The sequence below is a fragment of the Kitasatospora sp. NPDC087271 genome (assembly GCF_044744605.1).
In the GTDB taxonomy this organism is placed as follows: Bacteria; Actinomycetota; Actinomycetes; order Streptomycetales; family Streptomycetaceae; genus Kitasatospora.
The window spans coordinates 168,138-262,448 of record NZ_JBIUYQ010000011.1 but is presented as its reverse complement, the minus strand read 5'-3'; the positions used below and the strand labels follow the sequence as shown (position 1 = coordinate 262,448).

The following is a 94,311-nucleotide window of genomic DNA, read 5'->3' as shown; positions in this document are numbered from 1 at the left end:
TCCAACCCCAGAAGATTCTGAGGCCGGGGATGTCAACATATCTGGCGTTGACTTTTGGCACGCTGTTGAGTTCTCAAGGAACGGACACTTCCTTCAGGCCGCCTTCCAGCGGGCCCTCCGGGCGCTTCGTTCTTTCGTGTTCCCAGCTTACCAGATGTTTTCCGCCCCGTTTCCGGCGCTTCGTTCATCCAACTCGCTGGCGTCTTCTGCGGCTTGACGCCCCGTCCGACGTTTCAAACTCTAGCCGATCCCTGCTCCGAAAAGCGAATCGACCGCAATCCAATAAAACGAACAAGCCGAATAGGAACCAAGCCGCGACAAGACGCGACCCAGCCCGAACCAGGAAATGGTGTTTCAAGAGGATTGGCCGCCCCGGGACCGTCCGCGCCGATGCGTGTCCGGTGCTCCCTGCCGAGCGACTAGAGAACACTACCCCTGGTCGGCGTCGCGGGCAAGCCGCTGCCGGGGACGGTCCGGGTGCAGAGTGCGCGGCCGGCTTTCACGTACTCGCCGTTGGGGTGGTCGTTGCCGGCCACCCAGTGGCGGGCGGTGGCCTCGTCGCGGCCGCCGTCGCGGTGGCGGCGGAGCAGGCGCTCCTCGCGGAGGGCGTCGTCGGTGTCCACGTACCAGAGTTCACGCAGCAGGCGGCGGGCCTCCGGCCACGGGGTGTCGGTGGAGGCGAGGTAGTTGCCCTCGGTGATGACGAGGCGGGTGTGCGGGCGGACGACGTGGCGAGCGGCGACCGGTTCGTCGAGGGTGCGGTCGAAGTCGGGGGCGTAGATGTCCTGGAAGCGGTCGGCGGCGATGCGGCGCAGCAGGGCCACGTAGCCGTGGGCGTCGAAGGTGGCGGGGGCGCCCTTGCGGTGGGTCAGGGCGAGGCGGTCCAGTTGGGCGGCGGACAGGTGGAAGCCGTCGAGTGGGACGTACGCGGCGCTGCCGGGGCCCTCGGCGCGTTCGATCTCGGCGACCAGGTGCCGGGCCAGGGTGGACTTGCCGGCGGCGGGCGGGCCGGCAAGTCCGAGGATCGTGCGGGCGTTGCTGCCCGGGCCCCGGAGGAAGCCGAGGGCGAGGGCGGTGAGGCGGTCCTCGTTCATGGCCGCACCCTACTCACCGTCGGCACGGGCCTCACCGCTCGGCGAGGGCGGGCACCTCCAGGGTGAGGGTGCCGGCGTCGGCGTCGAGGACGGCGGGGACGCCGAGCGGGACGGTCAGGGTGGAGGGGCAGTGGCCGAAGCCGAGTTCCCAGATGACGGGTATGCCGAGCGGGCCGAGGCGGTCGAGCATGACGTCCCGGACGCGGTCGAGCCGTCCGCAGCCGTCCCAGGAGCCGAGTGCGATGCCGGCGACCCCGTCGAACGCACCGGAGCGCAGGAACTGGGTGAGGAGCCGGTCGAGCTGGTACGGCTGCTCGTGGACGTCCTCCAGGATCAGGATGCCGCCGGCGTAGGAGGGCCGGGCGGCGGGCGTGCCGCGCTCGGCCGCGAGGACGTGGAGGCAGCCGCCCGCGGTGACGCCCCGGGCGCGGCCGGGGACGAGGGCGGTGGCGGTCGGTGAGGTGAGCACGGTGGTGGCCGTGGGCTCGAAGAGGGTGCGGCGCAGGTGGTCGGCGGTCGGTCCGTCGGTGATGAAGGAGCCGGCCGCGCTCATCGGCCCGTAGAGGGTGGCGATGCCGAGCCGCTGGGCGAAGGCCTCCTGGAGGGAGGAGACGTCGCTGAAGCCGATGAACGGCTTGGGCGGGACGGCGCGCATGGCGTCCCAGTCGAGCAGGTCGACCATGCGGTGGACGCCGTAGCCGCCACGGGCGCAGATGACGGCGTCGACGGTGGGGTCGAGCCAGGCGGACTGGAGGTCGGCGGCGCGGTCGGCGTCGGTGCCGGCGAGGTAGCCGAGGGTGGGGTGGGCGTCGAGGACGTGCGGGGCGACGGTGACCCGCAGGCCCCAGGAGCGGAGGACCGCGCAGCCGTCGGTGAGCCGCTGGGAGTCGATCGGGCCGCTGGGGGCGACGACGGCGACGTGGTCGCCGGGGCGCAGGTGCGGCGGGCGGGTCAGACCCTGGCCGGGCGTGGTCGGGTGCTGGTCCATGGTCCGGGACGCCTTTCGGGGGAGGCCGGGTACGGGCGGCCTCGGCGTGGTCGAGGCCGCCCGGTGACGATATGCCCCCGTGTCGACGGGCCGATGTCCGCGAGCCGACGTCTTCGGGCCGAAGGTGCCCCGAAGGTGCGCCGGAGGTGCGGGGCGGTTCTTCAGATCGCCCCCATCACCTTCCTGACCTCGTCGAGGGTGGCGTCGGCGACGGCGTTGGCGCGTTCGGCCCCGTCGCGCAGGACCTGGCGCAGGTGGCCTCGGTCGGCGGCGAGTTCGGCGCGGCGGGCACGCAGGGGGCGGAGGTACTCGTTGACGGAGTCGGTGACGGTGCGTTTGAGCGCGGCGGCCCCGCCGTCGCCGATTTCCTCGGCGATCTCCTCGGGTGCGCGGTTCTGGCAGAGCGCGGCGAGCAGGATGAGGCCGGAGACCTCGGGCCGGTTGGCCGGGTCGTAGTCGATCCGGCGGTCGGCATCGGTCCTGGCGCCGCGGATGATCCGGGCGGTCTCGTCCTCGGTCGCGCCGAGGGGGACGGAGTTGCCCCGGCTCTTGCTCATCTTGCCGCCGTCGGTGCCGAGCAGCAGCGGGGCGTCGGAGAGCAGTGCGCGGGGGGTGGGGAAGACGGCGCCGCCGTCGGCGTGCGGGTAGCGCTCGTTGAAGCGGCGGGCGATGGTGCGGGCGACTTCGAGGTGGGGCAGCTGGTCCTGGCCGACCGGGACGAGGTTCGCCTTGCAGAAGAGGATGTCGGCGGCCTGGTGGGCGGGGTAGGTGAACATCAGCCCGTTGACGGCGGACTGGCGGGAGTGCGCGATCTCGTCCTTGACGGTGGGGTTGCGGTTCAGTTCGGCGACGCTGACCAGGCTGAGGAAGGGCAGCAGCAGTTGGTTGAGGGCGGGGACGGCGCTGTGCGCGAAGATCGTGGCGCGGTCGGGGTCGAGGCCGGCCGCGAGGTAGTCGAGAACGAGGTTCTCGGTGTGCTCGGCGAGCCGGTCGGCGATGTCCCGGTCGGTGATGACCTGGTAGTCGGCGATCACGACGAACATCTCGACGCCCTGGTTCTGGAGCTGGACGCGGTTGTGCAGGGTGCCGAAGTAGTGGCCGAGGTGCAGCGGTCCGGTGGGGCGGTCCCCGGTGAGGACGCGGTGGCCGGCCGGGTCGGCGGTGAAGGTGGCGGTGGTGGCCACGGACGGGGTCGTCGGGGTGGTCGCGGTCGTCTCGGTGGTCATCGGGTTTCTCCTCGGTACGGCGGTGGTGGCGGCCGTCCGGGGCGGGGGCCCGTTCCGTGGGAAACGCGAAAGGGCCGTCCATTCCGGACGGCCCTGGTCAAGCGGGTGGGGTGGCCGTCCCTCAGGACGGCCACCAGCACTGGCCCGCGTAGAGCTTCATGCGGTCGAGGATAGCGTCGGTGCCCGGCGGCGTGGTCGGCTTTCGGCGCTCCGGTCCTCCCGGTCCTCCCGGTCCTCTCAGTCCTCGACGACCAGCGCGGGGGTGTCCTTGCGCAGCGTCTCGCCGCGGAAGAACTCCGGCCGGGCCAGCCCGTAGCAGGTCATCAGGACGGCGCCGAGCAGCAGGATGCCGACGCCGATGACGAACACCGAGCCGATGCCGAAGACGGCGCCGCTGCCGTAGTCCGGGTTCCAGGCGTCGGTGAGGGTCTGCAGGAAGACCCCGCTCAGCAGCACGCCGCCGAGCAGCGGGGCGATGCCCTTGAGGAACAGGTCGCGGGGGCCGGTGCGCAGCGAGCGGCGGAAGTACCAGACGCAGGCGAACGCGGTCAGCGCGTAGTAGAAGCAGATCATCAGGCCGAGCGCCAGGATGGTGTCCTGGACGACGTTCTCGCTGATCAGGCTCATGCCGACGTAGAAGACGGCGGTGGCGATGCCGGCCGCGACGGTGGCGTACCCGGGGGTGCGGAAGCGCGGGTGGACGGCGCCGAAGCGCGGCGGCACGGCACGGTAGGCGCTCATCGCGAGCAGGGTGCGGGCCACCGGGATGAAGGTGGTCTGGAGGCTGGCGGCGGCGCTGGCGACGACGGCCAGGAAGAGCAGGACGCTCCACGGCGAGCCGAGGACCGGGCGGGCGAGCGCGGCGAAGACGTTGTCGGAGGTCTCCGGGTTGCTGAGGCCGGAGCCGGTGGAGCCGACGCCCGCGAACATCTGGGCGGAGATCGCGACCAGCAGGTACGAGCCGACCAGGGTGACCATGGAGACCATCGCGGCGCGGCCAGGGGTCTTGGCACTGCCGAGGGTCTCCTCGTTCATGGTGAGACAGGTGTCCCAGCCCCAGTACATGAAGATCGACAGCGACAGGCCGGCGGTGAAGGCGCTGAAGGAGCTGACCTGGAGCGGGTTGAGCCAGGAGAACGAGAAGCCGATCGAGTCGGGCAGGTCGCCGGCGGCGGCCTTGCCGATGGCGATGGCCGAGAAGAGCACCAGCACGGCGAGTTGGAGGCCGACCAGGCTGTACTGGAACCACTTGGTGGCGGTCATCCCCCGGTAGCTCATCGCGGTGGCGCCGGCGATCAGCAGGACGACGGTGAGCAGGTGGACGGCCTGGTTCTGGTCGAGTTCGGCGACCCAGCTCCTGCCGGTCATCTCGCCGAGCATCAGGTAGAGGAAGTCGGTCGCGACCCCGGCCAGGTTGGACAGCACGATGATGGTCGCGACGGTCAGGCCCCAGCCGGCCATCCAGCCGACCCGGGGGCCGAAGGCCTTGACCGTCCAGGTGAAGGACGTGCCGCAGTCCGGGAAGTCCTTGTTCAGCTCCTTGTAGGCGAACGCGACGAGCAGCATCGGCAGGAAGCCGGCCAGGAACACGGCGGGCATCTGGACGCCGACCGCGGTGACGGTCGGCCCGAGTGTCGCGGTCAGGCAGTAGACCGGGGCGACCGTGGAAACGCCCAGGACCACACTGCCCAGCAGGCCCACCGAGTTGCCCCGTAGACCCTTGTCCCCCGCTCCCCCAGCTGTCCCCTGGTCGGGGACTCCACCACTGATGCCACTGACCGGGGCACCCTGCGGAGCGCCGGGCGCCATTGCCCGGCCGCTGCTTCCGTGCTCTGAGAGCTGCTGATCAAACACCAGCGCACCCTAGGCGCGAGCATGGAAGGTTGAGTAGACCAACCCTTGGTGATCTAAACCACTTGCTTCGATTCGTTCTCGACGAAGGCCATCAAGGTGCAGCATTAACGGCGCGCTAAGCGGTGTACCTTAGTTTCAAAGGATCAGGGTCAAGAGAATTTCTCCCTTATGTCAAGGTTTGAGATGGTTCACCCCCAGCCCGGACGGGTCACCACGCCCCCCTCGGACGCTTCGGATAGGTTTGCCTCACCTAACCTCGATTCGAAGGAGCGTCGCGTGGCCCCCCACTCCGACGACCTGGTCCTCGTCCCCCGTACCCCCTCCCGCCGCAGGTTCCTCTCCGCCGGGATCGCCGGCGGGGCGGTCCTCGGCCTCGGCGGACTGCTCACCGCCTGCGGCAGCTCCGGCGGCTCGGGCGGCAACGGCGGCTCCGGCGGCGCGACCCCCGGCACCGGCGGCGCATCGCCCGACCAGAAGTCGGTCAAGCAGGGCGGCGACGACTACGCCACCGTGATCGAGAAGATGAAGGGCTTCGGCACCGACGCCGCCCCCGGCGTCTACCCGCGCACCGTCAAGCACGCCATGGGCGAGACCGTCATCCCCGCCAAGCCCACCCGGGTCGTGGTCCTGGACACCGGCGAACTCGACAACGTCGTCGCACTCGGCATCCAGCCGGTCGGCATCGTCTACACCGACGGCTCCAAGTCCCTGCCGTCCTACCTCAAGGACAAGGCCGGCAACCCGGCCAACGTCGGCACCATCAACAGCCTCAACCTGGAGGCCATCGCCGCGCTCAAGCCCGACCTGATCCTCGGCAGCCAGCTGCGCGCCCAGGACCAGTACGCGCAGCTTTCCAAGATCGCGCCGACCGTCTTCTCGCTGCGCCCCGGCTACCCCTGGAAGCAGAACTTCCAGCTCAACGCCAGCCCGTTCGGCCTGGAGGCCGAGGCCAAGACCCAGCTCGACGCGTACCAGGCGGCCGCCACCGCGATCGGCGCCAAGCTCGGCGACAAGCGGCCCACCATCACGCCGCTGCGCTTCATGCCCGGCCGGACCCGGCTGTACGCCGAGCTGTCCTTCATCGGCACCATCCTCACCGACGTCCCGCTGCCGCAGCCCAAGATCGAACAGGTCAAGGAACTCGCGGTGGAGGTCAGCCCGGAGCAGATCGACAAGGCCGACGCCGACTGGATCTTCTACGGCGTGTACGGCAGCCCCAGCTCCACCAACCAGGACGCGGTGCTTGGCGGCGCGCTCTGGAAGACCCTCGGCGCGGTCAAGTCCGGTCAGGCCCGGCCGGTTTCGGACGAGACCTGGTTCCTCGGGCTCGGTGTCATGGCCGCCAACGCGGTGCTCGCCGACCTCAAGGGCTTCGTCGCGCCCGGCACTTGAGTCGACACGGGGCGTAGGGGCGGGCAGTGGTCTCGCGCACACCCCCGGAGTTGACTCTTGGAGCTGGTCGCGCGGTGCGGGAGGATCATCCGGACCGTCCGCCGAAGGGCCCGTGCCGATGACCTCGCTCCACCCCGCCGCAACCGACCCGTCCCTGCCCGGCCCGCCCGGGGGCAGCGCCGGATCCGCGCCCCCGCACGCCGCGCGCTGCTCCATCGCGACGGCCGCCGAGACCGGCCCGGCCGGCGCTCCGGGCGCCGCCCCGTCCGGCACGGTCGGCGGGCCGCGCCAGGCGGGCGGCTCACGCCACGACTCGGTTCCGCAGCCGCGCGGACGGGAGGACGGCGCGGAGAACGGCGGACTCGCGGCGGGGGGCGAGGCGGCTGCGGACGATCCGACCACCTCGCGGCTGCGGGCGGCGCTCGCCGACCGGCTGCGGGCCGCCCGCGCCCAAGGCCGCTCGGTCGCCGACCTGGCGGCCGCGTGCCGGCGACCGGCCACGGAGGTCCGGGCGCTGCTCGGCGAGAGCGCCGAGGACGGCGAGGACGAGGACGGGGACGGCGGGGTCCGTGAGGGCGGGGTCCGTGAGGGCGGCGCGGGCGTTCAGCATCGTGAAGACGTTCCGGGTGGTGAGGCCGAGGCCGTGGGCGGGCGGGCCGGGACCGGGGCAGGCCGGTTCGGTCGACCGACCGTCGCGCCCGAGGGCGACCGGGCCGTACCCGTGCTGCGCGCGGCGCGCGAGGAACTCCGGACCGCCGGATCCCGGCGCCCCGCGCCCTCGCGCCGACTGCGCCGGATGCACCCGCAGGCCGACGCGACCGGGCAGGGGGCGGCCGCACGGGAGACGGCCGCGACCTCCGCCGCTCTCCCGGCCGAGGTCCGGGCGGCAGCCGCACCCGGTTCGGGTGAACCCATCGGAGGCACCGGGGCGGTGACGGCGCCATCGGGCGCCGACCCCGAGGCGGCGCGGGCCGAGACACCGCTCGGCATCCTGATCGGCGGCAGCCCGAACCAGCCCGAGGCCGTCGGCCGCCCGGAGGAGCGGGCGCCGATCCGGGTGACGGCGGAACCGGTCCGGATCGGCCGCGGCACCAGCCTGATCGTGCTGCCCTCCTGGCGCCCCGCCATCGCCGTCTCGGTGCCGACCGAGCAACTGCTGTCCGCCACCGGGCTCGCCTTCGAGCAGCTGACCGACGCGCAGCTGACCGTGCTGATGAACCCCTGCGCGCTGCACGACCGGGAGCTGGACCTGCACGGCTGGGAATCCGGCCCGGGCGGGCGGGCACGACGCGGCGGGCGCCCGTAGGGGCGTCCGCTCGTAGCAGCGTGTGGTCGCAGCAGCGCGCGGGCAGGGCCCGTCGGCAACGGTCGTAGCAGCGCGCGTTCAGGGGCCGCCGGCAACGGTCGTAGCAGCGCGCGTTCAGGGGCCGCCGGCAACGGCCAGGGGACGGCAGCCGGGAGATCGCGGTCGACCGGGCGTCGGGGAGCGGTCGGCAGGCGGCCGTCAGCGGGTGGCCGGGGCGTTCGGGATGAAGCCGAGGTCGACGGGTACCGGGGGGCGCCCGTCGACGGCCCAGCCCTCGCGGACCGCGGCCAGCAACTCCGGCAGCCGGGGCGGCCAGAGCGCGTCGGCGTTCTCGTCGGCCAGGTCGGCCGGGGTCCACCAGCGCCAGTCGAGGATCCGGTCCTCGGCGTGCACCGCGCTGACGTCACCGACCGGGCCGCGGTGCGGTCCGCCCGTGAGGTAGATGTGCTCGTGCTGACGGACCGGGGTGCCGTGCCAGGTGAAGTCGTGTTCCCAGGTGCAGAGCAGCGGGCCCGGTTCGAGGTCGCTCCAGCCCGTCTCCTCCCAGAGTTCGCGCCGGGCGCCGGTCCACGGGGTCTCGCCGGGCTCCAGCCCGCCGCCCGGCATGGTCCAGTGGACGCCGACCTCGTCGTTGTCCGAACGGAGCAGGAAGACCGAGCCGTCCTCGTCCAGGACCACCGTGCGAGCCGCCCGCCGGGGGACACGCCTACGGAGTCTCAGCAGATTTCGCATCGGATCACTCTCCCAGCACCCGGCCGGGCCGTCGAGCGGGTTTGACGCGCCGAAAGCCGCCGACGCCGCCCCGCCCGGGCCTTACCCTGACGGCCATGCCCGTACCCGCGATCCTCTTCCCCGCCGACCCGCTCAACCCGCGCCGGCCCGACCCGCACTTCGCCTGGGAGGCCAGGCTGCTGCGGGAGTTGGGCGGCGAGCACCACCTGGTCGACCACGACGCGCTGCTCACCGGGCACGCCGAGCAGGCGGTCCGACGGGTGCCGCAGGACCGGGGTCCGCTCTGGTACCGGGGCTGGATGCTTCCGTCCGCCCGCTACGCCGGCTTCGCCGCCGCGCTCGCCGCGCGCGGCTGCGCCCTGCTGACCAGCCCGGCCGGCTATGCGACGGCACACGAACTGCCGGGCTGGTACGGCGTGTTCGAGGGGACGACCCCGCCCAGCGCGTGGATCCCCGCCGCCGCTGCCGCGGTGCCCGGGCCGGAAGAGCTGGCGGCCGCCGCGGCCCGGCTCGGCGGGGTCGGACCGGCGATCGTCAAGGACTACGTGAAGTCGCGCAAGCACGAGTGGCACGAGGCCTGCTACGTCCCCGAGTTGGCCGATCTGGCGAGCGTCGGACGCGTGGTGGCGCGGTTCGTCGAGCTCCAGGGCGAGTTCCTGACCGGCGGGGTGGTGCTGCGGCGGTACGAGGAGTTCGAGCCGCTGGCCGACGGGCCGGGCGGCAGCTCGGGTGACGACTCGGGCGAAGGATCGGGCGAAGGATCGGGCGGAGGGCCGGATGGAGGGTCGGATGACCGTTCGGGCCGTGGGAGCGGGCGGGCCGTGGAGGCGCGGGTGTGGTGGCTGGACGGCGAGCCCGTCCTGGTCGGGCCGCACCCCGACGCGCCTCACCACGATGTCGAACCCGACCTCACCGGCGTCCGCCCCCTGGTCCGGATGCTCGGCTGCCGCTTCGTCACCACCGACCTCGCCAACCGGGCCGACGGCTCCGGCTGGCGCGTGGTCGAGGTCGGCGACGGACAGGTCAGCGACCTGCCGCGCGGGATCGACGCCACCGGCCTGCTGGCCTCGCTGATCGCCGCCTGACGATCAGCCTGACGGGCCGCCGGCGACGGTCCGCCAGACTGATCGCGGGCAGTCGGCTACCCGGCGGCGACGGCCTCGACCGCCGGGTGGCCGTCCGCGATGAACGCCTGCCAGAGCCGGGCGTACGTGCCGCCCCGGGCGAGCAGCTCGGTGTGCGTGCCGTCCTCGACCACCCGGCCGTGGTCCAGCACGACGACCCGGTCCGCGCGCTCGGCGGTGGTCAGTCGGTGGGCGATGACCAGCGTGGTGCGGCCACCGCTGAGCCGGTCCGCGGCCTGGTTGACCGCCGCCTCGGTGGCCAGGTCGAGCGCCGCGGTCGCCTCGTCGAGCAGCAGGACGTCCGGATCGACCAGCTCGGCCCGGGCCAGCGCGATCAACTGCCGCTGGCCGGCCGAGAGGTTGCGGCCGCGACCCGCGACCTCGTGGTCGTAGCCGCCGGACAGCCGGACGATCATGTCGTGCGCACCGACCGCCCGGGCCGCCGCCTCCACCTCGGCCGGCGAGGCGTCGGGCCGGCCGTACGCGATCGCCTCGCGCACCGTGCCCGCGAACAGGTACGCCTCCTGCGGCACCACGCCCAGCCGGTGGCGGTACTGCGCCAGGTCGAAGCGGGTGAGGTCGACCCCGTCCACCCGCACGGTGCCCTCCGTCGCGTCGTAGAACCGGGCGACCAGCTTCACCAGCGTCGACTTGCCGGCGCCGGTCTCGCCCACCAGCGCCACCGTCTGCCCGGCCGGGATGTGCAGGTCCACACCGGTCAGCACGTTCGGGGCGCCGTCCGCACCGCCGTTGTAGGCGAAGCCGACGCTCTCGAAGGAGATCTCGCCGCGCAGCCCCTCGGGCACCGGCACGGGGTCGGCCGCCTCGGCCGTGGCGGTCGGGGTGCGCAGCAGCTCCCGGATCCGGCCGAGACCCACCGAAGCCTGCTGGTAGCCGTCGAACACCTGGGACAGCTGGTTGACCGGTGCGAAGAACAGATCGATGTACAGCAGGTACGCGACCAGAGCGCCGACCGTCAGCGTCCCGGCGTCGACCCGGGCCGCACCCACGATCAGCACCAGCGCGGCGGCCACGCTGGAGAGGAACTGGACGAACGGGAAGTACAGCGAGATGTACAGCTGCGCGCGCACCCGGGCCTCGCGGTAGGCGACGCCCCGGGCGACGAAGCGGTCCGTGTTGGTGTCCAGGCGGCGGAAGGCCTGGACGATCCGCATGCCCGCCACGTTCTCCTGGAGGTCGGCGTTGACGGTGCTGATGAGGTCCCGGGACAACTCGTACTGGTCCCTGGACTTCCGGCGGAACACCAGCGTCGCGATCACCAGCAGGGGCAGCACCGCGAAGACCACCAGGGCCAGGCCGGCGTCGATGATCAGCAGCGCGGCGAAGATCCCGCCGAAGGTCAGCAGGCTGACCACGGCGGTGACCACGCCGGTCTGCAGGAAGGACGTCAGCGAGTCCAGGTCGGTGGTCATCCGGGTCATGATCCGGCCGGACAGCTCGCGCTCGTAGTAGTCCAGGCCGAGCCGGTTGAGGTGGGCGAAGATCTTGAGGCGGAGCAGGTAGAGCACCCGCTCACCGGTCCGGCCGCTGACCCGGTTCTCGGCGCTCTGCACCAACCAGTCCAGCAGCACCACCACCAGCGCGGCGAGCGCGGCCACGGCGACCCCGGACATCAGGGCCTTGCTGACTCCCTGGTCGATGCCGTGCCGGATCAGCACCGGCAGCACCAGGCCAGAGGCCGCGTCGAGCGCGACGAGCAGCAGGGCCAAGGCGAGCGGGACGCGGAAGGGGCGCAGCAGGCGGCGGAGGGTGAAGTCCGGGTCACCGGCCTCGGCCTCGGCGCGCGGGACCGCCGGGGAGTCGGCGGCCGGCGGGAGGGCCGCGACCTTGGCCAGCAGGTCGGGGTCGGCGGTGCGGGCCGCCTTGACCAGGGCGGGGGTGGGGAGGTCGGGGGTGGCCGGGGCGGGGGCCTGCGTGGCGACGGGTTCCGGGGTGGGGGACGAGGCCGGCGTGGGGGTCGGTTCGTGGACAGGCTCGGGGGTGGACCGCGCCTCGGTCTGCTCAGCGGCCTTCTGCTCAGGGGTCTGCTGCTCGGGGGCCTGCTGCCCAGCGGGCTGCTCGGGGGTCTGCGGAGAGGTCTGCTCGACGGTCTGCGCGGAGGTCTGCTCGACGGTCTGCGGGGTCTCGGACGACCGGGGTGTGCGGCCGGCCTCGGGGTCGGTGATCAGAGCCCGGTACTGGGGACATCGGGCGTCGAGTTCCTCGTGCGTGCCGATGTCCAGCAGCCGGCCGTGATCCAGGACGGCTATCCGGTCGGCGAGCTGCAGGGTCGAACGGCGGTGGGCGATCAGCAGCGTGGTGCGGCCGGTCATCACCGAGCGCAGCGCGTCGTGGATCTCCGCCTCGACCTGCGGGTCCACTGCCGAGGTGGCATCGTCCAGCAGCAGGATCCGGGGGTCGGTGAGGATCGCCCGGGCCAGCGCGATCCGCTGGCGCTGGCCTCCGGAGAGGGTCAGGCCCTGCTCGCCGACCTTGGTCTCGTAGCCGTCGGGCAGCGCGCGGACGAACTCGTCGGCCTGGGCGGCCCGCGCGGCCGCCACCACCTGCTCGTCCGTGGCGTCCGGACGGCCGTAGGCGATGTTGGTGCGGACCGACTCGGAGAACAGGAAGCTCTCCTCGGGGACGATGCCGACCGCCGACCGGACCGAGTCCAGGGTGAGGTCGCGCAGGTCGTGGCCGTAGAGGCGGACGGCGCCGGCCGCCGGGTCGTAGAAGCGCGGCACCAGCTGCGCCACCGTCGACTTGCCGGAGCCGGAAGCCCCGACCAGGGCGAGGGTCTCGCCGGGGGCCAGCTTCAGGCTGAGGCCGTGCAGGACGGGGGCGGGGTGCTCGGGGTCGTAGCGGAACTCGACCTGGTCGAACTCCAGGGCGACATCGGAGGTTCGGGGGCCTGTGGTGGCGCGGGTGTCTGCGGTGGCGCGAGGGCCTGCGGTGGCGCGAGGGCCTGCGGCGCTGCCTTCGCGGACGCCGGTGGCGGCGCCTTCGCGGGTGCCGTCCCCGGTGAGGTCCAGGGTGAGCGCGTCCGGGCGCTCCTGGACCAGCGGGCGCTCGTCGATCAGCTGGAGGACACGCTCCACACCGGCCCGGGCCTGCTGGCCGACCGTGATGACCATGGTGAGCATCCGCACCGGCCCGGTCATCTGCGCGACGTAGGTGGAGAAGGCGACGAAGGTCCCGAGCGACACCTGGCCGTCGACGGCCAGCCAGCCGCCGAAGGCCAGCACCGCGACCTGCGCGAGCGCCGGGATGGCCTGCATCGCCGGGTTGTAGCGGGCGTTGAGCCGGATCGACCGGAGCCGGGCGGCGAACAGGTGGCGGGAGGCCCGCTCCAGCTTGTCCAGCTCCTGCGCCTCCTGACCGAAGCCCTTGACCACCCGGACGCCGCCGATCGCGCCGTCCACCACGCCCGCGACGGCGGCCGCCTCCTGCTGGGCGGCCCAGGTGGCGGGGAAGAGGCGCTTGCGGCTGAGGACGGTGATCCACCACAGCGCGGGGGCCATCACCAGGGCTATCAGGGTGAGCGGCGGGGAGAGCCAGACCATCACGGCCAGCGACATGACGAACATCACCAGGTAGCCGGTCATCATCGGCAGCATCGAGAGCAGGCCGTTGATCAGCTGGAGGTCGGAGGTCGCGCGCCCGACCACCTGGCCGGTGTCCAGCCGGTCCTGGCGGTGGCCGTCGAGCCGGCCGAGCGAGCGGAACAGGTCGCTGCGCATGTCGTGCTGGACGTCCAGGGCGAGCTGACCGCCGTAGTAGCGGCGGACCTGGGTGCAACCGAAGACGACGACGGCGGCGAGCAACAGCACCACCGCCCAGGGGACCAGCGAGCGGGTGTGCGCGGTGATGACGTCGTCGATGATCACCTTGGTGACCAGCGGCACCAGCGAGGTGACGGCCATGCCGACGAGCGAGGCGCCGAAGGCGAGCAGCACGCTGCGGCGGGACCGCCAGCAGTAGCCGACCAGGCGGCGCAGCCAGCCGACGGCCTGCGGGTGGTCGCCGTCCGGCTGCGGGTGGTCGCCGTCCAGCTGCGGGCTCGCGCCGGGGTCCGGTGAGCCGCTCGGGGATTGCTCCACCGTGGATCCGTGAGTCTCAGGCATATTTAGGGATGCTAACCATTTCGTCGGGTGGCCGCCATGGCGTTTCCGGCCCGGATGGGGCCGGAGCGGGCCGGGGCGGCCCGGATCGTCCGGTCCGGCGGACTGGCCAACAGCCTGCGGCCTGCGGTGATTCCCGGCCGAACGCGTCCCGGCCGAGCGCGCGCACGGCCCGCCGACCCCGCCCGCCTCCAGGGTCGCCTGACTCCAGGGTCGCGGACGACCCGCCGAAGGCCCAGCGGCCAGGGGCGGGCGGGCGCCATCCTTTGGTCCTAGACCTCCGGTAGTCCTGGACCTCCGGCCTCGGAGCCGGACCGCCGGCCCTTGGGCCCGGACCACCGGGCAGGCCCTCCGGGGGCGCGCAGGGCTCAGGCCTGCGCGGACACCGACTCGGCCGCCGCCGCGAAGGCGCCGTGGGCGAGGGCGTGCAGCAGGACGGCCATGCCGTCGCGCTGGAGGCCGGAGCGCTCGTCCTGGGCGGGGCCCGGGCCGAGGCTGTGCGGGGTCGAGTTGATCAGGCCGAAGACGGCGTGGACGGCGGCCCTGGCCACCGGTTCGGCGGCGGCGCCCGTCAGCTGCGGATAGGCCTGCCGGACCACGTCCACCCACAGCTCGACGTAGCCGCGCTGGAGCCGGCGGACGGTGCGGCGGTCCTCCTCCTTGAGGTTCAGCAGCTCGCGGTCGTGGAGGGTGATCAGGTCGCGGTCGTCGAGGGCGAAGTCGACGTGGCCGCCGATCAGCGCGTCCAGCGCGGCGGCCGGACCGTCACCGCCGCCCGCCCGGCGCCGCCCCTCCTCCAGCAGGCGCTCGCTGATGCCGATCAGCAGATCGGCGAGCATCGCGTCCTTTCCGGCGAAGTGGCGGTAGAGCCCGGGCCCGCTGATGCCGACGGCCTTGCCGATCTCGTCCACACCCACCCCGAGGAAACCCCGGGCCGCGAAGAGTCGCGCGGCCTCCCGACGGATCTGGTCGCGGCGTGGGAGCGCGGAGGCTGCGGGGACGTTCGGCATGCTGCCCATCGTAGACAGTGGGGTTATCGGCCGTTAACCTGGGCGCGTGAGTTAACGTTAATTAACGTGGGGTCCACGGGCGCACCGCATTCGGCCGCCCACCTGGTGCCGAGGGCAAGGGAGCTCTTGGGAATGGTCATCTCAACCGCCGGTGTACCCACCGGCGTCCATGGCAGCGCAGCGGCCGGCACCACGGCGGCGCCGGGCGCCGTACCGCCGGGAGCCGCTGCTCCCGCTCCCCGGCTCGGCACCGCGGTCGACCCGGGCTCCACCGCCTACCGGGCCAACACCGAGGCACACCGGGCCCTCGTCGCCGAGCTGCGCGAGAAGCTCGACGCGGCGGCCCTCGGCGGCGGTGCCAGGGCCCGCGCCCGGCACACGGCGCGCGGCAAGCTGCTCCCCCGCGACCGGGTGGACACCCTGCTCGACCCGGCCTCGCCCTTCCTGGAACTGGCCCCGCTGGCCGCCGACGGGATGTACGACGAGGCGGCGCCCGCGGCCGGGGTGATCGCGGGCATCGGCCGGGTCGCCGGACGCGAGGTGGTGGTGGTCGCCAACGACGCCACCGTCAAGGGCGGCACCTACTACCCGATGACCGTGAAGAAGCACCTGCGCGCCCAGGAGGTCGCGCTGGAGAACCGGCTGCCCTGCGTCTACCTGGTGGACTCCGGCGGCGCCTTCCTCCCCATGCAGGACGAGGTCTTCCCGGACCGCGACCACTTCGGCCGGATCTTCTACAACCAGGCCAGGCTCTCCGCCGCGGGCATCCCGCAGATCGCCGCCGTACTCGGCTCCTGCACCGCCGGCGGGGCGTACGTCCCGGCGATGAGCGACCAGGCCGTGATCGTCCGCAACCAGGGCACGATCTTCCTGGGCGGGCCGCCGCTGGTGAAGGCCGCCACCGGAGAGGTGGTCACCGCCGAGGAACTGGGCGGTGGTGACCTGCACTCCCGCGCCTCGGGGGTGACGGACCACCTGGCCGAGGACGACGCCCACGCCCTCTCCATCGTCCGCACGATCGTGGCCGGGCTCGGCCCGCGCTCGGCCAGGCCGTGGCCGCTCACCCCGGTCGAGCCGCCGGCCGTGGACCCGGTCGGCCTGTACGGGGCCGTCCCGGTCGACCCGCGCACGCCCTACGACGTGCGCGAGGTGATCGCCCGGCTGGTCGACGGCAGCCGGTTCGCCGAGTTCAAGGCCGAGTACGGCGCGACCCTGGTCACCGGCTTCGCCCGGATCCACGGCCACCCCGTCGGCATCGTCGCCAACAACGGCGTGCTGTTCTCCGAGTCGGCCCTCAAGGGCGCCCACTTCATCGAGTTGTGCGACCAGCGCGGCATCCCCCTCCTCTTCCTGCAGAACATCACCGGATTCATGGTCGGCCGGCAGTACGAGGCGGGCGGCATCGCCAAGCACGGCGCCAAGATGGTCAACGCCGTCGCCAGCACCCGCGTCCCGAAGCTGACCGTGGTGATCGGCGGCTCGTACGGAGCCGGCAACTACTCGATGTGCGGCCGGGCCTATTCACCTCGCTTCCTGTGGATGTGGCCGGGCTCGAAGATCTCCGTGATGGGCGGCGAGCAGGCGGCGTCCGTCCTCGCCACCGTCCGCCGCGACCAACTGGAGGCCCGCGGCGAGCAGTGGCCGGCCGAGGCGGAGGAGGAGTTCAAGCGCCCCGTCCGCGAGCAGTACGAGCGCCAGGGCAACGCCTACTACGCCACCGCCCGCCTCTGGGATGACGGCGTGATCGACCCGATGGACACCCGCACCGTCGTCGGCCTCGCCCTCACCGCCTGCGCCAACGCCCCGCTTCCGCCGCCCGGCCCGTACGGGGTCTTCCGGATGTGACCCCGCCCCGGCGGGTGTGACCCGCCCCTCCCACGCGACCTCTCCTCTCCTGTCGGTGTGACCCCGCTCCTGCGGGCGTGACTCCCGCGGCGCCGGCTCACCGCCCGGGCCGGCGCCCTCCCCTCCCGCCGCCACTCCGCCGCCACCTCCTTCGTACGGCTCCCCTCGACCCGGAGGAACGCCTCCCATGTTCGACACAGTTCTGGTCGCCAACCGCGGCGAGATCGCCCTCCGGGTGATCCGCACCCTGCGGCGGCTCGGCGTGCGCTCGGTCGCCGTGTTCAGCGACGCCGACGCCGACGCGCCGCACGTCCGCGAGGCGGACGTCGCCGTCCGGCTCGGCCCCGCTGACCGCAGCGACAGCTCGGCGGCCGAGACCTACCTGCGCACCGACCAGATCCTCGCCGCCGCCCGCCGCACCGGGGCCCAGGCCGTGCACCCCGGTTACGGCTTCCTCGCCGAGAACGCCGGCTTCGCCCGCGCCTGCGCCGACGCCGGCCTCGTCTTCATCGGGCCTCCTCCCGGTGCGGTCGAGCTGATGGGTGACAAGATCAACGCCAAGGAAGCCGTCCGAACCGCCGGCGTTCCGGTGGTCCCCGGCAGCCAGGCCACCGCGCCCACCGACGGGGAACTCCTCGCCGCCGCCGAGGAGATCGGCTACCCCGTCCTGCTCAAGCCGTCCGCCGGAGGCGGCGGCAAGGGTATGCGCCTCGTGCGGGACCGCGCCGACCTGCCCACCGAGATCGCCGCCGCCCGCCGCGTCGCCCGGACCGCCTTCGGCGACGACACCCTGCTGCTGGAACGCTGGGTCGACCGGCCGCGCCACATCGAGGTGCAGGTGCTCGCCGACGCCCACGGCACCACCGTCCACCTCGGCGAGCGCGAATGCAGCCTCCAGCGCCGCCATCAGAAACTGATCGAAGAAGCCCCCTCCGTTCTGCTCAATGCCGAGACCCGCGCCGCGATGGGCGCCGCGGCCGTCCGCGCCGCGGAGTCCTGCGGCTACACCGGGGCCGGCACCGTGGAATTCATCGTTCCCGGCATCGACCCGGACTCCCCCGCCACCTCCTCCACCGAGGGGGTACGGGACTTCTTCTTCATGGAGATGAACACCCGCCTCCAGGTCGAACACCCCGTCACCGAACTCGCCGTCGCCGTCGGCGACGATTCAGCCCGACTCGACCTGGTCGAGTGGCAGCTGCGGATCGCCTCGGGCGAACGGCTCTCCTTCGATCAGTCCGACATCTCCTTCCTGGGCCACGCCATCGAGGCCCGGATCTGCGCCGAGGACCCGGAACGGGACTTCCTGCCCACCGGCGGCCGCATCCTCGTCCTGGACGAGCCCCAGGGCGAGGGCGTGCGCGTCGACTCCGGAGTCGCCCCCGGATCCGTCGTCACCAGCGCCTACGACCCGATGCTCGCCAAGGTCATCGCGTACGGGCCCGACCGCCCGACCGCGCTGCGCCGGCTCCGCGCCGCGCTGGCCGACACCCGCATCCTGGGCGTCACCACCAACACCGGCTTCCTGCGACGGCTGCTCGCACACCCCGAGGTCGTCGCCGGCCGACTGGACACCGGCCTGGTGGAACAGACGGCCCAACAGCAGCCCGCCCTGCTCGCCTCGCCGTACTCCCCGGCGAACGCGCCGAGCGACGCGAACGAGACCGGCGAGGCCGCCAAGGCCAACGAGGCCGATGACGCGCACGAGGCCGATGCCACAACTGCCGACCCGCTGGCGGCCGAGACGCCACCACCTGCCCACCTCCTCTACTACGCGGCCGCGCTGGCGCGGCACCTGGACCTCACCCCGGCCGCCGACCCCGGCGGCTGGACCGACCCCTTCTCCCTTCCCTCCGGCTGGCGCCTGAGGGGCACCCCCGCCTGGACCACCCACCGACTCCGTACCCCCGGCCAGGATCCGGTCTCGGTGCGCATCCGTTCGATCACTGCGGGCAACGTAGCCGATGCCACTGACAATCCCGCCGAGCTCACCCGCGAGGTCGAGCTCCGGCTCGGCGCCGGGCCCGTCCACCGTGCCCGCGCGACCCGGACCGCCGACCGGCTGCACCTGACCGTCGACGGCCTGCAGACCACGTTCGCGCTGGCCACCGACGCCGCTCCCGGCCTCGCCGCCGGCCCGGTGACCTGGCTCGGCGTCGAGGGCGACGCCTGGTCGCTGCACGCCCACGACCCGGTGGGCGAGCGCGCCGCCGGAACCGCCGCCCACCACGGCGCCCTGACCGCCCCGATGCCCGGCACCGTCACCGTCGTCAAGACCACGACGGGCGAGACGGTCCGCAAGGGCCAGCCCCTGCTCGTGCTGGAGGCCATGAAGATGGAACACGTGATCGCCGCCCCGCACGACGGTGTCGTGGCCGAGCTGCGGGCCACCGCCGGCGCCACCGTCGCGATGGAGGAACTGCTGGTCGTGGTCGCCCCGGCCGGGGACGGCGCCGACGAGCAGGGCGCCCCCGCGGCCGCCGGGGTGCGGTCATGACCGCACCCGCCCGCGAGCCCGACGCGCTGGACCTGGGCCTGCCCGACCCCGTCCGCGCCCCCGGCCTGCCCGAGGAGGTCCGGATCCACGAGGTCGGACCGCGCGACGGGCTGCAGAACGAGGGCTCCCTGGTGCCCGTGGAGGTCAAGGCGGAGTTCATCGCCCGGCTCGCGGCCGCCGGGCTGCGCACCGTCGAGGCCACCAGCTTCGTCCACCCGAAATGGGTCCCTCAGCTGGCCGACGCCGAGGAGCTGATGCCCCGGCTCGCCGGCCTGCCGGAGCGCCACCCCGGCCTTCGGCTGCCGGTACTGGTGCCCAACGAACGCGGCCTCGACCGGGCGCTCGCCCACCACGCCACCGACGTCGCGGTGTTCGCCAGCGCCACCGAGACCTTCGCCCGCCGCAACCTCAACCGCTCGGCGGACGAGGCGATGGCCATGTTCCGCCCGGTCGTGGCGCGGGCGACCGAGGCAGGGCTGGCGGTCCGCGGCTACCTCTCGATGTGCTTCGGAGACCCCTGGGAGGGTCCGGTCCCGGTCTCCCAGGTGGTCGCGTACGGCGTGCGGCTGCTGGAGATGGGCTGCGCGGAGCTGAGCCTCGGCGACACCATCGGCGTGGCCACCCCCGGGCAGGTCGGCGCCCTGCTGGCCGGATTCGCGCGGGCCGGGGTGCCGGCCGACCGGCTCGCCGTGCACTTCCACGACACCTACGGCCAGGCGCTCAGCAACACCCTGACGGCCCTGCGCGAGGGGGTCACCACGGTGGACGCGTCGGCGGGCGGGCTCGGCGGCTGCCCGTACGCGAAGAGCGCCACCGGCAACCTGGCCACCGAGGACCTGGTGTGGATGCTGCACGGGCTCGGCATCCGGACCGGGGTCGACCTGCGCGCGCTGGTCGCCACCAGCGGGTGGATGGCCGAGCGGCTCGGCCGTCCGAGCCCGTCCCGCACCGTCCAGGCGCTGCTCGGCGCCGCCCGGGGCTGACCCCGCCGCACCACCGCTCCCCGGTGCCGGCCGCGCGGAATCCCGGCCGCGGCCGGCACCGGGCACCACGTTCATCGCCCAACCACACCGTGCGACCGTCACACCGTCAGACGGACGCCGGTCGTCCCGCTCACGCCCGCGGCCACCCCGGCCGGGCTCCAGGAGGATCACCGTGTTCGACCACCGGCTCAGCAGCGAGTACGAGGAACTGCGGCGCACCGTCGCCGAGTTCGCCCAGGACGTGGTGGCGCCGAAGATCGGCGGGTTCTACGAGCGGGAGGAGTTCCCCTACGAGATCGTCCGCGAGATGGGGCGCATGGGCCTGTTCGGCCTGCCCTTCCCGGAGGAGTACGGCGGCATGGGCGGCGACTACTTCGCACTGGGCATCGCCCTGGAGGAACTCGCCCGGGTCGACTCCTCGGTGGCGATCACCCTGGAGGCGGCCGTCTCGCTCGGCGCGATGCCGATCCACCGGTTCGGGACGGAGGAGCAGAAGCGCGAGTGGCTGCCCCGGCTGACTTCCGGCGAACTCCTCGGCGCCTTCGGCCTGACCGAGCCCGAGGGCGGCTCGGACGCCGGCGCGACCCGCACGACCGCGCGGTACGACGAGACCACCGACGAGTGGGTCATCAACGGCACCAAGTGCTTCATCACCAACTCCGGCACGGACATCACCGGTCTGGTCACCGTCACCGCACTCACGGAACCGATCGCTCGTTCGAGTGAAGAAGGCGAATTCCGCTCGCCAACGCGCGAAATCTCTTCCATCATCGTGCCCACCGGGACCCCGGGGTTCCAGGTATCGAAGAAGTACTCGAAGGTCGGGTGGAACGCATCCGACACCCGCGAACTGTCCTTTACCGACTGCCGCGTTCCCGCGGCCAACCTGCTGGGCGAGCGTGGCCGAGGCTACGCCCAGTTCCTGCGGATCCTCGACGAGGGCCGCATCGCGATCGCGGCCCTGGCCACCGGCCTGGCCCAGGGATGCGTCGACGAGTCCGTCAAGTACGCCGGCACGCGCCGGGCCTTCGGTCGACCGATCGGCGCCAACCAGGCCATCCAGTTCAAGCTCGCCGACATGGAGCTGCGCGCCCACACCTCCCGCCTGGCCTGGCGGGACGCCGCCTCCCGGCTGCTGCACGGCGAACCGTTCAAGAAGGAGGCCGCGATCGCGAAGCTGTACTCGTCCGAGGCCGCCGTCGACAACGCCCGCGAGGCGACCCAGATCCACGGCGGGTACGGCTTCATGAACGAGTTCCCGGTCGCCCGCTTCTGGCGCGACTGCAAGATCCTGGAAATCGGGGAGGGCACATCGGAGGTTCAGCGCATGCTCATCGCCCGGGAGATCGGCGCCGGGTTCTGATCCGGCCCCACCGGAGCAACTACCCGCTCCTCAGGCGGCATTGAGGAGCCCACGACACAGAGGAGCAGGCCGAAGTCCGCGGGGCGGCCGACACCATCGGCGGCCGGCACTATCGGCCGACAACGGGGAGACGTCTCCGGGGGCGCGGACACGCAGCGCCCGACGGAGCGTCAGGGAATCACGATCACCGGGCGGTTGGCCCGCCGCGCCAGCCGCCCGGAGACCGAGCCGAAGATCTTGCCGAGCAGGCCGTGCGTCGTGCCGACGACGATCGCGTCGGCGGCGTACTCGCGGCCGACCTCCTCGATCTCGTGGCAGATGTCGCCGCCCCGCTCGATCAGGATCCACGGCACCCCGGTGAGGAAGTCCGCGCAGGCGAGCTCCAGGCCCAGGACCTCGGTCCGGTGGTCGGGGAGGTCGACGAAGACGGGAGGTTCACAGCCCGCCCAGACAGTGGCGGGCAGGCGGTTGGCGACGTGCACGATCACCAGGCCGCACTGCGAACGGCGCGCCATGCCCACCGCGTACGCGAGGGCGCGCTCGCTCGACAGGGAGCCGTCGAAGCCGACGACCACGCCGTGCTGGAAGACCGGGTCGAGGGAGCGTGCGGACGCGTCCCGGGCCGTCGACTCGGCGTGCGCGCCGGGCAGGCCGGACGCCTCCGGACGCTCGGCGCCCGGGCCCAGGCGGCCCGTCACCGGAGACCCTCCGGGGTCGGCCGGGTGCCCGCCACGCCGCTGGCGAGGCCCTGGACGGTCATGCCGGGCGAGGCCGCCCCGTCGGACCAGGAGGCCGCACAGAGCGCGCACGAGGCCCCGGGGAGCGCCCGGCTCCAGGCCTGCTTCCTCGGCGCCCGGGGTGAGATCGGCGGTACCAGCGACGCCCGAGGAGCCAGTTGGTTCGCCGGCTCGCTGGGCGGCGGCGTCGCCAACCCGCTCGCCGGCGTGCTCGTCGACACGATCATCAGCCAGCTCGCCCCCACGCTCACCCCCGTGCTCGTCGGCCGGTACGCAGCCCGGCTCGTCGGCCTGGGCGTCGGCCCGGCCATCGGCCTGTCTGCTGGCGGGCAGGCGACCCGATGCATCGGCGTGGCCGTCGGCTGGAGCGAGGTCCGCGCGGCCGCCGTCGTCCCCGGTGTCTGCGCCCGCGTTGCGGGGCGCGTCCGGCTCCACCGGTCGGAAGGACTCAAAACCAGCCATGGCTCACGGCTCTTCATGGGAGAGGGGCCGACAGGAGAGGACAACGCCGCCCGGGCAGCAGGCCCGCCCACGGGATGACGTCGGTCTGCGCCGCGCAGCACCGTATGTGACCTGTTCCTTTCAGAGTACGACGGGTGTGAGGCCCAGCCCAGCGGTGAGGCCTCGGAGCGGCATTGTTCCCGCGAAAGGAGGATGCGCCCGCCGTCGGCAGTGCGCCCTGCCCGCAGGCCACGCGCCCCCTCCAGAAAGGAGGTTCCCTGGAGCTTGACTGAGCGGACCGGGCGACGCAACAGGCCTGCCGGACACCGTGACCGGACTGTCATGGATCGGCGACGATCCGTTGCCACACGTCGCGAACCGTCACGTCCCGCCAGCCTCAGCCGGCCCGCCCGGACCCACCCGTACACCAGGTTCTGGAACCCGTTTCAGCCACTACGTACGGCTTCGCGACGCGGTCTGGCATTTGCCAGGTGCATAGGCGCGGCCGCTGGCACCATGCTCGGCATGCCCCTGCTCCTGTTCGACCTCGACAACACGCTGCTCCCCAGGGACGCCGCTTTCCGGGCCTGGGCTCAGGATTTCCTGTCCGAGCGCGACCTGCCGCCCGGAGACCTCGACTGGTTCGTCACCCTCGACGGCGGCGGCTACGTGCCGCGCAGCACCGTACTGTCTGCCGTCCGGCGCCGCTACGGGTTGGACGTCTCCGCCGAGTTCCTGCTCGCCCACTACCGACGCGGTATCAACTCCCACATCCACTGCCCGCCCGGACACGTCGACGCGCTGCGGGCGGCACGGGCGGCCGGGTGGACGCTCGGCATCGTCAGCAACGGCGGCACCCGGCCGCAGTTGGAGAAGATCCGGCTGACCGGGCTGGGGCCGCTGGTCGACGGCTGGGTCATCTCCGAGGAGGCCGACTGCGTCAAGCCGGATCCGCTGATCTTCGAGATCGCCGCCCAGCGGTGCGGCGTCGCGCCCACCGGGACGTGGGCCGCGCACACCTGGATGGTCGGGGACCACGCGCCCGCGGACATCGCCGGCGCCGAACTGGCCGGCCTGCGCAGCGTCTGGCTGCACCACGGCCGGCCCTGGGCCGAGAGCGGCTACCGGCCGACGCTGAAGGCGGCCGGCCTGCCGGAGGCCGTCGGCCAGGTGCTCGCCGCACGCGGCGCGCCGTCGGCCAGGCCAGGCCTGCGCGCGGGCGGGCCGGTCCAGCGGCGGTCCGCCGGGGTGCCGGTGCGCGCGGGGGCGCTCGCCGGCGCGCTGACCGGCGCACAGCTGACGGAATCCGCCCCTGACGGCCCGTTCACGCCTGCCGCCGTGAACGCCGGAGCGGCGAGTGCCCCCGATGGTTCGACGGCGGGGTCGGATGTCCGAAACCGTACCGGCGAGTTTGCCGTGGTCGCCGACAGCCGTCCTGGCCTGATCCCCGGCGCGGGCCCGGCGACGGACCTTGGGTCGAGCGTGCTGCGCCCCGTCGCGGTGGCGCGCCCAACGGCCGTCCGCACGGCGGCGGATGGGGTCGGGCCCGCGCGGACCACGTTCGCCGTCGCACCGGCGGCGGCCGCCCCGTAGCGCCCTGCTTGAAGGCGCCACCTCGCGCACCCCGCCCCACACGCCCTTCACGCACCCCACCGCACCGCACCGCACCGCACCGCACCGCAACCAGCGACCCGCCCCGCACCTGGCGACCCGCCCCGCACCTGGCGACGACCCGCCGCGGGGCGGCCCGGCCGTCAGCCGTGCGCGGAGGTCCGGGTCCACCAGCAGGTGCGGGCCTGCTCGGTGAACCCGAGCTTGCGGTAGAGCGGTTCGCCGAGCGAGGTGGCGACCAGGGTGGCCGGGCGATCGGGGTGCGCGTGGGCCAGGGCGGTCTGGAGCACGGCACGGGCCACGCCCTGGCCGCGCCGGGTGGGCAGGGTGGCGACCCAGTACACCCCGGTGGCCCGGCCGTCGTCGTAGGTGAGGCAGGTGCCGGCGGTGGCGCCGTCGACGCGGCCCAGCCAGGCCCGGAGCCCGGGTTCGCGCAGGAGCTGTTCCGGCAGCGCGTCGCCACGGGTCCACGGCTGCCGGGCGGGCAGCGGGAAGCCGTCCACGATCGCACGCTCGACCTGCGCGAAAGCATCGCCGTCCAGCGCCTCATCGACCGTCAGGGCTCCTCCGCCGTACGCCTCCGAGCGGAAGGGGAGGACGGCCGGGACGCCGTCGACCGGGCCGGGTTCACGGGTCATCACCGGCATGACCGGCATCCGGGTGGCGCCGAACCTGGTCAGGTCGAGTGCGCCGTACGGGTCCTCCAGGGTGAAGCAGATGGTTTCCCACTCCTTCAGGAGGTCCGCCAATTCGCCTTCCACCAGCGCTGGTTCGATATACGGACCGGTGACCACGAAGCGGTGCGAGTCCTCCGGGGTGCGGGCGCAGCGGACCGCCGTCAAGCCCGGGCGGGTGCGGAACCGCCAGCCGTGCACGTGGGCTTGGGCGAGCCAGAAGGCGGCGGCGTTGTCGTTGGCCTGTTCGAGCCGGCTGTTGGTGTTCACGGCAGGACGGTAACCCGGACGTCACGCCCCGGTTTCGCCGCCCCGGCCCTGGCCGGATGAAGCCTGGGAGGCGCACGAGCTCATTTCGTGCGCCCTCTCGTGCACCGCCGATTTTCGGTCAATTTCGCGCCAATCCCTCCCGCTTGGGCAAATCCGCAGCCCAGACCCGCCGACCGGGCGCGCGCGGGCCGGACGCCCCAGGAGCGGCCCCGCGACAACCAGCCACCGTTACACCGGCCCTCTTCCCAGAAGGGTCGACGGGTGCCACGCTTCGTGATCGAATGCATCACGCCAAATTGCCATGTCGACATAGCGTCGGATGGTGAACTTGTCACAACGGCAATGGTCAACCCGATAGATTTCGATCTTGGCGAGCAGTGCCGCACCACCCACACCACACCACCGAGGGGGCTTGAGCGCCTTGAGCAGGGTGAGCAGGAGCGACGCGGGTCCTGACAGCGGCCAGGCGGCGGCCGGTATCGCGGCTCGGTCCGCGAGAAGCACCGGCACCTCCGCGACCGCCGCCACCACCCGCAACTCCGGCACCCCGGGCGCCGCCTCGCACTCCTCGCACCCCACAGTGCCCTCCCCCGGCACCGCCGCCACCGGCACCCCGGCGGCGGCCGCGGAGCACGGCGGAGCGGCACACGGCGGGCAGGCGTACGGCGGTCCCGCGTACGGCGGGCAGGCATACGGCGGGTCGGCACACGGCGGAGCAGTGCACGGCGGCCAGCAGTCACACTCCGGACAGTCCGTCAGCCGAGGCACCGTCAGCCCGGCGCAGGCCTACGGCGCCGACTTCCCGACCTACCCCGGCTACCCGGGGACGGGCGCGCCGAACGGCGCGATCGGGGCGATCGGGGCGAACGGCACTCCTGGCCTGAACGGCGCCCCCACCGGCTCCCTGGGCGGCCCGCTCGCCGGCCTCCCCCTGGGCTCCCCCGGCCACGGCCCGCTGGGCCACGGCGGTGGCCCGGGCGCGAACGGCTCGTCGACCCCGATGACGGTCTCCGCCCCGCGCAAGCTCTCCGGCCGCCGCCGCCGGGAGACCGTCGCGGTGCTGATCTTCGGCGGGGCCCCGATCTTCGAGAGCTCGATCCCGCTGTCCGTCTTCGGCGTCGACCGCCAGGACGCCGGGGTGCCGCGCTACCGGCTGCTGGTCTGCGCCGGCGAGGACGGCCCGCTCGCCACCACCGGCGGCCTCACCCTCTCCGCTCCGTACGGTCTGGAGGCCCTCGCCCGGGCCGGCACGATCGTCGTACCGGCCTGGCGCTCGATCTCGCAGCCCCCGCCGGTCGAGGCGATCACCGCCCTGCGCAAGGCCCACCACGAGGGCGCGCGGATCATCGGGCTCTGCACCGGCGCCTTCGTCCTGGCCGCCGCCGGCCTGCTGGACGGCCGTCCGGCGACCACCCACTGGATGTACGCGCCGACACTGGCCAAGCGCTACCCCCGGGTGCACGTGGACCCGCGCGAGCTCTTCGTCGACGACGGCGACGTGCTCACCTCGGCCGGCACCGCCGCCGGCATCGACCTGTGCCTGCACGTGGTGCGCAGCGACCACGGCGCCGAGGCGGCCAACGCGCTGGCCCGCCGCCTGGTGGTCCCGAGCCGTCGCAGCGGCGGCGGACAGGCCCAGTACATCGATCAGTCTTTACCGGAGGAGATCGGCAACGACCCGCTGGCCGAGGTGGTCACCTGGGCGTTGGAGAACCTCAACCAGCAGTTCGACGTCGAGGTGCTGGCGGCCCGCGCGTACATGAGCCGACGCACCTTCGACCGGCGGTTCCGCACGCTCACCGGCAGCGCGCCGCTGCAGTGGCTGATCACCCAGCGGGTGCTCCAGGCGCAGCGGCTGCTGGAGACCTCGGAGCTGTCGGTGGACGACGTCGCCCGCCGGTGCGGGTTCCGTTCGCCGGTGGCGCTGCGCGGGCACTTCCGCCGCCAGCTCGGGGTCTCGCCGGCCGCGTACCGGACCAGCTACCGGGCACGCCGGCCCGGGCCGCAGTCGGCGGTGCCGACCGGTCCGCACGGCGGCGACCTGCGGCTGCCCGGCGCGCTGCCGCACGCGGCGGTCGCGGCCGGGTCGGCGGCGGGCGCGGCGCTGTTCGGCGGGGCACACGGCACGCAGCACGGCACGCAGCACGGCGCGCAGCCCGCGTACCCGTTCCCGGCCGGGAACGGCGCACCGGCGCAGGCCGGACCGCACGGCCAGCCGCTGCCGCACGGCGCGTCACCGGCCTCGGCGGGGCAGCCGGGCCCGCACGGCCAGCCCGGCCCGTTCGCTCCGGGGCAGGCCGGGACGTCGGCCGACCGGGCCTTCCACGCCCGTGCCGGGCAGCCGTACCCGCACCAGCAGGCCGCGCAGCAGCCGCACCCCGGGCAGCAGGGTGCGGCGGGGCGCGGTCCGGTGCGGTCGCCGCTGGTGCCGCCGCAGGCCGGGTCGGGGGCGGGGCGTCCGCCGCGCACCGCGGAGCACGCGGCGGCGGAGGACGGCCACCCCCAGCCGGGGGCGCGCGGCCAGGGGCAGGGGCACCGCAGTGCGGTCGAACGGCCCGCGGACGAACCGGGTGCCGCGGCGGGCTCCGCCCGCGGTCACGGCTCGGCGAGCGGCCGGGTGCCGGCCCCCGCCCCCACCGGGCAGCCGACGACCGGGGCGGGCGAGCTCCGGGGCCGGCAGGCACGGGTGCCGCAGGCCCGTCCGCAGGGCGGCCGGACGGCGGCGACCGACGGTGCCCGGGCGGCGCGCGAGGCCCGTCCGGCCCGGGACGGTCACGCGGTCCGGACCGGGCGGGAGGGCGAGCGGCCGGACGGTCACGGCCCGCACGGCGGCGCGGAGGAGCACCAGGCCGAGGGCTGTGCCCCGGAGCCCCGCTCGGCTCCGCCGGTCCCCGCGGCGCGTGATCGCGCCGTAGGGTGAGTTGTGTGAATGACCGTTTGGTATGGATCGACTGTGAAATGACCGGCCTCGACCTCGACCAGGACGCCCTGGTCGAGGTCGCGGCACTGGTGACGGACTCCGAGCTCAACATCCTCGGCGAGGGTGTGGACGTCATCATCCGCCCGCCGGCGGAGGCGCTGGCGGGCATGCCCGAGGTGGTGCGCGCGATGCACACCTCCTCCGGCCTGCTGGAGGAGCTGGAGCAGGGCGTGACGCTGGCCGAGGCCGAGGCGCGGGTGCTCGCGTACATCCGCGAGCACGTGCCGGAGGCCGGCCGGACGCCGCTGTGCGGGAACTCGGTGGCCACCGACCGCGGCTTCCTCGCCCGGGACATGCCGGCCCTGGAGAAGCACCTGCACTACCGGATCGTGGACGTCTCCTCGATCAAGGAGCTGGCCCGCCGCTGGTACCCGAAGGCGTACTACAACAGCCCGCAGAAGGGCGGCAACCACCGGGCGCTCGCCGACATCCGCGAGAGCATCGACGAACTGCGGTACTACCGCGAGGCGGTGTTCGTCCCGCAGCCCGGACCGGACACCGACACCGCGCACGCCATCGCCGAGAAGTACCAGGCCCCGGAGGGCTGACCGGAGGAGCCCGGGAGAGGTGCCCGCGTTCGCCTGGACGAAAGCCTGGCGCGAGCACCCTCCCGGATCCTGTAGAGTTCTTCCTGTCGGAACGGGAACGCGGAAGCGGGAACGGGCCGGACAGATGGTGGGTGTAGCTCAGTTGGTAGAGCACCTGGTTGTGGTCCAGGTGGCCGCGGGTTCAAGTCCCGTCACTCACCCCAGAGCCTGAGGGGCCGATCTCTTCGAGAGATCGGCCCCTCAGGCGTTTTCGCGTTTCCTCAACTCTCCACCGCGGTTCGGGTTTTCCCGGCGCAGGCCTGCCGTCAGAAGCTACCGGCTAGTAACATTCCTGCCATGACCACACCTTCGATCGGCCAGCTGCTCGACTCCACCGTGCCGATGGCGCACACCCTCAAACTGGAGTACCTGGAGACCGCCCCGGACCGCGCCGTACTGCGACTGCCCGACCAGCCCGCGTACCACAACCACGTCGGCGGACCGCACGCCGGCGCGATGTTCACCCTCGCCGAGTCCGCCAGCGGCTGCATCGTGCTCGCCGCCTTCGGCGACCAGCTCTCCCGGGCCGTGCCGCTCGCGGTGAACGCCGAGATCGCCTACAAGAAGCTCGCCATGGGCGAGGTCACCGCCACCGCCGTCCTCGGTCGCCCCGCCGCCGAGGTCGTCGCCGAGCTGGACGCCGGCGGCCGCCCCGAGTTCCCGGTCACCGTCGAGATCACCCGCGCCGACGGCGCCGTCACCGGTGTGATGACCGTCACCTGGACGCTGCGCCCCAACTCCTGACCGCGCCACGGCCGGTGGCCCCGGGCAACCCGGCCCCGGGGCCACCCGTGCGATGACTGTCCGTGACGGCGGGCGTGACCTCACGACCCGTCCGCTCGTTCTCAACTCACATGCGAGCCAATCACGCGACCAAGCCCCAGGAACCCGCCCCCCGTGGCGTCGGCGCACGGCGCGCGATCGGCCGGTGGCTGCCCCGCGTCCTCGCCGCCGGCGGCGCCCTCCTCGCCCAACTCGGGGGCTTCGGCGCGCAGGGCGCCTCCGCCGACCCGCTGCCGGACCAGACCCGACCAGCCGTCCGCCGCACCCTGACCGGCGGGTCGGCGCCCGGCCGGCTCGTCCAGGCCGGGCGGCCCGCGTACGACGGGCCGTCGGCCGAGCGGTCCGACGCCGCCGGGCGCCCGGCGGCCGAGGAGACCGACCGCCCCTCCCCCGGGCTCGCCGGGGAACTGACCGGCGCCGTCCCCGACGCCGGGATCGACGGCGCCACCGACACGGTCGGCAGCGTCTTCCAGGACCGGATCCGGGCCGGCGGCCTCCCCCTGCCCGGCCAACGGGCCGCCGTCCCCGACGCCTTCGCGATCGCCTCCGGACTGCTCGACACCGTCCCCGCCCAGGGCCGCCCCGCCGAGACCCGCGCCTCCCGGGAGGGCGGGCCCGCCGAACTGCCCGCCACCGCACGGTCCGGCGCCGCCGGAGGCCGCTCCGCCGCACCGGCCGCCACCACCCGCCCGTCCGGGGCGGCCGACGCGCCCCCGGTCCAGGAGGCCACCGCCCCGGACGGGCGGAGCGCGGCCGGACCCGCCACGAGTCGTGACCGGACGGGCACCACCACCGCCCCTCCGGTCGGGCCCGGCGCACCCGCCCAGCCGCCCGAAACCCTCGTGCTCGCCGACACCGCCACGGTGACGGTCGTGGGCGACGGCTCCGCCACCGCGACCGCCGTCCTCGCGCCGATCGCCGCCGGGCTGCTGCTGACCGGCGCGGCCATGTGCAAGCACCGCGGCCTGCCGCGCGGGCACTGACCGGGCTCACGCTCCTGGCGACGGCTCCAGCGCCGGCCGCGGACGTGCACGCCCGGGGGCGAGCCGGGCGGCGTGCTGCCGATCCGGGTCGCACTCCTCGCCGGCCGGGACGGCTCCGCGTCCGGGCCGGAGTCGGGATGCCGAGCCGGCGCAGGCCGGACGGCGACCACCGCTGTCAGCCTCGACCCGGACCGCCGTCAAAGGAGTTCAGGCGCTGGGCAACCCCGCCGGGCGGTCAGCCAGGAGGTCAGCCGGGCGCCCCGCCGAGCGGTGAGCCGGACGCGGCCCCGCCGGGCGGTCAATCGGGCAGTCAGCCGGGAGGTCAGCGGAAGACGCCCGGGGGCGGGGCCGGGGAGGGGGCGGCGGTGGCGTCCGTGGCGGGGACGGCCCCGGCGGCGAACGCGGTGAGGGCGGGGCCGTGTTCGACCCGGCCGAGGGCGGCGTCGGAGGCGACGCGGCGGGTGAGGTCGGCGATCGGGAGGGGGGCGTGCGCGCCGGCGAGGACGAGGTTGCCGAAGCGCTTGCCGCGCAGGACGGCGGGGTCGGCGACCAGGCACAGTTCGGGGAAGACCGCACCGAGGGTGGCGATCTGGGAGCGGGCGAAGGGCAGCGCCGAGCCGTCGGCGATGTTCGCCGCGTACCAGCCGCCGGGGGCGAGGGCGCGGGCGGCGAGGGCGGTGAACTCGACGGTGGTGCAGTGGGCCGGGGTGCGGGCGCCGGAGAAGACGTCGGTGATGACCAGGTCGGCGCTGCCCTCGGGGGTGCGTTCGAGCACGCTGCGGGCGTCGGCGCCGCGCACCTTGATCTGCCAGCTGCGTTCCAACGGCAGCTCGGTGCGGACGAGTTCGGTGAGCGCGGTGTCGATCTCGGCGACCTGCTGGCGGGAGCGGGGCCGGGTGGCCGCGACGTAACGGGCCAGGGTGAGGGCGCCGCCGCCGAGGTGCAGCACGGTGAGCGGGCGGCCGGACGGGGCGACCAGGTCGATCAGGTGGCCGAGCCGGCGCTGGTACTCGAAACCGAGGTGGGTGGGGTCGGCGAGGTCGACCATGGACTGCGGGGCACCGTCGATCAGCAGCGACCAGGCGGCGGGGCGGTCCCGGTCGGGGCGCAGTTCGGCGAGGCCGGAGCCGACCGGGCGGGTGAGCGGGCCCTGGGCGTGGGTGCGGCCGCCGGGGCCGGTGACGTCCGGCCCGGTGTCGCGCTCGGTGCCGCGGCCCGTGCCCCGGGCTGCTCTGCTGCTTCGTCCCATGACCGCCATTATCGCCGCCGGGCGGGGAGGCCTCGCCGGTCAGGGAGGTCCGGGGGCGTGCCAGGTGGATCCGGCCGGAGGGGCGGGCCAGGCTCGCGGGCCCGGCGGGATCCGCACGGCACGCCCGCTAGAACGGGCCGAGGCCGCCTGCGGTGAGCGTGCAGGCGGCCTCGCAGAGGGCGGATCGGAGCACCCAGGCGTCGGTGGGGCGGGCGGCGCAGGCGGCGCCGGAGGGGGGCATCACCCACCGTGGGTCGGTGGCGGTCGGCAGCAGGGCGCCGGCGGTACAGGAACTGCCGGGCAGGTGCCAGGTCTCGCTGGTGCCGGCGGGGACGAGGAAGGTGACGGTGCTGCCGTTGCGGCTCTGCAGGACGGCCCCGCAGGCCCTGCGCAGCCGCAGGATGTCCACCGCCTCCAGGCCGTGCCGCAGGGCGACCGTCACGGTGTCGCAGGTGGTGACGAGGGTGTCCTGGTCCGGTCCGGGGCCGAGGCGGTGGCCGGGGTGCCGGCCGCCGCGGGGGGCGCGTCCGCCTTCGACCGGGCCCCGGCCGGGGATCCGGTCGTCGGCCGGGTCGGGGAGCAGGGCGGGGGCGGCGCCGGCGAGCACGCCGCCGGCGGCCGGTCGGTACTGCGGCAGTCCGGTGGCCATCATGGGCCCTCCTGTACCTCGTCGGGTCGGAAGCGCCGCCGCCCGGGAGGTGGGGGCCGCTGGGACGGACGGCAGGCCGGGGCGACGGCCTGGGCTTCCACGTATCAGGACAACGCGGCGGACACCGCGCAGGCCACGGGGCGCCTTACAGCAAGGCATGGCATTTCATGGCGGATAACCCGCAACCACGCCCGCTTTATACCGAATTGGGGGCACATCTCCCAGGAACCGGCTGTGGTCGACCGGTCACGCCCGGTACTGTCGGTGGCGGGTCGCAACGACCCCACCGGCCACACCGGGCCGTTCCCGCACCGTCGCGCACCACCGTGCCGACACCCGGACCGTACCCGCACTTCGCCCCCGCACCCGACACCCGCGCACCTCCGGCGCCGCCGGCCGCGCGCCCGCACCACCACCCTCCGCACGACCACGGAGCGCACCATGGCAGCCACCCCACCGGCCGAGCCGAACCGCCCGTCACCCAACGCCGTGATGCGCGCACTGCGCGGCGACCGCTCACCCGGCGAGTTCGCCATGGCCGTGCGCCGGGCGGCCCGGGAGATCGGGGAGCACGTCTCCTGCGACGCCCGCTACGTCGGACGGGTCGAATCCGGTGAGATCCGCTGCCCCAACTACGCCTACGAGCGGGTCTTCCGGCACATGTGGCCGGATCGCACGCTCACCGAACTCGGCTTCTCCCCCCGGACCGCCGTACGCCGCCGCCCGGCGGACGGTGCCGGCGGGAGGGCCGAAGCCCCCCCGCTCCACCCACCGTTCCCGCCCCCGCCCGCCCCGCGCTCACCACTCTCCACTCAACTCCCGTACGCTGCCTCGCCGTACGCGGATCCAGCCGCTCCGACCAGGCCCCCGTGGCCGAAGGCCGTCGCGGTGCCCCGGGGGCCTGATGGATCGCCCTATCTCGACGAGGAGAACGACGACGTGCGTCGCCGTACGTTCCTGGCCGGCGGCCCGACCGCGCTGGCCACCGTGATCGGCATCGACCGGCCGACCGTGGCCGCCGCCGCGGCCGCCGGCAGTGCCCCCGCCGACCCCGCCGCACCGGTGCTGTTCGAGCCCGGCCCCGGCGCCTTCGTGCCCGGCCGCCCCGGGCCGGTACCGCCACCCCGCAAGGTCGGCGCCGCCGAGGTGCTCGGCGTCGAGGAGGCCGTCCGGGAGATCCGGCTGGCCGACGACGCGCACGGCGGCGACACCCTGTTCGAACGCGCCGGGCAGTCGCTGCGCACCGCCTACCTGCTGCTCAACGAGGGCGAGTACAGCGCGGAGACCGAACGCCGGCTCCAGGCCGGAGCCGGCGAACTCGCCATCTCGGTGGGCTGGTTGGCGCACGACTCGAACCGGCTGGCAGACGCCCGCTCGCTCTACGCCGAGGCGCTCGCCACCGCCCGGATGGCCGGCGACGCCGCACTGGAGGCGCACGTGTTCTGCAACAGCGCCTTCCTCGCCCGGGACGCCGGCCGCCCCCGCGAGGCGCTGCGCGCCGCCCAGGCCGGGCAGGTCGCCGCCCGCCAGCTGGACTCCGCCCGGCTGCTCGCACTGCTGGCCATGCGGGAGGCCGGCGGCTGGGCGCTGCTGCAGGACCGCGCCGCCTGCGAACGCGCGATCGCCCGGGCGTACACGCTGTTCGGCCGCGGCCGCTCCGAGGACGATCCGGAGTGGATGTCCTTCTTCGGCGAGGCGGAGATCGCCGGCCTGCAGTCGCAGTGCTGGTCCGCGCTCGGCGACTGGGACCGCGCCAGCGAGCAGGCCGGGCTGGCCATAGCACTGCAGAAGCCGCACTTCGTCCGCAACCGGGTGCTGTACACCGCCGAGCTGGCCCACGACCGGCTCGGCCGGGGCGACTTGGCGGGTGCGGCGCACCACGGTTCGGCCGCCGTGGCGCTGTTCGGCGAGGTCCGCTCGGCCCGGATCCGGAGCATGCTGGCGGACACCGCCGAACGGCTGCGCCCGCACGCCGCCGTGACCGAGGTGCGCCACTTCCTGGCCGGGTACGACCAGGCGACAGCCGCCTGAGGGAGGGATCCTGACAGTCCGTCAGTGACCGGCGGCCAGGCCCTCCAGGTGGGAGAGGTCGTTCCAGACCTCCACGGCCGGCGCGCCGTACTCCCAGGAGAGCACGCAGAGCGCGGCGGTGCCGAGCTTGAAGCGCTGGGCGAACTCGGGCGGCAGGCCCAGCCAGCGCGCGGTCAGGATGCGCAGCAGGTGGCCGTGCGCGAACAGGACGACGTCCCGGTCCGCGCAGTGCATGACGGTGGTGTCCGGCTCGGGGACGCCGTGCTCCTCGTTGAGGCCGGCGAGGAAGGCGTCCACCCGGGCGGCCACCTCGGAGAGCTTCTCGCCGCCGGGCACGCCGTCGCGCCAGATCAGCCAGCCGGGGTGGTCGGTGGCGCGGATGTCCGCGCCGGTGCGGCCCTCGTACTGGCCGTAGTCCCACTCCAGGAGCTCCGGGCGCTCCACCGCCCGGTCGCCGAAGCCGGCCAGGGCACAGGTCTCCTCGGCGCGGCCGAGCGGACTGGTGTAGACGAGCGCGTCCGGCAGCCCGTTCCAGGGGGCCTTGGCGAGGCGGGCGCCGAGCGCCCGGGCCATCGCCCTGCCCTCCTCGGTCAGCGGGATGTCGGTGCGGCCGGTGTGGCGGCCGGTGGCCGACCATTCGGTCTCGCCGTGGCGGACCAGCACGATTCGGGCGGGCATGGCAGGCTCCTCGCAGCGGGGCGGTGGCAACGGTCGGTCTCACCCTTGAGCACCGGGTTCCATGATCCCTCACCCGGACGGCGGGCACGATCGCGGGCCGGGCCGAAACGGCCCGGAAGGCGACGGCGGGCCGAAACGGCCCGGAGGGGGCGGCGGACCGAAACGGCCTCGGTGCCCGGGCCGGCCGGGTCCCGGGGTGTCCCCACCCGGCACGCACGCGCGGTTCAGGCCGGAACAGGCCGGTCCGCACCGCATTGTCGGACCCGGGTGCGACACTGGGCCGCACCATGAACGTCTCGACGAACGTCCCGTCCACCGGGCACGCTGAGCCGCTCGCCCAGCGGCTCGCCGAACTGCGCGGTCCCGCGCCGCAGCGCAGCCTGAACGCCCGTTCCCTCGCCGCGCTCGCCGCCAATCCGGGCTGCCACCGCCGCGCCGTGCTCGACGCGGCGGGGGTGGACAAGTCGACGCTGGCCGCCCGGCTCGGCCGCCCCGCGCCCTTCGGGCAGTCCCCGTTCGCGATCGCCCGCGGCGTGATCTTCGAGTCCCGGCTGAAGGCGGACGACTACGCCGCGCTGCTGGAGCCGCTGCGCGGCCACCTCGGCGTCCCGGCGGACGGCGGCACCCCGTTGCAGGTGCCGGACCTGCTGCACCGTTCCGGGCCCGCCGTCCGGGCCGACCGGACGGTCGAGGCGCTGGCCCGGGCCGCCGCCGACCCGGACGCCTGGACGCTGCTGGACCACCCGATGCTGCGCCTGGACGTGGCCGGCGGCACCGCCTACCTGGAGCCGGACGCGGTCGTGGTGCACGGCGGGCGGTGCACGGTGGTCGAGATCAAGTCCTTCCCCGTGCTGGACGGCGGCGCGGACCCGGCCAAGGTCGGCGCCGCCGCCCGCCAGGCCGCCGTGTACGTGCTGGCGCTCCAGCGGACCGCCGCCGCGCTGGCCGGCCACCCGCTCGACGCCGACCCGTACACCGAGCAGCGGCTGCCCGGCAGCCCCCGGTCGAGCGTGCTGCTGGTCTGCCCGAAGGACTTCGGCAACCGGCCGACGGCCGTCGCCGTCGACGTCCGCCGCGAGCTGGCCACCACCCGCCGTCAGCTGAGCCGGATGACCGGCATCGACCGGCTGCTGGCGGAGCTGCCGGCGGGCGCCGACTTCGACCTGGCGGCCGACGAGGAGGGCGTGCCGGCCCGCTCCGCCGAGGAGCTGACCGCCTCGGTCCAGGCGGTGCCCGCCGCGTACGGCCCGGACTGCCTCTCCACCTGCGAGCTCGGCTTCCACTGCCGCGCCCAGGCCCGCTGCGGCGACCGGGTCGAGCAGCTCGGCCGGGGCGTGCGCGGCGAACTGGGCAGCATCCGGACGGTGACGCGGGCCCTGGCCGCCGCCGAAGCCGGCACCGCCGCCGTGGCCGAGAACGCCGACCTGGACGACAACGCCGACACCGCCGACACCGACGTGGACGAGGCGGCCGACCGGCTGGCCTACGCGGCCGCGCTGCGCGCCGAGGCGCTGGGCAAGGCCCCGACGGCGGGCCACGCATGAGCGGGCGCAGCACGGCCGTACGCGAACGCGGCGGGCCCGAGGCGGGGGCGGGCGCATGAGCCTGCTGACCACCCTCGCCCGGCTGGAGGCCGTCCGCAGCGGGCGGGCCGAGCCGCTGGCCACCGTCCGGCACCGGCACCTGTCCGACCGCCCGATGGTGGTCGTGCCGCTGACGGCCGCCGGTGAGGCCGGCGCGCCGCTGGCGGTGCTGCTGGGCACCGACCGGGACGCGCCCCGGCTGCACCTGGTACCGCAGCCGCTCAACCGCACCCTGCGGTTCGACTTCCTGGCCGAGCTGGCCGCCGACCTGCTGCCGTACCTGGAGTCCTTCGCCGAGGACGTGGAGCAGATCGAGGGCTCCGAGAAGGACCCGGAGACCGGCGAGAAGACCCAGGTGTTCCGCGAGCTGTGCGCCGACGCGCCGCAGCTGATCGTGCCGAACGGCGCGGGCGTGCGGCACCTGGCCCTGCTCGGCCGCTCCACCCGGTTCCGCCGCACGGTCGAGGACGACGAACCGGGGCCGTACCCCGCGCCGGTGCGGGTGCCGCTGCTCGGCCGCTGGCTGACCCACCTCACCGACCGCGCCCAGGTGCCCGGCACCAGCCTGCTGCTGCCGATGACCGGCCTGCTGGCCCGGCACTGGGCCACCGGCCAGAGCCACCTGGAGGACCAGCACCTGGCCGCCCACCTGGCCTGGCACGCCCCGCCGGACGGCCTGACCGGTGCCGAGGCGGCCGAGCGCGCCGAGTCCGGCCGCGACGACCGGGGGCAGCTGCTGCACCCGCCGGCCGGCCCGGCCACCGATCCGCGCTTCGACGAGTTCGTGCTCGCCCCGGCGATCGCCCGCTACGACACCGCCACGGCCGCCCTTCAGCACAGCACCGAGCAGCGCGACGAGGCCGCCGCCGAGCGTGCCCGGGCGGCCGTCCGGGCCGCGGTCGAGCAGTTGCGCGAGGTGCTGGCGGCCGTGCTGCTGCCCACCTGGCGGGACGTCTGGCGCGGCCTGGACCTGTTGCGCGGGCTGCCGCCCGCCGGGCACCTGGCGGAACGCTGGACCGGCGACCGCTGGTCCTACACCGGCCACCGGGACCGGCTGGCGGCCGGCGAGCCGCCGCAGCCGCGGCAGGACGACGCCGTCACGGCCGCCCGCAAGCTCGCCCAGCGCGAGCGCGAGCAGACCCGGCTGGACGTCCAGGAGGCGCTGGACGATCCGCTGGCGATGGCCGAACACCGGCTGTCCGGCGAGGCGTTCAGCGGCGTGGTGACCGAGGTGGTGCCGGACTACGACACCACCGGCCGCTCCCCCAAGCCGCGCCCGCTGATCACCCTGCGCACCGCCGACCGCCCGCACGCGGACCTCGGACGGGAGGCGCACCGGGTGTGGGGGTCCCCCCAGCCGGAGGCCGGCGGCGGCCGGTCCCCGCAGAAGGCGGAGATCGCGGCGGTCGACCCGGCCGGGGGCACCATCACCCTGCGCTTGCTGTCCGGCATGGGGCGCAGGAAGGAGCCCGAGCCGGGCAGCCTGCCCGAGCCCGGCGATCCGGTCACCTTCACCCTGTTCGAGCTGACGGTCCGCCAGTCCGCGCCGCTGCCCGAGCCGGACGACACCCCGTGGACGCACGGCGGCCCGCCCGGCGCCGCGCCCGCACCCGCCCCGTCCGTCTCCGAGGAGTGGGAATGATGGCCGAGTCGAGCGCCGAGCAGGCACCGGGCGCGGCCGCCGACGCCGCCGTGGCCCGGATCCTGACCGCGACCGTCCACCCGGCGGCCGGCGCCCCGCGCGGCGTGGTGGTCGATTCCCCGCCCGGCGCCGGGAAGTCGACGCTGGTGGTGCGGGCGGCCCGGGAGCTGGTCGAGGCCGGCGAGCGGCTGATGATCGTCGCCCAGACCAACGGCCAGGTGGACGACCTGGTCGGCCGACTCGCCGAGAAGGCGCCGGACCTGACGATCGGCCGGCTGCACGCCGCCGACGCCCGGCCCGGCCCGGAGGTGCTGAAGCACGCCAACGTCACGCCCTCCGACAAGGTCGCCGAGCTGGTCGAGCACGACGTGGTGGTCTCCACCTCGGCGAAGTGGCAGTGGGTGCGGGCCGAGGCGCCGTGGCGGCACGCGATCGTCGACGAGGCGTACCAGATGCGTTCGGACGCCCTGCTCGCGGTGGCCCGGCTGTTCGAGCGGGCGCTGTTCGTCGGCGACCCGGGCCAGCTGGACCCGTTCACCGTGGTCGGCACCGAGCAGTGGGCGGGTCTGTCGTACGACCCGTCGAGCAGCGCCGTGGTCACCATGCTGGCGCACAACCCGCAGATCGAGCCGCACCGGCTGCCGGTCTCCTGGCGGCTGCCGGCCAGCGCGGCGCCGCTGATCTCGCGGGCGTTCTACCCGTACACGCCGTTCCGCTCCGGCACCGGGCCGGACGACCGCCGGCTGAGCGCCGCCGTCCGGCCGGACGGCGGCGCGCTGGACGCCGCGATCGACCGGGCCGCCGAGCACGGCTGGGCGCTGCTGGAGCTGCCCGCCCGGCACACCGTGCGGACCGATCCGCAGGCGGTGGCGGCCGTCGCGGCCACCGTCCGGCGGTTGCTGGAGCGCGGGCTGACCGCCCGGTCCGAGCAGGGCGAGGCGCCTCTCACCGCCGACCGGATCGCGGTCGGCACCGCCCACCGGGACCAGGCCGCGGCCGTCCGCGCGGCCCTGCTCAGGGTGGGCGTCCCGGTGGACCAGACGGTCGGCCCGGCCGTCACGGTGGACACCGCCAACCGGTTGCAGGGCCGCGAGTACGACGTCACGGTGGTGCTGCACCCGTTGTCCGGGCGGCCCGACGCGACGGCCTTCCACCTGGAGACCGGCCGGCTGTGCGTGCTCGCCTCCCGGCACCGGCACGCCTGCATCGTGGTCGCCCGGGCCGGGATCGGCGAGCTGCTGGACGAGCACCCGTCCACCGAGCCGGTCCAGCTGGGCGTCCCGGTCGCCTTCCCGGACGGCTGGGAGGCCAACCACCAGGTGCTGCACCACCTGAGCGGCCACCGGGTGCGGCTGGGCTGACCGGCCGGGCGGGTCAGGCCTCGGTCCCGGTCCCGGTCTCGGTCTCGGTCTCGGTCTCGGTCTCGGTCTCGGTCTCGGTCTCGCAGGCGGCGTAGGCCCGGACGGTCCCGTGCTCGGCCCGCACCGCCCAGGTGCTCGGGTCGTCGGGGTTCGGCGCGTTGACCAGGACGGCGTCGCCGGAGGCGGCGGGCCGGAAGGCGTAGCCGCCCCCGGTGAGGTGGGAGCCCTGGGGGCAGGTCGCCATCGACCAGCCGCCCGGGCCGCTCCACGGCCCGGTCACCACGACGGTCGTCTCGGCGGCCCCGGCCGCAGGTGCCGCGGCCAGCCCGAGGGCCGGGGCGATCAGCAGGAGTCCGGCCGCGAGGCCCTTGCGTAGGGGCATGGGTTCTCCCTGGGTGGTGGATCGCTGGAACACCCGGGACAACGACGGCCCCGGCGCCCCGACGCCACCGCACGCGCCCGACCACCCGAAGGAGTAGCGCGACCCCGGCGCGTGCGGGGGAATAGCGCCCGCACGCGCACCGTTCCGTTACCGGCCGCCGCCGCGCGACAATGGACGGCGGCCACGGCCGTGCGGCGCGGCCCGGAGCAGCCGCCGCCCACCCCCACCGAGACCCGGAGGTGTCCGTTCATGCCCGACTCCCACACGAAGGCGTCCGACCACGGCGGTCAGGCCGACCCCGCGCGGCGTCTGCGTCCGGTGCAGCTGCTGTTCGAGCCGCAGTCCGCCGAACCGGAGCCGGAACGATTCTTCGATCTGGAGTCGATCGACGACCCCGCGGACCTGCTGCGCCGCTCCACCGAGCTGGCCCTGGCCTTCCGGACGGCCGCCGAGCGGGCCACCGACTTCCAGGCGGTCGCCGCCGCACAGCTGGCGGACCCGCGCCGCTTCGACGCGCTGTCCGACGCCGAGATCGCGCAGCGGGCGGACTGGACCCCCGACTACGCGGCCAAGATGATCGAGTACGGCCGCGGGCTGCTCCAGCCCCGCCGCCACGAGGACTGAGCGCAGCCGGGCACGGGGCGCCGGAGCGCCGGGCCCAGGTGCTCCGGCATCAGCCGCTGGCATATGCGCGAGCGGGGAAGGGTACGCCGTTCCCCGTCGTCCTGTACGGCAAACCGTGCTTTCCCTCCCGTCCGGCCCGCGGACGGCACAGGCTGCTGTCCGTGGACATCTGGACGTATCAGTCGGTGGAGTACGTCACCGTGGCCGGCGAGGCCTGGCTCGCCTCCGCCAGCGAGTACCCGCGCAGCATGCGCGCCCTCTGGGAGGCCCGGCCGTGGGCACCCTCGGTGCTGCCCTGCGGGCGCGCCTTCGACGTGATCAGCATGCCGTCGCTGTTCGGCCGCCGGGTGCTGGACGAGCTGTGGGCCTCCGGGCCGGGCTGCGGGCCGGTCGCCTCCTACCGGGGGCGGACGCTGCTGTTCGTCCAGCCCGGCGCGGGGCCCCGGCTGCGCAGGCTGCTGGCCTGGGAGGAGTGGGCCCGGGACGTGCCGCCCCTGCTGTGCCACGGCAAGGGCGACGCGGTGACCGTGCCGCCGGTGCAGCGGATGGTGAACGGCCCGGACTCCCCCGGGCTGGGCTCCGGCCGGTGGATCGTCGCCCCGGAGGACCGGGAGCCGTGGCTGCCGGGCGCCTCGGTGGTGCTGTGGGCGTGCGTGCGGGCGGCCCGGGAGCCGGCTGCGGCCGTGCCCGCCGGAGCGGCGGCCGTGACCGGGGGGTGAACGGAGGACGGCCGGTATTCGATTTTGGCGCGGACCCCGGGCGCTGCTAAAGTCTTCTCTGTCAGCAGGCGCCGCTAGCTCAGTTGGTTAGAGCAGCTGACTCTTAATCAGCGGGTCCGGGGTTCGAGTCCCTGGCGGCGCACAGACAGCCGAGAGGCCCCTTGCGAAAGCAAGGGGCCTCTCCGCGTTTCCCGCACGAACCGGCGAACCGGCGGATCAGCGGATCAGCGGATCAGCGAACAAGGAAACAGGACCGGGCCGCCCGCCGGAGCGGACGGCCCGACCGGGGCTCAGCGGCCGCGCAGCGCGCGGTAACGGGCGACCAGCTCGGCGGTGGAGCTGTCCAGCTGCTCGGCGCCCTCGCCGGTCAGCAGCACCGGCTCGATCCGCTTGGCGAGCACCTTGCCCAGCTCGACGCCCCACTGGTCGAAGGAGTCGATGTTCCAGATCGCGCCCTGGACGAAGACCTTGTGCTCGTAGAGCGCGACCAGCTGGCCGAGCACCGAGGGGGTCAGCTCGGCGGCCAGGATGGTGCTGGTCGGGTGGTTGCCCTGGAAGGTCTTGTGCGGAACGAGTTCGGCGGGCACGCCCTCGGCCGCCACCTCCTCCGGGGTCTTGCCGAAGGCCAGCGCCTGGGTCTGGGCGAAGAAGTTGGCCAGCAGCAGGTCGTGCTGGGCGACCAGGCCCGGGAGCAGGTCGGCGACCGGCTTGGCGAAGCCGATGAAGTCGGCCGGGATCAGCTTGGTGCCCTGGTGCAGCAGCTGGTAGTAGGCGTGCTGGCCGTTGGTGCCGGGGGTGCCCCAGACCACCGGGCCGGTCTGCCAGGTCACCGGCGAACCGTCGCGGGTCACCGACTTGCCGTTGGACTCCATGTCCAGTTGCTGAAGGTAGGCGGTGAACTTCGACAGGTAGTGCGAGTAGGGCAGCACGGCGTGCGCCTGGGCGTCGAAGAACGCGCCGTACCAGACGCCGAGCAGGCCGAGCAGCAGCGGGACGTTCTGCTCCGGCGGCGCGGTGCGGAAGTGCTCGTCGACCAGGTGGAAGCCGTCCAGCATCTCGCGGAAGGCGTCGGGGCCGATGGCGATCATCAGCGAGAGGCCGATCGCCGAGTCGTAGGAGTAGCGACCGCCGACCCAGTCCCAGAACTCGAACATGTTGTCGGTGTCGATGCCGAAGTCCCGCACGCCCTCGGCGTTGGTGGACAGCGCGACGAAGTGCTTGGCCACCGCCTCGGTGCCGGCGCCCAGCCCGGTGAGCAGCCAGTCTCGGGCCGAGACCGCGTTGGTGATGGTCTCGATGGTGGTGAAGGTCTTCGAGGCGACGATGAACAGCGTCTCGGCCGGGTCGAGGTCGCGCACCGCCTCGTGCAGGTCGGCGCCGTCCACGTTGGAGACGAAGCGGACGTCGAGGTCGCGCTTGGCGAACGAGCGGAGCACCTCGTAGGCCATCGCGGGGCCGAGGTCGGAGCCGCCGATGCCGATGTTGACGACGGTGCGGATCGGCTTGCCGGTGTGGCCGCGCCACTCGCCGCCGCGGACCCGCTCGGCGAAGCCGGCCATCTTGTCGAGGACGGCGTGCACGGCGGGCACCACGTTCTCGCCGTCGACCTCGATCACGGCACCGCGCGGGGCGCGCAGCGCGGTGTGCAGGACGGCGCGGTGCTCGGTGTTGTTGATCTTCTCGCCGCGGAACATCGCGTCCCGCAGCTCGGCGACGCCGGTGGCTGCGGCGAGTTCGCGCAGCAGCTCCAGCGTCTCGTCGGTGACCAGGTGCTTGGCGTAGTCCACGTGCAGGTCGCCGACCTGGAGGGTGTAGCGGCGGCCGCGCTCCGGGTCGGCGGCGAACAGCTCGCGCAGGTGCGTCTCGCCCAGCGCGGCCCGGTGCTTGCCGAGGGCGGCCCACTGCGGGGTGCGGTCGAGCGGGGTGCGGGCGTCGGCACGGGTCTCCGACATCGGTGGTTCCTCGATTCATCTGGGTGCGGAAACCGGCAGGGCCAGGCGGTGAGGGTCTCGCGAGGTCGTGCGGGTACTGGTGGTACTGGTGGTGCGCCGACTCCGTTGACGGCCTGCCCGGGCTCAGCCTATGCAACCGCGGAGCCGGTCGCGCACATTCCGCCCGGCGGGGCCGGACAGGCCGTCACTTGCGTTCCGAGCGCAGGTCCAGCCCCCGCAGCACCTGGTCGACCAGCTCCGGGTCTGCGCCGAGTTCGCTGCGGGCGGCGAGCATCTCGCGCCGGGAGGCGGCGATCATCTCCTGCTCGACCTCCCGGGCGGCCCGCCACTGGCTGAGCCGCAGCTTGGCCTCGGCGGCCTCCTCCTCGGCGTAGTTCTCCGGGCAGAGCCGGGCCAGCCGGTCGTGCTGACGGTCCCGCAGGCGGTCGGCGACCTCGGCGGGCAGCCGGTCCTGCTCCTCCAGTTCGCCCAGCCGCCTGAGCCCGGCCTTGGCGGCCCGCCACCAGAGCTGGCGGACGGCCTGCTCGTGCTTGTCCTGGTCGATGTCCAGTTCGAACCGCTTGGCCAGCCAGGGCAGGGTGAGACCCTGCACCAGCAGGGTGAACAGCACCACGCTGAAGGCGATGAAGACCAGGCGGCCGCGCTCGGGGAACTCCTCGCCGGAGTGGAGGGTGAGCGGGATGGCGAGGGCCAGGGCGACGGTGGCCACGCCGCGCATGCCGGACCACCAGAGGATCACGCTCTCCTTCCAACTGAACGGGGTGTCCTCGTCGTCGCCGCTGCGCAGCTTCTTCGACAGCCAGCCGGCCGGCAGCAGCCAGAGCAGCCGGACCACCACGACCACGCCGATGACCACGGCGGCGTCGCCGATGAAGCCGGTCCAGCCGCGGCCGGCCTCCTTGAGCACGGTGGCCAGCTCCAGGCCGATCAGGCCGAAGGCGACGCCGGTGATCAGGATCTCGACGACCTCCCAGAAGGCGTTGCCGACCAGCCGGAAGGAGACGGCGTCGGCGTCGGAGGCCCGCTCGGCGAGGTAGAGCGCGCAGACCACGACGGCGAGCACGCCGGAGCCGTGGATCTCCTCGGCGATGGCGTAGGCGGCGAAGGGCACCAGCAGGTTGAGCGCGACCTGCTGGGTCGGGTCGTCCAGGCGCTCGGCGAGCTTGGTGTTGACCCAGCCGAGGGCGATGCCGACGACCACGGCGAGCACCGCGGACAGGATGAAGCGCAGCACCGCGTGGCCGACCGAGAAGTCGCCGCTGACCACCGCCTCGATGGCCAGCGAGTAGACGACGATCGCCGTGACGTCGTTGAACAGGCCCTCGCTCTCCAGGATCGACACCAGGCGCCGGGGCAGGCCGACGCTGCCGGCCACCGCGACGGCGGCCACCGGGTCGGGCGGGGAGACCAGCGCGCCGACCGCGATCGCGGCGGCGACCGGCAGGGCGGGCAGCAGCCAGTGCACCGCCCCGGCCACCGCGGCCGTGGTGACCACCACCAGGGCGACGGCCAGCAGCAGGATCGAACGGACGTTGGCCTTGAAGTAGCGCACCGAGGAGCGCCGCGCGACCGCGAAGATCAGCGGCGGCAGGACCAGCGGGAGGATCAGCTCGGGCTCGATGGTGACGTCCGGGATCTGCGGGACGAGCGCCATGACGATGCCGAGCAGGGTCATCAGGACCGGTTGCGGCACTCCGGTCCTGCGTGCGAGCGGCATGGTCACCACGGAGGCGAGCAGCACCAGGAAGAACAGGGGCAGCTGGCCCACAGAAACGTTCCTCTCCACAACGGACGGCTGAGCGCCGCCCAGGATAAATCTGACAATGCGCCCATCGGTGAAGACACGCCGAACAATCGCTTGACCTCAAGCGGACTTCAGGTCCGAGGATCGGGGGTGTTCGAACAGTCAAGCAGCCGAATGTCGAACATTCGAGAGGGTGGGAGCAGACATGAAGGCGGTCACCGTCACGCGGTCCGGCGGCCCGGAGGTCCTGCGGGTCACCGAGGTGCCCGACCCGGAACCCGGACCGGGCGAGGTGCGGGTGCGGGTCCTCGCGGCCGGGGTGCAGCCGGTCGACCTCGCGATCCGGGAGGGCTTCCGCCCGCCGGGGGCCGTCGTCGAGCCGCCGTTCGTCCTCGGCAACGAGTTCGCCGGAGTGGTGGACCGGCTCGGACCGGACGGCTCCGGCCGGCAGGTCGAGGTCGGCGACGAGGTGCTGGGCTTCCGCCTCCTGGACAGCCAGGCCGAGCTCGTCACGGTGGACGCCGCCCAGCTGGTGGCCAAGCCCGCCGGCATGCCCTGGGAGCAGGCCGGCTCGCTCTCCGCCTCCGGCCAGACCGCGCACCTGGCGCTCACCCTGCTCGCGGTGGGCCCCGGCGACACCGTCCTGGTGCACGGCGCCTCCGGCGGGGTCGGCACCGTCGCCGTCCAGCTCGCCCGGGCCTGGGGCGCCACCGTGATCGGCACCGCGAGCGAGCGCAACCACGACTACCTGCGCGACCTGGGCGCGATCCCGGTCGCGTACGGCGAGGGGCTGGTCGAGCGGGTCCGGGCGGTGGCACCGCAGGGCGTGGACGCCGCCTTCGACGCCGCCGGGCGGGGCGCGCTGGCGGCCTCGGTCGAGCTGGTCGCCGACCGGAGCCGGATCGGCACCGTGGTCGACTACCCGGAGGCCGAGCGGCTGGGCGTCCGGGGGCTACGGGGGCCGCGCACGGCCGCACGGCTGACCGAGCTGGTGCGGCTGTGGGAGGCGGGCGGGCTTCGGCTGGAGATCGCCGAGGCGCTGCCGCTGGAACGGGCCGCCGAGGCCCACCGGCTGGTCGGCGCCGGGCACGTCCGGGGCAAGGTGGTCCTGGTGCCGTGACGCTGCGGGCGCAGCCGCCCGGGCCGATTGTGTGTTTCGGCTGCTGACCAGGTAATGTTCTCCGCGTCAGCAGGCGCCGCTAGCTCAGTTGGTTAGAGCAGCTGACTCTTAATCAGCGGGTCCGGGGTTCGAGTCCCTGGCGGCGCACAGACAGTCGGAAGGCCCTTCGCGAGAGCGAGGGGCCTTCCGGCGTTTCCGCGCTCCCCACCGGCACCCCCACCGGCATCCCCGCCGGCTGTGGCAGGAAAGGTGGGAAACGGGTCATTGCTGCCACTGCGGCCCGGTGACAGGCTGGTCGCATGAGAGCGCGCAGCGTGGTCGTCGTCCTCTACGAGGGCGTGCAGAGCCTCGACGTGACCGGTCCCGTGGAGGTCTTCGCGGGGGCGGGCGCGGCCGCCGGGCAGCCGGGAGCGTACCGGGTGACCACCGCCTCCCCGGGCGGCGGGCCGGTGCGCAGCCACAGCGGGCTGCGGCTGCTGCCGGACACGGACCTGGCCGGGGTCGGGCCGGTGCACACCCTGCTGGTCCCCGGCGGGCTGGGCAGCGACCTCCCGGACGGTGCGCTGGTGGCACGGATCCGGGAGCTGGCCGGCCGGGCCGAGCGGGTGGTGTCGGTGTGCACCGGGGCCTTCCTGCTCGCCGAGGCCGGGCTGCTGGCCGGGCGCCGGGCGACCACGCACTGGGCGTACTGCGAGGCGCTGGCCCGGCGGTTCCCGGACGTCGAGGTGGACCCGGACCCGATCCACGTCCGGGACGGGAACGTCGCCACCTCGGCCGGGGTCACCGCCGGGATCGACCTGGCGCTGGCCCTGGTCGAGGAGGACCTGGGACGCGACGCCGCCCTGCTGATCGCCCGCCACCTGGTGGTCTTCCTGCGCAGGCCGGGCAACCAGGCCCAGTTCAGCACCCAGCTGGCCGCCCAGGTGGCGGCCCGGCAGCCGCTGCGCGAGGTGCAGCGGTGGATCGCCGAGCACCCGGAGGCCGACCTGTCGGTCGAGGCGCTGGCCCGCAGGTCGGCGCTGTCACCGCGGCACTTCGCCCGGGCCTTCGCCACCGAGGTGGGGGTGACCCCGGGCCGGTACGTGGACGGGGTCCGGCTGGAGGCCGCCCGGCGGCTGCTGGAGGACACCGCCGACGGCATCGAGGAGATCGCGCGCTCCTGCGGCTACGGCACCCCGGAGGCGATGCGGCGCGCCTTCGTCCGGTCCCTGGCCGCCCCGCCCGCCGAGTACCGACGCCGCTTCCGACCCGATCCTGTTGGAGGACACTGATGCGCATCGCCGTTCTGCTCTACGACCGGTTCACCGCCCTGGACGCCGTCGGCCCCTGCGAGGTGCTGTCCCGCATCCCCGGCGCCGAGGTGGTGTTCACCGCCGCGAAGCGCGGCCCGGTCCGCACCGACATGAAGACCCTGTCGCTGACCGCGGAGGCAGCCCTGGACGAGGTGGACTCGGCCGACGTGCTGCTCGTCCCGGGCGGTCCCGGGACGGAGGCCCGGCTGGCCGACCAGGCCGTGCTGGAGTGGGTGCGCGCGGTGGACGCCACCACCACCTGGACCACCTCGGTCTGCTCGGGCTCCCTGCTGCTGGGCGCCGCCGGACTGCTGGCGGGGCGCCGGGCCACCTCGCACTGGTGCTGCCTCGACGCGCTGAAGAAGTTCGGGGCGGAGCCGACCGGGACGGAGCGGGTCGTGGTCGACGGCAAGTACGCGACCGCGGCCGGGGTCTCGGCCGGGATCGACCTCGCGCTGACGCTGACCGGCCTGATGGCCGGGGACGCGACCGCGGAGGCGATCCAGCTGGTCATCGAGTACGACCCGCAGCCGCCGTACTCGGCGGGCTCGGTCGCGACGGCCCGGCCCGAGCTGGTCGCCGAACTGCTGGCCAACGGGCTCCAGCTGCGCTAACGGCGCCCGGTCGGGAAGCCGTGGCGGCGGGCGCCGGTGACCACCGCCAGGACGGGCAGCATCAGGGCGAGCACCGTCCAGGGCAGGGCGCCGGTGCCCAGGCGGCCCAGCACCAGGCCGCCGACCACGCCGCCGCCCGCCATCGCGGCGTTCCACAGAGTGACCAGTACCGCCTGGGCGGCGTCCGCCCGCTCGCCGCCCGCGTCGCCGACGGCGGTCTGCAGCAGGGTCGGGGCGCCGCCCCAGCCCAGGCCCCAGAGCGCGGCGGCGGCGTACACCAGCGGTGTGCTGTGCGACCAGAGGCCGAGCAGGCCCGCGGCCAGGGCGACCAGCAGCGCGCCGCCGATCGTCAACTGCCGTAGCCGGCGGTGGATGTGGACGCCGGTGAACCAGATGCTCGCCAGCGAGGCCAGGCCGAAGACCAGCAGCACGGTGTCGGTCGCGTCGCCGAGGCCGGTCCGGTCGAGGAAGGGCGCGATGTAGGTGAACAGGATGGTGTGGGCGAGCACGAAGAGCACCGTCACGGTGAGCACCGGCGCCACCCCGGGCACGGTGAGCGCGCTCCGCACCGGGGCGCGCTCACCGGCGGGTCGTCCGGGCTGGTCCGGCAGCAGGGCCGCGATCCAGCCGATCACGCCGAGCGCCAGTGCCGTCATGGCCAGGAAGGGCACCCACCAGGCGAGCGCCTGGCCGAGGAAGGTGCCGACCGGCACTCCCAGCGACAGCGCCACCGGCACGCCCGCCATCGCCACGGCCATGGCCCGGCCCTGCTGCTCGACCGGCACCAGCCGACGCGCGTACCCGGCCAGCAGCGCCCAGGCGAGGCCGGCCGCGACGCCCGCGAGGAAGCGGGCGGCCAGGGTGAGCGGGTAGTTCGCGGAGGCCGCGGTGACGGTGTTGGCGGCGGCGAAGCCGGCCATCGCGGTGAGCAGCAGCCGCTTGCGGCCCCAGCCGGCGGTGGCCGCGGTGAGCGGGATCGCGGTGGCGGCGGTCCCGAGCGCGTAGACGGTGACGGTCTGCCCGGCGGCCGACTCGCTGACGCCGAGGGCCCCGCCCATCCCGGGCAGCACGCCGGCGGGCAGGGTCTCGGTGAGCGCGGTGACGAAGACGGCGGTGGCCAGGGCGAGCAGGGCGGGCAGGGGAAAAGGGGTGCGGGCTACGGGAGTCGGGAGCTGTGTGGTCGCCATGGGAACCATGCTCGATCCTCACACCGGTGTCAGGTTCAAGCACGGTTCCCGCCGACGTCATCTCAGCGGCGGAAGTAGCCGTCGAAGTTCTTGGAGAACTCCCGGCCCCCGAACTGGTCCCAGTTGACGGACCAGGTCATCAGCCCGCGCAGGTTCGGCTGGGCGCCCGAACGCGGCACGTAAGAACCGCAGTTGGCCAGTTTGGTGAGGCAGTCCAGGGCCTTGTTCACCTCGGCCGGGGCGACGTAGCCGTTGCCGGCGTTGGTGGTGGCCGGCATGCCGATGGCCACCTTGGAGGCGGGCAGCGGCGGGAACATGTTGTTCGTGTTGCCCGCCACCGGGAAGCCGTTGAGCAGCAGGTCGGTCATCGCGACGTGGAAGTCGGCGCCGCCCATCGAGTGGTACTGGTTGTCCAGGCCCATGATGGAGCCGGAGTTGTAGTCCTGGACGTGCAGCAGGGTGAGGTCGTCGCGCAGCGCGTAGATGACCGGCAGGTACGCCCCGGCGCGCGGGTCCTGGCCGCCCCAGGGACCGGAACCGTAGTACTGGTAGCCGAGTTGGACGAAGAAGGTCTCCGGCGCCATGGTCAGCACGAAGCCCGGGCCGTACTTGGCCTTGAGGGTCTTCAGCGCGGAGATCAGGTTGACGATGACCGGGCTGGTCGGGTTCTTGAAGTCGGTGTCACCGGTGTTGAGGGAGAGCGAGTGCCCCTCGAAGTCGATGTCCAGGCCGTCCAGGCCCCACTTGTCGATGATCGCCGAGACCGAGCTGACGAAGGTGTCGCGGGCGGCGGCGGTGGTCAGCTGGACCTGGCCGTTCTGGCCGCCGATCGAGATCAGCACCTTCTTGCCCTGGGCCCGCTTGGCGGCGATGGCGGCCTTGAAGTCGGCGTCGGACTCCACGGTCGGGCAGTCGGTGACGGAGCAGCGGTTGAACCGGATGTCGCCGGAGGTGACGGAGGTGGGCTCGCCGAAGGAGAGGTCGATGAAGTCCCAGGAGTTGGGGACGTCGGCCATCCGGGTGTAGCCGGCGCCGTTGGCGAAGCTGGCGTGCAGGTAGCCGACCAGGGCGTGGCTGCCGGGCGGCGGCGGGGTGGTCGGGGTGCCGGTGGGCGTTCCCGTCGGTGTCCCGGTCGGGGTCCCGGTCGGGGTCCCGGTGGGGGTCCCGGTGGGCGTCGTGGTCGGCGTGGGCGTCGGGGACCCGGTGGGCGTCGGCGTCGGACTGGGGGCGCCCGGCCCGTCGAGCGAGACGTCGTCCGCGTAGTAGGTCCCCTGGCCGTACCAGCCGTGGGTGTAGACGGTGGCGCTGGTCTGGGTGGCGCCGGTGGTGAAGCTGACGCTGAGCTTCTGGTAGCCGCCGCCGGTGCCGGGGGTCCACGTGCTGGGGCCGCCGCCGTCGACGCCCAGGTAGACGTACGAGCCGTTGACGTACGCGCTGAGCGTGTACGTGGTGCTGGGGGCGACGGTGACGGTCTGGCCGCACTGGGCGGTGTCGCCCGCGGTGGCCGCGGCGGCGAGGGCGTAGCCGCCGCCGTGCACCGGGCTGGTGACGACGCTGCCGGAGTTGCCGGTGCAGCTCCAGGGGCCGAGCGAGCCGGACTCGAAGCCGCCGTTGACCAGGAACTCGCCGGCCGAGGCGACGGGCGCCAGGCCCAGGGTGACGCCGACCAAGGTGGCCGCGGCGACGGCGGAGGCGGTGCCGGCGGCGAGCAGGGTGCGGGGCTGCTTCCGGCGGGCGGGGGCGGGTGCGGGTGTGGTTCTGCGCATGCGGGGGCTCCTGCGATGGCGCGGTCGTGGGGGACGTCCGAGGGCACGCCGGAGCACGCGCCAGTGGGGGGGAGCGGCCCGGCCTGGCACCCAAGTTGGACTAGACCACTGAAGTGGATTCGACACTGCGGTGTCAATGGTCCAGACCGGTCCGCACCCTGGGCGCGGGCCGCCCGGCAGCCCCGACGGGCCGCCCCGGTTGCCGGAGGTGACACCCCGTCGAAGGATGGAGGGGTGACCCCGCCCGGCTACCTCCGCTACCCCCACCTGCACGGCGGGCTGCTCGCCTTCACCGCCGAGGACGACATCTGGATCGCCCCGCTCGACGCCGACGGCGCCGCCGGCCGGGCCTGGCGGGTCAGCTGCGACCGCACCCGGGTCAGCCACCCCCGCTTCTCCCCCGACGGCCGCACCCTCGCCTGGACCAGCTGGCTGAACCTGACCCCCGAAGTGTGGACCGCCCCCGTCGAGGGCGGCGAGGCCGAACGGCTCAGCCACTGGGGCAGCCAGGACACCCGGGTGCGCGGCTGGCTGCCGGACGGCGAGGTGCTCGCCGTCACCTCCTACCACGAGCCGTTCGGCCACTACACCTGGGCGCACGCCCTGCCGCCCGACGGCTCCCCCGGCCGCCGGATGCCCTGGGGCCCCGTCGGCGACGCCCAGATGAGCCGCGAACGCACCGTGCTGCTCACCGGCGCCGCCCCGCACGAGCCCGCCGCCTGGAAGCGCTACCGGGGCGGCGCCACCGGCCGGCTCTGGGCGGACGGCGAACAGATCCTGGCCGGCCACCCCGGCCACCTCGCCTCACCCATGCCCGTCACCGGGCGGATCGCCTTCCTCTCCGACCACGAGGGCATCGGCAACGTCTACTCCTGCCGCCCCGACGGCACCGACCTGCGCCGGCACACCGACCACGCCTCCTACTACGCCCGCGAGGCCGCCACCGACGGCACCCGGATCGTCTACCAGCACGCCGGCGACCTCTGGCTGCTGGACGGCCTGGACGCCCCCGCCCCGCGCCGGCTCGCCGTCCCGCTCGGCGGCGCCCGGGCCGGCCGCCGCCCGTACCAGGTCAGCGCCGCCTCCCAGGTCAAGGACCTGGCCTGCGACCAGAGCGGCCGGGCCGGGGTGATCACCGTGCGCGGCAGCCAGTACTGGCTCACCCACAAGGACGGCCCGGCCCGCGCGCTCGCCGACACCCCCGGGGTGCGGACCCGGCTGCCGGTGATCCTCGGACACACCGGCGAGGCCGCCTGGATCACCGACGCCGAGGGCGCCGACGCGATCGAGGTGATGCCGCTGCCGGGGCACGAGGAAACGGAGAAGCACCGCCACCGGGTGCTCGCCGCCGACCGGATCGGCCGCGTCCTGGAACTCACCGCCTCCCCCGACGGCGCCCACCTCGCCGTCGCCGCCTCCGACGGGCGGCTGCTGCTGGTCGCCGCCGCCGACGGCGCCGTCCGCGAACTCGCCGCCTCCGGCTACGGGCCGGTCTCCAGCGCCCGCTTCTCCCCCGACTCGCACTGGATCGCCTGGTCCCAGCCGGTGGCCGGGCGCTCGCTGCGCCGGATCCGGCTCACCCGCACCGAAGCACCCGGGCCGGTCACCGAAGTCACCGACGGCCGCTTCGAGGACGAGCAGCCGGTGTTCACCCGGGACGGCCGCTACCTGGCCTTCCTGTCCTGGCGCGGCTTCGACCCCGTCCACGACGTGCACACCGGCGACCTCTCCTTCCCGCTCGGCTGCCGCCCCTACCTCGTCCCGCTCACCGCCGACACGCCGTCCCCGTTCGCCGCGCCCGCCGAGGACGGCGCCCCGCACGGCAACGGCGGCGGCGACGGCACCGTCCGCGTCGACCCGCAGGGCATCGGCGAGCGGCTGCTGCAGTTCCCGGTGATCGCCTCCAAGTACTCGGCCACCGACGCGGTGCGCGGCGGCCTGGTCTGGCTGCGCTGGCCGATCTCCGGCACCCTCGGGCAGACCTTCGCCAGCCCCGACGACACCTCCGGCCGCCCCTCGCTGGAGTACTTCGACCTCGCCCGGGGCACCCGCACCACCCTGGTCGACAAGCTGGACGGCTACGCCGTCTCCGGGGACGGCGGCTCGATCGCGGTCTACTCGGCCGGGACCCTGCGGATCGTCCCGGTCACCGGTGGCGCCGGCAGCACCGTCGACCTGCGGCGGATCACCCACACCGTGCACCCCGCCGCCGAGTGGCGCCAGGCCTACCACGAGGCCGCCCGGATCGTCCGGGACCAGTTCTGGGACGAGCGGATGTCCGGCCTGGACTGGCCCGCCCTGACCGCCCAGTACGAGCCGCTGCTGGACCGGGTCTGCTCACCCGACGACTTCGCCGACCTGCTGCGCGAACTCCTCGGCGAACTCGGCACCTCGCACGCCTACGTCACCCCGTCCCGGCGCGCCGAAGGGCCCTCGCTCGGCCAGCAGCCGCTCGGCCTGCTCGGCGCCAACGCGCACCGCTCCCCCGACGGACGCTGGCTGGTCGAGCGGGTGCTGCCCGGCGAGACCTCCGACCCGCGCGCCCGCGCCCCGCTCGCCGCCCAGGGCGTCCGGGACGGCGACGAACTGCTCGCCGTCGGCGGCCGCCCGGTGGACCCGGTGCGCGGCCCGCTGCCGCTGCTGGCCGGCACCGGCGGCACCACCGTCGAACTGGCCCTGCGTAGCAGCCCGGACGGCCCGGTACGGCGGATCACCGTCACCCCGCTGACCGACGAACGGGCCGTCCGCTACCAGGACTGGGTGACCAAACGCCGCCTCCTGGTGCGGGAGTTCAGCGACGGCCGGTGCGGCTACCTGCACATCCCGGACCTCGGCGGCTCCGGCTGGGCGCAGTTCAACCGCGACCTGCGGCGCGAGCTGGACAAGCCCGCACTCGTCCTGGACGTGCGCGGCAACGCCGGCGGCAACGTCTCCGAACTGGTCCTGGAGAAACTCACCCGGCACGTCCTCGCCTGGGACTTCGGCCGGGACCGCCAGCCGGTCCGCTGGCCCCGGCACGCACTGCGCGGCCCGCTCGTGGCGCTCGCCGACGAGGCGACCAGCTCGGACGGCGACGTGGTCATCGCGGCGATCAAGCTGCTCGGCCTCGGCCCCGTCGTCGGCAACCGGACCTGGGGCGGGGTCGTCGGGATGACCGGGCGGCACACCCTCGGCGACGGCACCCGGATCTCGGTGCCCAAGAACGCCTCCTGGTTCGAAGGCGGACTCGGCTGGTCGGTGGAGAACCGCGGCGTCGAACCGGACGTGCACGTGCTGCGCACCCCGCGCGACTGGGCCCGCGGGCGCCACCCCGAGCTGGTCGCCGCCGTCCAGCTGGCGCTGGACCTGCTGGAGGACGCGCCCGCCGCGGCTCCCCCGCCGGAGGACACCCCCCGGCCGGACCTGCGACGCCCGCCGCTGCCGCCGCGGGCGCGGTGACCTGGGGGCTTGGAGCTTGGAGCTTGGGGCTTGGGGCTTGGGGCTTGGGGGTCTTCTGAGGTTTCAGCCCCAGGGGTCGCCCTCGGCCGTCATGTTCTCGGCCGCGCGCCGGTCGGCCTCGTCCTGGGCGGCACGCCGCTCCGACTCGCGGGCCTCCTGGGTCTCGCGGGCCCGCTCGATCTCGGGGCTGTACGCGTCCACGGCCTCGTCGTGGGCGATGGCGGCACGCTCGGCGGCGTCCTGCCCGGTCGCCTCGTGCGCCTTGTGGCGGAACCTGTCGAAGATGCCCATGACTCCTCCTCCGAACGGATACCGGGCTTCCCCCACTCTCACACCGGGCACCCCGAGCCGCACGTTGAGCCTTTGGTCCCTGGTGAACGCGCCCAACGGCCGTGGCGCGGAGGCGGGCACCCGGCGCAGATTGGAGCCGTCGGCCGAACTGACGCCACCGTCTGGAGCCCACCGTGACCGTCGTACCTTCCGCCCGCCAAGCCCGTCGCACCGCCGAGGACCCCCACGACGGGCCGCGCCGGCGGGTCGGGCCGCTGGCCGCGCTGGACGGGCGGCTGCCCGGCACCCACGACCTGCTGCTGATGCAGTGCCCCAGTTCGCTGCGCCCGCTGGCGGGCGGCGAGCTGCCGGACTGGACGCGGGCCGTGCTGCGGGTGCACCCCTGGGTGACGGTCGGCCGGGCCCCCTCCCTGGTCGCCACCCCGGCGGACGTGCCGCACCCGCAGCGCTGCACCCGGGACCCGGAGGCCGCGCCCGAGCAGTGGATCCCGGTGATCGTACGCGGGCCGCGCCCCGGACAGCGGCTGGACGCGCTGGCGCCCTGGGCCGCGGTGGCCCGGACGCTGCGGCCCGAGCAGCTGGCCGGGCGGTGCGGGCGGCTGGACCCCGAGCGGGTCGCCGGGATTCCGGCGCTGGCCCTGCTGCCGGCGGTCGGCCGGCTGGTCGCGGACCACCGGCTGTCCTGGGGTCCGATCGGCGCGGTCGGCTACGAGCTGGGCACCGGCGTGCCGGTCGCCGGGCCGCTGAGCCCGCTGCGACTGGTCCTGCGCACCCCGCACCCGATCAGCCGCCGGGACGCGCTGCAACTGCGGCGGGCGCTGAGCAGGCTGCCGGTCCCGGTGCAGGCCGAACTGGAGACCCGCTACGGCTCGGTGCAGCTCGCCGAGTACGCGGCCTCGCCGTACACCCTCACCCTGCTGACTCCGGACGGGCCACGGGAGGTCCGCGACCCGTGGTTCCCGCGCGGCCCGTTCGTCTGAGCCCTCGTAATCAGTTGGGACGGTTGGGCGGTCGGGGTGCCGCCCGAGGTCGGCGGCGGGGCGCCGGGGCGAGGTGGAGTCCGGCCATCGCCTCGCACAGCTCGGCGTGCAGGGCGTCCCGGGCGGCCTCGTCGCAGGTCTGCCGGATGTGCCGTTCCTCGGCGAGCGTCCGTTCCACCGCCGCGACCGCTCGGCGCCGTTCAGGGCTGAGCCACAGGACCGGCGGCGCGAACTGGAGGTGTGCACCCCAGAGCCACAAGCAGGTGACCCGAGCCTTACGCATCAGGCCGAGGAACGCGCGCCCGAACATCGGCATCGCGGTTCACCACCTTCCGGACTTTCCGGTGGCCGAGGACGACGAGGGGCTCCTCGAACGGCTGGTTCGCCAGGTAGCCCGACGACCAGGCGACGCCCCACCGGGCGCAGTTCGGGCAGTTCCACGTCCGTCCGGCCGCGTTGGCATCGTTGAGCAGATCGACCGGGGCGCAGCAGTCCGGTGCGGGGCAGGTCGGAGGGTCGGTCACCGGCGGCGGTCCCGGCCGAGTCGCCGCTGGGTGGCCCGCCGGATGATCGGTTCGGACGCGACGACGCCGAACATGAGGACTACGGCCAACACGTCTACGCCGAGCGCCGGTTGGCGCTTCACGCGGTCCGACCACGGGGCTCGGCGGGGACGCCCATGGAGACGACGTCCCTGCCGGTCGTCCCGTCCTCGACCAACTCGCCGACCTGCGGGCGGCAGAGCGGCCCGGTCGGGGACTCCTTGCTCACCACAGCTGACTCCGTTCCGTAGTTTAATGACTACCCGGGGTCGCCACTGTCCTCTAGCATTGGACGTCCTTCAACCTCTCAAACGTGCGTGGAGAGTGGTTCATGAACAAGGCCGAGCTGGACCCCGACTCGTCTCCAGCCGCAGAGTTCGGTGCGTTCCTCCGCAGCTCACGAGAGGAACGAGGTTGGCGGCAGGAAGATTTGGCGAGCGCCATCGGCTATTCACCCACGCACGTGTCAGCCGTGGAAACTGGTCGACGTCCCCCAACACCGCGCCTGGCTCGCGAACTTGACAAAGCCTTCGGATGGGATCGCGTCTTCGCCCGCAAGGCGCTCGACCTCAAGACCTCGGCGCTCCTCGAAGGCTTCCCGGAGTACGCCGCGCACGAGTCAAGGGCGGTGGAACTGAGACTGTTCACCTTGGGTATCGTGCCGGGGCTGCTTCAGACCATGGACTACGCACGGGCCATCGCGGCGGGCGCGCTCCGGCGGGGCAGCATCACGGAGGACCAGGCCGAGGAGCGGGTTGCCTACCTTGCGCGCCGACAGGCGAACTTGCGCCGGGAAACCCCTCCGCTGATCCACGTCGTCCTGGACGAGAGCTGCATCCGACGGCCGGTCGGCGGAAAGTCCATCATGGCCGCCCAGCTCGACGAGCTTGCAGCCTTCGCCCGGCTGCCCAACACCGTTCTCCAGGTGGCTCCGTACGCCATAGGCGAGGAACGATCGTTCGATCTCCCGGTGAACATCATCACCTTTCCGGACCGATCGCTGATGTCCTACGCCGAATCAGCGCAGCAAGGGCACCTGGAACGGGACAGCGGCGCAGTACCGCCGATCCTCACGGCCTACTATCAGCTACAGGCCCTCGCACTCTCACAAGCCGAGTCTGTGGCCCTGATCAGCCAGCTGAGAGAGGAACTACCGTGACCGCCGAGCCTCAGTGGTTCAAGTCTTCGTACAGCAGCAACGGCGGCGACTGCATCGAGGTCGCGGGGAACTTGATCCCGTCCGGGACCGTCCCCGTCCGAGACTCCAAGGACACCGACGGCCCGGCCCTCCTCTTCGCGACCGAGGCCTGGCAGTCCTTCGTCTCCGCCCTCCGAGCCGGCGAGTTCGACACCGCCTGACGCCCGGTCCGAGCACAAGGGTCAGATCGGCAGGTTCCAGCCCGGTCCGTCCGCACTTCCGACCCAGACCCGCTGCCCGGCCGCCGAGACCGTCATGCCGAACCCCTCCTGGTGCGGCTCGCCGGCCCGCTGCCAGGCTTCGACGGCGTTCTCCACCTGGTCCCAGAGCCGGAGCGGGCCACGCTGGACCACGGCCCATCCCCCGTCAGGGTCGGGCATGGTCCGGGCCTGCGATCCGGTGGCCACGTCGGAGAGGATCTGGTGCCCGCCGGCTCCCATCCGTTCGGCCGAGGGCGCCGCGAGCTGGGCGACCCAACTGCCGGTCCACGTGCCGATGACCTCGGGGTCGATCCGCGACGGACGTTCGTCCCCCGGAAGCAGCGAGAGGCTTTGGCGTGGCGGGCGGTCGTGCGGGCGGGCGATCATGAAGCTGGTGTAGCCGGGCATGAACAGCCCCGTCCCCTCTCCCGGGGCCGTCACGACCAGCCGCACGAGTCCGAACCCGAGCCCCCACCCGGACAGGGTGGCCAGGATGACGCCGCCGGGCTTCACCTGGTGCAGCCAGCGGGGTGGCAGGTACCGGACCGCACAGGTGGCGATCAGCCGGTCGTACTCGCCCCCGTCCGGGTCGCCGAGCAGCCCGTCACCGATGACCAGCCGGGGGGCGAACCCCGCCGCCTTGATCGCGGCAGCGGCAGTGGCGCCGACCGCCGGGTCGTACTCGATGCTGGTCAGGTTGGCGTCCCCGAGGCGGTGCGCGCCGAGGGCGGTCGAGTAGCCGGTCCCCGTGCCGATCTCCAGCACCCGGTGCCCGGTCTCGGCGCCGAGCTGGTGCCACATGCGCAGCACCAGCGACGGCAAGGTGGACGATGACGACGGAGTCCCGATCACCGCCCCCTCGGCCACGTCCTCGGGGCGGGTCCGCCCGTCGAGCTGGGTGACCAGCGTCTCGTTCGAGTAGACCTGCTCCAGCCAACCAGGGTCGGTCCTGTGCACCGGGCGGTACGCGGTCGGATTGCTTCCCGGGACCGCCGCGAAGAACGATCCGACGAACAGTTCCCGGGGCACCGCCAACGCGGCGGCCCTCCAGGCCGGATCGTCGACCGCATCGTCCCCGGTGAGCCCGTCCACCAGGGCGGCGCGGAGCTGAGCCGATGCGCTCACGAATCGGGGCCCTTCTCCAGTTGGTCGGCGATGGCGTGGGCAATCGCCGAAGCGGTGTCGACACCCTGCCAGGCCCATTGGCCGTTGGGGTTGCACTCAAGGAAGTACCAGTCACCTGCGGCGGTCACCGCGAAGTCGAACGCACCGTAAACCAAACGGAGTTCGTTCAGATAAGCGATCACAGAGCGCGCAACGGGCCCGGGCACTTCGATCGGCGTGCACGTCATCAGGTCTTGACGCTCGCGCCAGTCGAGATCGGGACTGCCGATCCGGACACCGAACAACCGGTCACCCACGGCGGTCACCCGCACGTCGAACGACTTGGACACGGCGGCTTGGAACATGTGCGGACACACGGACACGGCGTCGGTGATCTCGGCCGGATCGACTTCCCGTACCCACACCGTTTGCGCAGTGCCGTCGGGGGCTCGGTACCGGCTGTCCCACACCGGCTTGTAGACGGCTCCGCCGGACTGGTCGGCGCAGAACCGGCGCGCTTCGTCGGTATCGGCGGTGATGACCGTGTTCGGCACCAGGAAACCGCTCCGGCCCGCCACGACAAGCTGTGCGGGCTTGTACTCCGCGTTCCGGATGTGCCACGGGTGATTGACGTAGTGGGCGTCGGGAAGCGACGCGAAGATGCCGCCAGCACCCCAAAATGCTTGCGCACTGGTGAACTTGGACGCGTGTTCGTCCAGTCCCGGCGGCGCCCGGTAGGGCGAGGGCCGGCGGACCCAGACCGACCGCACCCGAGTGAGGTCGAGTTCCCGGCTTGATGTGCGGAGAGTGCCCCGCTGCTCGCTCCTGCTGTAGTGGGCGGTCAGCGAGGCACCCCCGAGCAGATCGGCACCGGGGTCCACCCGGACGACCGGGACTCGGCGCTCGGCCAGGATGCGGAGCACCACATCGGCCGTCACGTCGTGCGCGTTGGTCAGGACCAGGACAGCCCGGTGTCGGTCCTGCGCCATGTCAGCCAGCGCCCTGGTCCTGGTCGTTCGCTGGCATGCTGTCCATGTCGGTGGGTGCGCTCTGCCCGCCGCTCTGCCCGTCACCGCCGCCCGTGTTCGTGGGCGTGCTGGTCTCCGTGCTGGTGCCGTGCGCCCCCATCTCGACCTTGCGACCCTGATCGTCCACGAACACGGCAACCTGCGTTTCGGGGTCGATCACGGCCGAGACGGCAGGGACCGAGCGGGTGTCCAGGTACGGACCCATTCGGGTCGTGCCCCACGGTGCGGTTGTCATCTGTGCTGCGCCTCCACGTTCTTCGTTGCCGTGCTCTTCCACGGCCCGAGCAACACCAACGACGGTAGGGAGAAGCCACGCCCGGCCTCAACGAAGTTGCGAGATATTGCGCCGATTCACCCGAGAGTGTCGAGCGCGGCTGTGATCACGGCGCGAGCCGCGTCCCCGTAGACGGCCGCTTCGGACAACTGGACGAACGCCTTGGCGTAGTCGGCCAGTTCGCGAGGCTGCCTGACGTTGATCTCGGCTGTCAGGGTCTCCACCACGGCGTGCCGGTCATCGAACAGGTAGAACGCTTCCAGCGGCCAGACGGTGCGCTGGGCGGTGAACGGAACGATCCCGAGGGAGACGGTGGCGAGCGGCCCCACGGTGAGCAGGTGCCGAAGCTGGCCACGCATCACCTCGGTATCGCCGATGCGGTACCTCAGCACTGACTCCTCCATCAACACCACGAACCGGCGGCCGCCCTCGTACAGGAACCGGCTGCGGGCCACGCGGGCGGCAACGGCCTCTGTCACGTCGTCGGGAGTTCCCTGGAACTGCGTGATGGAGCGCATCAAGGCCGTGGCGTAGGCCGGCGTCTGGAAGAATCCGGGCACGACGTTGGACACGTACACCCGGCACAGACGGGCCCGCTCGTTCAGCGCGTAGACGTCCTCCTGGACCTTGCGCATGCCGTTGCGCTGGAGCCGACGCCACTCCATGTACATCGACTCCACCGCGCGCGCCGTGGCAATGAGGTCTTGCACCTGTTCCTCGGCGCCACAGGCGATGCACCAGGCCCGAACGTCCGCATCGGAAGGGGCCGTTTTCGCGGAGAGGATGCGCGAGGTCTTCGCCGGGTGCCATCCACACCGGGCAGACAGTTCTTGCCCCTTGAGGCCGGCGTCCAGCATCAGCTCGCGCAGACGCGCGGCAACGGCGGCGCGGGCGGCCTGCGCGCTGGATGAGGGAGAAGCGGGCATGAACTGGCTGTCCGGTGGGATATCGCAGAGGTCAGACGGTGTATTCCGGGTGGTCGATGCCCCGCTCCCAGACGGCTTCGAAGGCCGAGACGCAGAGCTTCACCACCGCCGGGTCCTCGGACAGTTCATATTTGGGGTCGGCCCAGTCCCCGACGCCGGTGAAGTGGTTGAACTCGACCAACCGGCCGTCGAAGACCCAGAAGTCATTGCCCGGTAGTGCGATGTCCGACGCCCGGCGGCGCGGAAGCCAACGGACCTGTTCGCCGGCCGCGACGTTCACGGCGGTCCCGGCGTGCTCGAAGCGGATGTAGTCGGTCACCGGCTCCGAAACGATCCGGGCCCTGCGCATGACCACGCCCCGGCTGACGGCCTCCCGGACGAGAGGCACCCACCCGGCCCAGCCCTCGGACTCGGGGTCGAGATCGGGGTGGACGCCGCTCCGCTGGAAGCGTGCGAAGTCCGTCGACTCATCGCCCACGCCGTACCAGTCACGCATCTCCAGGTGCACGGCCGAGTGTTGCGCGGCCTTGAGCAGGTCAGAGAAGTCCGGAACGTTCTGCGTCATCGAGTGCCTTCCTAATGATCGCCGCCATGCGGAGCGGGATACGGACCACGGCCTCACCCTCGGGGACGCCGATCGTGTGGCCAGGAACCCACTCGGTCGTGCTGACCTCGGTCAGCAGTTCCTCCCTGGGCTTCCAGCCCTGGAACACCAGCTCCCGCTCGTGGTCGTCCACCCACACCGTCGGCGATCCGTTCCCCTGGGTCTCGGGGTCCATCCCGTTGAACCGTAGTGCCATCGGGTCCTCCCGTGCCAAGCCGGTTGCGCGTCCTTGCATTACCGTTCCGCAGAGATGACGGACATTCAAGAGCGCAAGGGGAGCAGGCCGGCGCATTCGGAGCGGGTCCGACGCATCTCGCAAGCGGCACATCCCTTGCGAGTGGAAGGCAGTAAGAGAATGGGCGAGTTCACTCCTGAGGCCGCCGAAGCGCTGAAAACCGCGGCGGCCATCTGCGGACCGCTGGAGCTGGAGGAGATCAGCAACCGGCGGGGCTCGGCGGTCTGGAAGGCGACCGGTCCGCGGGGCGTCGCGAGTATCAAGCTCGGCACCGGCGAGGCCGCCGAGGTCACCGCGAGGGAAGCCTCGGTGCTGGACCAGCTCCCCGGCTACACCGTGACCGCCGGCCGGTTCGACGACGGCGTCTGGTTCGTCACCCCGTGGCTGGTCGGACCGTCCACCTGGCAGGCCCTCCGCCCCCTGCGCAAGGGCGAAGGAGGGCGGGACGAGGCCCTGGCCGCTGCGGTCGGGCTGTGCCGCGCCGTGGCAGACCTCCACGCCGAAGGGTGGGTGCACGGAGACCTCCAGCCCCAGCACGGCATCCACGGTGGCGACGGGACCGTGCGACTCCGCCGTCCGATCCCCCTGTTCGGTCCGCCCAAGACCCCACTACCCGGCGAGGCGGGTAGTGGGGTCTCCGTCCATGTAGCGGCGACCGTCAGCCGGTGACGCTGGGGGTGCCCGTCTCCAGGTGGCCGGTGAAGCGCTGGGACCAGCCGGCGTCCGCGTCCACCGTCACCGTGAAGTCGTACCAGCCGTTGTTGTAGGCCACGGCGTTGAAGAAATCGGTGACGTTGCCGCCGGCGGGGACCTGGTACGTCCAGGGGCCGTCCGTCCGGTAGTTGTTGGAGGCGATCGTGAAGGTCAGCGGCGTCGTACCGGAGTTGGCGAGCTTGAAGTAGACCGCCAGCTTGCCCGTCCCCGGCTCGACCGCGTACGAGGCGGTGACGGCCGCGTTCTTGCCCGCCTTGGTGGCGTCGCCCTTGAAGCGGCGCAGGAAGCGGTTGGGGCCGACGACGGTGAGGTCGTAGGGGCCGCCGCCGAAGTTGGTGCCGCAGTTGAAGAAGTCGCTGGTGGTGCCGCCCGGATCGACGGTGTACTGCCAGGGGCCGCCGCTGCGGTAGGCGTTGGCGTAGGCGGCGAAGTGGGCGGACTTCGCCGCTGCCGCGCCCCCGTTGTCCATCGTGATCCAGACCTTCATCACCCCGCCGGAGCCGAACTCCAGGTGGTCCAGGTTGGCGTTCGGCTGGTACGGCAGGGCGCGGGCCGGCCGGGTGCCGGTCTCCTGGATCGGCAGCTGGTTGTTGACCGGGGCCGGGTTGGGCAGCGGGCCGCACGCCGACAGGCCGATGGTCTGCGAGGTGTCGGGCAGCCCGGGCAGGCCGTAGACCGGGTTGGCGAAGTCGAACGCGCTGGTCAGGTCGCCGCAGACGCGGCGGCGCCAGTCGCTGATGTTCCGGCATTGCGCGGGCGTGCCGAGGGCGGCCGTCCAGGTCTCCAGGAAGCGCAGCACGGAGGTGTGGTCGAAGGTCTCGGAGTTGACCCAGCCGCCGCGGGTCCAGGGCGAGACGGCGATCATGGGGACGCGGAAGCCGAGGCCGATGTTGGTGCCGTTGTAGAACTCGCCCGGGGTGCCGGCGGGGGCGGCCGGCGGCGGGACGTGGTCGAAGAAGCCGTCGTTCTCGTCGTAGTTGATGAACAGGACGGACGAGTTGAAGACGTTCGGGTCGGCGTTCAGCGCGTCGATCACCAGGTGGACGAAGTGCGCGCCGTCGGCCGGGGTGGCGTACGGGTGTTCGGATGAGGCCTGGTCGGGGACGATCCAGGAGACCTGCGGGAGGGTGCCGTTCAGCACGTCGGCCCTGATCGCGGCGGCGATGTCGTCCGGGGTCCTGCCGGTGGCCTTGGGCACCGAGCCCATGCCCTTGACGGCCAGCGGGCTGCCGGCCGGGGCGCCGGAGAACTGGGTGAAGTACGCGAGGGCGTTGTCGCCGTAGTTGTCGGCGGCGTTCTGGTAGACCTTCCAGCTGACGCCGGCGCTCTCCAGCGCCTCCGCGTAGGTCTGCCAGCGCAGGCCCTTCTCGTCGCCGCCGTCGTACGCGGGGCCGCCGGCGCTGCCGGCCGGGTCGATCTGGCCGGACCAGTGGTAGGTGCGGTTGGGGCCGGTCGCGCTGAGCACGGAGCAGTGGTAGGCGTCGCAGATGGTCCAGTTCTCGGCCAGCGCGTAGTGGAACGGGATGTCCTGGCGGGTGAGGAAGCCGAGGGTGCGGACGTTGCCCTTGGCGGCGACCCAGGAGTCCATCTTGCCGCTGTTCCAGGCCTTGTGCTGATCGCTCCAGCCGTGGCTGAGGTCACCGTTGCATTGGGCGAGGCGCTCGGGGTCGGCGCCGCCGGCCGGCTTGGTCTGGCTGAACTGCCACGGGTACTGGCGGCCGAGCAGGCCGTTGGGCTGGTTGAAGACGCTGTAGCCGCCGGCTATCTGGATGGCGCTGCGGTCGGCGAAGCCGCGCACGCCGCGCAGCGTGCCGAAGTAGTGGTCGAAGCTGCGGTTCTCCTGCATCAGGATCACCACGTGCTGCACGTCGTTGATGGTGCCGGTCTGCTGGAGCGTGGCGGTGGAGGCCACCGCGGGCGCGCCGGGGGCGGCCCCTGCGGCGCTGGTGCCTGCCACGGCGAGTCCCGCCGCGGCGGCACCGGACAGCGTGACGAACTTCCTACGACTCAGCTCGGCCATCAGCCCGGCCCGTCCCTTCACTGGCGATCTGGCGATGTTGTGTACACAAGTCGGGGCTCATCGATCGCGGAGCATCTTCCACCCCGGCCGGAGGCGTCCACCAGATGCGCGCGGCAGGGTTGGCGGACTGTTCGTCCGGGTGTCACCGAGCGACGCCGGGCTGAACGGGCGGCGGAAACGCCGGGGAGGGACGGAGCGGGCGGCTGGTCAGCGGTCCTTGACCTCGATTCCCAGTGCCTGGGCGAACTGCGGCGCCAGCTCCAGCAGTTGGGTGGAGCTGATGACCGCGCCGCGCAGCCCCTGGTGGCCGTCCGCGAGTCCGAGCCGGGCGGCCCCGCGCAGGTCGGTCTTCTTCAGGGTGGCACCGCGCAGCCGGACCTCCTCCAGCGTGGAGCCGGGGAAGGACACCTCGGTCAGCTTGGCCTCGCCGAAGTCCACGTCGCGCAGCAGGCAGTCCTCGAACACGACGTCCCGCAGCACGGCCGCCCGCAGGTTGACCGCCTCCAGCTTGCAGCCGCGGAACACCACCCGGCGCAGCGCCGAGCCGTATCCGGCGACCCCGGCCAGCACGCCGCCGACGAAGGCGCTGTCCTGCCACTCGGTGTCGCTCAGGTCGCAGGCCACCCAGCGACCGGCCTGCACCCAGACCTCGTTGAAGCGGGCCTGGCGCAGCTTGACCCCGCTGAGCGCGACCCCGGTGAAGGCGCACTCCAGGAACGCCGCCCCGGCCGCCGACTCGTCGGTGTGCTCGCCGCCGTCGAAGTGCGTGGTGTCGTAGCGCTCGTCGCTGCGCAGCCGCCCGGTGTGGGGGCGGAGCAGGTCCGCGTACGGCAGGTCGGCGAGCTGGTCGGGGGCGGAACGCGGCATGGCGGCGGCACCTCACGGTCGGGGGCGAACGGGTCTCGCCCGAATGCTCGCACGCGGCACCGACAACGCCCCGGACCGGCCGCAGCGGACTGCGGCCGGGCCGAGGTGCGGTCCTCAGAAAGGTCAGCCGCGCGCCCAGAGGGAGTTGACGCGGCTGCGCTCGGTGCTGTTCGGGTACGGGTTGGTGCAGGAGGTACCGGGGCCGCCGCCGGACATCAGCTCGCTGCACGGGCCGGAGTAGTGGTCCGGCAGGCCGAGCACGTGCCCGGTCTCGTGCGCGGTCACCCGGACCGAGTTGTACTGCCGGTTCTGCTGGTAGTCGAGGAAGACGTAGCCGCGCCCGTGGCCGTCGGTGCTGGCGTAGGAGCCGCGGCTGTCGTTGCCCTCGTAGTACGAGAAGTCGCCGCCCGAGCCGGCCCGCAGCTGGACGTTGCTGACCGAGCTGTTCCAGATCTGCGCGGCGTTGGCTATCTGGGTGCGGAAGGTCGGTGCCGAGCTGGCGTCGTAGGTGACGACGACGGTCGCCAGGTTCGGGCTGGCGGCCTGCTTGGCCTTCGCGGAGGCCATCACGGCCTGGAAGAACGCCTGGTTGTTCGCGGCCTCGGCGGCCGAACCGGCGTACGTCGAGGCGGTGTAGCCCTGGACGGCCGGGCCGGGGGTGGCGGCGGACGCGGCGGTGGCGGGCAGCACGGCGAGACCGGCCGCGAGGGCCAGGCCGAGGGTCGCGGACAGCACGGATCGCTTCATGTGGGGGCTCCGATTCCGGTGGTGCCGTGGCCGGTTGGGGGCCGGCCCTGGGGGACACCTGGTCAGCGGGTGATGTCCCCAGAGCTTCGGGCAGCCCGGCGGGCGGGCGGATGATGTCAACCCGCGATAGCTTCGATCAATACCCCTTGCGGTAAAGGGATTTGAGATGTCTTTAACCGGCCTTGACTCGCGCGTGCCCCTGGCATTCCGCTCCACCGGCGGTTAGGCTCCCGATCGGGGAAGCAACCGAGCGGCGGGCCACCCGATTCCGGCCGGGCGGCCCGCCGCACCCGAAGGGCATCGGCAACTTCCTTGGCGCCGCAACGAGTTCGCGGGCTCCTCCGATTCGAGGGCTTCCCCAGTTCGCGGACTCGCCCAGTCCGCGGGCTTGCCCGGTCCGCAGGCTTGCCTAGTTCACGGACTCGACGCCGTTCGACCAGAGGCTGTCGACCTGGCCGCGCTCGTTGCTGTCGGGGTAGGGGTTGGTGCAGGACGGGCCGGGGCCGCCGCCGGACATCAGCTCGCTGCACGGGCCGGAGTAGTTGTCGGGCAGGCCGAGCACGTGCCCGGTCTCGTGCGCGGTGACGCGCAGCGAGCTGTACTGCTGGTTCTGCTGGTAGTCGAGGAAGACGTAGCCGTGGCCGTGGCCGTCGGTGCTGGCGTAGGAGCCGCGGCTGTCGTTGCCCTCGTAGTACGAGAAGTCGCCGGTGCCGCTGCTCGCCTGGAGCTGGACGTTGCTGACCGAGCTGTTCCAGATCTGCGCGGCCTGGGATATCTGACTGGTGAAGGAGGGCGCGCCGGCGGTGTCGTAGGTGACGGTGACGGTCTGCAGCCACGGGTTGGCTGCCTGCTTGGCCTTGGCGGAGGCCATCACGGCGTGGAAGAACGCCTGGTTGTTCGCGGCCTCGGCGGCCGAACCGGCGTACGTCGAGGCGGTGTAGCCCTGGACGGCCGGGCCGGGGGTGGCGGCGGACGCGGCGGTGGCGGGCAGCACGGCGAGACCGGCCGCGAGGGCCAGGCCGAGGGTCGCGGACAGCACGGATCGCTTCATGTGGGGGCTCCGGATTCGCGGTACGCCGAACCGCCGGGGCCGGTGGGGGCCGGACACGGCTGCGGCGACGGTGGGGGCGCCCCGGTGGGGCCGGGGCGGATTCGCTGTCCCCGAGCTTCGACCCGCCCGGGCCCGCGGCGGATGATGTCAACCGGCGATAGCACCGCCGCATACCGGCGGGGCCCGCAGCGCGCCCTCCCGCCGCGCTTTGTTCTGTCATGTCCTTGGCGACAAGGCCGGGTGGCGTCTATGCTCCGGGCGTGGAGCTCGACGTGAGACACCTCCGGGTGGTGTGCGCTATCGCCGACACCGGCAGCCTCCGCAAGGCCGCGCTCCAGCTCGGCATGACCCAGCCCTCCCTCACCACCCAGCTGCACCGCATCGAACGGGCCATCGGCGGCACCCTGTTCACCCGCGAGCAGACCGGCAGCCGGCCCACCGCGCTCGGCCACTCGGTGCTGTCCCGGGCCCGGCCGGTGATCACCGAGATGGCCGCGCTGGTGGCCGCCGCCCGCCAGGAGGCCCGCGACGCGGCCGGCCCCGGGCGGCAGCGCCGGCTGCGGATCGGCAGCGTCGGCAGCCGGGCGGTCGCCGCCTGGCTGCGCCGGGTGCACGAACGGCTGCCGGACACCGACACCACCATCCACGTCGACGTCTCGGCCAGCGCCCTGCTGCGGATGGTCGCCGCCGACCAGCTGGACGTGGCCTTCGTCTACGAGAGCGAGGGCTTCCCGCTACGGGTGCCGCCGGACGCCGAGCACCGGGTGCTGATGGCCCGTGAGCCCCAGTTCGTCGCGCTCGCCGCCGGACACCCGGCCGCCGCCCGCCCGGTCGTCCACCTGACCGATCTCGCCGAGGACACCTGGATGGTCGACCCGACCGCCGACCACGAGTACGCGGCGATGCGCCGGGTGTTCAGCGATGCCGGGCTCAACCCCCGGGTGGTCCAGGTGCGGGACAACGCCACCGCCGCCGAACTGGTCGCCTCCGGCGAGGCCGTCCGCCCCTGCCAGCCGACCTCCGCCCCCGGTCCCGGCACGGTGGTGCGCCCCGTGCACGGGGACCCGCTGGCCGTCCGGCTGCTGCTCACCTGGCGCCCTCGCGCGCTCAGCCAGCCCGCGCTGGACGCGCTGTATGGCGAACTGCGCGCCGCCTACCTGGACCTGGCCAAGGTCAACCCGGCCTACCTGGCCTGGCTGGCCCGGCACGAGCCGATCCTGCTGGACTGCGCCTGAGAATCAGCCCCCGTCAGCCCTCCCGGCTGTGCAGCACCACGCCCACCGCCACGGTCAGCGCGCAGACCAGGCCCGCCGCCGGCACACCGGAGCCCCCGAACGCCGTGCAGGCCAGCACCAGCACCGCCCCGGTCGGGGCCAGCGCCTGCGCCAAGCCGGTCTTGGTGTGCCGGGAATGCAGCAGCCAGACCGTGAGCAGGTAGAGCGCGGTGGGCACGGTGACCGTCGCGGTGGCGGCCGTCGCGGAGATCTCCGCCTGGTGCACGGCCGACTCCACCGCCACCTCCAGTCCGGTGCCGATCGCGGCGGCCGCGCCGAACACCAGGTAGTGGCCGTACCCCCAGGCGAAGGCCTGCCGGTTGGAGCGCAGGTGCTCGTGGACCGGCCGGGCGAAGTAGATCCACCAGGCCGCGAAGCAGATCAGCAGGCCGCCGACCGCCACCGGCAACAGCCGGCCCAGCTCCTCGTGCTCGTCCACCGCCGACTGCACCGCGACCGTCGCGGCCGCCACCGTCTCGCCGAGCACGATCAGGGTGAACAGCCCGTACCGCTCGGCGATGTGGTGCGGGTGCCAGGAGGTCTGCTTCCGCAGTTCGGCGACCACCGGCACGGCCAGCTCGCACAGCACCCCGAGCGGGATGACCACCGGCCGGACGGCGTCCGGCAGCAGCACCACCACCACCCAGCCCACCTGGCAGAGCGCGATCCCGACCGCGTACCGCACGGCGACCCGGCGCGCCTCGCCCTGCTCGCTGGCCGCCGCCCGCAGCCACTGGGTGACCATCGCCAGGCGCATCACCACGTACCCGGCGATCGCCAGCGTCAGGTCCTGGGTGGCGAACAGCCGCGGCACCCCGGCCGCGAGGACCAGCACCCCGGCGATCTGCACCAGCGTGGTGACCCGGTACGGCACGTCGTCGCAGTCGTACGCGGAGGCGAACCAGGTGAAGTTCATCCAGGCCCACCAGATCGCGAAGAAGGCGATCGCGTAGCCGCGCAGGCCGTCGCCGTAGTGGCCGGCCGCCAGGGAGTGGGCGAGTTCGCGCCCGGCCTGGCCGACGGCGACCACGAAGCAGAGGTCGAAGAAGAGTTCCAGCGGGGTGGCGACCCGGTGCGGCTCGTCCCGGTCGCGCGGGACCATCCGGCGCACCGGGGGCGGGTCGACGGGGCGCGGGTGGGGGGCGGCGGCGGATTCGCTGGCCATCGGTGCTGCTCCGGGTTCGGGAGGGGCTGGCTGTCCCGCGCATCCTGGCAGCGGCCCGGGCCCCGCGCACGCACCGGCGCGACGGGCGCAGCGGTTCGCGGTCCCGGGATCGATTGCGCCTTTCGTCCGCTTTTTTCCTTGCCGTCAGCCGTAGTTGACGCCCCGGTGCGCGAACCGGGTGACAGCGCGGCGGGTTTCCGGGCGCGCCCCGCGCGCTGCGCCGCGGCCGGCCGGACGGCCCCGCTAGATTCGTCCCCGGTTGGAAGCGAGCGCGGGCCTTGCGGGGCCCCACGACACGGGCGGCCTGCGGGCAACGCGGAAGGTCAAGGCCGGTGGCAGGAGAGCGGGGGCGGCAGAGCCGACCTTCCCGTGTCCGTACCACCGGCCTCGTGATCACCGCGCTGCTCGCCAGCGCCTGCCGCCCGGTCGCTCTCGCCGCGTCCGCGGCGGGGGCTACTTCTCCCAGCCGACCTTGGCGTAGTCCTCCCCGGCCAGGCCGAAGGCGCCGTAGTTGGCGAGGCCCTTGCGCGTCGCCACCACGGTCGGCCGCTGGTAGAGCTCGACGGTGTGGCCGAGTTCCCAGATCTTCGCGTCGGCCTGGTTGTAGAGCTTCGCGGCCTCCACCGGGTCGACCGTCCCGGCCGCCTTCTTGAGCAGGTCGTCGACCTCCTGGCTGCCGATCCGCGAAGGGTTGTTGAAGGTGTTGTCCCCCACCGGCAGACGGAAGTTGCCCAGGCTCTTGGAGAGCGGGAACGAGTCGGTGTTGCGCCAGCTCGCGATCTCGAACTTGCCCGGGTTCACGTACTTGGTGAAGAAGTCGTTGGCGGGCACCTTGTCCAGGCTCACCTTGACCCCGGCCTGCAGCCACATCGCGGCGGCGGCGGTGGCCAGGTCGATCTGGGCCTGCGGGGTGGACTCGTTGACCGTCCAGTGCAGTTGCAGCGACTGGCCGTCCTTGGTGCGCGGCTGGCCGGCGCCCGCCTCCTTCCAACCGGCGTCGTCCAGCAGCTTCTTGGCGGCGGGCACGTCGAACTTCGCCCACTCGCCCGAGTTGTCCTGGTAGCCGGTCTGGTTGGGCATGAAGATGTGGTTGCCGAGCGGCTTGAACTCCACCGGCACCCCGTTGTTGGCGATCTTGATCAGTGCGGACCGGTCGAGCGCCTTGCCGAGCGCCTGGCGGACCTTCTGGTCCGCCAGCGCGCCGCCGGAGCCGAAGGAGATGTGCACCTCGTCCCACGGGCTGGCGGCCCGGATCGCGGTGTCCTTGGCGTCCTTGAGCTGCCCGTACGCGGCGGCGGTGCCGGCCGTGGCGAGGTCGATCTCGTTGTTGAGGTACGACTGGGTGGTCGCGGACTGGGTCATCACCCGGAAGGTGATCTTGTCCGCCTTGGCCTTGGTGCCCCACCAGGCCGGGTCCGGGACGAGCGTGAGGGTCTGCGCGGTCTTGTCCGCCACGCCGATCTTCAGCGCGCCCGCGGTGATCGGGATCTTCTCCACCCAGCCCTTGTTGAAGTCGTCCGGGGTGGCGATGCCGGCCGCCGGGATCAGCGGGCGGAACAGGTTCTGCCAGTCCGCGTACGGCTCGGAGAAGGTGACCTTCACCTCGCTCGGGTCGGCCCCCTGCTCGACGGCGGAGATCTGCTCGTAACCGGACGGGTCGGCGATGTTGTACGCCGGGTCCTTGCCGTTGCTGGCCTGCCAGTCGGCCTTGAAGTCCAGGTAGCTGAGCGGCTTGCCGTCCGACCACTTGGCCTTGGGGTTGAGCTTGTAGGTGATCACCTCGGGCGAGGTCGAGGTGACCTTGGCGTCCAGCAGGTAGTCGGCGTTGGGCTGGAAGGTGCCGGAGGCGTCCGTGTTGAAGAGCGACGGCTCCAGGGCGCGCATGATCGAGACCGCGTCGCCGTAGGTGCCGTCCACCTGGAGCGGGTTCCACTGGGTGATCCACTGGTACAGCGGGAACCGCACCTCGCCGCCGTCCTTGACCTGGTCCAGCGGCTTGGCGTTGATGTCCTGGGAGTCCTGCCGGGGCGGCTCGCTCTTCGCCACCTTGTCGGCCGAGCCGCCCCCGCCCGAGGTGCACGCGGTGACCGCCAGCGCGACGGCGACGGCGAGGGCAGTCGCCCGGCCGAGGCGGCGGGCCGTGGTGGAAGCGTCCATGGAGTCCCCCTGGTGAGGTCTTCGAAACGGGCGGTAACGGGCAGTTGTGCCGCGTGAGGTGTGGCGGGGCTTGAGCGTGGGCAGCCAAGTCGGCACCGGGCCAGCAGAACGTAACAGCCGATCAGTTCCGTCACCAGGGGGAGAACCGCACACCTGATCCAGAAGTCATCCGCGGCAATACTGCCGCAACACCCCGGCCGCGCACCGCTGCCAGACTCTGACCTGCGCTTTCCCCGTACCGCCTCGTCCTCCTGCCGTCCGAAGGCCTGAACGGGCCCCGACCGAAGGCCACCACCCGATGCCCACCAGACGCGTCGGCCCCTCCCCCACCCCGGGCGGCCGTTGATGCTCCGTTACCTGGCGAAGCGCCTGAGCTACTACGCGGTGCTGCTGATCGCCGCCGTCTTCCTGGCGTACGCGATCTCCGCGACCGCCCTCCAGCCGCGCACCTACTTCGACGCCAAGGTCCCCCGCCCGGCCGCCGAGTCGGTCGAGCGCCAGCTCACCGCGCTCAACCTGAACGACCGCACCCCGGTCGTCGAACGCTTCGGCCACTGGGCCGACGGGCTGCTCCACGGCGACCTCGGCCGGACCATCCACGACACCCCGGTCACCGACGACTTCGGCCGCCGGGTCTGGGTCTCGCTGCGGCTGCTGCTGCTCGGCAGCCTGCTCGGCATCGTCCTCGGCATCGCCGCCGGGGCCTGGAGCGCCGTCCGCCAGTACCGGATCTCCGACCGGCTGCTCACCGTGCTCTCCTTCGTTCTGCTCTCCACCCCGGTCTTCCTGGTCGCGCTGTTCCTCAAGAACGGCGCCATCGCCGCCAAGGACGCGGCCGGCCACGACGTCATCCCGTTCACCGGCTACGAGACCCCCGGACTGACCGGCGGCCTCGGCGCCCACCTCGCCGACTGGGCGCTGCACCTGCTGCTGCCCACCATCTCGCTCGCGCTCGGCGGCCTCGCCACCTACAGCCGCTACCAGCGCGGCACCATGCTCGACGTGCTCGGCTCCGACTACCTGCGCACCGCCGAGGCCAAGGGGCTCACCCGCCGCAGGGCGCTGGTCAAGCACGGGCTGCGGACCGCGGTGATCCCGATGTCGACCATGTTCGCCTACAGCTTCCTGGGCATCTTCACCGGCGCGATCTTCACCGAGACGATCTTCGGCTGGCACGGCATGGGCGAGTGGCTGATCCAGTCGATCAACGAACAGGACGTCAACTCGGTCGTCGCCGTCAACCTGTTCACCGCCGTCGTCGTCCTCGCCTCCGGCTTCCTCGCCGACACCCTGCACGCCGCCCTCGATCCGCGCGTGCGGTCCTGACCGGAGGTGAACTGACGTGACCACCGTCGCCGTGGAACCGGCCGCCCCGGCCGCCGCCCCCCGCACCACCGGCCGGGCCCGGCTCGTCCTCGCCCGGCTGCTGGCCGCCCGCGGGGCCGTCGCCGGAGCCGTGATCGTCCTGCTGCTGTTCGCGCTCGCCTTCGGCGGGCCGTACCTCACGCCCTGGGACTACGCCGCCCCCGACTTCGGCGCGCTGCACCAACCGCCGTCCGCCGAGCACTGGTTCGGCACCAACGGGATCGGCCAGGACGTCTTCGCCCAGACCGTCCGCGGCCTGCAGAAGTCGCTGGTCATCGGCCTGCTGGTGGCCCTGTTCTCCACCGTGCTGGCCTCCCTGGTCGGCGCCTGCGCCGGTTACTTCGGCGGCTGGGCCGACCGCGCGCTGATGTTCGCGGTGGACCTGCTGCTGGTCTTCCCCAGCTTCCTGATCATCACCATCGTCTCGCCCCGGCTGAAGAGCGCCGGCTGGATCGCCTTCGTACTGCTGCTCGCCCTGTTCAACTGGATGATCACCGCCCGGGTGGTCCGCTCGATGACCATCTCGCTGCGCGAGCGCGAATTCGTCCGCGCCGCACGGTTCATGGGAGTGCGGCCGCTGCGGATCATCACCCGCCACATCCTGCCGAACGTCGCCTCCTTCCTCATCATCGACGCCACCATCGCGGTCGGCGGCGCCGTGATGAGCGAGACCGCGCTCTCCTACTTCGGCTTCGGCGTCAAACCGCCGGACGTCTCGCTCGGCACCCTGCTCGCCGCCGGGACCAGCGAAGCCCCGGTGTTCCCCTGGCTGTTCTACTTCGCCGCCGGGCTGCTGGTGCTCTTCGTCCTCGCCGTCAACCTGATCGGCGACGGGCTGCGCGACGCCCTCGACCCCACCGCCGGGGGCGCGCCCCGCCGCCGCTCCGCCCGGAGGAAGAAGCCGTGACCACCACCGTCGACACCCCCCTGCTCGCCGTCAGCGACCTGCGGGTGGACTTCGCCGGGCCGCACGGCCCCGTCCCCGCCGTCCGCGGGGTGGACCTCACCCTGCGGCGCGGCGAGACCCTCGGCATCGTCGGCGAGTCCGGCTCCGGCAAGTCCGTCACCGCGCTGTCCGTGCTCGGCCTGCTGCCGAGGACGGCCGGCGTCCAGGGCTCGGTGCGACTGGACGGGCGGGAACTGGTCGGGCTGCCCGGCAAGGAGCTCGCCGCGATCCGCGGCCGCCGGATCGCCATGGTCTTCCAGGACCCGCTGTCCGCCTTCACCCCGGTCTACCGGATCGGCGACCAGATCGCCGAGGCCGTCCGCATCCACCAGCGGGTCGACCGGGTCGCCGCCCGCCGCCGGGCCGCCGAACTCCTCGACCTGGTGGGCATCCCGGCCCCCGAACGGGCCCTGGACAGCTTCCCGCACGAGTTCTCCGGCGGCATGCGCCAGCGCGCGATGATCGCCATGGCGATCGCCAACGGCCCCGACGTCCTGCTCGCCGACGAGCCGACCACCGCGCTGGACGTCACCATCCAGGCCCAGGTGCTGGACGTGCTGCGCACCGCGCAGCGGGAGACCGGCGCGGCCCTCGTCCTGGTCAGCCACGACCTCGGGGTGATCGCCGGGATGGCCGACCGGGTCGCGGTGATGTACGCGGGGCGGGTGGTCGAGACCGCCGGGGTGGACGAGCTGTTCGCGGCCCCGCGCCACCCGTACACGCTCGGCCTGATCGGCGCGGTGCCCCGGCTGGACGGGCTCGGCGGCCCGCTCGTCCCGATCCCCGGCGCACCCGCCCCGATGGCCGACCTGCCGCCGGGCTGCCCGTTCGCCGCCCGCTGCCCGCTGGCGGAGGAGCGCTGCTCGGCGGCGGAGCCGGAACTGGCCGGGGGCGACGGTCACCTGGCGGCCTGCGTCCGGTCGGCGGAGCTGGCCGAGCGGCGGCCCGCGCCGGCCGACGTCTACCCGGTGCCGGCGCTTCCGGCCCCGTCGGCCGCTCCGGAGGACCGGGGGGACCGGAGCTCGCGGGCGCCGGTGCTGGCGGTGAGCGGCCTTGGCAAAACGTTTCCGCTCCTCAAGGGCACGGTGTTCAAGCGCCGGGTCGGCGAGGTCTACGCGGTGGACGGCGTCGACCTGGACCTCCGGGAGGGCGAAACCCTCGGCCTGGTCGGGGAGTCCGGCTCCGGCAAGTCCACCACGCTGTTCGAACTGCTGAACCTCACCGCCCCCGAGACCGGCCGGATCGAACTGCTCGGCCACGACACCGCCGAGCTCTCCCGCGCCGAGGCCCACCGGCTGCGCGCCCGGCTGCAGATCGTCTTCCAGGACCCGATGGCCAGCCTCGACCCGCGGATGCCGATCGGCGACATCATCGCCGAACCACTGCGCGCCCAGCACGCCGCCCGCGAGGAGATCGCCCGCCGGGTGCCCGAACTGCTGCACCAGGTCGGCCTCGACCCGGACCACGCCGCCCGCTACCCGCACCAGTTCTCCGGCGGGCAGCGCCAGCGCGTCTCCATCGCCCGGGCCCTGGCCGTCCGGCCGAAACTGCTGGTCCTGGACGAACCGGTCTCCGCCCTGGACGTCTCCATCCAGGCCGGGGTGCTCAACCTGCTGCAAGCGCTCAAGGCCGAACTCGGCCTCTCCTACCTGTTCGTCTCGCACGACCTCTCGGTGATCCGGCACCTCGCCGACCGGGTCAGCGTCATGTACCTCGGGCGGACGGTCGAACAGGGCGAGGTCTCCGCCGTCTTCGACCGCCCCCGGCACCCGTACACCCGCGCCCTGCTCTCCGCCGTCCCACTGCCCGACCCCGCCGCCGAGCGCGCCCGCGACCGCATCCTGCTCGCCGGCGACCCGCCCTCCCCCACCGAGCGCCGCACCGGCTGTTCCTTCCGCACCCGCTGCCCGGTGTACGCCCGCCTCGCCGACCCGGCCGCCCGCACGCGGTGCGAACAGGAACGGCCGGCGCTCCTCGACGACATCCCCGCACAGGACCACCAGGCGGCCTGCCACTACCCGGAGTCGTAGCCGGCCGCCTGTGATCGCCGCGGGCGACCACTGCGGGCGACCACTGCGGGTGACCATCCGAAAGCGATTCGGCGGATCGACCGGGTGCCGTGTAAAGTTCTCCGGGTCAGCAGGCGCCGCTAGCTCAGTTGGTTAGAGCAGCTGACTCTTAATCAGCGGGTCCGGGGTTCGAGTCCCTGGCGGCGCACATGGCAAGGTCTCAGGCCGCTCACTTCGGTGGGCGGCCTGAGGCGTTTCAGTGGGCGTCGCGGCGGGTGCCCGGCCTCAACGGATGCCCAGCCTCAACCGGTGTCCAGGACCGCGGAGGCCACCGCGTCCGGGCGGTCGAACATCACCAGGTGCCCGGCCGGGGCGGTGGTGCGGTAGTCGGCCCCGAGCAGCGCCGCCAGCTCCCGCTGGCCGGCCAGCCACTCCTCGGTACGGCGGCTGCGGCAGCCGTCGTCGGCGGCGAGCACGGTGACCGGCAGGCCCTCGGGCAGCGGCCGGGTGCGCCGCAGCCCGTCCACCTCGGCGGCCAGGTCGAGGTAGCGCGCGTTCTCCCGCAGCAGGGCGCGCAGGGCCCGGCCGGTGCGGTAGCAGTGCCGCACCAGCGGCGCCGGGGCGAGGTCCTCGCGGCAGACCGTGGACAGCCTGGCCGTCAGTCGGCGGGCGGCCGGGCCGAGCAGGTACGGCACGGCGACGGCGGTGGCGGCGCCCGCGAGCGCCCGGACCGCCAGGTCGCGCGCGCCGGGGGCCGGGTACGGCCGGGCCGCCGGTTCGACGCTGCCGTCCACCAGGACCAGCCCGGCGGCCCGGCCGGGGTGCAGCCGGGCGAAGGCCTCGACGTGGAAGCCGGCCAGCGAGTGGCCGACGACGGTGCAGGGCCCGCGCAGCCCGAGGCCGTCCAGCACCGCGCGGATCCGCTCGGCCTCGCCGGCGGCCGTCGGAGCGGGCCGCCCGGTGGCGGGCTCGGGGGCGCTCAGCCCGTAGCCGGGTCGGTCGAAGCGGACCACGGTGCGGTAGGGCGTGAGGAAGGGGACGACCAGGTCCCAGTCGAACCAGCTGCTGCCGAGGCCCCCGGTGAGCAGGCAGACCGGGCCGCTGCCCTCGGTGCGGACGTGCAGCGGGACGCCGTCGACGCGCAGGAAGCGCGCCCGGGTGCGGGGGTCGTCGGGTGCGGTCATGCCGGCTCCCGGCCCGGGGGCCGTTCGGCCGGCCGGGGCCCCCGGTGCGGCGGAGAAGCGTCGGACCAGGTGGATTCGTCGGACGGCGCCCCTGCGGGGAGGGCCAGGCTCAGCGCCAGGACGGCCAGCCAGAGCGCCACCAGCAGCACCTGGAGCCGCTGGCCGGCCCCGAGCGCCCAGGTGCCGCGCCCGGCCTCGAAGGCGGCGATCGCGGCCAGGCTCCAGCCGGTGGCCAGCAGTTCGGCGCCGAGCAGCCAGGGCCCGATCCGGCGCACCGGCGGCCACCAGCCGTAGCGGCGGGCGGCGACGGTGAGCGCGGCCAGCCCGGTGAGCGCACCGAGCATGGCGAGGCTGCTGGTGACGGCGTGCGCGGTGTGGGTCGCGGGGACGAGCCCGGCGGTCTCGCGGGCGGCGCACATCTCGTCGCTGGTGGGGGCGCAGCTGAGCGGCAGCCGGGAGTCGGCGGCGGTCGCCGCGCCGAACAGGGCGAGGGCGGACCAGCCGACCACCGCCCACCCGCGCCGGGCGCCGCGCGGCCCGGCCTGCCCACCGGCGAGGGCGGTGACGGCCGCGGCGAGCACACAGAGCCCGGCGACCAGGTCGGTGGCCCGGAACAGGCCGCCCAGCGGCTGGTCCTCGGCCGCGAGTTCGCTGATGTACGCCTGCACCGGGTCGAGTCCGGTGCTCAGCACGACCTCCAGCACCCACGCGGTGTACGCCGTGGCGCTGAGCATCAGCAGCGCGGCGACCGCCTTCCGCGCGTTCGGGTGTCCGGGCTTGGGGCTGGGCACCGTTCCACCCTAACCGGCGGCGAACTGCACCCCAACCGGGCGGAAACGGACACCTCGGCGGCGGGCTCGTTCCCGCGCGGCCGCGGGCGGTTCCGGGCGGTTCGAGGCACCCGCCGGGACCGTGTATTGTTTTCCAGGTCAGCAGGCGCCGCTAGCTCAGTTGGTTAGAGCAGCTGACTCTTAATCAGCGGGTCCGGGGTTCGAGTCCCTGGCGGCGCACAGACATTTGGGGAGCCTCTCGCAACAGCGAGGGGCTCCTCAATTTTTTGGCCTTCGACGTCCGTTTTGCGTGTGATGTCGGTCTCGATTGCCGTTCCGGTGGAGCCAATCGGCCCGCCCGGCTCGTCCAGGGCAGTAAACCGGAATCGGGACAAAGGTCCCTAACCACCGATGTCCCCGTCCGTGCAGGCTGACCCGGTCCGCCCGCAGGAAAGGCCGCGCCTTGTCCGAGAACGCCCAGAGCGGCCGTCGCACGCCGTCGACAGGCCTCCGACCGGTCAAACGCTTCAAGCGCGCCGCCCCCGTGACGGGCGGCGGGAAGCCCCGCCGCCCGAAGCGCACCGGCTGGCGCCGGCTGATCCCCACCTGGCGGATGAGCCTGCTCGGCCTCGCCGCGGCCCTGCTGCTCGGCGTCGGCCTGTTCGTGCTCGGGGTCACGCTGGTGAAGGTCCCCGACGCGCACGCCGCCGCGACCGCGCAGAGCAACACCTGGCTCTACGCCGACGGCTCCGTGATCACCCGCACCGGCCAGACCAACCGGCAGAACGTCAGCCTGGACAAGGTCTCCCCCGCCGCCCAGCACGCCGCACTGGCCGCCGAGGACCGCAACTTCTACCACGAGGGCGCCGTCAACGTGCAGGGCCTGCTCCGGGCCGCGGTCAACACCGCCAAGGGCGCGGGCACCCAGGGCGGCTCCACGATCACCCAGCAGTACGTGAAGAACACGTACCTGAACCAGAAGCAGTCGGTCACCCGCAAGGTGAAGGAACTCTTCATAGCCATCAAGGTGGACGCCACCGAGAGCAAGGACGACGTCCTCTCCGGCTACCTGAACACCTCCTACTACGGCCGCGGCGCCTACGGCATCCAGGCCGCCGCCCACGCGTACTTCGGCGTCGACGCCTCCGCGCTCAACCCCGCCCAGGGCGCCTACCTGGCCACCCTGCTGAACGCCCCGAGCGCCTACGACGTGGCCACCGCGACCCCGGCCGGCAAGCAGAACGCCGTCAACCGCTGGAACTACGTGCTGGACGGCATGGTCAAGGAGGGCTGGCTCTCCGCCGAGGAACGGTCCGCCACCACCTTCCCGGACGTCAAGGACCCGCAGCCCAACCCGGGCCTGTCCGGCCAGACCGGCTACCTGGTGAACGAGGCCACCCAGTACCTCACCTCGAACCAGGTCATCAGCGAGACCGAGCTGGCCAAGGGCGGCTACACGATCAAGCTGAGCATCGACCCGGCCCGCCAGCAGGCCCTCCAGGACTCCGTCCAGGCGCAGCTGCGCGACACCCTGAACCCGGACAAGCGGAAGAAGGACGCGGCCGCCCAGGCCGGCGCCGTCTCCGTGGACCCGAAGACCGGTGCGGTCGTCGCCCTCTACGGCGGCGTCGACTACGTCAAGCACTACGTCGACAACGCGACCCGGCGGGACTACCAGGCCGGCTCGACCTTCAAGGCGATCGCCCTGGCGGCCGCGTTCGAGAACAACGCCAAGACCCAGGACGGCCGGACCGTCACCCCGCGCACCGTCTACGACGGCACCAGCGGCCGCAAGGTCCGCGGCGGCAAGGGCACCCCGTACGCGCCGCCGAACGAGGGCGACAGGAGCTACGGCCAGATCTCCCTCCAGCAGGCCACCGACTGGTCGGTCAACTCGGCGTTCGCCCAGCTGGCCCAGGACACCGGGCTCCAGAAGGTCAAGGACACCGGCATCGCGCTGGGCCTGCCCGGCAGCACCCCGGGCCTCGACCCGGTACCGTCCATCCCGCTCGGCGCGGCCACCCCGAGCGTGCTCGACATGGCCGGCGTGTACGCGGCGCTGGACAACGGCGGCAAGCAGATCACCCCGTGGCTGGTGCAGTCCGTGGACCGCGAGGGCGAGGCCGTCCCGCTGCCCGCGCACAAGACCACCCAGGCGATCAGCACGGACACCGCGAACCAGGTCACCTCGATGCTCCAGGGCGTGGTGAACGACCCGGGCGGCACCGGCTGGCGAGCCAAGGCACTGGGCCGCCCGGTGGCCGGCAAGACCGGCACCACCGACGACCAGAAGTCGGTCTGGTTCGTCGGCTACACCCCCGAGCTGGTCACCTCGGTGGCCCTGTTCGGCCAGGACCCGGGCAGCGGGGCCCAGGTCAGCCTGAGCGGCGTCGGCGGGATCGACGGCGCGGCGGGCGGCCAGTTCCCGGCGCAGATCTGGACCAGCTACATGAAGGCGGCGCTCAAGGGCGTGCCGGTCAGCGACTTCCAGACCCCGGCCGACGGCGGCGACTCCTCCGGCGCCACCGATCTGCCGACGGCCCCGTCCTCGCCGAGCAGCACCCCGTCGACCGGGACCGGCTCGAACGGCGCCTCGACCGCCCCCGCGGCGCCGACCACCCCGCCGGGCGACGGCGCCGGGGCCGGGGCCGGGGCCGGCTCGGGCCCGACCACGCCGGCCGGCGGCTCGAACTCCGGCGGCGGCGGTGTGACCAGCCCGCCGACCGCGCCCCCGGCCACCCAGCAGCCGACCGCCCCGCCGACGACGCGGCCCACCGGACGGCCCACCGGACGGCCGACACCCTCCACCGGCCCGACCACGGCGCCGACCACGCAGCCGACCACCCAGCCCACGGGCGGGTCGGACACGCTCACCGGGGCGGGGGCGAACGCCGGGTAGCGGCGGCGGGGGCGGGGCGCCCGAGTGGCGGGAGGGCTCGGGCCGGCGAGGGGGCGCGGACGGCGCAGGGGCGTGCGCGGGCCGGGTGAGTGCGCCGCTGCGCACAGTTCCGTGCAGGACCAAATGACGGAATGGCACCTTACTGACCGCCCGGTATGACTGCCACAATGCGTCGGTGCACAGATCAACGGCCTCGCCCACCCTCCCCACGGGCAGAACCCTCGGCCTCAGCCTCGCGCTGGTCTCCGCGTTCGCCTTCGGCGGCTCCGGCACCGCCGCGAAACCACTGATCGAGGCCGGCCTCTCACCGCTGCACGTGGTGTGGCTCCGGGTCACCGGTGCCGCCGTGGCCCTGCTCCCCATCGCCTACCGCCACCGGGACGCCGTCCTGCGCCGCCCCGGCCTGCTGATCGGGTTCGGCCTGCTCGCCGTGGCCGGCGTCCAGGCCTGCTACTTCGCGGCGATCTCCCGCATCCCGGTCGGCGTCGCCCTGCTCATCGAGTACCTCGGACCGCCGCTGCTCATCGGCTACGTCAAGTTCGTCCAGCGCAAGCCGATCAGCCGGGGCGCCGCGATCGGCGCCGGCGTCGCGGTCGCCGGGCTGGCCTGCGTGGTGGAGGTCTGGAACGGCCTGAGCTTCGACGCGCTGGGCGTGCTCTTCGCCCTCGGCGCGGCCTGCTGCCAGGTCGGCTACTTCGTGCTCGCCGACGCCGGACGCCGGGGCGAGCGCCCGGTCGACCCACTGGCGGTCAGCGCGTTCGGGCTGCTGATCGGCGCCGTCCTGCTCACCGTCTTCACCCGGCCCTGGCAGGCCGACTGGAGCACGCTCGGCGGATCCGTGGTGATGAACGGGCACACCCTGCCCGCGCTGCTCCCGGCCGCCTGGATGATCCTGATCGCGACCGTGCTCGCCTACCTGACCGGCGTGATCGCCGTCGGGCACCTCTCGCCCCCGGTCGCCGGGGTGGTGGCCAACCTGGAGGCGGTCGTCGCCACCGTGCTGGCCTGGGTGCTGCTCGGCGAGCACCTCGGTCTGCCGCAGATCGCGGGCGGCCTGCTCGTGCTGACCGGCGCCTTCGCGGCGCAGACCGGCAAGCCGGCGGCCGCGGAGGCCGCGGAGGCCGGGGGTGCTCCGGGCTCTCCGGAACGGGTCACCGCCGAGCGGCAGGTCAGCGGCCGAACCAGCCGAACCAGTCGAGGTGATTGAGCGGCCACACCACGGCCGACACCGGCCCGACCACGTTGTCCACCGGCACGGCCCCGTCCCCGGGACCGCGCTGGTGGTAACGGGAGTCCGCCGAGTCGCTGCGGTGGTCGCCCTCGACCCAGACGTGGCCCGAGGGCACCGTCACCGGCCCGAAGTCCAGGCCCGCGCACGAGTCGTCACCGGGGTGCAGGTACGGCTCGTCGACCTTCTTCCCGTCGACGGTCAGCGTGGTGCCCGTGCACTGCACGGTCTGGCCGCCGGTCGCGATGACCCGCTTGACCAGGTAGTTGTCGTCCTTCGGCGGCACCAGGCCGACGAAGCTCAGCACCGAGCCGGCCGCGTTGGTGAACGGGTTCGAGTCGATGGGCTGCGGCGGGAGCCAGCCACCCGGATCCTTGAACACCACCGGCTGCCCGGGCTCCGGCTTCCAGCCGGTCAACGGCGCCAGCTTGTTCACGCCCACCCGGTCGCCGATCCGCAGGGTGTTCTCCATCGAGCCGGACGGGATGGTGAACACCTGGAACAGGCAGGTCTTGATCAGCAACGCGACCACCAGGCCCACCGCCACCATCGCCGGGATCTCGATCCACCAGGGCCGGGGCCTGCGCCCGGTCCGCCGGGCCTTGCGGCCGCGCGAACCGCGCGCACGGCGGCGGGCCTCGGCGCGGCCGCCGGACGCGTCACGGGCGTCGGAAGCACCGGGGTCGCGTCCGGCGGCGGGGGCCGGACCGGACCCGGCATCGCTCGGCGTTTCGGGCAGGTTCACCGCCATCGTCGCTGCTCCACCTCTCCGGCTGGGGGAACCTGCACGCTACGCCAACCCCGGAGCCTCACGAAATCCGGCGTTTAGCCGCCCCCGACATGTCCGGGCCGGGCGGCGCCGGGGCCGTTCTCGACGGCTCACCACCGGCCCCCTCAGGGGTGCTCTCAGGCGCGGGCGATGGCCTCGTGGTGCCGGATGACCTCGGCGATGATGAACGTCAGGAACTTCTCGGCGAAGACCGGGTCCAGCTTGGCCCCGGCGGCCAGCTCCCGCAGCCGCTTGATCTGGTCGCGCTCACGCGCCGGATCGGCCGGCGGCAGCTTGTGCTCGGCCTTGAGCCTGCCGACCCGCTGGGTCGCCTTGAAGCGCTCGGCCAGCATGTGGACCACCGCGGCGTCGATGTTGTCGATGCTCTCGCGCAGGCTGGTCAGCTCCGCCCGCACGGCGGCGTCGACCCCGTCGGGCAGGCCGGCGTCGGGGGTCGTGGGGTGGTCCGTCATCGGGGCGGCTCCCGGTGTCTGAAGTGGGCACCCGGCCGTACGGCGGCCGGGCTCGGGCCCGGGCAAATCTAACAGGGCCCCCGTGGTGGAGCCGCACCTTTTGGCGGATCCGTCCACAATCCGGACATCGCCCGCGCCACCCGGCGCACCGTACCGATCCGGGCCCGTGCCGCCCAGGGCCGAACCGGGGCCGCCCCGTAGGCTGGTGCGCGCATGACCGGAAGTGACGACTCAGCAGTCCCTCAGTAATGGAGGTACCGATCGTGGCAACCACCCGCACCGCCCGCACCGCTTGGGAGGGCAACCTGCTCGACGGCAAGGGGCAGGTGACCTTCGCCTCGTCCGGGATCGGCGAGTACCCCGTCTCCTGGCCGGCCCGGGCCGAACAGCCCAACGGCAAGACCAGCCCGGAGGAGCTGATCGCCGCCGCTCACTCCGCGTGCTTCTCGATGGCCCTCTCACACGGCCTGACCGGCGCCGGCACCCCGCCCGTCAAGCTGGACACCCAGGCCGACGTCACCTTCCAGCCCGGCACCGGTATCACCGGCATCCACCTGACCGTCACCGGCGAGGTGCCCGGACTGGACGAGGCCGACTTCACCAAGGCCGCCGAGGACGCCAAGGCCAACTGCCCGGTCAGCAAGGCGCTCGCCGGCACCACCATCACCCTCACCGCCAAGCTGGCCTGACGCCCCGACGGATCGCGACGGATCCCGGCGCGCTCCGGCCGCTCCGGGCGCGCGGTCGGCGCCCGGGGGCGCGATCTCGGCGCACGCGCCCCTGGCGCACATCATGTGATGTGCACCGGGGGCGTCTGCATGTACCGCCGCACATGATCACAAAGCGGGCGAATCACCCTGGCGGCGGTCACCGCGCGTTGCCGCCGCGGCCTATGATCGGCCGCAGCGCCCTGTTCTTCACGCGGGTCTCCGCGCGACAGCGCCCCACGGCGGGCGCCCCGCACCGGACCGACTCCGAGGACCTCGACAGAGTGCGGAGCCGGCCGCCGGAGTCCCGATTGGCCGGCCGGACCAGCATCCAGCGTCAGCAGCGGACGGGAGCATGCCGTGCCGGGCCAGAACGAGGGGGCCGACGCACACCACCCGGGCGTGCGGCACGAGGAAACACCGCACCACCGTCACCTCACAACACCCCTCCTGGGCCCGAACATCAGCACCGTCGGTCCGGCTGGTTCGGTTGATTCGGTCGGTTCGATCGGTCCCGTCGGTCCCGTCGGTCCGGTCGGCGTCGCCGGTTCCGTCACGGCCGTCGGTGCTGCTGTCGCGGCCGGCGGCCGGGCCGTCGGCACGACGGGTGCGACGGGTGCGACGGGTGCGACGGGTGCGACGGGTGCGACGGGAACCGTGCTGGACGACCCCGGGATGCTGCTCTGCCCCACCTGCTCGGCGCCGCTGACCGACGGCACCCACCGGAGCGCCGTCGACGGCCTCGGCCAGGAGAAGGGCGGGAACGACCGGCTGCTGGCCGCGCTGCGGGCCAGCGAATCCCGCTTCCGGGCCGCCTTCTGCGACGCGGTCATCGGGATGGCCCTGATCGACCCCGAGGACCGGATCATCGAGGTCAACCCCGCCTTCGCCGCCCTGATCGGACGCGGCGTCGGCGAACTGGTCCGCACCCACCTGCACGAGATCATCGATCCGGAGGGCATGCCGCACCGGCTCTTCCCCGAACTCGTCCACGGCGGGCGGGAGCGGTTCCGCGTGGAGAAGCAGCTCAAGCACCGCGAGGGCCGCACCGTCTGGAGCAAGGTCACCGTCTCGCTGATCCGGGACGGCGCCGGCCAGCCGCTCTACACCCTCGCGCTGGTGGAGGACATCACCGAGCAGCGCCGGCTCGGTGACCGCCTGGAGTACCAAGCCCTGCACGACCCGCTGACCCGACTGCCCAACCGGACGTCCTTCTTCGAACGGCTCGACGCCGCCTGCGTCACGGCCACCGGGGCCACCGGGGCTGCTGAGCCCGCCGAGGCTCCCCACACCCCCGACACCGCCGGCGCCAGCGCCACCGTCCTCGCACCGGCGGACGGGCGCCGGGTCGGCGTCTGCTACCTGGACCTCGACGGCTTCGCGGCGATCAACGAGACGCTCGGGCACCACATCGGCGACCAGTTGCTGATCGCCGTCGCCGCCCGGCTGCGCCGCGGGTTCTCCGAGCACGACGCCCACCTGGTGGCCCGGATGGGCGGTGACGAGTTCGCCGTCCTGGTCACCGACAGCCGGGGCAGCGACCAACTGACCGACCTGGCCGCCCGGATCCTCCAGGAACTGGAACACCCCTTCGACGTCGCCGGACACCGGCTGGTCATCACGGCCAGCGTCGGCGTCGTCGAGCGGTCCGTGCACGAGACCACCCCCACCGACCTGGTCAAGGACGCCGACGCCACGCTCTACTGGTCCAAGGCCGACGGCCGCGCCCGCTGGACCCTCTACGACCCGGACCGCGGCGCCCACCAGCTGACCCGCCAGCTCCTCGCCACCGCGCTGCGGCCCGCCCTGGAGCGCGGCGAGTTCACCATCGAGTACCAGCCGCTGGTCGGCCTGGCCGACGGAGCCGTCCACGGCGCGGAGGCCCTCGTCCGCTGGCGCCACCCCCGCTACGGGACGCTCTCCCCGGACCGCTTCATCCCGCTCGCCGAGGAGACCGGCGCGATCGTGCCCCTCGGCACCTGGGTGCTGGAGGAGTCCTGCCGCCAGGCCCGGCAGTGGCTCACCGAGTTCCCCGAGACCGAGACCTTCGTGAGCGTCAATCTGGCCGCCCGCCAGATCTGGGACTCCGACGTGGTCGCCGACGTCGCCCGCGCCCTCGAACGCACCGGGTTGCCGGCTCGGCTGCTCCAGCTGGAGATCACCGAGAGCGCCCTGCTCGGCCCCGGCGGACGGCCGTTGCAGGCGCTCCAGGCGCTCGCGGACATGGGCGTGCGGATCGCGATCGACGACTTCGGCACCGGCTACTCCAACCTGGCCTACCTCTCCCGGCTGCCGGTGCACGTCCTGAAGCTCGACGGCACCTTCATCGAGGGGTTCCGCGACCCGGCCCCGGCGACGAACCCTTCGGAGCTCCCCGAACTCGGCTCCCGCCGCAGCGACGCCGACGAGCAGATCGTGGGCGCGATGGTGCAGCTGGCCCACACCCTCGGCCTGACCGTCACCGCCGAGGGCATCGAGAGCGCCGCGCAGGCCGAACGGCTACGGCTGACCGGCTGCGACACCGCCCAGGGCTGGTACTTCGCCCGGCCGGGCGAGGCCGAGCTCGTCGCCGCCATACTCCGCGAGGGCCGCCCCGGCCCGGACACCAGCCGGTAACCGGGACCGGCGGCCGGGCCGCTCCGTTCAGGCCTCCCCCGCTCAGGCCTCGGCCGTCAGACTTCCGCCGTCAGGCCGTACGCCTCGGCGATCAGGCCGTAGGAGCGGAGCCGGGCCTCGTGGCCGTGGATGTGCGAGGTGACCATCAGCTCGTCGACGCCGGTCCGCTTGCGCAGGGCCTCCAGCCCGTCCGCGACCTCGCCCGGGGCGCCGAGCACCACGTTGTCGAGCCAGCTGTCGATGAACTCCGCCTCGGCCGGGCTGTACTGGTAGGCCTCGGCCTCCTCCGGAGTGGGGATCGGGCCGGGGTTGCCGCGCCGCAGCCGGAGCATGCCGAGGGCCGCGGAGCGGGCGAGGCGACGGGCCGCGCCCTCGTCCTCGGCGGCGACCGCGCTCACACCGATCAGCGCATAGGGCTCGGCGAGCACCGCGGAGGGCCGGAAGGACTCCCGGTAGAGGTCGAGCGCCGGGATGGTGTTGACGCTGCTGAAGTGGTGGGCGAAGGCGAACGGCAGGCCGAGGCGGCCGGCCAGCTGGGCGCTGAAGCCGGAGGACCCGAGCAGCCAGACCGGCGGGCGCCCGTCGCCCCGGGGGACGGCGGTCAGCTGGGCGTAGGGGTGGCCGGAGGGGAAGTCGCCGTCGAGGAAGTGGGTCAGCTCGGCCAGCTGCTGCGGGAAGTCGTCGGCGCCCTCGGCGCGGCCGCGGCGCAGCGCCCGGGCGGTGGCCGGGTCGGTGCCGGGGGCGCGGCCGAGCCCCAGGTCGATCCGGCCCGGGTGCAGGGCCTCCAGCAGGCCGAACTGCTCGGCGATGGCCAGCGGGGCGTGGTTGGGGAGCATCACCCCGCCCGAGCCCAGTCGCAGGGTCGTGGTGTTGGCGCCGAGGTGGGCGAGCAGGACGGCCGGGGTGGAGCTGGCCACTCCCGGCATGCCGTGGTGCTCGGCCACCCAGAAGCGGTGGTAGCCCCACTGCTCGGCGTTGCGGGCCAGCGTGGTGGTCGCGGCCAGGGCCTCGGCGGGCGTGTAGCCGACGCCCACGGTGGCCAGGTCGAGGATGGAGAGCGGGGCGGGCGCCGTGCCGCGGGCGGTGCCCCGGATCGCCGCGCCGGTTCGCGGTTCGGTCGGGTGCTCCTGCTGGTCCTCGGTGGTCATGCCGTCCGCCCTTCTGGCTTTCGTGAGCCGGCCCTGGTGGGCGACCGCGGGTCTCGGGTGGCCCGGCGGTCGCTGCTGCCGACCGGGGTCAACCACCGCGCCGAGCCGACTGTTCCCGCATCCGGCACGTGTCGGCCTGCACGTCGGCCTGCACGCCGGTCACCGCGCCGACCTCACGCCCGCTCCGTCGCGGCCCGTGCGGCGACCCCGCTCCGACCCGTACGCCAGCCCCGATCCGGCCCCGCTCCGGCCCCGCTCGGCGTCGGCGGGCACGGCCCGGTACGGTGCCGCCGACCGACCATTCGGATGACGGAGAGCCAGCACGCGGACACGCTTGGCGACTTCACGCCAGCGCCGGAAGTCGCCAGGCGGAGGGCTCGCGGCCGGCGGTCGGCGTCCGGCAGGCTGGTGGACAGGACCGGATCCGCCCAACAGGATCCGCGTTCCGCCAGCAAGATCGTCGGGCTGGACCAGCGCCGATCGATCCCCGCGAGCCCCTGGAGCGGCACCCCGCTCCAGGGGCTCGCGCCTTTGTGCAGGTCGGGGCCGGGGTCTGTGACCCATGGCATACCGGGGTGCTTCATGACATGAAAAGTCGAGGCGCTAGCGTTGACCTCAGCAGCCACCTGCTCCCCCGGGCGGCGTGGAGGGAGTACAGGCCTTGAACTTCGTGGCGGCGATCGGATCCTCGTGGATCTGCGCCCTGGCGCTCTTCGCCGTGCTCGGAGACGCCCTCCTCCCCTTCATCCCCAGCGGGACACTGGTCATCCTGGCGGTGCTCAAGACGGCGCGGATCGACGGCGCCCCGGTGCTGCTCGGCCTGGGCGTGGCAGTGGCCTCGTTCCTCGGCGACCTCCTCCTCCTGCACCTCGCCCGGCGCGGCGCCCCGCTGCTCCAGCGCCGGCTCGCCCAGCGCCCGGAACTGGCGGCCAGCGTGACCAGGGTCCAGCAGGCCCTGGTCGAACGCCCTCACGGGGCGGCCGCGGCCATGGTGGTGGTCGCCCGGTTCGTCCCGGCCGGGCGGACCGTCCTGGACGTGGCCATCGGCCACTCCCCCGCCCACCCGCACCGCTTCCTGCACTGGTCGGCACTGGCCGCGCTGGTCTGGGCCGCCTACATCGTGACGCTGGGCTGGCTGAACAGCCACTGGTTCGACACCGCCTGGCTGAGCCTCGCGGTGTCCTGCACCGCCGCCACCATCGTCAGCACCGCGATCGCGCGAATAGTGCGCCGCAACCGGCGGCTCGCCGCGCTCTGACCGCTGCGCCTCGGCCTGCACCCCCGGCCCCGGGCGCCCCGGCCACCCCTCGCCGCGCCCTCGCCGCACCCTCGCCATCGGCGAGATCTGCCCGGACGGACGACGGGCCGTACCGAGCGATGACGAACTCTGACCCGCCCCGCCGGACCGGCGGTACCGTACTCCCCTGGCGGCGCGAGGAGCGAAGCGTCACAGGACGGCAACAGACCACGAATCCTTGCAGCCCAGCCCGGTCCTGCTGACGTGTTGACTCTCGTAGAGGGTCGACGGCCTTGGTGGCCGCTGCGGCCACATGGCATGCTAACGGCGGAAAATTCATCAATTGCCCGATTTGACCGGTGCGGCCCCGGGCCGCCCTCACCACCGGCATCGGCACCCAGGGGAGACCATGACCAGCATCTCGCGCAGGACGGTGCTCAGTGCGACCGCTGCGACCGCGGCCCTCGGCGCGGTCGCGGCCTGTTCCAGCAGCGGATCCGGTTCGAGCCAGAACTCCTCCTCCCCCACGACCGGCGGCAGCCCCGGTACCACCCCAGCGGGCACGACCGACCCGACCAAGACGGGGGTGCCCAAGGGCACTCCGATCGGCGACGGCTCCAACGCCGACACCGGCCCGCAGCCGAACCAGCCGAAGCCCGAGAAGCTCAAGCCCGGCGAGCGGCCGCCGCAGTTCGTGGTGTTCTCCTGGGACGGCGCGGGTGGCACCGACGACGGCCAGTTCCCCCGCTTCCTCAAGCTGGCGGAGCAGTACAAGGCCACGATGACCTTCTTCCTCTCCGGGATCTACGCCCTCCCCAAGGGCAAGGCCGACCTGTACCACCCGCCGAAGCACTCGGTCGGCGCCTCCGACATCCCGTACCTGTCGGACGGCGCGGTCAAGAGCACGCTCAAGCTCGTCAGCCAGGCGTGGCTGGCCGGGCACGAGATCGGCACCCACTTCAACGGGCACTTCTGCTCCAGCCGCCCGGACAAGAACGGGGTCAACATGTGGACCCCGGAGGACTGGCAGAGCGAGATCGACCAGGCGATCGGCTTCGTGACCCAGTGGCGGACCAACACGGGCTTCACCGACGTCGACCCGCTGCCCTTCGACTACAAGAAGGAGCTCATCGGCGGCCGCACTCCCTGCCTGGAGGGCCAGAAGGCGCTCCTGCCGACGGTCGCGAAGCTGGGCTGGAAGTACGACGCCAGCTCCTCCGGCGGCCTGCAGATATGGCCGCAGAAGGTGCAGGACGGTAAGGTCTGGGACTTCCCGCTGCAGTCCATCCCGTTCCCCGGGCACACCTTCCAGGTGCTGTCGATGGACTACAACATCCTGGCCAACCAGTCCGCGGGCAGCACCAAGGGCGACCCGTCCAAGTACAACGACTGGCGCACCCAGGCCAAGGACTCCTACCTGGCCGGCTTCGACCGCGCCTACAACAGCAACCGTGCGCCGTTCTTCATCGGCAACCACTTCGAGCAGTGGAACGGCGGCATCTACATGGACGCCGTCGAGGAGACCCTCAAGACCATCGCGGGCAAGCCGGACGTCCGGCTGGTCTCCTTCAGGCAGCTGGTCGAGTGGCTGGAGGTGCAGGACCAGTCCACCCTGCGCAAGCTGCGCACGCTCAACGTCGGCCAGGCGCCGAGCGGCGGTTGGGAGACCTTCCTCGGCGCCGCGGGCTGAGACGGGCGGACCGAGCAGGGCAGAACGAGACAGGCGCGGCCGGCGGGGTGGACGGACCCCGCCGGCCGCCGTCGTCGGGGCCGGGCCCGCTACCCCGCGGCGGTGACGTCCGCGAGCAGGCCGCGGACGATGCGCTCGGCCCCCGGCTCTCCCCAGAGGATCGAGTAGTGGTTGGTGTCCGGCACGAGCGAGGCCGGCACCCGCTCCCGGTCCAGCCCGGCCAGTCCGATCCGCTGGTGGTCGTAGAGGCCCTGGGGCTCGTCGAGCAGGCCGCGCTCGGCCCAGAGCAGTTCGGCCGGGCAGGGCAGCCGGTGCACGGCGGTGGCCGCGTCCCGGTCCAGCAGGACCTGGGCACCGTCGGTCTGTACGGCCTCCAGCACGCAGGAGGAGCGCAGTTCGGGCTCGACGCCGACCAGGTCGCGCTGGGTGTAGGCGTCGATCTCCGCTGACCAGGCCGCCCCGAAGGCCGGGTGCCGCTGCCAGAACTCCCGGTAGGCGTCCCGGTCCGGGAAGGTCATCGACAGCCGGGCCAGCGCGGGGCCGAGCACCGCGGCCAGCGCGTCCTCCTCACTGATGCCCTCCGGCAGCGGGAAGGTCAGCGCGCCGTCCACCAGCAGCACCCGGCGGACGAGTTCCGGGTGCCGGACGGCGGCCAGGGCGGTGACCCAGGCGCCCATCGAGTGGCCGACCACGGTGGTCGGGCCCGTACCGAGGGCCGTGATCAGCGCGGCCACGTCGTCGGCGTGCCGGGCCAGCCCGTACGGCCCGGCGACCGCGCGGCTCCCGCCGCGCCCCCGCAGGTCGGGCGCGAGCAGGGTGACCCGCCCGGCGAGTTGGCGGGCGACCTCGTACCAGGCGAGGCCGTTGGCGGTGATGCCGTGCACCGCCACGACCGTCGGGGCGTCCGGCTCGGCTGCGGGCCAGCGCAGGACCGCCAGCTCCCCTCCGGGCACGGCGACGGTCAACTCCTCGGGCTTCAGGGGCGACTGGCTCACGCGGGGGTACCTCCGGTGGGACGGGCGGTCCGGGCAGCGGCCGGAGTGCGGACCGCACGGGCGGATCGGGCGGCGCGGATGCGGGCAGGCAGTCTAGCCAGGCCACCGGGCAGCAGGTAGACCACCGCGACGAACAGGGTGCCCAGCAGGAACAGGGGTTGGGAGAGCGGCACCCGCAGGACCGCGGGCAGGTCCGCGATCGTCGTCGAGTTGGCGAGGTCGCCGAGCCGGTGGCCGGCCCAGGTGTAGAGGACACCGCCGAGCAGCGGACCCCAGCGAGTCCCCGAGCCGCCGAGCACCACCATCACCAGCAGGGCGAGCGTGGCGTCGGAGCCAGCGGCCTGCGGGGTGGCGCCGCCGGTCAGCAGCAGGTAGACCACCCCACCCAACCCGGCGAGGCCGCCGGCGAGGACGAAGGCGACCAACTTGTAGCCGTAGGGCCGAAGTCCGAGCACCTCCACCCGGCGCTCGTTCTCCTTGATCCCCTCCCAGACCCGTCCGGCCGGCGAGTTGACGGCCCAGTGGACCACGGCGACCGTCAGCACCAGGTAGCCGACGGCGATCCAGTAGAGGTTGGCGGTGTTCTCGATCCCGAGCAGGCCGGAGGGCAGCAGGTCGGCCGGGGCCGAGCGGCCCTCCTCTCCGCCGGTGACGCCACCGGGGTTGCGCTGGACGAGGATCGAGCCGGCCTGGGCGAAGGCGAGGGTGACCATGGAGAAGCCGATGCCGGTGACGCGGAGGCTCACCGAGCCGAGCAGCAGGGCCAGCGCGACGGTGCAGGCGACGCCGAAGACCGCCGCGGCGGCGAACGGCAGTCGTAGTTCCAGCATGCCGAGGTCGGTGGCGTAGAGGCCGGTCGCGAAGTAGAGAGCGTGGCCGAAGGAGAGCAGTCCGGTACGGCCGAGCAGGAGGTCGTAGCCGGAGGCGAGGGCCCCGTAGAGCAGGCACAGGGCGAGCAGTTGCAGGCTGCCGGGGCTGCCGAGCGGGCCGTCGAGCAGTCCCGGGACGGGAAGCGCACTATATGGGGCGACAAGGAGCGTGATCAGCAGGGCGATCGGCCACCAGCGTAGCGCTCTGTGTACCGGTGTCCAGCGATTAGTGACTGAATCACCTGTTCGAGGGATGGCGCCGAGGTCGGTCGTGTGTTCACAATGGGTCCCGGCAAGGCTGGTGTCAGTCCCCCTTGCCACAGTGACGGTGTTGGCGGAGCTGGTGTCAGTCCCCTCTGCCAGCATGGCGGTCATGGCAGGGCTGGTGTCAGTCCCCCCTGCCATGGTGGCGGCGCTGCGGTCGGCCGCGGGGCCACCGGTGCTCGTGATCGGAGTTTCGGCGCTCACGCGAGCCTCCCGGTGAGTCCACGGGGTCGGACGAGAAGCAGCACGGCGAGCAGGACGACGACCGAGAGGTCACCGAGCCCGGCGCCGGTGTAGTAGTTGGCGAACTGCTGGACGAGACCAACGCCCACGGAGGCGACGGCGGCCCCGGTGACGGAGCCCATGCCGCCCATCACCACGACGACGAAGGCGAAGATGAGCAGCCCGGTTCCCTGGCCGGGATTGACCGAACCGAAGTAGAGGCCACCGAGGGCACCGCCGAGCGCGGCGGCCGCCCCGCCGATGGCGAAGACGAGGGTGAACGCCTTCCGGACGTCGATGCCGAGCGCCGTGACCATCGCCCGGTCCTCGACGCCGGCCCGGACGATCAGCCCGTAGCGGGTACGGGCGAGGAACAACCGAAGAGCGAGCAGCAGCAGCGCGGCCGCGGCCACGAGCACGAAGCGGTTGACCGGGACGGTCGCACCGAGCACGTGCCAGGTGCCGGAGAGCACGGCCGGCTGGGGGAAGGGGCGGGCGTCCGCGCCCCAGACCCCCATCAGGAGGGCGGGCACGGCGAGCCCGACCCCGACGGTGGCGAGGATCTGATCGCGCGGCCGGCTGTAGAGCGGGCGGATCAGGAAGAGCTCCAGCAGGACGGCGGCGGCCGTTCCGACCAGGGTGCCGAACGGCACCGCGAGCCAGAAGGAGAGGCCGGCCTCGGTGCCTGCCCACCAGGTGGCATAGGCGCCGATGGAGAGCAGGGCGCCGTGCGCGAAGTTGAGCACGTCCATCAGACCGAAGATCAACGACAGGCCGGAGGCGACCAGGAAGTACAGCGCACCAAGACCGAGTCCGGTACAGGAGAGGAGGACGACGGTGTCCATCAGGGCTTCACCTCCGCGGTGACGACAGGGGTGGCCGGAGAAGTGGCGGGCCGGGGTCCGCCGGCG

The 94,311-nt window shown here is 73.4% G+C and carries 77 protein-coding genes, 5 tRNA genes and 1 pseudogene (1 of these 83 cut by a window edge); 42 read left to right on the top strand and 41 right to left on the bottom strand.

Annotated elements, in window-relative coordinates:
• Positions 1-419: 419 nt before the first annotated feature.
• The 4 genes from ACIO9K_RS20820 to ACIO9K_RS20805 form a co-directional block, all read right to left on the bottom strand.
• Complete coding sequence (locus ACIO9K_RS20820) at positions 420-1,094, bottom strand: nucleoside/nucleotide kinase family protein (RefSeq protein WP_400331727.1); 675 nt, start codon at positions 1,092-1,094, stop codon at positions 420-422.
• Positions 1,095-1,125: 31 nt separating this feature from the next.
• The gene (locus ACIO9K_RS20815) at positions 1,126-2,082 is read right to left on the bottom strand and encodes an LD-carboxypeptidase (RefSeq protein WP_400331724.1); all 957 of its coding nucleotides are present in this window, start codon (positions 2,080-2,082) and stop codon (positions 1,126-1,128) included.
• A 161-nt stretch (positions 2,083-2,243) separates the two neighbouring features.
• Positions 2,244-3,308 carry a tryptophan--tRNA ligase gene (trpS, locus tag ACIO9K_RS20810; protein WP_400331721.1) on the bottom strand — a complete coding sequence of 355 codons (1,065 nt, stop codon included), beginning with the start codon at positions 3,306-3,308 and terminating at the stop codon, positions 2,244-2,246.
• 237 nt (positions 3,309-3,545) lie between these two features.
• On the bottom strand, positions 3,546-5,117 hold the full coding sequence (locus ACIO9K_RS20805) for an APC family permease (protein WP_363620159.1): 1,572 nt from the start codon (positions 5,115-5,117) through the stop codon (positions 3,546-3,548).
• Positions 5,118-5,438: 321 nt separating this feature from the next.
• Here ACIO9K_RS20805 and ACIO9K_RS20800 point away from each other — a divergent pair, with 321 nt between their 5' ends.
• The gene (locus tag ACIO9K_RS20800; RefSeq protein WP_400331718.1) at positions 5,439-6,554 is read left to right on the top strand and encodes an ABC transporter substrate-binding protein; all 1,116 of its coding nucleotides are present in this window, start codon (positions 5,439-5,441) and stop codon (positions 6,552-6,554) included.
• 118 nt (positions 6,555-6,672) lie between these two features.
• On the top strand, positions 6,673-7,860 hold the full coding sequence (locus tag ACIO9K_RS20795; protein ID WP_400331715.1) for a hypothetical protein: 1,188 nt from the start codon (positions 6,673-6,675) through the stop codon (positions 7,858-7,860).
• Between the two features lie 198 nt (positions 7,861-8,058).
• On the opposite strand, the gene ACIO9K_RS20790 is transcribed toward ACIO9K_RS20795, so the two are convergent.
• Positions 8,059-8,592 (bottom strand): NUDIX hydrolase, encoded by a 534-nt coding sequence (locus ACIO9K_RS20790; protein ID WP_400331712.1) that lies wholly within the window; start codon positions 8,590-8,592, stop codon positions 8,059-8,061.
• Between the two features lie 95 nt (positions 8,593-8,687).
• On the opposite strand from ACIO9K_RS20790, the gene ACIO9K_RS20785 reads away from it, so the two are divergent.
• On the top strand, positions 8,688-9,677 hold the full coding sequence (locus ACIO9K_RS20785) for an ATP-grasp domain-containing protein (RefSeq protein WP_400331709.1): 990 nt from the start codon (positions 8,688-8,690) through the stop codon (positions 9,675-9,677).
• 56 nt (positions 9,678-9,733) lie between these two features.
• Here the strand turns inward: ACIO9K_RS20785 and ACIO9K_RS20780 are convergent, their stop codons facing one another.
• Both ACIO9K_RS20780 and ACIO9K_RS20775 read right to left on the bottom strand, forming a co-directional pair.
• Positions 9,734-13,840, bottom strand: a complete 4,107-nt coding sequence (locus ACIO9K_RS20780; RefSeq protein ID WP_400331706.1) for an ABC transporter transmembrane domain-containing protein — start codon at positions 13,838-13,840, stop codon at positions 9,734-9,736.
• A gap of 365 nt (positions 13,841-14,205) precedes the next feature.
• On the bottom strand, positions 14,206-14,847 hold the full coding sequence (locus ACIO9K_RS20775; RefSeq protein WP_400331703.1) for a TetR/AcrR family transcriptional regulator: 642 nt from the start codon (positions 14,845-14,847) through the stop codon (positions 14,206-14,208).
• 132 nt (positions 14,848-14,979) lie between these two features.
• Here ACIO9K_RS20775 and ACIO9K_RS20770 point away from each other — a divergent pair, with 132 nt between their 5' ends.
• The 4 genes from ACIO9K_RS20770 (at position 14,980) to ACIO9K_RS20755 (ending at position 21,535) form a co-directional block, all read left to right on the top strand.
• A complete protein-coding gene (locus ACIO9K_RS20770) occupies positions 14,980-16,692 on the top strand; it encodes a carboxyl transferase domain-containing protein (protein WP_400331700.1) in 1,713 nt (570 codons plus the stop codon).
• A gap of 187 nt (positions 16,693-16,879) precedes the next feature.
• A complete protein-coding gene (locus tag ACIO9K_RS20765) occupies positions 16,880-19,189 on the top strand; it encodes an acetyl/propionyl/methylcrotonyl-CoA carboxylase subunit alpha (RefSeq protein ID WP_400331697.1) in 2,310 nt (769 codons plus the stop codon).
• Positions 19,186-20,172, top strand: a complete 987-nt coding sequence (locus tag ACIO9K_RS20760) for a hydroxymethylglutaryl-CoA lyase (RefSeq protein WP_400331694.1) — start codon at positions 19,186-19,188, stop codon at positions 20,170-20,172. The genes ACIO9K_RS20765 and ACIO9K_RS20760 overlap by 4 nt, the downstream gene beginning before the upstream one ends.
• 172 nt (positions 20,173-20,344) lie before the next feature.
• A complete protein-coding gene (locus ACIO9K_RS20755; protein WP_063349303.1) occupies positions 20,345-21,535 on the top strand; it encodes an acyl-CoA dehydrogenase family protein in 1,191 nt (396 codons plus the stop codon).
• 170 nt (positions 21,536-21,705) lie between these two features.
• On the opposite strand, the gene ACIO9K_RS20750 is transcribed toward ACIO9K_RS20755, so the two are convergent.
• Positions 21,706-22,185, bottom strand: coding sequence for a universal stress protein (locus tag ACIO9K_RS20750; protein ID WP_363620161.1), 480 nt, complete (start codon positions 22,183-22,185; stop codon positions 21,706-21,708).
• 72 nt (positions 22,186-22,257) lie between these two features.
• Between ACIO9K_RS20750 and ACIO9K_RS20745 the strand changes: the two genes are divergently transcribed.
• Both ACIO9K_RS20745 and ACIO9K_RS20740 read left to right on the top strand, forming a co-directional pair.
• Positions 22,258-22,812, top strand: coding sequence for a hypothetical protein (locus tag ACIO9K_RS20745; RefSeq protein ID WP_400331691.1), 555 nt, complete (start codon positions 22,258-22,260; stop codon positions 22,810-22,812).
• Between the two features lie 426 nt (positions 22,813-23,238).
• Positions 23,239-24,306: an HAD family hydrolase gene (locus ACIO9K_RS20740; RefSeq protein ID WP_363619927.1), complete on the top strand. Its 1,068-nt coding sequence runs from the start codon at positions 23,239-23,241 to the stop codon at positions 24,304-24,306.
• 161 nt (positions 24,307-24,467) lie between these two features.
• Here ACIO9K_RS20740 and ACIO9K_RS20735 read toward each other — a convergent pair whose 3' ends face one another.
• Complete coding sequence (locus tag ACIO9K_RS20735; RefSeq protein ID WP_400331687.1) at positions 24,468-25,268, bottom strand: GNAT family N-acetyltransferase; 801 nt, start codon at positions 25,266-25,268, stop codon at positions 24,468-24,470.
• Between the two features lie 1,000 nt (positions 25,269-26,268).
• Here ACIO9K_RS20735 and ACIO9K_RS20730 point away from each other — a divergent pair.
• From ACIO9K_RS20730 to ACIO9K_RS20710, 5 genes and pseudogenes are all read left to right on the top strand, one after another.
• Positions 26,269-27,271: pseudogene (locus tag ACIO9K_RS20730) on the top strand (helix-turn-helix domain-containing protein); the annotation flags it as partial.
• 922 nt (positions 27,272-28,193) lie between these two features.
• A complete protein-coding gene (orn, locus tag ACIO9K_RS20725) occupies positions 28,194-28,796 on the top strand; it encodes an oligoribonuclease (RefSeq protein ID WP_400331684.1) in 603 nt (200 codons plus the stop codon).
• 127 nt (positions 28,797-28,923) lie between these two features.
• Positions 28,924-28,999, top strand: a tRNA-His gene (locus tag ACIO9K_RS20720).
• A 133-nt stretch (positions 29,000-29,132) separates the two neighbouring features.
• Entirely contained in the window at positions 29,133-29,579 is a 447-nt protein-coding gene (locus ACIO9K_RS20715; RefSeq protein ID WP_363583564.1) for a DUF4442 domain-containing protein, read from the top strand.
• 110 nt (positions 29,580-29,689) lie between these two features.
• Positions 29,690-30,601 (top strand): hypothetical protein, encoded by a 912-nt coding sequence (locus ACIO9K_RS20710; protein WP_400331681.1) that lies wholly within the window; start codon positions 29,690-29,692, stop codon positions 30,599-30,601.
• Between the two features lie 322 nt (positions 30,602-30,923).
• Here ACIO9K_RS20710 and ACIO9K_RS20705 read toward each other — a convergent pair whose 3' ends face one another.
• Positions 30,924-31,859, bottom strand: coding sequence for a spermidine synthase (locus tag ACIO9K_RS20705; protein WP_400331678.1), 936 nt, complete (start codon positions 31,857-31,859; stop codon positions 30,924-30,926).
• Between the two features lie 118 nt (positions 31,860-31,977).
• Entirely contained in the window at positions 31,978-32,502 is a 525-nt protein-coding gene (locus tag ACIO9K_RS20700; RefSeq protein WP_363619934.1) for a hypothetical protein, read from the bottom strand.
• 438 nt (positions 32,503-32,940) lie between these two features.
• Between ACIO9K_RS20700 and ACIO9K_RS20695 the strand changes: the two genes are divergently transcribed.
• Positions 32,941-34,530 (top strand): tetratricopeptide repeat protein, encoded by a 1,590-nt coding sequence (locus ACIO9K_RS20695; protein WP_400331675.1) that lies wholly within the window; start codon positions 32,941-32,943, stop codon positions 34,528-34,530.
• A 21-nt stretch (positions 34,531-34,551) separates the two neighbouring features.
• Here ACIO9K_RS20695 and ACIO9K_RS20690 read toward each other — a convergent pair whose 3' ends face one another.
• The gene (locus tag ACIO9K_RS20690) at positions 34,552-35,208 is read right to left on the bottom strand and encodes a histidine phosphatase family protein (protein ID WP_363583574.1); all 657 of its coding nucleotides are present in this window, start codon (positions 35,206-35,208) and stop codon (positions 34,552-34,554) included.
• 287 nt (positions 35,209-35,495) lie between these two features.
• Between ACIO9K_RS20690 and ACIO9K_RS20685 the strand changes: the two genes are divergently transcribed.
• From ACIO9K_RS20685 to ACIO9K_RS20675, 3 genes are read left to right on the top strand one after another with little or no spacing between them, the layout of a single operon-like run.
• On the top strand, positions 35,496-36,752 hold the full coding sequence (locus tag ACIO9K_RS20685; RefSeq protein WP_363619938.1) for a hypothetical protein: 1,257 nt from the start codon (positions 35,496-35,498) through the stop codon (positions 36,750-36,752).
• Between the two features lie 55 nt (positions 36,753-36,807).
• On the top strand, positions 36,808-38,433 hold the full coding sequence (locus tag ACIO9K_RS20680; RefSeq protein WP_400331672.1) for a hypothetical protein: 1,626 nt from the start codon (positions 36,808-36,810) through the stop codon (positions 38,431-38,433).
• A complete protein-coding gene (locus tag ACIO9K_RS20675) occupies positions 38,430-39,794 on the top strand; it encodes an AAA family ATPase (RefSeq protein WP_400331670.1) in 1,365 nt (454 codons plus the stop codon). The genes ACIO9K_RS20680 and ACIO9K_RS20675 overlap by 4 nt, the downstream gene beginning before the upstream one ends.
• Before the next feature lie 13 nt (positions 39,795-39,807).
• On the opposite strand, the gene ACIO9K_RS20670 is transcribed toward ACIO9K_RS20675, so the two are convergent.
• Positions 39,808-40,176 carry a hypothetical protein gene (locus ACIO9K_RS20670; RefSeq protein ID WP_400331668.1) on the bottom strand — a complete coding sequence of 123 codons (369 nt, stop codon included), beginning with the start codon at positions 40,174-40,176 and terminating at the stop codon, positions 39,808-39,810.
• 249 nt (positions 40,177-40,425) lie between these two features.
• On the opposite strand from ACIO9K_RS20670, the gene ACIO9K_RS20665 reads away from it, so the two are divergent.
• The 3 genes from ACIO9K_RS20665 to ACIO9K_RS20655 all read left to right on the top strand — a co-directional run bounded on the left by ACIO9K_RS20665 (position 40,426) and on the right by ACIO9K_RS20655 (position 41,661).
• Positions 40,426-40,800 (top strand): hypothetical protein, encoded by a 375-nt coding sequence (locus ACIO9K_RS20665; protein WP_363583584.1) that lies wholly within the window; start codon positions 40,426-40,428, stop codon positions 40,798-40,800.
• Between the two features lie 161 nt (positions 40,801-40,961).
• Positions 40,962-41,519: a bifunctional DNA primase/polymerase gene (locus ACIO9K_RS20660; protein ID WP_063349288.1), complete on the top strand. Its 558-nt coding sequence runs from the start codon at positions 40,962-40,964 to the stop codon at positions 41,517-41,519.
• Between the two features lie 68 nt (positions 41,520-41,587).
• Positions 41,588-41,661 (top strand) — tRNA-Lys (locus ACIO9K_RS20655).
• Between the two features lie 148 nt (positions 41,662-41,809).
• Here ACIO9K_RS20655 and pgi read toward each other — a convergent pair.
• Together pgi and ACIO9K_RS20645 are read right to left on the bottom strand one after the other, a co-directional pair.
• The gene (pgi, locus tag ACIO9K_RS20650) at positions 41,810-43,471 is read right to left on the bottom strand and encodes a glucose-6-phosphate isomerase (protein ID WP_350882566.1); all 1,662 of its coding nucleotides are present in this window, start codon (positions 43,469-43,471) and stop codon (positions 41,810-41,812) included.
• 184 nt (positions 43,472-43,655) lie between these two features.
• Complete coding sequence (locus ACIO9K_RS20645) at positions 43,656-45,239, bottom strand: Na+/H+ antiporter (protein ID WP_363619946.1); 1,584 nt, start codon at positions 45,237-45,239, stop codon at positions 43,656-43,658.
• 181 nt (positions 45,240-45,420) lie between these two features.
• Between ACIO9K_RS20645 and ACIO9K_RS20640 the strand changes: the two genes are divergently transcribed.
• From ACIO9K_RS20640 to ACIO9K_RS20625, 4 genes are all read left to right on the top strand, one after another.
• Complete coding sequence (locus ACIO9K_RS20640; RefSeq protein ID WP_400331754.1) at positions 45,421-46,335, top strand: NADP-dependent oxidoreductase; 915 nt, start codon at positions 45,421-45,423, stop codon at positions 46,333-46,335.
• Positions 46,336-46,408: 73 nt separating this feature from the next.
• Positions 46,409-46,482 (top strand) — tRNA-Lys (locus tag ACIO9K_RS20635).
• A 152-nt stretch (positions 46,483-46,634) separates the two neighbouring features.
• Positions 46,635-47,606 (top strand): GlxA family transcriptional regulator, encoded by a 972-nt coding sequence (locus ACIO9K_RS20630; protein ID WP_363619950.1) that lies wholly within the window; start codon positions 46,635-46,637, stop codon positions 47,604-47,606.
• On the top strand, positions 47,606-48,241 hold the full coding sequence (locus ACIO9K_RS20625; RefSeq protein WP_363619951.1) for a DJ-1/PfpI family protein: 636 nt from the start codon (positions 47,606-47,608) through the stop codon (positions 48,239-48,241). Before ACIO9K_RS20630 ends, ACIO9K_RS20625 begins: the two co-directional genes overlap by 1 nt.
• Here ACIO9K_RS20625 and ACIO9K_RS20620 read toward each other — a convergent pair.
• Positions 48,238-49,428, bottom strand: a complete 1,191-nt coding sequence (locus ACIO9K_RS20620; RefSeq protein ID WP_363619953.1) for an MFS transporter — start codon at positions 49,426-49,428, stop codon at positions 48,238-48,240. The genes ACIO9K_RS20625 and ACIO9K_RS20620 overlap by 4 nt on opposite strands.
• A gap of 62 nt (positions 49,429-49,490) precedes the next feature.
• Positions 49,491-51,194, bottom strand: a complete 1,704-nt coding sequence (locus tag ACIO9K_RS20615; RefSeq protein WP_400331661.1) for a chitinase — start codon at positions 51,192-51,194, stop codon at positions 49,491-49,493.
• A gap of 234 nt (positions 51,195-51,428) precedes the next feature.
• Here ACIO9K_RS20615 and ACIO9K_RS20610 point away from each other — a divergent pair, with 234 nt between their 5' ends.
• On the top strand, positions 51,429-54,632 hold the full coding sequence (locus ACIO9K_RS20610; protein ID WP_400331658.1) for a S41 family peptidase: 3,204 nt from the start codon (positions 51,429-51,431) through the stop codon (positions 54,630-54,632).
• Between the two features lie 63 nt (positions 54,633-54,695).
• On the opposite strand, the gene ACIO9K_RS20605 is transcribed toward ACIO9K_RS20610, so the two are convergent.
• Positions 54,696-54,923 carry a hypothetical protein gene (locus tag ACIO9K_RS20605; RefSeq protein ID WP_363583600.1) on the bottom strand — a complete coding sequence of 76 codons (228 nt, stop codon included), beginning with the start codon at positions 54,921-54,923 and terminating at the stop codon, positions 54,696-54,698.
• A gap of 173 nt (positions 54,924-55,096) precedes the next feature.
• On the opposite strand from ACIO9K_RS20605, the gene ACIO9K_RS20600 reads away from it, so the two are divergent.
• Positions 55,097-55,903 (top strand): phosphoribosyl-dephospho-CoA transferase MdcG domain-containing protein, encoded by an 807-nt coding sequence (locus tag ACIO9K_RS20600; RefSeq protein ID WP_400331655.1) that lies wholly within the window; start codon positions 55,097-55,099, stop codon positions 55,901-55,903.
• A gap of 10 nt (positions 55,904-55,913) precedes the next feature.
• Here ACIO9K_RS20600 and ACIO9K_RS20595 read toward each other — a convergent pair whose 3' ends face one another.
• Positions 55,914-56,219, bottom strand: a complete 306-nt coding sequence (locus ACIO9K_RS20595) for a hypothetical protein (RefSeq protein ID WP_363619961.1) — start codon at positions 56,217-56,219, stop codon at positions 55,914-55,916.
• 326 nt (positions 56,220-56,545) lie between these two features.
• On the bottom strand, positions 56,546-56,674 hold the full coding sequence (locus ACIO9K_RS20590) for a hypothetical protein (protein WP_400331652.1): 129 nt from the start codon (positions 56,672-56,674) through the stop codon (positions 56,546-56,548).
• Between the two features lie 102 nt (positions 56,675-56,776).
• Between ACIO9K_RS20590 and ACIO9K_RS20585 the strand changes: the two genes are divergently transcribed.
• Together ACIO9K_RS20585 and ACIO9K_RS20580 are read left to right on the top strand one after the other, a co-directional pair.
• Positions 56,777-57,604, top strand: a complete 828-nt coding sequence (locus ACIO9K_RS20585; protein WP_400331649.1) for a Scr1 family TA system antitoxin-like transcriptional regulator — start codon at positions 56,777-56,779, stop codon at positions 57,602-57,604.
• Positions 57,601-57,804: a DUF397 domain-containing protein gene (locus ACIO9K_RS20580; RefSeq protein WP_363583610.1), complete on the top strand. Its 204-nt coding sequence runs from the start codon at positions 57,601-57,603 to the stop codon at positions 57,802-57,804. Before ACIO9K_RS20585 ends, ACIO9K_RS20580 begins: the two co-directional genes overlap by 4 nt.
• Positions 57,805-57,825: 21 nt before the next feature.
• Here ACIO9K_RS20580 and tgmC read toward each other — a convergent pair whose 3' ends face one another.
• The 6 genes from tgmC to ACIO9K_RS20550 all read right to left on the bottom strand — a co-directional run bounded on the left by tgmC (position 57,826) and on the right by ACIO9K_RS20550 (position 61,954).
• Positions 57,826-58,968: an ATP-grasp peptide maturase system methyltransferase gene (tgmC, locus tag ACIO9K_RS20575; protein WP_400331646.1), complete on the bottom strand. Its 1,143-nt coding sequence runs from the start codon at positions 58,966-58,968 to the stop codon at positions 57,826-57,828.
• Complete coding sequence (gene tgmB / locus ACIO9K_RS20570) at positions 58,965-59,936, bottom strand: ATP-grasp ribosomal peptide maturase (RefSeq protein ID WP_363583614.1); 972 nt, start codon at positions 59,934-59,936, stop codon at positions 58,965-58,967. Before tgmB ends, tgmC begins: the two co-directional genes overlap by 4 nt.
• A 1-nt stretch (position 59,937) precedes the next feature.
• Complete coding sequence (tgmA, locus tag ACIO9K_RS20565; protein ID WP_400331643.1) at positions 59,938-60,252, bottom strand: putative ATP-grasp-modified RiPP; 315 nt, start codon at positions 60,250-60,252, stop codon at positions 59,938-59,940.
• A gap of 74 nt (positions 60,253-60,326) precedes the next feature.
• Positions 60,327-61,175, bottom strand: a complete 849-nt coding sequence (locus ACIO9K_RS20560) for a helix-turn-helix transcriptional regulator (protein WP_363619969.1) — start codon at positions 61,173-61,175, stop codon at positions 60,327-60,329.
• A 31-nt stretch (positions 61,176-61,206) separates the two neighbouring features.
• Positions 61,207-61,740 carry a DUF6879 family protein gene (locus tag ACIO9K_RS20555; protein ID WP_363583620.1) on the bottom strand — a complete coding sequence of 178 codons (534 nt, stop codon included), beginning with the start codon at positions 61,738-61,740 and terminating at the stop codon, positions 61,207-61,209.
• Complete coding sequence (locus ACIO9K_RS20550; protein ID WP_363583622.1) at positions 61,712-61,954, bottom strand: hypothetical protein; 243 nt, start codon at positions 61,952-61,954, stop codon at positions 61,712-61,714. The genes ACIO9K_RS20555 and ACIO9K_RS20550 overlap by 29 nt, the downstream gene beginning before the upstream one ends.
• 180 nt (positions 61,955-62,134) lie before the next feature.
• Here ACIO9K_RS20550 and ACIO9K_RS20545 point away from each other — a divergent pair, with 180 nt between their 5' ends.
• Positions 62,135-62,683, top strand: coding sequence for a hypothetical protein (locus ACIO9K_RS20545; protein WP_363619971.1), 549 nt, complete (start codon positions 62,135-62,137; stop codon positions 62,681-62,683).
• Here ACIO9K_RS20545 and ACIO9K_RS20540 read toward each other — a convergent pair.
• The 4 genes from ACIO9K_RS20540 to snpA (ACIO9K_RS20525) form a co-directional block, all read right to left on the bottom strand.
• Positions 62,673-64,748, bottom strand: a complete 2,076-nt coding sequence (locus tag ACIO9K_RS20540; RefSeq protein WP_363619973.1) for a phosphocholine-specific phospholipase C — start codon at positions 64,746-64,748, stop codon at positions 62,673-62,675. The two genes, ACIO9K_RS20545 and ACIO9K_RS20540, sit on opposite strands and share 11 nt — an antisense overlap.
• Positions 64,749-64,955: 207 nt before the next feature.
• Positions 64,956-65,615, bottom strand: coding sequence for a pentapeptide repeat-containing protein (locus tag ACIO9K_RS20535; protein WP_363619975.1), 660 nt, complete (start codon positions 65,613-65,615; stop codon positions 64,956-64,958).
• Between the two features lie 123 nt (positions 65,616-65,738).
• Positions 65,739-66,362 carry a snapalysin gene (snpA, locus tag ACIO9K_RS20530; protein WP_350882593.1) on the bottom strand — a complete coding sequence of 208 codons (624 nt, stop codon included), beginning with the start codon at positions 66,360-66,362 and terminating at the stop codon, positions 65,739-65,741.
• A gap of 409 nt (positions 66,363-66,771) precedes the next feature.
• On the bottom strand, positions 66,772-67,413 hold the full coding sequence (snpA, locus tag ACIO9K_RS20525; protein WP_363619978.1) for a snapalysin: 642 nt from the start codon (positions 67,411-67,413) through the stop codon (positions 66,772-66,774).
• A 260-nt stretch (positions 67,414-67,673) separates the two neighbouring features.
• Between snpA (ACIO9K_RS20525) and ACIO9K_RS20520 the strand changes: the two genes are divergently transcribed.
• The gene (locus ACIO9K_RS20520) at positions 67,674-68,648 is read left to right on the top strand and encodes a LysR family transcriptional regulator (RefSeq protein WP_363619979.1); all 975 of its coding nucleotides are present in this window, start codon (positions 67,674-67,676) and stop codon (positions 68,646-68,648) included.
• A gap of 13 nt (positions 68,649-68,661) precedes the next feature.
• On the opposite strand, the gene ACIO9K_RS20515 is transcribed toward ACIO9K_RS20520, so the two are convergent.
• Entirely contained in the window at positions 68,662-69,852 is a 1,191-nt protein-coding gene (locus ACIO9K_RS20515; RefSeq protein ID WP_363619981.1) for a low temperature requirement protein A, read from the bottom strand.
• Between the two features lie 453 nt (positions 69,853-70,305).
• Positions 70,306-72,009 carry an ABC transporter family substrate-binding protein gene (locus ACIO9K_RS20510; protein ID WP_363619983.1) on the bottom strand — a complete coding sequence of 568 codons (1,704 nt, stop codon included), beginning with the start codon at positions 72,007-72,009 and terminating at the stop codon, positions 70,306-70,308.
• Between the two features lie 345 nt (positions 72,010-72,354).
• Here ACIO9K_RS20510 and ACIO9K_RS20505 point away from each other — a divergent pair, with 345 nt between their 5' ends.
• The 4 genes from ACIO9K_RS20505 to ACIO9K_RS20490 all read left to right on the top strand — a co-directional run bounded on the left by ACIO9K_RS20505 (position 72,355) and on the right by ACIO9K_RS20490 (position 76,537).
• Complete coding sequence (locus ACIO9K_RS20505; protein ID WP_350882603.1) at positions 72,355-73,335, top strand: ABC transporter permease; 981 nt, start codon at positions 72,355-72,357, stop codon at positions 73,333-73,335.
• Between the two features lie 16 nt (positions 73,336-73,351).
• Positions 73,352-74,281: an ABC transporter permease gene (locus ACIO9K_RS20500; RefSeq protein ID WP_350882605.1), complete on the top strand. Its 930-nt coding sequence runs from the start codon at positions 73,352-73,354 to the stop codon at positions 74,279-74,281.
• Positions 74,278-76,350 (top strand): ABC transporter ATP-binding protein, encoded by a 2,073-nt coding sequence (locus ACIO9K_RS20495; RefSeq protein WP_363619985.1) that lies wholly within the window; start codon positions 74,278-74,280, stop codon positions 76,348-76,350. The genes ACIO9K_RS20500 and ACIO9K_RS20495 overlap by 4 nt, the downstream gene beginning before the upstream one ends.
• Before the next feature lie 113 nt (positions 76,351-76,463).
• Positions 76,464-76,537 (top strand) — tRNA-Lys (locus ACIO9K_RS20490).
• A gap of 94 nt (positions 76,538-76,631) precedes the next feature.
• Here ACIO9K_RS20490 and ACIO9K_RS20485 read toward each other — a convergent pair.
• Both ACIO9K_RS20485 and ACIO9K_RS20480 read right to left on the bottom strand, forming a co-directional pair.
• On the bottom strand, positions 76,632-77,513 hold the full coding sequence (locus ACIO9K_RS20485) for an alpha/beta fold hydrolase (protein ID WP_400331633.1): 882 nt from the start codon (positions 77,511-77,513) through the stop codon (positions 76,632-76,634).
• Positions 77,510-78,247, bottom strand: coding sequence for a DUF998 domain-containing protein (locus ACIO9K_RS20480; protein WP_363583761.1), 738 nt, complete (start codon positions 78,245-78,247; stop codon positions 77,510-77,512). Before ACIO9K_RS20480 ends, ACIO9K_RS20485 begins: the two co-directional genes overlap by 4 nt.
• A gap of 202 nt (positions 78,248-78,449) precedes the next feature.
• Between ACIO9K_RS20480 and ACIO9K_RS20475 the strand changes: the two genes are divergently transcribed.
• The 3 genes from ACIO9K_RS20475 to ACIO9K_RS20465 all read left to right on the top strand — a co-directional run bounded on the left by ACIO9K_RS20475 (position 78,450) and on the right by ACIO9K_RS20465 (position 82,389).
• Positions 78,450-78,523: transfer RNA gene (locus ACIO9K_RS20475), tRNA-Lys, on the top strand.
• A 223-nt stretch (positions 78,524-78,746) separates the two neighbouring features.
• Entirely contained in the window at positions 78,747-81,182 is a 2,436-nt protein-coding gene (locus tag ACIO9K_RS20470) for a transglycosylase domain-containing protein (RefSeq protein WP_400331630.1), read from the top strand.
• 175 nt (positions 81,183-81,357) lie between these two features.
• Positions 81,358-82,389: an EamA family transporter gene (locus tag ACIO9K_RS20465; protein ID WP_400331627.1), complete on the top strand. Its 1,032-nt coding sequence runs from the start codon at positions 81,358-81,360 to the stop codon at positions 82,387-82,389.
• Here ACIO9K_RS20465 and lepB read toward each other — a convergent pair.
• Both lepB and ACIO9K_RS20455 read right to left on the bottom strand, forming a co-directional pair.
• Positions 82,352-83,161: a signal peptidase I gene (gene lepB / locus ACIO9K_RS20460; protein ID WP_400331624.1), complete on the bottom strand. Its 810-nt coding sequence runs from the start codon at positions 83,159-83,161 to the stop codon at positions 82,352-82,354. The genes ACIO9K_RS20465 and lepB overlap by 38 nt on opposite strands.
• Positions 83,162-83,316: 155 nt before the next feature.
• On the bottom strand, positions 83,317-83,652 hold the full coding sequence (locus tag ACIO9K_RS20455) for a chorismate mutase (RefSeq protein WP_363583648.1): 336 nt from the start codon (positions 83,650-83,652) through the stop codon (positions 83,317-83,319).
• Between the two features lie 263 nt (positions 83,653-83,915).
• On the opposite strand from ACIO9K_RS20455, the gene ACIO9K_RS20450 reads away from it, so the two are divergent.
• Both ACIO9K_RS20450 and ACIO9K_RS20445 read left to right on the top strand, forming a co-directional pair.
• Positions 83,916-84,341, top strand: coding sequence for an OsmC family protein (locus ACIO9K_RS20450; RefSeq protein WP_363583650.1), 426 nt, complete (start codon positions 83,916-83,918; stop codon positions 84,339-84,341).
• 675 nt (positions 84,342-85,016) lie between these two features.
• On the top strand, positions 85,017-86,975 hold the full coding sequence (locus ACIO9K_RS20445; protein ID WP_400331620.1) for a putative bifunctional diguanylate cyclase/phosphodiesterase: 1,959 nt from the start codon (positions 85,017-85,019) through the stop codon (positions 86,973-86,975).
• 56 nt (positions 86,976-87,031) lie between these two features.
• Here the strand turns inward: ACIO9K_RS20445 and ACIO9K_RS20440 are convergent, their stop codons facing one another.
• Positions 87,032-88,123 carry an LLM class flavin-dependent oxidoreductase gene (locus ACIO9K_RS20440; RefSeq protein WP_400331617.1) on the bottom strand — a complete coding sequence of 364 codons (1,092 nt, stop codon included), beginning with the start codon at positions 88,121-88,123 and terminating at the stop codon, positions 87,032-87,034.
• A gap of 670 nt (positions 88,124-88,793) precedes the next feature.
• Here ACIO9K_RS20440 and ACIO9K_RS20435 point away from each other — a divergent pair.
• Entirely contained in the window at positions 88,794-89,381 is a 588-nt protein-coding gene (locus ACIO9K_RS20435) for a VTT domain-containing protein (protein WP_350882667.1), read from the top strand.
• Between the two features lie 388 nt (positions 89,382-89,769).
• Positions 89,770-91,050: a hypothetical protein gene (locus tag ACIO9K_RS20430; protein ID WP_363619999.1), complete on the top strand. Its 1,281-nt coding sequence runs from the start codon at positions 89,770-89,772 to the stop codon at positions 91,048-91,050.
• A gap of 89 nt (positions 91,051-91,139) precedes the next feature.
• On the opposite strand, the gene ACIO9K_RS20425 is transcribed toward ACIO9K_RS20430, so the two are convergent.
• The 4 genes from ACIO9K_RS20425 to ACIO9K_RS20410 all read right to left on the bottom strand — a co-directional run.
• Positions 91,140-92,045: an alpha/beta hydrolase gene (locus ACIO9K_RS20425; protein ID WP_363620001.1), complete on the bottom strand. Its 906-nt coding sequence runs from the start codon at positions 92,043-92,045 to the stop codon at positions 91,140-91,142.
• Positions 92,042-93,289 (bottom strand): branched-chain amino acid ABC transporter permease, encoded by a 1,248-nt coding sequence (locus ACIO9K_RS20420; RefSeq protein WP_400331613.1) that lies wholly within the window; start codon positions 93,287-93,289, stop codon positions 92,042-92,044. Before ACIO9K_RS20420 ends, ACIO9K_RS20425 begins: the two co-directional genes overlap by 4 nt.
• Before the next feature lie 89 nt (positions 93,290-93,378).
• Positions 93,379-94,245 (bottom strand): branched-chain amino acid ABC transporter permease, encoded by an 867-nt coding sequence (locus ACIO9K_RS20415; protein ID WP_063349260.1) that lies wholly within the window; start codon positions 94,243-94,245, stop codon positions 93,379-93,381.
• Positions 94,245-94,311 carry the 3' end of an ABC transporter ATP-binding protein gene (locus ACIO9K_RS20410; protein WP_363620003.1) on the bottom strand. The gene runs 740 nt beyond the window's last position, so 67 of the gene's 807 nt are visible here — the last part of the coding sequence; the start codon falls outside the window, past its right edge; the stop codon is at positions 94,245-94,247. Before ACIO9K_RS20410 ends, ACIO9K_RS20415 begins: the two co-directional genes overlap by 1 nt.

Excerpts from the sequence above, each read along its gene's own strand:
- ACIO9K_RS20820 (WP_400331727.1), bottom strand. The coding sequence starts at position 1,094 with ATGAACGAGGACCGCCTCACCGCCCTCGCCCTCGGCTTCCTCCGGGGC.
- ACIO9K_RS20815 (WP_400331724.1), bottom strand. The coding sequence starts at position 2,082 with ATGGACCAGCACCCGACCACGCCCGGCCAGGGTCTGACCCGCCCGCCG.
- trpS (WP_400331721.1), bottom strand. The coding sequence starts at position 3,308 with ATGACCACCGAGACGACCGCGACCACCCCGACGACCCCGTCCGTGGCC.
- ACIO9K_RS20805 (WP_363620159.1), bottom strand. The coding sequence starts at position 5,117 with ATGGCGCCCGGCGCTCCGCAGGGTGCCCCGGTCAGTGGCATCAGTGGT.
- ACIO9K_RS20795 (WP_400331715.1), top strand. The coding sequence starts at position 6,673 with ATGACCTCGCTCCACCCCGCCGCAACCGACCCGTCCCTGCCCGGCCCG.
- ACIO9K_RS20790 (WP_400331712.1), bottom strand. The coding sequence starts at position 8,592 with ATGCGAAATCTGCTGAGACTCCGTAGGCGTGTCCCCCGGCGGGCGGCT.
- ACIO9K_RS20785 (WP_400331709.1), top strand. The coding sequence starts at position 8,688 with ATGCCCGTACCCGCGATCCTCTTCCCCGCCGACCCGCTCAACCCGCGC.
- ACIO9K_RS20780 (WP_400331706.1), bottom strand. The coding sequence starts at position 13,840 with ATGCCTGAGACTCACGGATCCACGGTGGAGCAATCCCCGAGCGGCTCA.
- ACIO9K_RS20775 (WP_400331703.1), bottom strand. The coding sequence starts at position 14,847 with ATGCCGAACGTCCCCGCAGCCTCCGCGCTCCCACGCCGCGACCAGATC.
- ACIO9K_RS20770 (WP_400331700.1), top strand. The coding sequence starts at position 14,980 with ATGGTCATCTCAACCGCCGGTGTACCCACCGGCGTCCATGGCAGCGCA.
- ACIO9K_RS20765 (WP_400331697.1), top strand. The coding sequence starts at position 16,880 with ATGTTCGACACAGTTCTGGTCGCCAACCGCGGCGAGATCGCCCTCCGG.
- ACIO9K_RS20760 (WP_400331694.1), top strand. The coding sequence starts at position 19,186 with ATGACCGCACCCGCCCGCGAGCCCGACGCGCTGGACCTGGGCCTGCCC.
- ACIO9K_RS20740 (WP_363619927.1), top strand. The coding sequence starts at position 23,239 with ATGCCCCTGCTCCTGTTCGACCTCGACAACACGCTGCTCCCCAGGGAC.
- ACIO9K_RS20715 (WP_363583564.1), top strand. The coding sequence starts at position 29,133 with ATGACCACACCTTCGATCGGCCAGCTGCTCGACTCCACCGTGCCGATG.
- ACIO9K_RS20710 (WP_400331681.1), top strand. The coding sequence starts at position 29,690 with ATGCGAGCCAATCACGCGACCAAGCCCCAGGAACCCGCCCCCCGTGGC.
- ACIO9K_RS20705 (WP_400331678.1), bottom strand. The coding sequence starts at position 31,859 with ATGGCGGTCATGGGACGAAGCAGCAGAGCAGCCCGGGGCACGGGCCGC.
- ACIO9K_RS20700 (WP_363619934.1), bottom strand. The coding sequence starts at position 32,502 with ATGATGGCCACCGGACTGCCGCAGTACCGACCGGCCGCCGGCGGCGTG.
- ACIO9K_RS20695 (WP_400331675.1), top strand. The coding sequence starts at position 32,941 with ATGGCAGCCACCCCACCGGCCGAGCCGAACCGCCCGTCACCCAACGCC.
- ACIO9K_RS20690 (WP_363583574.1), bottom strand. The coding sequence starts at position 35,208 with ATGCCCGCCCGAATCGTGCTGGTCCGCCACGGCGAGACCGAATGGTCG.
- ACIO9K_RS20685 (WP_363619938.1), top strand. The coding sequence starts at position 35,496 with ATGAACGTCTCGACGAACGTCCCGTCCACCGGGCACGCTGAGCCGCTC.
- ACIO9K_RS20680 (WP_400331672.1), top strand. The coding sequence starts at position 36,808 with ATGAGCCTGCTGACCACCCTCGCCCGGCTGGAGGCCGTCCGCAGCGGG.
- ACIO9K_RS20675 (WP_400331670.1), top strand. The coding sequence starts at position 38,430 with ATGATGGCCGAGTCGAGCGCCGAGCAGGCACCGGGCGCGGCCGCCGAC.
- ACIO9K_RS20670 (WP_400331668.1), bottom strand. The coding sequence starts at position 40,176 with ATGCCCCTACGCAAGGGCCTCGCGGCCGGACTCCTGCTGATCGCCCCG.
- ACIO9K_RS20665 (WP_363583584.1), top strand. The coding sequence starts at position 40,426 with ATGCCCGACTCCCACACGAAGGCGTCCGACCACGGCGGTCAGGCCGAC.
- pgi (WP_350882566.1), bottom strand. The coding sequence starts at position 43,471 with ATGTCGGAGACCCGTGCCGACGCCCGCACCCCGCTCGACCGCACCCCG.
- ACIO9K_RS20640 (WP_400331754.1), top strand. The coding sequence starts at position 45,421 with ATGAAGGCGGTCACCGTCACGCGGTCCGGCGGCCCGGAGGTCCTGCGG.
- ACIO9K_RS20630 (WP_363619950.1), top strand. The coding sequence starts at position 46,635 with ATGAGAGCGCGCAGCGTGGTCGTCGTCCTCTACGAGGGCGTGCAGAGC.
- ACIO9K_RS20625 (WP_363619951.1), top strand. The coding sequence starts at position 47,606 with ATGCGCATCGCCGTTCTGCTCTACGACCGGTTCACCGCCCTGGACGCC.
- ACIO9K_RS20620 (WP_363619953.1), bottom strand. The coding sequence starts at position 49,428 with ATGGCGACCACACAGCTCCCGACTCCCGTAGCCCGCACCCCTTTTCCC.
- ACIO9K_RS20615 (WP_400331661.1), bottom strand. The coding sequence starts at position 51,194 with ATGCGCAGAACCACACCCGCACCCGCCCCCGCCCGCCGGAAGCAGCCC.
- ACIO9K_RS20605 (WP_363583600.1), bottom strand. The coding sequence starts at position 54,923 with ATGGGCATCTTCGACAGGTTCCGCCACAAGGCGCACGAGGCGACCGGG.
- ACIO9K_RS20595 (WP_363619961.1), bottom strand. The coding sequence starts at position 56,219 with ATGCCGATGTTCGGGCGCGCGTTCCTCGGCCTGATGCGTAAGGCTCGG.
- ACIO9K_RS20585 (WP_400331649.1), top strand. The coding sequence starts at position 56,777 with ATGAACAAGGCCGAGCTGGACCCCGACTCGTCTCCAGCCGCAGAGTTC.
- tgmB (WP_363583614.1), bottom strand. The coding sequence starts at position 59,936 with ATGGCGCAGGACCGACACCGGGCTGTCCTGGTCCTGACCAACGCGCAC.
- ACIO9K_RS20560 (WP_363619969.1), bottom strand. The coding sequence starts at position 61,175 with ATGCCCGCTTCTCCCTCATCCAGCGCGCAGGCCGCCCGCGCCGCCGTT.
- ACIO9K_RS20555 (WP_363583620.1), bottom strand. The coding sequence starts at position 61,740 with ATGACGCAGAACGTTCCGGACTTCTCTGACCTGCTCAAGGCCGCGCAA.
- ACIO9K_RS20550 (WP_363583622.1), bottom strand. The coding sequence starts at position 61,954 with ATGGACCCCGAGACCCAGGGGAACGGATCGCCGACGGTGTGGGTGGAC.
- ACIO9K_RS20545 (WP_363619971.1), top strand. The coding sequence starts at position 62,135 with ATGGGCGAGTTCACTCCTGAGGCCGCCGAAGCGCTGAAAACCGCGGCG.
- ACIO9K_RS20540 (WP_363619973.1), bottom strand. The coding sequence starts at position 64,748 with ATGGCCGAGCTGAGTCGTAGGAAGTTCGTCACGCTGTCCGGTGCCGCC.
- ACIO9K_RS20535 (WP_363619975.1), bottom strand. The coding sequence starts at position 65,615 with ATGCCGCGTTCCGCCCCCGACCAGCTCGCCGACCTGCCGTACGCGGAC.
- snpA (WP_350882593.1), bottom strand. The coding sequence starts at position 66,362 with ATGAAGCGATCCGTGCTGTCCGCGACCCTCGGCCTGGCCCTCGCGGCC.
- snpA (WP_363619978.1), bottom strand. The coding sequence starts at position 67,413 with ATGAAGCGATCCGTGCTGTCCGCGACCCTCGGCCTGGCCCTCGCGGCC.
- ACIO9K_RS20515 (WP_363619981.1), bottom strand. The coding sequence starts at position 69,852 with ATGGCCAGCGAATCCGCCGCCGCCCCCCACCCGCGCCCCGTCGACCCG.
- ACIO9K_RS20510 (WP_363619983.1), bottom strand. The coding sequence starts at position 72,009 with ATGGACGCTTCCACCACGGCCCGCCGCCTCGGCCGGGCGACTGCCCTC.
- ACIO9K_RS20505 (WP_350882603.1), top strand. The coding sequence starts at position 72,355 with ATGCTCCGTTACCTGGCGAAGCGCCTGAGCTACTACGCGGTGCTGCTG.
- ACIO9K_RS20485 (WP_400331633.1), bottom strand. The coding sequence starts at position 77,513 with ATGACCGCACCCGACGACCCCCGCACCCGGGCGCGCTTCCTGCGCGTC.
- ACIO9K_RS20480 (WP_363583761.1), bottom strand. The coding sequence starts at position 78,247 with ATGCTCAGCGCCACGGCGTACACCGCGTGGGTGCTGGAGGTCGTGCTG.
- lepB (WP_400331624.1), bottom strand. The coding sequence starts at position 83,161 with ATGGCGGTGAACCTGCCCGAAACGCCGAGCGATGCCGGGTCCGGTCCG.
- ACIO9K_RS20455 (WP_363583648.1), bottom strand. The coding sequence starts at position 83,652 with ATGACGGACCACCCCACGACCCCCGACGCCGGCCTGCCCGACGGGGTC.
- ACIO9K_RS20440 (WP_400331617.1), bottom strand. The coding sequence starts at position 88,123 with ATGACCACCGAGGACCAGCAGGAGCACCCGACCGAACCGCGAACCGGC.
- ACIO9K_RS20430 (WP_363619999.1), top strand. The coding sequence starts at position 89,770 with ATGACCAGCATCTCGCGCAGGACGGTGCTCAGTGCGACCGCTGCGACC.
- ACIO9K_RS20420 (WP_400331613.1), bottom strand. The coding sequence starts at position 93,289 with ATGACCGCCATGCTGGCAGAGGGGACTGACACCAGCTCCGCCAACACC.
- ACIO9K_RS20415 (WP_063349260.1), bottom strand. The coding sequence starts at position 94,245 with ATGGACACCGTCGTCCTCCTCTCCTGTACCGGACTCGGTCTTGGTGCG.